Origin of the sequence: Pseudomonas sp. BSw22131 (assembly GCF_026810445.1) — a bacterium.
Lineage (GTDB): Bacteria > Pseudomonadota > Gammaproteobacteria > Pseudomonadales > Pseudomonadaceae > Aquipseudomonas > Aquipseudomonas huanghezhanensis.
This window is the reverse complement of the sequence record NZ_CP113949.1, coordinates 288,113-403,072: the sequence shown is the minus strand read 5'-3', so window position 1 is coordinate 403,072 and position 114,960 is coordinate 288,113. Positions and strand designations below refer to the sequence as shown.

Annotated in this window: 100 protein-coding genes, 1 other RNA gene and 4 pseudogenes (1 of these 105 running past the window's edge); 52 read left to right on the top strand and 53 right to left on the bottom strand. The window is 58.4% G+C overall.

From position 1 onward, the window contains the following. The first annotated feature begins 133 nt into the window (after window positions 1-133). The 7 genes from rfbB to OYW20_RS01725 all read left to right on the top strand — a co-directional run bounded on the left by rfbB (window position 134) and on the right by OYW20_RS01725 (window position 7,251). Window positions 134-1,213: a dTDP-glucose 4,6-dehydratase gene (gene rfbB / locus OYW20_RS01755; RefSeq protein WP_268799020.1), complete on the top strand. Its 1,080-nt coding sequence runs from the start codon at window positions 134-136 to the stop codon at window positions 1,211-1,213. Beyond that, a complete protein-coding gene (gene rfbA / locus OYW20_RS01750) occupies window positions 1,210-2,085 on the top strand; it encodes a glucose-1-phosphate thymidylyltransferase RfbA (RefSeq protein WP_268799019.1) in 876 nt (291 codons plus the stop codon). Before rfbB ends, rfbA begins: the two co-directional genes overlap by 4 nt. Then, window positions 2,082-2,627, top strand: coding sequence for a dTDP-4-dehydrorhamnose 3,5-epimerase (gene rfbC, locus OYW20_RS01745; protein WP_268799018.1), 546 nt, complete (start codon window positions 2,082-2,084; stop codon window positions 2,625-2,627). The genes rfbA and rfbC overlap by 4 nt, the downstream gene beginning before the upstream one ends. Continuing rightward, window positions 2,624-3,514 (top strand): dTDP-4-dehydrorhamnose reductase, encoded by an 891-nt coding sequence (rfbD, locus tag OYW20_RS01740; RefSeq protein WP_268799017.1) that lies wholly within the window; start codon window positions 2,624-2,626, stop codon window positions 3,512-3,514. The genes rfbC and rfbD overlap by 4 nt, the downstream gene beginning before the upstream one ends. Window positions 3,515-3,576: 62 nt before the next feature. Continuing rightward, window positions 3,577-5,391 (top strand): sensor histidine kinase, encoded by a 1,815-nt coding sequence (locus tag OYW20_RS01735; protein WP_268799016.1) that lies wholly within the window; start codon window positions 3,577-3,579, stop codon window positions 5,389-5,391. Further along, the gene (locus OYW20_RS01730) at window positions 5,388-6,767 is read left to right on the top strand and encodes a sigma-54-dependent transcriptional regulator (protein WP_268799015.1); all 1,380 of its coding nucleotides are present in this window, start codon (window positions 5,388-5,390) and stop codon (window positions 6,765-6,767) included. The genes OYW20_RS01735 and OYW20_RS01730 overlap by 4 nt, the downstream gene beginning before the upstream one ends. A gap of 16 nt (window positions 6,768-6,783) precedes the next feature. Further along, window positions 6,784-7,251 (top strand): YiiD C-terminal domain-containing protein, encoded by a 468-nt coding sequence (locus OYW20_RS01725; RefSeq protein ID WP_268799014.1) that lies wholly within the window; start codon window positions 6,784-6,786, stop codon window positions 7,249-7,251. A gap of 209 nt (window positions 7,252-7,460) precedes the next feature. Here the strand turns inward: OYW20_RS01725 and cysQ are convergent, their stop codons facing one another. Both cysQ and nudE read right to left on the bottom strand, forming a co-directional pair. Then, window positions 7,461-8,303 (bottom strand): 3'(2'),5'-bisphosphate nucleotidase CysQ, encoded by an 843-nt coding sequence (gene cysQ, locus OYW20_RS01720; protein WP_268799013.1) that lies wholly within the window; start codon window positions 8,301-8,303, stop codon window positions 7,461-7,463. Further along, a complete protein-coding gene (nudE, locus tag OYW20_RS01715) occupies window positions 8,300-8,866 on the bottom strand; it encodes an ADP compounds hydrolase NudE (protein ID WP_268799012.1) in 567 nt (188 codons plus the stop codon). Before nudE ends, cysQ begins: the two co-directional genes overlap by 4 nt. A 103-nt stretch (window positions 8,867-8,969) precedes the next feature. Here nudE and yrfG point away from each other — a divergent pair, with 103 nt between their 5' ends. The 5 genes from yrfG (at window position 8,970) to OYW20_RS01690 (ending at window position 14,455) form a co-directional block, all read left to right on the top strand. Next, the gene (gene yrfG, locus OYW20_RS01710) at window positions 8,970-9,632 is read left to right on the top strand and encodes a GMP/IMP nucleotidase (protein ID WP_268799011.1); all 663 of its coding nucleotides are present in this window, start codon (window positions 8,970-8,972) and stop codon (window positions 9,630-9,632) included. Between the two features lie 215 nt (window positions 9,633-9,847). Beyond that, window positions 9,848-10,735 carry a LysR family transcriptional regulator gene (locus OYW20_RS01705; RefSeq protein WP_268799010.1) on the top strand — a complete coding sequence of 296 codons (888 nt, stop codon included), beginning with the start codon at window positions 9,848-9,850 and terminating at the stop codon, window positions 10,733-10,735. Window positions 10,736-10,829: 94 nt separating this feature from the next. Beyond that, window positions 10,830-11,669, top strand: a complete 840-nt coding sequence (fdhD, locus tag OYW20_RS01700) for a formate dehydrogenase accessory sulfurtransferase FdhD (protein WP_268799009.1) — start codon at window positions 10,830-10,832, stop codon at window positions 11,667-11,669. A gap of 2 nt (window positions 11,670-11,671) precedes the next feature. After that, window positions 11,672-14,002: an FdhF/YdeP family oxidoreductase gene (locus OYW20_RS01695; protein ID WP_268801016.1), complete on the top strand. Its 2,331-nt coding sequence runs from the start codon at window positions 11,672-11,674 to the stop codon at window positions 14,000-14,002. A gap of 135 nt (window positions 14,003-14,137) precedes the next feature. Further along, window positions 14,138-14,455 carry a DUF2388 domain-containing protein gene (locus OYW20_RS01690; protein ID WP_268799008.1) on the top strand — a complete coding sequence of 106 codons (318 nt, stop codon included), beginning with the start codon at window positions 14,138-14,140 and terminating at the stop codon, window positions 14,453-14,455. Between the two features lie 76 nt (window positions 14,456-14,531). On the opposite strand, the gene gcvH is transcribed toward OYW20_RS01690, so the two are convergent. The 8 genes from gcvH to OYW20_RS01650 form a co-directional block, all read right to left on the bottom strand. Beyond that, window positions 14,532-14,915: a glycine cleavage system protein GcvH gene (gcvH, locus tag OYW20_RS01685; protein ID WP_268799007.1), complete on the bottom strand. Its 384-nt coding sequence runs from the start codon at window positions 14,913-14,915 to the stop codon at window positions 14,532-14,534. Between the two features lie 46 nt (window positions 14,916-14,961). Beyond that, window positions 14,962-16,044 (bottom strand): glycine cleavage system aminomethyltransferase GcvT, encoded by a 1,083-nt coding sequence (gene gcvT / locus OYW20_RS01680; RefSeq protein ID WP_268799006.1) that lies wholly within the window; start codon window positions 16,042-16,044, stop codon window positions 14,962-14,964. Window positions 16,045-16,199: 155 nt separating this feature from the next. Continuing rightward, a complete protein-coding gene (locus OYW20_RS01675; RefSeq protein ID WP_268799005.1) occupies window positions 16,200-17,816 on the bottom strand; it encodes an ABC transporter permease in 1,617 nt (538 codons plus the stop codon). Between the two features lie 137 nt (window positions 17,817-17,953). Beyond that, window positions 17,954-18,955, bottom strand: coding sequence for an extracellular solute-binding protein (locus OYW20_RS01670; RefSeq protein WP_268799004.1), 1,002 nt, complete (start codon window positions 18,953-18,955; stop codon window positions 17,954-17,956). Between the two features lie 274 nt (window positions 18,956-19,229). Continuing rightward, the gene (locus tag OYW20_RS01665) at window positions 19,230-20,450 is read right to left on the bottom strand and encodes a 2-octaprenyl-3-methyl-6-methoxy-1,4-benzoquinol hydroxylase (RefSeq protein ID WP_268799003.1); all 1,221 of its coding nucleotides are present in this window, start codon (window positions 20,448-20,450) and stop codon (window positions 19,230-19,232) included. Window positions 20,451-20,490: 40 nt separating this feature from the next. Then, a complete protein-coding gene (ubiH, locus tag OYW20_RS01660) occupies window positions 20,491-21,678 on the bottom strand; it encodes a 2-octaprenyl-6-methoxyphenyl hydroxylase (protein ID WP_268799002.1) in 1,188 nt (395 codons plus the stop codon). After that, window positions 21,675-23,009 carry a Xaa-Pro aminopeptidase gene (pepP, locus tag OYW20_RS01655; RefSeq protein ID WP_268799001.1) on the bottom strand — a complete coding sequence of 445 codons (1,335 nt, stop codon included), beginning with the start codon at window positions 23,007-23,009 and terminating at the stop codon, window positions 21,675-21,677. The genes ubiH and pepP overlap by 4 nt, the downstream gene beginning before the upstream one ends. A gap of 81 nt (window positions 23,010-23,090) precedes the next feature. After that, entirely contained in the window at window positions 23,091-23,645 is a 555-nt protein-coding gene (locus tag OYW20_RS01650; protein ID WP_268799000.1) for a YecA/YgfB family protein, read from the bottom strand. A 160-nt stretch (window positions 23,646-23,805) separates the two neighbouring features. Between OYW20_RS01650 and OYW20_RS01645 the strand changes: the two genes are divergently transcribed. The 4 genes from OYW20_RS01645 to OYW20_RS01630 all read left to right on the top strand — a co-directional run bounded on the left by OYW20_RS01645 (window position 23,806) and on the right by OYW20_RS01630 (window position 25,288). Beyond that, the gene (locus OYW20_RS01645; RefSeq protein WP_268801015.1) at window positions 23,806-24,015 is read left to right on the top strand and encodes a TIGR02449 family protein; all 210 of its coding nucleotides are present in this window, start codon (window positions 23,806-23,808) and stop codon (window positions 24,013-24,015) included. Further along, window positions 24,012-24,329, top strand: a complete 318-nt coding sequence (locus OYW20_RS01640) for a cell division protein ZapA (protein ID WP_268798999.1) — start codon at window positions 24,012-24,014, stop codon at window positions 24,327-24,329. The genes OYW20_RS01645 and OYW20_RS01640 overlap by 4 nt, the downstream gene beginning before the upstream one ends. Window positions 24,330-24,359: 30 nt before the next feature. Continuing rightward, a non-coding RNA gene (gene ssrS, locus OYW20_RS01635) (6S RNA) lies at window positions 24,360-24,538 on the top strand. 114 nt (window positions 24,539-24,652) lie between these two features. Continuing rightward, on the top strand, window positions 24,653-25,288 hold the full coding sequence (locus OYW20_RS01630) for a 5-formyltetrahydrofolate cyclo-ligase (protein ID WP_268798998.1): 636 nt from the start codon (window positions 24,653-24,655) through the stop codon (window positions 25,286-25,288). A gap of 40 nt (window positions 25,289-25,328) precedes the next feature. Here OYW20_RS01630 and OYW20_RS01625 read toward each other — a convergent pair whose 3' ends face one another. After that, on the bottom strand, window positions 25,329-25,478 hold the full coding sequence (locus OYW20_RS01625) for a hypothetical protein (protein ID WP_268798997.1): 150 nt from the start codon (window positions 25,476-25,478) through the stop codon (window positions 25,329-25,331). A 193-nt stretch (window positions 25,479-25,671) separates the two neighbouring features. Here OYW20_RS01625 and OYW20_RS01620 point away from each other — a divergent pair, with 193 nt between their 5' ends. Continuing rightward, on the top strand, window positions 25,672-26,154 hold the full coding sequence (locus tag OYW20_RS01620; RefSeq protein WP_268798996.1) for an EVE domain-containing protein: 483 nt from the start codon (window positions 25,672-25,674) through the stop codon (window positions 26,152-26,154). 12 nt (window positions 26,155-26,166) lie between these two features. Here OYW20_RS01620 and OYW20_RS01615 read toward each other — a convergent pair whose 3' ends face one another. Then, window positions 26,167-26,577: a flagellar basal body-associated protein FliL gene (locus OYW20_RS01615; protein WP_268798995.1), complete on the bottom strand. Its 411-nt coding sequence runs from the start codon at window positions 26,575-26,577 to the stop codon at window positions 26,167-26,169. 135 nt (window positions 26,578-26,712) lie between these two features. On the opposite strand from OYW20_RS01615, the gene OYW20_RS01610 reads away from it, so the two are divergent. From OYW20_RS01610 to OYW20_RS01595, 5 genes are all read left to right on the top strand, one after another. Further along, window positions 26,713-27,690, top strand: coding sequence for an NADPH:quinone oxidoreductase family protein (locus OYW20_RS01610; RefSeq protein WP_268798994.1), 978 nt, complete (start codon window positions 26,713-26,715; stop codon window positions 27,688-27,690). A 211-nt stretch (window positions 27,691-27,901) separates the two neighbouring features. Next, the gene (locus OYW20_RS01605) at window positions 27,902-29,866 is read left to right on the top strand and encodes an S-type pyocin domain-containing protein (protein WP_268798993.1); all 1,965 of its coding nucleotides are present in this window, start codon (window positions 27,902-27,904) and stop codon (window positions 29,864-29,866) included. Then, window positions 29,835-29,990, top strand: a complete 156-nt coding sequence (locus tag OYW20_RS26060; protein WP_408005451.1) for a hypothetical protein — start codon at window positions 29,835-29,837, stop codon at window positions 29,988-29,990. The genes OYW20_RS01605 and OYW20_RS26060 overlap by 32 nt, the downstream gene beginning before the upstream one ends. Further along, complete coding sequence (locus tag OYW20_RS01600) at window positions 29,990-30,253, top strand: bacteriocin immunity protein (protein WP_268798992.1); 264 nt, start codon at window positions 29,990-29,992, stop codon at window positions 30,251-30,253. Before OYW20_RS26060 ends, OYW20_RS01600 begins: the two co-directional genes overlap by 1 nt. A gap of 55 nt (window positions 30,254-30,308) precedes the next feature. Then, entirely contained in the window at window positions 30,309-31,214 is a 906-nt protein-coding gene (locus OYW20_RS01595; protein WP_268798991.1) for a hypothetical protein, read from the top strand. A gap of 140 nt (window positions 31,215-31,354) precedes the next feature. Here OYW20_RS01595 and OYW20_RS01590 read toward each other — a convergent pair whose 3' ends face one another. Beyond that, the gene (locus OYW20_RS01590) at window positions 31,355-32,035 is read right to left on the bottom strand and encodes an energy transducer TonB family protein (protein ID WP_268798990.1); all 681 of its coding nucleotides are present in this window, start codon (window positions 32,033-32,035) and stop codon (window positions 31,355-31,357) included. A gap of 251 nt (window positions 32,036-32,286) precedes the next feature. On the opposite strand from OYW20_RS01590, the gene glpT reads away from it, so the two are divergent. Continuing rightward, on the top strand, window positions 32,287-33,636 hold the full coding sequence (glpT, locus tag OYW20_RS01585; RefSeq protein ID WP_268798989.1) for a glycerol-3-phosphate transporter: 1,350 nt from the start codon (window positions 32,287-32,289) through the stop codon (window positions 33,634-33,636). A gap of 93 nt (window positions 33,637-33,729) precedes the next feature. Here glpT and OYW20_RS01580 read toward each other — a convergent pair whose 3' ends face one another. The 7 genes and pseudogenes from OYW20_RS01580 to OYW20_RS01550 form a co-directional block, all read right to left on the bottom strand. Then, the gene (locus OYW20_RS01580; RefSeq protein WP_268798988.1) at window positions 33,730-34,407 is read right to left on the bottom strand and encodes a gamma-glutamylcyclotransferase; all 678 of its coding nucleotides are present in this window, start codon (window positions 34,405-34,407) and stop codon (window positions 33,730-33,732) included. Between the two features lie 381 nt (window positions 34,408-34,788). Next, on the bottom strand, window positions 34,789-35,757 hold the full coding sequence (locus OYW20_RS01575) for a CDP-6-deoxy-delta-3,4-glucoseen reductase (protein WP_268798987.1): 969 nt from the start codon (window positions 35,755-35,757) through the stop codon (window positions 34,789-34,791). Continuing rightward, window positions 35,757-37,223 (bottom strand): 4-hydroxy-3-polyprenylbenzoate decarboxylase, encoded by a 1,467-nt coding sequence (gene ubiD, locus OYW20_RS01570; protein WP_268798986.1) that lies wholly within the window; start codon window positions 37,221-37,223, stop codon window positions 35,757-35,759. Before ubiD ends, OYW20_RS01575 begins: the two co-directional genes overlap by 1 nt. Window positions 37,224-37,305: 82 nt before the next feature. After that, window positions 37,306-39,258, bottom strand: a pseudogene (locus tag OYW20_RS01565) (acyltransferase family protein). Window positions 39,259-39,358: 100 nt separating this feature from the next. Next, on the bottom strand, window positions 39,359-40,618 hold the full coding sequence (gene rho, locus OYW20_RS01560) for a transcription termination factor Rho (RefSeq protein WP_032625122.1): 1,260 nt from the start codon (window positions 40,616-40,618) through the stop codon (window positions 39,359-39,361). A gap of 229 nt (window positions 40,619-40,847) precedes the next feature. Then, window positions 40,848-41,177, bottom strand: a complete 330-nt coding sequence (gene trxA, locus OYW20_RS01555; protein WP_268798985.1) for a thioredoxin TrxA — start codon at window positions 41,175-41,177, stop codon at window positions 40,848-40,850. Window positions 41,178-41,303: 126 nt separating this feature from the next. After that, window positions 41,304-42,008, bottom strand: a complete 705-nt coding sequence (locus tag OYW20_RS01550) for a FadR/GntR family transcriptional regulator (RefSeq protein ID WP_268798984.1) — start codon at window positions 42,006-42,008, stop codon at window positions 41,304-41,306. Window positions 42,009-42,258: 250 nt separating this feature from the next. On the opposite strand from OYW20_RS01550, the gene OYW20_RS01545 reads away from it, so the two are divergent. From OYW20_RS01545 to ppx, 5 genes are all read left to right on the top strand, one after another. Next, a complete protein-coding gene (locus tag OYW20_RS01545) occupies window positions 42,259-43,044 on the top strand; it encodes a transporter substrate-binding domain-containing protein (protein WP_268798983.1) in 786 nt (261 codons plus the stop codon). Window positions 43,045-43,085: 41 nt separating this feature from the next. Next, entirely contained in the window at window positions 43,086-43,751 is a 666-nt protein-coding gene (locus OYW20_RS01540) for an amino acid ABC transporter permease (RefSeq protein ID WP_268798982.1), read from the top strand. After that, window positions 43,748-44,398, top strand: coding sequence for an amino acid ABC transporter permease (locus OYW20_RS01535; RefSeq protein WP_268801250.1), 651 nt, complete (start codon window positions 43,748-43,750; stop codon window positions 44,396-44,398). The genes OYW20_RS01540 and OYW20_RS01535 overlap by 4 nt, the downstream gene beginning before the upstream one ends. Next, window positions 44,385-45,122: an amino acid ABC transporter ATP-binding protein gene (locus OYW20_RS01530; protein ID WP_268798981.1), complete on the top strand. Its 738-nt coding sequence runs from the start codon at window positions 44,385-44,387 to the stop codon at window positions 45,120-45,122. Before OYW20_RS01535 ends, OYW20_RS01530 begins: the two co-directional genes overlap by 14 nt. A 211-nt stretch (window positions 45,123-45,333) precedes the next feature. Continuing rightward, window positions 45,334-46,836, top strand: a complete 1,503-nt coding sequence (gene ppx, locus OYW20_RS01525) for an exopolyphosphatase (protein ID WP_268798980.1) — start codon at window positions 45,334-45,336, stop codon at window positions 46,834-46,836. Here ppx and ppk1 read toward each other — a convergent pair. Then, window positions 46,823-49,033 carry a polyphosphate kinase 1 gene (ppk1, locus tag OYW20_RS01520; RefSeq protein ID WP_268798979.1) on the bottom strand — a complete coding sequence of 737 codons (2,211 nt, stop codon included), beginning with the start codon at window positions 49,031-49,033 and terminating at the stop codon, window positions 46,823-46,825. The two genes, ppx and ppk1, sit on opposite strands and share 14 nt — an antisense overlap. Before the next feature lie 355 nt (window positions 49,034-49,388). Between ppk1 and OYW20_RS01515 the strand changes: the two genes are divergently transcribed. Both OYW20_RS01515 and elbB read left to right on the top strand, forming a co-directional pair. Continuing rightward, on the top strand, window positions 49,389-50,006 hold the full coding sequence (locus OYW20_RS01515) for a DedA family protein (protein ID WP_268798978.1): 618 nt from the start codon (window positions 49,389-49,391) through the stop codon (window positions 50,004-50,006). A gap of 204 nt (window positions 50,007-50,210) precedes the next feature. Then, the gene (elbB, locus tag OYW20_RS01510; RefSeq protein ID WP_268798977.1) at window positions 50,211-50,876 is read left to right on the top strand and encodes an isoprenoid biosynthesis glyoxalase ElbB; all 666 of its coding nucleotides are present in this window, start codon (window positions 50,211-50,213) and stop codon (window positions 50,874-50,876) included. A gap of 30 nt (window positions 50,877-50,906) precedes the next feature. Here the strand turns inward: elbB and OYW20_RS01505 are convergent, their stop codons facing one another. The 4 genes from OYW20_RS01505 to OYW20_RS01490 all read right to left on the bottom strand — a co-directional run bounded on the left by OYW20_RS01505 (window position 50,907) and on the right by OYW20_RS01490 (window position 54,722). Beyond that, complete coding sequence (locus OYW20_RS01505) at window positions 50,907-51,353, bottom strand: NfeD family protein (RefSeq protein ID WP_268798976.1); 447 nt, start codon at window positions 51,351-51,353, stop codon at window positions 50,907-50,909. 10 nt (window positions 51,354-51,363) lie between these two features. Beyond that, window positions 51,364-52,302 (bottom strand): SPFH domain-containing protein, encoded by a 939-nt coding sequence (locus OYW20_RS01500; RefSeq protein ID WP_268798975.1) that lies wholly within the window; start codon window positions 52,300-52,302, stop codon window positions 51,364-51,366. 167 nt (window positions 52,303-52,469) lie between these two features. Next, entirely contained in the window at window positions 52,470-54,254 is a 1,785-nt protein-coding gene (locus OYW20_RS01495) for a GspE/PulE family protein (protein ID WP_268798974.1), read from the bottom strand. Window positions 54,255-54,374: 120 nt separating this feature from the next. Continuing rightward, window positions 54,375-54,722, bottom strand: a complete 348-nt coding sequence (locus tag OYW20_RS01490; protein WP_268798973.1) for a hypothetical protein — start codon at window positions 54,720-54,722, stop codon at window positions 54,375-54,377. Between the two features lie 153 nt (window positions 54,723-54,875). Between OYW20_RS01490 and OYW20_RS01485 the strand changes: the two genes are divergently transcribed. Then, on the top strand, window positions 54,876-55,346 hold the full coding sequence (locus OYW20_RS01485; protein ID WP_268798972.1) for an Lrp/AsnC family transcriptional regulator: 471 nt from the start codon (window positions 54,876-54,878) through the stop codon (window positions 55,344-55,346). Window positions 55,347-55,491: 145 nt separating this feature from the next. Here the strand turns inward: OYW20_RS01485 and OYW20_RS01480 are convergent, their stop codons facing one another. Then, a complete protein-coding gene (locus OYW20_RS01480; RefSeq protein WP_268798971.1) occupies window positions 55,492-56,859 on the bottom strand; it encodes a CYTH domain-containing protein in 1,368 nt (455 codons plus the stop codon). A 166-nt stretch (window positions 56,860-57,025) separates the two neighbouring features. Here OYW20_RS01480 and argE point away from each other — a divergent pair, with 166 nt between their 5' ends. Both argE and argA read left to right on the top strand, forming a co-directional pair. Next, on the top strand, window positions 57,026-58,177 hold the full coding sequence (argE, locus tag OYW20_RS01475) for an acetylornithine deacetylase (protein WP_268798970.1): 1,152 nt from the start codon (window positions 57,026-57,028) through the stop codon (window positions 58,175-58,177). A gap of 129 nt (window positions 58,178-58,306) precedes the next feature. Beyond that, on the top strand, window positions 58,307-59,605 hold the full coding sequence (gene argA, locus OYW20_RS01470; protein ID WP_268798969.1) for an amino-acid N-acetyltransferase: 1,299 nt from the start codon (window positions 58,307-58,309) through the stop codon (window positions 59,603-59,605). A gap of 423 nt (window positions 59,606-60,028) precedes the next feature. Here the strand turns inward: argA and gshA are convergent, their stop codons facing one another. The 3 genes from gshA to OYW20_RS01455 form a co-directional block, all read right to left on the bottom strand. Further along, window positions 60,029-61,615: a glutamate--cysteine ligase gene (gene gshA, locus OYW20_RS01465; RefSeq protein ID WP_268798968.1), complete on the bottom strand. Its 1,587-nt coding sequence runs from the start codon at window positions 61,613-61,615 to the stop codon at window positions 60,029-60,031. 198 nt (window positions 61,616-61,813) lie between these two features. Further along, on the bottom strand, window positions 61,814-62,197 hold the full coding sequence (locus OYW20_RS01460; protein WP_268798967.1) for a PaaI family thioesterase: 384 nt from the start codon (window positions 62,195-62,197) through the stop codon (window positions 61,814-61,816). Further along, window positions 62,197-64,521, bottom strand: coding sequence for a Tex family protein (locus tag OYW20_RS01455; RefSeq protein WP_268798966.1), 2,325 nt, complete (start codon window positions 64,519-64,521; stop codon window positions 62,197-62,199). The genes OYW20_RS01460 and OYW20_RS01455 overlap by 1 nt, the downstream gene beginning before the upstream one ends. Before the next feature lie 280 nt (window positions 64,522-64,801). Between OYW20_RS01455 and ompR the strand changes: the two genes are divergently transcribed. Continuing rightward, the gene (gene ompR / locus OYW20_RS01450; protein WP_268798965.1) at window positions 64,802-65,554 is read left to right on the top strand and encodes an osmolarity response regulator transcription factor OmpR; all 753 of its coding nucleotides are present in this window, start codon (window positions 64,802-64,804) and stop codon (window positions 65,552-65,554) included. A gap of 173 nt (window positions 65,555-65,727) precedes the next feature. Continuing rightward, entirely contained in the window at window positions 65,728-67,041 is a 1,314-nt protein-coding gene (locus tag OYW20_RS01445) for an ATP-binding protein (protein ID WP_268798964.1), read from the top strand. Window positions 67,042-67,156: 115 nt separating this feature from the next. Here OYW20_RS01445 and rimK read toward each other — a convergent pair whose 3' ends face one another. From rimK to rimA, 3 genes are read right to left on the bottom strand one after another with little or no spacing between them, the layout of a single operon-like run. Continuing rightward, window positions 67,157-68,062, bottom strand: a complete 906-nt coding sequence (rimK, locus tag OYW20_RS01440) for a 30S ribosomal protein S6--L-glutamate ligase (RefSeq protein WP_268798963.1) — start codon at window positions 68,060-68,062, stop codon at window positions 67,157-67,159. After that, the gene (gene rimB / locus OYW20_RS01435) at window positions 68,059-68,541 is read right to left on the bottom strand and encodes a retropepsin-like aspartic endopeptidase RimB (protein ID WP_456239191.1); all 483 of its coding nucleotides are present in this window, start codon (window positions 68,539-68,541) and stop codon (window positions 68,059-68,061) included. The genes rimK and rimB overlap by 4 nt, the downstream gene beginning before the upstream one ends. Before the next feature lie 16 nt (window positions 68,542-68,557). Next, window positions 68,558-69,337 carry a S6 modification regulatory phosphodiesterase RimA gene (gene rimA / locus OYW20_RS01430; RefSeq protein ID WP_268798962.1) on the bottom strand — a complete coding sequence of 260 codons (780 nt, stop codon included), beginning with the start codon at window positions 69,335-69,337 and terminating at the stop codon, window positions 68,558-68,560. 121 nt (window positions 69,338-69,458) lie between these two features. On the opposite strand from rimA, the gene OYW20_RS01425 reads away from it, so the two are divergent. Then, on the top strand, window positions 69,459-69,860 hold the full coding sequence (locus OYW20_RS01425; protein WP_268798961.1) for an RNA-binding S4 domain-containing protein: 402 nt from the start codon (window positions 69,459-69,461) through the stop codon (window positions 69,858-69,860). A 4-nt stretch (window positions 69,861-69,864) separates the two neighbouring features. On the opposite strand, the pseudogene OYW20_RS01420 reads toward OYW20_RS01425, so the two are convergent. Continuing rightward, window positions 69,865-70,496 (bottom strand): annotated as a pseudogene (locus OYW20_RS01420) (phosphatase PAP2 family protein). A gap of 98 nt (window positions 70,497-70,594) precedes the next feature. Between OYW20_RS01420 and hslO the strand changes: the two are divergent. Together hslO and OYW20_RS01410 are read left to right on the top strand one after the other, a co-directional pair. Continuing rightward, a complete protein-coding gene (hslO, locus tag OYW20_RS01415) occupies window positions 70,595-71,497 on the top strand; it encodes an Hsp33 family molecular chaperone HslO (protein WP_268798960.1) in 903 nt (300 codons plus the stop codon). A gap of 193 nt (window positions 71,498-71,690) precedes the next feature. Further along, window positions 71,691-73,235: a phosphoenolpyruvate carboxykinase gene (locus OYW20_RS01410; RefSeq protein ID WP_268798959.1), complete on the top strand. Its 1,545-nt coding sequence runs from the start codon at window positions 71,691-71,693 to the stop codon at window positions 73,233-73,235. 233 nt (window positions 73,236-73,468) lie between these two features. Here OYW20_RS01410 and OYW20_RS01405 read toward each other — a convergent pair whose 3' ends face one another. Together OYW20_RS01405 and OYW20_RS01400 are read right to left on the bottom strand one after the other, a co-directional pair. Next, the gene (locus OYW20_RS01405; protein WP_268798958.1) at window positions 73,469-74,209 is read right to left on the bottom strand and encodes a hypothetical protein; all 741 of its coding nucleotides are present in this window, start codon (window positions 74,207-74,209) and stop codon (window positions 73,469-73,471) included. A gap of 115 nt (window positions 74,210-74,324) precedes the next feature. Then, window positions 74,325-74,549: pseudogene (locus OYW20_RS01400) on the bottom strand (hypothetical protein); the annotation flags it as partial. Between the two features lie 358 nt (window positions 74,550-74,907). Here OYW20_RS01400 and OYW20_RS01395 point away from each other — a divergent pair. Continuing rightward, window positions 74,908-76,839, top strand: coding sequence for a RecQ family ATP-dependent DNA helicase (locus OYW20_RS01395; protein ID WP_268798957.1), 1,932 nt, complete (start codon window positions 74,908-74,910; stop codon window positions 76,837-76,839). 62 nt (window positions 76,840-76,901) lie between these two features. Here OYW20_RS01395 and OYW20_RS01390 read toward each other — a convergent pair. Beyond that, window positions 76,902-77,959 (bottom strand): annotated as a pseudogene (locus OYW20_RS01390) (S8 family peptidase). Window positions 77,960-78,204: 245 nt separating this feature from the next. On the opposite strand from OYW20_RS01390, the gene OYW20_RS01385 reads away from it, so the two are divergent. Next, a complete protein-coding gene (locus tag OYW20_RS01385) occupies window positions 78,205-78,630 on the top strand; it encodes an acyl-CoA thioesterase (RefSeq protein WP_268798956.1) in 426 nt (141 codons plus the stop codon). Between the two features lie 60 nt (window positions 78,631-78,690). Here the strand turns inward: OYW20_RS01385 and OYW20_RS01380 are convergent, their stop codons facing one another. From OYW20_RS01380 to tssJ, 6 genes are all read right to left on the bottom strand, one after another. Continuing rightward, the gene (locus tag OYW20_RS01380) at window positions 78,691-79,167 is read right to left on the bottom strand and encodes a YMGG-like glycine zipper-containing protein (RefSeq protein ID WP_268798955.1); all 477 of its coding nucleotides are present in this window, start codon (window positions 79,165-79,167) and stop codon (window positions 78,691-78,693) included. Window positions 79,168-79,399: 232 nt separating this feature from the next. Next, the gene (locus OYW20_RS01375; protein WP_268798954.1) at window positions 79,400-79,861 is read right to left on the bottom strand and encodes a YaiI/YqxD family protein; all 462 of its coding nucleotides are present in this window, start codon (window positions 79,859-79,861) and stop codon (window positions 79,400-79,402) included. Between the two features lie 129 nt (window positions 79,862-79,990). Beyond that, window positions 79,991-83,494 carry a type VI secretion system membrane subunit TssM gene (gene tssM, locus OYW20_RS01370; RefSeq protein WP_268798953.1) on the bottom strand — a complete coding sequence of 1,168 codons (3,504 nt, stop codon included), beginning with the start codon at window positions 83,492-83,494 and terminating at the stop codon, window positions 79,991-79,993. Beyond that, window positions 83,491-84,810, bottom strand: a complete 1,320-nt coding sequence (locus OYW20_RS01365) for a DotU family type VI secretion system protein (RefSeq protein WP_408005450.1) — start codon at window positions 84,808-84,810, stop codon at window positions 83,491-83,493. Before OYW20_RS01365 ends, tssM begins: the two co-directional genes overlap by 4 nt. Window positions 84,811-84,816: 6 nt before the next feature. Further along, window positions 84,817-86,151 carry a type VI secretion system baseplate subunit TssK gene (gene tssK, locus OYW20_RS01360; RefSeq protein WP_268798952.1) on the bottom strand — a complete coding sequence of 445 codons (1,335 nt, stop codon included), beginning with the start codon at window positions 86,149-86,151 and terminating at the stop codon, window positions 84,817-84,819. 27 nt (window positions 86,152-86,178) lie between these two features. Beyond that, on the bottom strand, window positions 86,179-86,661 hold the full coding sequence (gene tssJ / locus OYW20_RS01355; protein ID WP_268798951.1) for a type VI secretion system lipoprotein TssJ: 483 nt from the start codon (window positions 86,659-86,661) through the stop codon (window positions 86,179-86,181). A gap of 881 nt (window positions 86,662-87,542) precedes the next feature. Between tssJ and tssA the strand changes: the two genes are divergently transcribed. From tssA to OYW20_RS01305, 10 genes are all read left to right on the top strand, one after another. Beyond that, window positions 87,543-88,553 carry a type VI secretion system protein TssA gene (gene tssA / locus OYW20_RS01350; RefSeq protein WP_268801247.1) on the top strand — a complete coding sequence of 337 codons (1,011 nt, stop codon included), beginning with the start codon at window positions 87,543-87,545 and terminating at the stop codon, window positions 88,551-88,553. A gap of 97 nt (window positions 88,554-88,650) precedes the next feature. Continuing rightward, window positions 88,651-89,166 (top strand): type VI secretion system contractile sheath small subunit, encoded by a 516-nt coding sequence (gene tssB / locus OYW20_RS01345; RefSeq protein WP_268798950.1) that lies wholly within the window; start codon window positions 88,651-88,653, stop codon window positions 89,164-89,166. Between the two features lie 14 nt (window positions 89,167-89,180). Next, window positions 89,181-90,674: a type VI secretion system contractile sheath large subunit gene (gene tssC, locus OYW20_RS01340; RefSeq protein ID WP_268798949.1), complete on the top strand. Its 1,494-nt coding sequence runs from the start codon at window positions 89,181-89,183 to the stop codon at window positions 90,672-90,674. Between the two features lie 74 nt (window positions 90,675-90,748). Next, complete coding sequence (locus tag OYW20_RS01335; RefSeq protein WP_268798948.1) at window positions 90,749-91,237, top strand: Hcp family type VI secretion system effector; 489 nt, start codon at window positions 90,749-90,751, stop codon at window positions 91,235-91,237. A 135-nt stretch (window positions 91,238-91,372) separates the two neighbouring features. Then, complete coding sequence (gene tssE, locus OYW20_RS01330) at window positions 91,373-91,885, top strand: type VI secretion system baseplate subunit TssE (RefSeq protein ID WP_268798947.1); 513 nt, start codon at window positions 91,373-91,375, stop codon at window positions 91,883-91,885. Further along, window positions 91,882-93,741 carry a type VI secretion system baseplate subunit TssF gene (tssF, locus tag OYW20_RS01325; protein ID WP_268798946.1) on the top strand — a complete coding sequence of 620 codons (1,860 nt, stop codon included), beginning with the start codon at window positions 91,882-91,884 and terminating at the stop codon, window positions 93,739-93,741. Before tssE ends, tssF begins: the two co-directional genes overlap by 4 nt. Next, a complete protein-coding gene (tssG, locus tag OYW20_RS01320; protein WP_408005449.1) occupies window positions 93,705-94,772 on the top strand; it encodes a type VI secretion system baseplate subunit TssG in 1,068 nt (355 codons plus the stop codon). Before tssF ends, tssG begins: the two co-directional genes overlap by 37 nt. Continuing rightward, the gene (gene tssH / locus OYW20_RS01315) at window positions 94,765-97,476 is read left to right on the top strand and encodes a type VI secretion system ATPase TssH (RefSeq protein WP_268798945.1); all 2,712 of its coding nucleotides are present in this window, start codon (window positions 94,765-94,767) and stop codon (window positions 97,474-97,476) included. The genes tssG and tssH overlap by 8 nt, the downstream gene beginning before the upstream one ends. 2 nt (window positions 97,477-97,478) lie before the next feature. Further along, a complete protein-coding gene (locus OYW20_RS01310) occupies window positions 97,479-99,416 on the top strand; it encodes a type VI secretion system Vgr family protein (protein WP_268798944.1) in 1,938 nt (645 codons plus the stop codon). Between the two features lie 374 nt (window positions 99,417-99,790). Further along, on the top strand, window positions 99,791-101,149 hold the full coding sequence (locus OYW20_RS01305; protein WP_268798943.1) for an MFS transporter: 1,359 nt from the start codon (window positions 99,791-99,793) through the stop codon (window positions 101,147-101,149). Between the two features lie 185 nt (window positions 101,150-101,334). Here the strand turns inward: OYW20_RS01305 and OYW20_RS01300 are convergent, their stop codons facing one another. From OYW20_RS01300 to OYW20_RS01290, 3 genes are all read right to left on the bottom strand, one after another. Continuing rightward, a complete protein-coding gene (locus OYW20_RS01300; protein WP_268798942.1) occupies window positions 101,335-103,230 on the bottom strand; it encodes an FTR1 family protein in 1,896 nt (631 codons plus the stop codon). Between the two features lie 128 nt (window positions 103,231-103,358). Beyond that, window positions 103,359-103,985 (bottom strand): LysE family transporter, encoded by a 627-nt coding sequence (locus tag OYW20_RS01295; RefSeq protein WP_268798941.1) that lies wholly within the window; start codon window positions 103,983-103,985, stop codon window positions 103,359-103,361. 118 nt (window positions 103,986-104,103) lie between these two features. Next, the gene (locus OYW20_RS01290) at window positions 104,104-106,014 is read right to left on the bottom strand and encodes an ATP-binding cassette domain-containing protein (protein WP_268798940.1); all 1,911 of its coding nucleotides are present in this window, start codon (window positions 106,012-106,014) and stop codon (window positions 104,104-104,106) included. Window positions 106,015-106,060: 46 nt separating this feature from the next. Between OYW20_RS01290 and OYW20_RS01285 the strand changes: the two genes are divergently transcribed. Beyond that, window positions 106,061-106,528 carry a TIGR02444 family protein gene (locus OYW20_RS01285; RefSeq protein WP_268798939.1) on the top strand — a complete coding sequence of 156 codons (468 nt, stop codon included), beginning with the start codon at window positions 106,061-106,063 and terminating at the stop codon, window positions 106,526-106,528. A gap of 1 nt (window position 106,529) precedes the next feature. On the opposite strand, the gene OYW20_RS01280 is transcribed toward OYW20_RS01285, so the two are convergent. Next, window positions 106,530-107,516, bottom strand: coding sequence for an AlgP family protein (locus OYW20_RS01280; protein ID WP_268798938.1), 987 nt, complete (start codon window positions 107,514-107,516; stop codon window positions 106,530-106,532). Between the two features lie 179 nt (window positions 107,517-107,695). Between OYW20_RS01280 and OYW20_RS01275 the strand changes: the two genes are divergently transcribed. Then, window positions 107,696-108,370 carry an FKBP-type peptidyl-prolyl cis-trans isomerase gene (locus tag OYW20_RS01275; protein ID WP_268798937.1) on the top strand — a complete coding sequence of 225 codons (675 nt, stop codon included), beginning with the start codon at window positions 107,696-107,698 and terminating at the stop codon, window positions 108,368-108,370. A gap of 81 nt (window positions 108,371-108,451) precedes the next feature. Here the strand turns inward: OYW20_RS01275 and rsd are convergent, their stop codons facing one another. The 7 genes from rsd to OYW20_RS01240 all read right to left on the bottom strand — a co-directional run. After that, complete coding sequence (gene rsd / locus OYW20_RS01270; RefSeq protein ID WP_268798936.1) at window positions 108,452-108,928, bottom strand: sigma D regulator; 477 nt, start codon at window positions 108,926-108,928, stop codon at window positions 108,452-108,454. A gap of 182 nt (window positions 108,929-109,110) precedes the next feature. Further along, window positions 109,111-109,605 (bottom strand): disulfide bond formation protein B, encoded by a 495-nt coding sequence (locus OYW20_RS01265; RefSeq protein ID WP_268798935.1) that lies wholly within the window; start codon window positions 109,603-109,605, stop codon window positions 109,111-109,113. 281 nt (window positions 109,606-109,886) lie between these two features. Continuing rightward, window positions 109,887-111,134, bottom strand: coding sequence for a heme biosynthesis HemY N-terminal domain-containing protein (locus OYW20_RS01260; protein WP_268798934.1), 1,248 nt, complete (start codon window positions 111,132-111,134; stop codon window positions 109,887-109,889). Next, a complete protein-coding gene (locus OYW20_RS01255; protein WP_268798933.1) occupies window positions 111,131-112,273 on the bottom strand; it encodes a uroporphyrinogen-III C-methyltransferase in 1,143 nt (380 codons plus the stop codon). Before OYW20_RS01255 ends, OYW20_RS01260 begins: the two co-directional genes overlap by 4 nt. 51 nt (window positions 112,274-112,324) lie before the next feature. Beyond that, window positions 112,325-113,098, bottom strand: coding sequence for a uroporphyrinogen-III synthase (locus tag OYW20_RS01250; protein WP_268798932.1), 774 nt, complete (start codon window positions 113,096-113,098; stop codon window positions 112,325-112,327). Further along, window positions 113,095-114,036 carry a hydroxymethylbilane synthase gene (hemC, locus tag OYW20_RS01245; RefSeq protein ID WP_268798931.1) on the bottom strand — a complete coding sequence of 314 codons (942 nt, stop codon included), beginning with the start codon at window positions 114,034-114,036 and terminating at the stop codon, window positions 113,095-113,097. Before hemC ends, OYW20_RS01250 begins: the two co-directional genes overlap by 4 nt. 253 nt (window positions 114,037-114,289) lie before the next feature. Then, window positions 114,290-114,960, bottom strand: partial view of a LytR/AlgR family response regulator transcription factor gene (locus OYW20_RS01240; protein WP_268798930.1) — the 3' portion only. 76 nt of this gene lie beyond the right edge of the window; the window shows 671 of its 747 coding nt (coding positions 77-747); its start codon lies beyond the right edge, outside the window; its stop codon occupies window positions 114,290-114,292.

Sequence of the window (114,960 nt, the reverse complement as noted above, 5' to 3'; positions counted from 1 at the left end):
TATGACGTGATCGACGGTCTCCAATCAATTAATTTCATGGCTGTGAAGCCGGTTGCGCCTTGCACCGGCTCGCATCGCCCCACAAGCTATGCTCCTTTGTATTTACGCTCATCCAGGGAAGAAGGCAGAACCCATGCGAATACTTGTCACCGGTGGTGCGGGCTTTATCGGCTCAGCGCTGATCCGCCATCTCATCACCAACACTGATCACGATGTGCTCAACTTCGACAAACTCACGTACGCGGGCAATCTGGAATCGTTGCAAAGCATCGTGACCAATACCCGCTATGAATTTGTGCAAGAAGACATCGTCGACCAGAGCGCCGTCGCTAAAGTGCTGGCCCGATTCCAGCCGGAGGCGATCATGCACCTGGCGGCTGAATCCCACGTCGATCGCTCCATCGACGGCCCGTCCGAATTCATCCAGACCAACATCGTGGGCACTTACAGCCTTCTAGAGGCCACCCGCAGTTATTGGTCGGCTCTGCCCGAGGCCGAGCGCGCAGCGTTTCGCTTTCACCATATTTCCACCGACGAGGTGTACGGCGATCTCCACGGTGTCGACGACCTGTTCACGGAAACCACGCCCTACGCGCCCAGCTCGCCGTATTCCGCGAGCAAGGCGGCGTCTGACCATTTGGTTCGGGCCTGGCATCGCACTTACGGACTGCCGGTGGTGGTCACCAACTGCTCGAATAACTACGGGCCGTTCCACTTCCCTGAAAAGCTCATTCCGCTGGTCATTCTCAACGCGCTAGCGGGTAAAAAACTGCCGGTGTATGGCAACGGCCTGCAGGTGCGCGACTGGCTGTTCGTCGAAGACCATGCCCGCGCGCTGCTCAAAGTCGTGACCGAAGGCGAAGTTGGAGAGACATACAACATCGGCGGTCATAACGAGCAGAAAAACATTGATGTGGTGCGCGGCATCTGCGGACTGCTTGAGGAGCTTGCGCCGGAGCAACGCAAGGGCGTGGACAATTATGCTGACCTCATCACCTACGTGACCGATCGCCCCGGCCATGACATGCGCTACGCCATCGACGCCAGCAAGATCGAACGCGAACTTGGATGGACACCCGAGGAAACGTTTGAATCGGGCCTGCGCAAAACCGTGCAGTGGTACCTCGATAACCTGGAGTGGTGCCTCCACGTACAAGACGGCAGTTATCAGGGCGAACGCCTGGGCACCTCATTAAAGGATCTGATCGCATGACCAAAGGCATCGTACTGGCAGGCGGCTCGGGCACGCGTCTGCACCCCATCACCCTTGGGGTCTCTAAACAACTGCTGCCGATTTACGACAAGCCGATGATCTATTACCCGATCTCGGTGCTGATGCTGGCCGGAATCAAAGAAATCCTGGTGATCTCCACCCCGGTGGACCTGCCGCAATATCGGGCTTTACTGGGTGACGGCAGCCAGTTCGGGGTCAATTTCCATTACGCCGAACAACCCAAACCAGACGGTTTGGCGCAGGCGTTTCTGATTGGCGAAGAATTCATCGGCGATGATTCCGTGTGCCTGATCCTGGGCGACAACATTTTTCACGGCCAGCACTTCAGCGATCAACTCAAGCGTGCGGCTGAGTATAAGGCGGGCGCCACAGTCTTCGGTTACTGGGTCAAGGACCCGGAGCGTTTCGGCGTGATCGACTTCGATCAGAACGGCCAAGCACTTTCAATCGAGGAAAAGCCCAAGACGCCGAAGTCCAGCTACGCGGTCACCGGCCTGTATTTCTACGACAACGAAGTCGTGCAGATCGCCAAAGACGTCAAGCCGTCGCCACGCGGCGAGCTGGAGATAACAGACGTCAACAATGCCTACCTGCAACGGGGCGATTTGCGCGTCGAGCGCTTCGGACGCGGTTTCGCCTGGCTCGACACCGGTACCCATGACAGCCTGCTTGATGCTTCCCAGTACGTGCAGACCATCGAGCATCGGCAAGGCCTGAAAGTGGCGTGTCTTGAAGAAATCGCCTATCAGAACGGCTGGATCGACAAAGACTTTCTTCTCAGCCGTGCTGACTACTTTGGCAAAACCGGCTACGGTCAGTACCTGTTCAAAGTTGCAGGGGAACATCAGTGAAAGTGACGGTGTGTGAAGTGCCTGATGTGCTCATCATCGAACCAAAAGTCTTTGGCGATGAGCGTGGTTTTTTCTACGAGAGCTTCAACGCCAAAGCCTTCTGCGAGCAGACCGGCGTAACGATGCAATTCGTGCAGGACAACCACTCACGCTCGCAAAGAGGCGTACTGCGCGGGCTGCATTATCAGGTCGAGCATGCACAGGGCAAACTGGTCCGCGTGACGCTGGGCGAGGTGTTCGACGTTGCGGTGGACATCCGCCGCAGCTCACCGACATTCGGTCAGTGGGTGGGCATTCACCTGTCAGCCGAAAACGCCCGCCAGCTGTGGATTCCGCCGGGCTTCGCCCACGGTTTTGTAGTGCTGAGCGAGCATGCCGAGTTTCTCTACAAGACCACTGATTACTACACCCCCTCTGCCGAGCGCTGCATCCGCTGGGATGACCCGGACCTGGCGATAGACTGGGGATTGAGCGAGGCGCCGAAACTGTCCGCCAAGGACCAGGACGGCAAACGCTTCAACGACGCAGACCTATTCCCATGACCGCGCCGCGCAAGCCGTTGCACATTCTGATCAGCGGCCAGTACGGGCAAGTGTCCCAAGCGTTGCAGCACAGCTTGAAAGACATCGGCCGGTTGACGGTCCTGGGCCGCGATCAGTTTGATTTGAGCCATCCGCAGTCTCTGCGCGCCACGGTACGCGAACTCAAGCCAGACCTGATCATCAACCCGGCGGCGTATACAGCGGTGGATCAGGCTGAAAGCGAACCGAAACTGGCGTTGGCGATCAACGGTGTATCCCCCGGCGTGTTGGCTGAAGAAGCTGCAACGCTAGGCATCCCGCTGATCCACTACTCAACCGACTATGTTTTCGACGGCACAGGCGATGCCCCGTGGAAGGAGTCCGACGCTCCCAGACCTCTGAGCGTCTATGGCAGCAGCAAGCTGGCGGGCGAGCGGGCCATCACCACCGTAGGCGGGCAGCATTTGATTTTGCGCACCAGCTGGGTTTACTCGCTCACCGGCCGCAACTTTTTGCTGACCCTGCAACGCCTGCTGCAAGAGCGCGAAAAGATGACTGTTGTCGCCGACCAGATCGGCGCGCCGACATGGGCAGGCACCATCGCCGGCAGCACCCGGCAGTTGATTGAGCGCTGGCAAGAGGGCGAAGCGCACCCTTGGGGCGTCTACCACCTGACGGCTGAGGGTGAGACGTCGTGGTTCGGTTTTGCCCAGGCGATTGGTCAACATTTGATCAGACAGGGCAAACCGTGCGCAGCGCTTGAACCGATTCCGTCCAGCGCATACCCGACGCCCGCCGCTCGCCCGCTCAACTCGCGCCTCGACTGCAGCTTGCTGTCTGACAAGTGGGGCGTCAGGCAGCCTGCCTGGCATGACGCATTGTCGGAGTGCTTAGCGTTGCAGCGGTAGGCATAATGCGGCCACAGGATGCCGCCGTTTTACCGGCATCGCAGCGGACCCACCGGGCGATTATGAACTCCACCTCAACGCTTCCTCGCCGCCCACGCTGGCGCAGTCTCGCCTTGCTGGCGCTGATTCTGGCGCCGCTGTTGTGGCCGCTCGAGCACCTCGCCGAACGCTACTACCGCAATGAACTGCTTAGCCAGAACCGCCAGACGCTCGACCTCTACGTGGCCAACCTGCTAGGCACCCTGCACCGCTACGAGGTGATGCCGCAGATACTCGGCGACCTCCCCGCCCTGCGAGCCGCTCTGGCCAACCCACAAGACAAACAGGCACAAGATGCGGCCAATCGGTTGCTGACAACCATCGCTCAGCAGACCGGCGCGGAAGTCATGTACCTGATGGCGCCTAACGGCGACACGCTCGCGGCCTCCAACTGGGACAAGCGCGACAGCTTTGTGGGCCGCAATTTTGCCTTTCGTCCCTACTTCAGCGAAGCCATGGAGGGCCGGCTCGGGCGCTTCTTCGGTTTGGGCACTACATCGGCCAAGCGCGGTTACTTCTTTGGCGCCGCCGTGCGCGATGGCAACGATGTGCTCGGCGCGCTGGTGGTCAAGGTCGACCTGGACAACACCGAAACACTGTGGGGCAAGACCCCCGAGCAGCTATTGGTCACCGACCATAACGGCGTGGTGATTCTGACCTCAAACCCCGGTTGGCGATTCCGCGCCACCCGCCCCATGAGCGAAGAAGAAAAACAGGCCATCGTCGCCAATCAACCGTATCCGACCCGCGACCCCAGGCCCTTGCTGCTGAACGAGCCCGACTGGCTGACCCAGACCCAGCAAATCAGTGAAACCGGCTGGAGTGTGAATATCCTGGCCCCGCGCATGCTGGTCGCGCGCCCCGTGCGCACGGTGGTCGCTGTCGGCGGCGCGACGTTGTTGGTCCTGATGCTGCTGCTCGGGATCATGATGCAGCGCCGTCGGCATTATCTGGACCGCATCGCGTTCGAAGCCAAAGCCCGTCGCGAGCTGGAGATCCGCGTGATCGAACGCACCAGCGACCTGGAAGGCGCCAACGGTCGGCTGCGTCAGGAGGTGCTCGAACGCGAGCACGCCCAGCAAGAGTTGTTCAGGGCGCAGGATGAACTGGTGCAAGCGAGCAAGTTGTCGGCGCTGGGGACGATGTCGGCGAGCATCAGCCACGAACTGAACCAACCCTTGGCGGCGATCCGCAGTTACGCCGAAAACGCCGAAGTACTGCTCGATCATGAGCGGACCGAAGATGCACGCGGCAACCTCAAACTCATCAGCGAGCTGACCGGGCGGATGGCCTCGATCATTGCGCACCTGCGCGCTTTCGCTCGCCGGGACCGCCATGCACCTGAAAGCGTCGCGCTGCAACCGGCACTGGACGATGCGCTCGCCCTGCTGGCCAAGCGCAGGCGCGCCATGGAGGTGGAGCTGATTCGGGACTTGCCCGCAGCCACATTGTGGGTTCAGGCGGGGGAAACCCGACTGCGCCAAGTGCTGGGCAATCTACTGGCGAACGCGCTGGACGCACTTACTGAAAAAGGCCCGCCACGCAAACTCTGGATCAGCGCTGAACACACCGACGGCGGCGTCAATCTGTACATCCGTGACAACGGGCCAGGGTTTTCCAGAGAAGCGCTGGAACGCGCCCGCGAGCCATTTTTCACCACCAAGACACGCACTCAGGGCCTGGGCCTCGGCTTGGCGATCTGCGATACGCTGATGCGCGCACTGGGGGGCGAGTTGCTGTTCGCCAACCATCCTGAAGGCGGCGCGCTGCTGACGCTGCGCATGCGTGTCGGCGCATCGGGCGTCAACTTACAACCGCCAGAGGACTTATCTGCATGAGCACGGACACCGCCATCGACAGCCGTACACAGGTTGTGCTGATCGACGACGACCCGCATCTGCGTCAGGCGTTGAGCCAGACCCTGGACCTCGCCGGCCTGAAGGTGCTGACCTTGAGTGATGCCCAGGGCCTGCCCGCACGTATCGAGCGCGACTGGCCCGGCGTGATCGTCAGCGATATCCGTATGCCGGGGATCGACGGGCTGGAGCTGCTCAACCAATTGCACGCGCAAGACCCGGACCTGCCGGTACTGCTGATCACCGGCCATGGCGATGTACCACTCGCGGTCCAGGCCATGCGTGCCGGAGCCTACGACTTTCTGGAAAAGCCATTCGCCAGCGACGCGTTGCTCGACAGCGTACGTCGCGCCCTCGCACTGCGCCGTCTGGTGCTGGACAACCGCAGCCTGCGCCTTGCCCTGAGCGACAGCCAGCAATTGAGCAACCGACTGGTGGGGTTGTCTGCACCCATTCAGCGCTTGCGCGACCAGATCGGCGCACTCGCAGGGACCAGAGCCGATGTATTGATCCTCGGGGAAACCGGAGCGGGCAAGGAGGTGGTAGCGCGGGCGCTGCATGATCTGTCCAATCGCCGGAACGGACCGTTCGTCGCGATCAACGCCGGGGCGCTGGCCGAATCAGTCGTGGAAAGCGAGTTGTTCGGGCATGAGCCCGGTGCCTTTACCGGCGCGCAGAAGCGGCGCATCGGCAAGTTCGAATTCGCCAACGGCGGCACGCTGTTTCTCGATGAAATAGAAAGCATGAGCATGGATGTGCAGGTCAAACTGCTGCGTTTGTTGCAAGAGCGCGTGGTCGAGCGGCTCGGCGGCAACCAGCAGATAGCGCTGGATATCCGCGTGATCGCCGCCACCAAGGAAGACCTGCGTCAGGCCGCTGATCAAGGCCGTTTTCGTGCCGACTTGTATTACCGGCTCAATGTCGCGCCGCTGCGCATTCCTCCGCTGCGTGAGCGCGGCGAAGATCCGTTGGTGCTGTTCCAGCATTTCGCTGATGCCGCCAGCTTGCGCCATGGTTTGCCGCGTCACCCATTACAGCCGGGACATCGCGCCTTGCTGCTGCGCCACAGCTGGCCGGGCAATGTCCGTGAGCTGCAAAATGCCGCCGAACGCTTCGCTCTGGGACTGGAACTTGAGCTTGAAGGCAATCAACAGCCCGAAACGCCGAGCACTGACGGCGGGCTGAGCGATCAGGTCGAGAGTTTCGAGCGCTCCTTGATTGCGGCTGAACTGTCGCGTCCACACAGCTCGGTTCGAAGCCTGGCGCAAGCGCTCGGACTGCCACGCAAGACCCTGCACGACAAGCTGCGCAAACACGGTTTGACCTTCAGCGGCGGGGGTCACGATGACGTCGAATGAACGGGCAAAAAATCTCATGAATGACAACGATCTCGCCCAGGCCAAAGCGCTGGAAGCGTTGCTGCATCATGACATCCCGCTAACCGCCGACATGGGGATGAACGTGCTGAGCTGGCACGACCGGACGTTGCGCCTGCATCTGTCGCTTGCGCCAAATGTGAACCACAAGAACACGCTGTTTGGCGGCAGCCTTTATTGCGGTGCAGTCCTGGCGGGCTGGGGGTGGCTGCATCTACGGCTTAAGGAAGTCGGTATCGACGACGCTCATATCGTGATTCAGGAAGGGCAGATCAGCTATCCGTTGCCGGTCAAAACAGATGCGGTGGCAATCTGCGACGCGCCGGATGACGCAGCGTGGGAGCGGTTTTTGACGATATACCGCCGCCGGGGGCGGGCGAGACTGACGCTGCACACACAAATTACCGAGCAATATTGCGATGAGCCGGCCGTGACCTTCAGCGGGCAATTCGTGATCCATCGATAGCGCAGTAAGGGGATAGCGGGGATTGATTAAGACTGCTTCGCAGCCGATCGCGGCCTCGCTGGGCTCGTGCGCTCCTTTAGGGTTTGCGGGTGTTCTTGGGGTTTTGATTCTGCCCCGGAGGGCGTGGGAGCGCGGATTGTGTCAGGGCCGCACTCGGACGATCTGCTGCGCAGCGGCAGTAAAACCTGGTGAAGCGCAGGTGTCTGGTTTCACCCTTTGGCCAACGCCAACAGAGCACTGCGCCATGATGCTTTGGCAGGCAGCGCCAGGAAAAATCCGTTAAGCAATGAATCGCGCGCCGGGTAGGCGAACACCTCACCCTCCAGATCCAGAACTACGCCGCCCGCGCCCTCCAGCACACCCTGCGCAGCGGCAGTGTCCCACTGAGAGGTCGGCGCCAGACGTGGATAACAATCGGCGGCGCCTTCGGCCAGCAGGCAGAACTTCAACGAGCTACCAATATTGGTCAACTGCAACTCGCCAACCGCAGAAGACAGCCCGGCCAACAGCTTTTCCTGTTCAGGACTGGAGTGACGCCGGCTGGCGACCACCGTGAACGCTTCACCGGCAGCCGGCCGTTCGCGCACAGAAATCGGCGCCAGATGCTGCGGATCATCACTGCGCCAGGCACCAAGCCCCGCACCGCCGAAGTAACACCGGTCATTGGTGGGCATCGAAACAACGCCAAACACCACATGCCCATTTTCGATCAGCGCCACATTGACCGTGAACTCCTCGCTGCCAGAAATAAACTCCTTGGTGCCATCCAGCGGATCAACCAGCCACCAGCGTTTCCAGCCAGCGCGGGTGCTCAGTGCAATGTCGGCGTCTTCTTCAGAAAGAATGTGCACGTCGGGCGCCAGCGCTTTCAGGCCATCTACCAACACGTGATGCGCCGCGAGGTCTGCAGCGGTGACCGGGGAGTTGTCGGATTTCGAAGTGACTTCGGTGTCATTGCGCCAGAACGGCAGAGTCGCTTCCCCGGCACGACGGCACAGTTCGATAACAGGTGCCAGCAGCGGATGAGGCAAGGAAGCGAAGACGTCGGTCATGGTCGGAACACTCCGCGCTGGGTGAGTAAATCACGGACCAGATACAGCGCCGCCAATGCGCGTCCCTCGGAGAACTGCGGGTGTTCGATCAGGCTGGAAAGCTCACGCAAATTGACCTTGTCCACGCGCATGGGCTCAGGCTCATCGCCCGGCAAATGCTCCTCGAACAGGTCGGTGGCCAGCACCACCTGAATCTTCTGACTCATGTAGCCAGGGGACAAGGAAAGCTCCGTCAGATGCTCAAGCCGATGGGCACCAAACCCGGCTTCCTCCTTGAGCTCCCGGTTGGCCGCCGCCAGCACATCCTCGCCCGGCTCGATCAAACCTTTGGGCAGCGACAGTTCGTACTCATCGGTGCCTCCGCAATACTCTTCCACCAACACGGCGTGCTCTGCGTCGAGCATTGCCACGATCATCACCGCCCCATATCCGTTGCCCCGCCCAACCAAACGCTCATAGACGCGTTCAACGCCATTGGAGAAGCGCAACTGCACTTCTTCAACACGAAACAGGCGGCTGCTGGCGACAATTTCGCGGGCAAGTACGGTGGGTTTCTGATGCATGGCGAGCTCCTTGGCATGGACGCGGTACTATACCGTGGCTTTTGCGAAAGTCGTTGTCGGATCTGCCGACGTACTTTTCACATATCACCGTCGAGAGAGACACATGCCTTCTTTACCTTGGCACGACATCGACACCGTCCTGTTGGACATGGACGGGACGCTGCTGGATCTGCACTTCGATAATCACTTCTGGCTGGAACATCTACCGCAGCGCTACGCCGAGGTTCATGGCGTCAGTCGGGCGATGGCGGAGCTTGAGCTGTTGCCGCTGTTCGAAAAAAACGCCGGCACGCTCAATTGGTATTGCACGGATTTCTGGAGCGCCGAGCTCAAGTTGTCTGTCAGGGATCTGAAGGTAGAGATCGCCCACCTGATCGCTTTGCGCCCTGATGCCGAGACCTTTCTGGCGGCGCTGAAGCACGCTGGTAAACGCGTGATCATGATCACCAATGCGCACCGCGATTCGTTGTCGCTCAAGATGGAGCGCATCGAACTGGCGCCCTACTTCGAACGCCTGATCAGCTCTCACGACTACGGCGTGCCCAAGGAAAACCCACAATTCTGGGACGCGCTGCACGCCGACATCGGCTTTGATCCGACACGCAGTGTGTTTATCGACGACACATTGCCGATCCTGCGCAGCGCGGGTCGCTACGGCATCAAACACCTGTTGGCCGTGCGTGAACCGGACAGCCGAAAAGGCCCGAAAGATACCGAGGAGTTTGAGGCTGTGGGGGATTATCGAGACCTGATCGCCGGACTTTAGACGTTGGTCGTTGGTTAGAACTCTGTGAGGGCACGTGCGCCTGCCTGAGTCCACAATGCGGCGTCGACATCCTCATTATTGCCCGTCGCCAGAACGTTTTTCGTTATCTTCCCGACGAGCTTCATCACCCGACACGACGACTACAAGGTTTCAAGCCGTGCGACATCTGGTCGCGCTAGAATCGCGGTGCCTGCTTTGCGTCATATGGAGTGACGATGGACATCAAACAGCTGAAATTCCTCATTGCCCTGGACGAAACCCGTCATTTCGGACAAGCCGCAGCGCGTTGTCACATCACCCAACCAACGCTTTCCATGCGCCTGCGCAGCCTTGAGGAAGAACTTGACCTGCCGCTGGTCAATCGTGGTCAGCGCTTTGAAGGCTTCACCGCTCCCGGTGAGCGAGTGCTGGCGTGGGCTCGCACCGTTCTGGCCGCGTATGACGGCTTACTCGCCGAAGCCGCCGCCTGTCGCGGGCATCTGGTCGGGACCTTGCGACTTGGCGTTGTGCCGTTATCGAGTTTCGATCCTTTGCCCCTGTTGCACCGCCTGCACACCGTTCACCCGAACATGAGTTTTGAGCTGTCATCGCTCAGTTCCGAGCAGATCCTTGAGCAACTGGCGAGCAATCGGCTGGACCTTGGTGTGTCGTATCTGGAACGACTGGACAACGACCGCTTCGACTCGCTGCAACTGGCTGAAACCCGGATGGGCCTGATGTATGACCAGCGCCATTTCAGCTTCGGCGATGCACCGCTGAGCTGGGAGAGCCTGATTGAGTTGCCGTTGGGCATGCTCACCAGCGGCATGCATTTTCGTCAGTCCATTGACCACAATTTTCACAGCCGCGGCCTGCAACCACAGCCGCTGATCCAGACCGACGCAGTGCATCAATTGCTGCAGGCGGTGCACGGCGGTTTTTGCTGCGCGATTATGCCGCTGGACGGTGGACTGGAATCTCTGACGGAACATTTGCGTCTTCAACCCATAGAACAAGCAAAGACAATTGCGCGTCTGGGCCTGATCATGCGCCGCGCCGCGCCGCGCTCCGCGCTGGCTGAAGCCTGCTTCGGCCTGTACCAGAAAATGGTCGAACTCTCTTGATCGACGCTATCTATCGCTACATCAGTACTAGCGATTAGACGTTATCCGACAAGGGGCCTAGGCTAAGGGTCTGAAAACTCTGCCGGTACTTCGCATGCACGCCAAACGCACGGACAGCACGGCGCCCGCAAAAAACTTGCCCGCGCCCGCAGCAAGTCAGTTCTACAGCTACTCAAACCTCGCCCGAGATGCCGCAGAGTCTGCATCCCTGGCCGAAGAGGTCGCGCTGGCGATTGCCTACAACGGTATCAGCCAGGCAGTGATGCTGGTCAGCCCAACCGACCTTGAAGACTTCATCGTGGGTTTCACGCTCGGCAGCGGCATCATCATTTCTCCTGATGAAATCTACGACATCAAGCTTGGAGGTCGCGGGTCCGCCCAGACTGCCGAAGTCGAAATCACCAGTCGCGCGTTCTGGAACCTCAAGACTCAGCGCCGCCAAATGGCGGGCACCAGTGGCTGCGGCCTTTGCGGTGTGGAAGCCGTCGAGCAGGCGTTACCCAAACTGAATGTGCTGCCAGGCGCCCCGTTGCCGCCTGTCGAATGGCTCGATGGGCTGCGCCAGCGCATCAGTGAATTTCAGCCATTGGGTCAGCACTGTGGCGCGGTGCATGCGGCGGTGTTCATGAACGATAAAGGCCAGTTGCTGCTCGGTCGCGAAGACATCGGCCGGCACAACGCGCTCGACAAATTGATCGGTGCGTTGATCCGTCAGAACATTTCGACCACCGGGGGCCTTGCGATCGTTACCAGCCGGTGCAGCCTTGAATTGATCCAGAAAGTCCTGCGTGCAGGCATACAAACCCTCGTCAGCCTGTCCTCGCCAACCGGCCTGGCGCTGCAATGGGCGCGTCGTCACAACCTCAATTTAATCCACCTGCCGCAGAAAAGTGCGCCGCGGGTTTACAGCCCTGCGATGGAGAATCCAGCTTGAGCATGCACAAACAAGCCGACAAGACCCCAGTCCCGCGTTACAAGCCTTACAAAGGCCCTGCCGGCGGATGGGGCGCGCTGATCAGCGTGACGCAAGCGTGGCTGACCAGCGACAACGCGCTGAAAAACCTGCGCATGATGCTCAAGACCAACCAGAACGGCGGTTTCGACTGCCCGGGCTGCGCGTGGGGCGACTCGCCGGAAAGCGGCATGGTCAAGTTCTGCGAAAACGGCGCCAAGGCGGTTAACTGGGAAGCGACCAAACGCCGTGTCGATTCGTCGTTCTTTGCCCGTCACAGCGTCAGCGACCTGCTCGAACAAAGTGATTACTGGCTTGAGTATCAGGGCCGCCTCACCGAGCCAATGGTCTACAACGCCGAGTCTGATCGTTACAAGCCGATCAGTTGGGACGACGCCTTCGCGCTGATCGCCAAGCACCTGAACAACCTGCCAAGCCCGGACATGGCCGAGTTTTACACCTCGGGTCGGGCGAGCAACGAAGCGGCGTATCTGTACCAGTTGTTCGTTCGTTCGTATGGCACCAATAACTTCCCGGACTGCTCGAACATGTGCCACGAAGCCAGCGGCGTGGCGTTGTCACAAAGCGTCGGCGTGGGTAAAGGCACCGTCACGTTCGATGATTTCGAGCACGCCGACGCCATTTTCGTATTGGGGCAAAACCCTGGAACCAACCACCCACGCATGCTCGAACCGCTGCGTGAAGCGGTGCAGCGCGGCGCTCAAGTGGTGTGTGTAAACCCGCTCAAAGAGCGCGGCCTTGAACGCTTCCAGCATCCGCAGCACCCGCTGGAAATGCTCAGCAACGGATCAGAGCCCACCAACACCGCTTACTTCCGTCCGGCGCTGGGTGGCGACATGGCCCTGCTGCGCGGCATGGCCAAGTTCCTGCTGCAATGGGAGCGTGAAGCACAGGCCACCAATGCGCCGTCCGTGTTCGACCACGACTTCCTCAACGAGCACACCCAGGGCGTGCTGGATTACCTGGCGAAGATCGACGACACCACGTGGGAGCAAATCACCGAGCAGTCCGGTTTGCCGCTGAGTGACATCGAGCAAGCCGCGCGCATGTATGCCAAAGGCAAGAACGTGATCATGTGCTGGGCGATGGGGATCACTCAGCACCGCCATTCGGTGCCGACTATTCAGGAAGTCGCCAACCTGATGCTGCTGCGCGGCAATATCGGCCGCCCAGGTGCAGGACTCTGCCCAGTGCGCGGTCACAGTAACGTGCAAGGCGACCGCACCATGGGCATCAACGAACGCCCACCGGTGTTCTTCCTTGATGCGCTGGAAAAACGCTTCCAGTTCAAAGTGCCACGCACCAACGGCCACAACGTGGTCGAAGCGATCCATGCGATGCTCGAAGGCCGCTCCAAAGTCTTCATCGGCCTGGGCGGCAACTTTGCACAAGCCACGCCGGACAGCCCGCGTACCGCCGAAGCGCTGCGTAACTGTGATCTGACCGTGCAAATCAGCACCAAGCTTAATCGCAGCCACCTGATGCACGGCAAAGACGCGCTGATCCTGCCGTGCTTTGGCCGGACCGACATCGACATCCAGGCCCAGGGCCCGCAAGCGGTCACCGTTGAAGATTCGTTCAGCATGGTTCACGCCTCCAACGGTCAGTTGAAGCCGCTGTCGGGTCAAATGCGCTCGGAGCCAGGCATCGTCGCTGGTATTGCAAACGCAACCTTGGGCAAGCAACCGGTGGATTGGCTGTGGCTGGTCGAAGACTACAGCCGCATTCGTGACCTGATCGCCGACACCATCCCGGGCTTCAAGGACTTCAACGAGAAGATCAAGCACCCGGGCGGGTTCTATCTGGGCAACTCGGCCGGCGTTCGTCGCTGGAACACCCCGAGCGCACGCGCCAACTTCAAGCCGAACGTCTTGCCGGTTGATCTGGTGCATGAAGGCGTTCGCGCCACCGGGATCGTTCCGGACCTGATCATGCAGTCGATGCGGTCCCACGATCAGTACAACACCACCATTTATGGCCTGGACGACCGTTATCGCGGCGTGAAAGGACAGCGTGATGTGATATTCCTGAACGAGGCTGACATCGTGCGCCTGGGCTTCGTGCCAGGGCAAAAGGCCGATATCGTCTCGATCTGGGGCGATGACATTGTGCGCCGGGTCAAGGGATTCACCTTGCTGGCGTTCGACATTCCGGCAGGTCAGGCGGCAGCTTATTACCCAGAGGTGAATCCTTTGGTGCCGCTCGAAAGCGTGGGTGAAGGCAGCAGCACGCCGACGTCGAAGTTTGTCGCGATCAAGCTGGAGCGGCACGTGGAAGTTGCGCGGATTCTTTGATCTTTGCGCCACAGCGCTTGCCGGCAGAGGTTCGCCGGCAGCGCATCTTGAGGTGTTACGGGGCCGTTACGGAACTAGCGACCGGGGTGACGTATCAAACCATTTCAGAACAACCAACGTCGGAGTAACCCCGTCATGCGTCTTAAACTCGCTGTTGCCACACTGGCTTTGCTTTCCCTTCCGGTCGGTTCAGCCATGGCTGACGGCTTTTTGCGTGACGTGCTGTCGTCGGGCGCCACCACAGGTTCCACTTACCTGACCTTCAGGCACCACAAGCTGATCGTCGCCGCGCAAGATGACGCTGGCAGCTACGTTGCCAGCAACGGCGCCATCCGTGGTCCATTCCTGGAAGCTGCGATGGAGCAGGTTCGCAACGACAATCCAGGGCTGAATGCTTCGGACATGGATCTGGCGAATGCCATTCTGGCGAAGAACCTGGTCGCCGAGCAGTAAGTCACCTGTTTGCAGACACAAAAATGCCGCTCCTTGGAGCGGCATTTTTTTTGATGCTTGATTGTGATTGGGTCGGTTACTCGCCAATCGCAGCCTTGTAAGCGGAAGCGTCCAGCAATTTCGCCAGGTCGCCCTCGGCATGGCTCGGTTTGACCTTGAAGATCCATGAAGCGTACGGAGTGTTGTTCAGCTCTTCCGGAGCGCCGCCCAACGCCTCGTTGACTTCGACGACTTCACCAGCCACCGGAGAGTAGATATCGGACGCCGCCTTCACGGACTCGACAACACCTGCGGTATCACCGGCTGCGAAGACCTTGCCAATGTCCGGCAGCTCCACGAATACCACATCACCCAGGGCCTCTTGAGCGTGGTCGGAGATACCGACAACGATCAGATCGCCCTCTTGCTTTGCCCATTCATGGCTTTCGGCGAAACGCAGTTCGGCGGGAATATCGCTCATTTAATCATCCTCTACATCTAGTCAGCGGAGAAACCCGCCAAGGGGTTTAAATTAGGGCCTTGCCGTGCCGCACGAACGTGGGCTGGACTACCCGGACCGGGTACCACTTGCCACGAATTTCGACCTCGGCCCGGTCGGTTGTCGCCATTGGAACACGGGCCAACGCAATAGACTTGCTCAGCGTAGGAGAGAAACTACCACTGGTGATCTCTCCTTCGCCAACTTCCGCTATCCGGACAACCTGATGGGCGCGTAAAACGCCGCGCTCCTCCAGCACCAATCCGACCAGTTTCGACGCTGCTCCTCGCGTTTTCTCGGCCTCCAGTGCGGTGCGCCCAATGAAATCACGGTCCGCAGGTTGCCACGCCACCGTCCAGCCCATGTTAGAAACCAACGGTGACACTTTTTCGTCGATGTCCTGCCCGTAGAGGTTCATTCCTGCTTCAAGACGCAATGTATCGCGTGCGCCAAGACCGATCGGCGAGATACCTGCGCCCACCATGTCGTTGAAAAAGCCTGGTGCCTGTTCGGCCGGGAGAATGATTTCAAGTCCGTCTTCACCGGTATAGCCGGTGCGGGCGATGAACCAGTCACCTTGGGCACGGCCTTCGAACGGTTTGAGCTGGCGGATGAGTTCAGCGCGAGCCTGCGTGACCAGCTCGGCGATTTTATGCCGCGCGTGAGGGCCTTGAATCGCCAGCATCGCAAGCTCTGTACGCTGATGCAGCTGCACGTCGAAACCCTGCAGATGAGTGCGCATCCAGGCCAGATCCTTGGCACCAGTGGCCGCATTGACCACCAATCTGTAACCGGTGTCGGTGAGGTAGACGAGCATGTCGTCGATGATCCCGCCGTCGGTGTCGAGCATCGCGCTGTAAAGGGCGCTTGCGATGTGCTTGAGCCTGTCGACGTCGTTCGCCAGCAGGTGTTGCAGCCAGCACTTGGCCTGACTACCTGATACGTCAATGATGTGCATGTGCGATACGTCGAAAATCCCACAGTCCTTGCGCACCTGGTGGTGCTCTTCGACTTGTGAGCCGTAATGCAATGGCATATCCCAACCACCAAAATCGACCAGCTTCGCGCCTAGGGCGAGGTGCAGGTCAAAGAGCGGTGTACGCTGTCCCATGGGTTTCTCCTTCCGGGCGTGGCGAGGGTGCGGACAGCCAGAACCTGGGCAAGCCCCCTGTGAAATAGGGTCTATTGCCGCTGCAAGCATGCCGAAACGTCTGACAGACCGCACCGAATGCGGCGCATTGTAGCCGCAAGGTTGTGACCCCGCACCTAGCCGATCGGTCTGGCTGAACGTCTGATCAGGCCAATCACTGGTAACAAACCAACGAGCACCAGCGTCAGCGCGGGCAAAGCAGCCCTTGCCCACTCACCCTCACTGGTCATTTCGAAAATACGTACCGCCAGCGTGTCCCATCCAAACGGACGCATCAGCAGGGTTGCAGGCATCTCTTTGAGTACATCGACGAACACCAGCAATGCCGCACTCAGGGCGCCCGGCATCAGCAATGGCAGGTACACCTTGAAAAACAGACGCGGGCCACTGACGCCCAGACTGCGCGCAGCCTCAGGCAGCGACGGCCGGATGCGCGCCAGACTGCTTTCAAGCGGCCCATAGGCGACGGCAATGAAACGCACCAGATAGGCCAGCACCAGCGCTGCAAGACTGCCCAGCAGCAGCGGTTTGCCCGCGCCTCCCAGCCAGCTCGACAGTGGCACCACCAGCTCACGGTCCAAATAGCTGAACGCCAGCATGATGGACACGGCCAGCACCGATCCGGGCAGCGCGTATCCGATGTTTGCCAGACTGACGCCGGTGCGAATGCCTTGAGTCGGGGCCATTCGGCGGGCGAACACCAGAATCAGCGCCACGCTCACCGTGATCAGCGCCGCCATACCACCCAGATAGAGCGTGTGCAAAATCAGCCCTGTATAGCGCTCGTCGAGGTCGAACCGGCCACGCTGCCAGACCCACACCACCAATTGCAGCATCGGCACGGCGAAGGCACAGGTGAACACCAGCCCACACCAGAACGTTGCGGCAAAGGCTTTTACGCCGCGCAGGTGATACAGCGCCTTGATTCGGGGCCGCTCGTTGGTGGGACGGCTTGCGCCGCGCGCCCTGTGTTCCCCGTACAGCACCAGCATCACAGCCAACAGCAGCAGGCTCGCGAGCTGGGCGGCTGTCGACAGGCTGAAAAAACCGTACCAGGTTTTGTAAATGGCGGTGGTGAAGGTGTCGAAGTTGAACACCGCCACTGCACCGAAGTCAGCCAGTGTTTCCATCAGTGCAAGTGCCACTCCCGCACCAATAGCAGGGCGCGCCATCGGCAATGCGACACGCCAGAAGGCCTGCAACGGCGTCTGACCGAGCATGCGCGCCGCTTCCATCAAGCCTTTGCCCTGCGCCAGAAACGCCGTGCGCGCCAGCAGATACACGTAGGGATAAAAGACCAGCACCAGCACGATAATGACGCCGCCTGTTGAACGCACCCTCGGCAGACGAAGCCCGGTGCCGAACCACTCGCGCATCAGCGTTTGTACCGGGCCTGCGAAGTCCAGTAGCCCGACGAAAACAAATGCCAGGACGTAAGCAGGGATCGCGAACGGCAACATCAATGCCCAATCCAGCCAGCGCCGACCCGGGAACTCGCACAAGCTGGTCAGCCACGCGAGACTTACGCCAAGCAGAGTGACGCCGAGCCCTACGCCCACCACCAACGTCAGTGTATTGCCGAGCAGACGCGGCATCTGGGTTGCCCACAAATGCGACCAGATTTCGTGATCGACGGTTTGCCACGACAGCAGCAAAACGCTCAGCGGCAACAGCACCAGCGCGGCGATGGCCAAGACAAGGGGATACCAGCGGCGCTGGGCGGAATGGGCCAAGGGAAAGCTCTCGGTTTGCAGGGGCACAAGCTGCAGGAGCGCGCTTGCACGCGATGGGTCGTGTCAGAAACGAATACATCGCCTGACAATCCTCAATCGCGGGCAAGCGCGCTCCTACAGCAATCGGCGGCGTTTACTCAGTTCCAGCCCGCCCGATCCATCATCCGAATGGCCTCGGCCTGGCGTTTGCCCGCCACTTCGACCGGGATGGTGTCAGCTTTGAACTTGCCCCAGCTAGCAACTTCTTCGGAGGGCGGGACTGCCGGGTTGGCCGGGAACTCTTGGTTGATACCAGAGAAAATCTTCTGCGCGTCGGCACCGGTCATCCATTCCACCAATGCCTTGGCGGCCTCAGGATGCGGCGCGTACTTGGTCAGGCCAATACCGGACAGGTTCACGTGGACACCACGGTCCGATTGATTGGGCCAGAACAGCCGCACTGCCAGATCTGGGTTTTGCTTATGCAGACGCCCGAAATAGTAGGTGTTGACGATACCGGCGTCGCACTGCCCGGCGTTGATCGCTTCGAGCACCGCAATGTCGTCGGAGAAGACGTCGGTGGAGAGGTTATTGACCCAACCCTTGAGGATTTTTTCAGACGCCTCGGCGCCATGGGTTTCGATCAATGTGGCGGTCAGTGACTGGTTGTAGACTTTCTTCGCTGTGCGCAGGCACAAACGGCCTTCCCACTGCTTATCAGCCAGGGCTTCGTAAGTGGTCAGCTCGGCAGGCTTAACGCGGCTAGTCGAGTAGGCAATGGTCCGTGCACGCAAGCTCAGACCGGTCCAGCTGTGGCTGGAAGAGCGATATTGCGGCGGGATATTTGCGTCGATGACCGGAGAGGTAAAGGGCTGGAGGATGCCCATTTGTTCGGCTTGCCAGAGATTACCAGCGTCTACGGTGAGCAGCAGATCGGCTGTCGCGTTTTCGCCCTCGGCCTTGATGCGCTGCATCAGCGGGGCTTCTTTGTCTGTGATGAACTTGATTTTCACACCGGTCTTGGCGGTGTAGGCATCGAAGACAGGCTTGATCAGCTCGTCGATGCGTGATGAGTAGACCACCACTTCGTCGGCGGCCTGGGCGGTACTGCCGAGCAATGTCAGTGTCAAGGCAGCCAGAAAACGCTTGCTCGCCTGCATGGTAGGTCTCGTAGTTGCGAATTGAGGCGAAATGGTAGTGAATCACATTTGCCATCTCAACCGAACTTGGCCCGGAGGCGTTACGAGATGTTGCGGCGAGGCAGCGCTAGGGCGTTTTCCGGAACACTCTTCCCTCTGTAGGCGCGAATTCATTCGCGAGACGTTGGGATTGATTCAACCCCTGAAGCCGTCTCGCCCACAAGTTGGCTCCACAGAATTGCTGCAGAAGCGAACGAGCAGCCCTCAAACCAATGATCTGAGCTGGCCCCAGCGGTCAAAGCCGAGCAAGTTCAGGCAAATCGCCCGTCAGCCCCATCGCCTGACGCACGAACAGCGCTTTGGCTTCAGACGACTTATCGACCATCTTCAAACCGGTATTGCGTAACCAGCGAAGTGGCAGCGGATTGGCCTGGAACAGACGCTCAAACCCTTCCATTGCGGCCATCAACGCCAGGTTGTGCGGCATGCGACGGCGCTCGTAACGGCTCAACACGCGCTCATCCGCCAGGCGCTCGCCGCGTTGGGCCGCGTGTTGCAGGACTTCAGCCAGAACGGCCGCGTCCAGAAAACCCAGGTTGACTCCCTGACCCGCCAGCGGATGGATGGTGTGCGCGGCATCGCCGATCAGCACCAGCCCTTCAGCCACATAACGCTTGGCATGGCGTTGACGCAGCGGCACGCACAGCCGCGAATCCGCGGCGACCACCGACCCAAGCCGGCCTTCGAAGGCCCGCTCCAGCTCAAGACAGAACGGCTCATCCTCCAGCGCTATCAAACGCTCGGCCTCAGCAGGCGTCACTGACCAGACGATGGAACACCAGTGCTCGCCTTCACGCTCCAGCGGCAAAAACGCCAAAGGGCCGTCATCCGTAAAGCGTTGCCAAGCCGTTTTCTTGTGGGAGTTGGTCGTACGCACGCTGGTCACGATAGCGTGATGCAAGTAGTCCCATTCACGCGTCTCAGTGCCCGTCAGCCGGCGAACTGCCGAGTTGGCGCCATCGGCTGCCACCACCAATGGCGATCTTAGCTTGCGGCCATCGGCCAGTGTCAGCAGCCAGTCATCGCCAGAGCGGCGCATCTGTTCCAGCCGTGCGTTCGCTAACAGACCGACATCACAATCATGCAGGCGCTCGACCAAAGCGTCCTGGATCACGCGGTTCTCGACGATATGCCCGAGCACGTCGGCATGCACACTGGACGCGGAAAAATGCACATGCCCGGTGCCGCTGCCATCCCAGACTTCCATATCGCCATAAGGACTGGCTCGGCGGGATACGATGCCGTCCCAGACATTCAGGCGTTGAAGGATGCGCTGACTCGCCGCAGACACAGCGCTCACGCGCGGCTCAAACGTGGCTTTTGCATCGAACGGGCCGACGCTCAACGGGCTGCCGTCGACCACCAGGATATTCAGGCCACTGTTCTGCAGCGCCAGCGCAAGCGCGCTGCCCACCATTCCAGCCCCGACAATCAGCAGATCTGCGCGCGTTTCCATGCTTTAAATCGTTCTCGCTGGTGGCCGCAGCCACGAAAAATTAGACATCGGAGCGTGTGCCCAGACCCATCGCCTGCCGGGCGAACCAGCGCTTGGCCGAAGGCAGCAAATCCAGGCCCAGCAAGCCGATATTGCGGCCTGTCGTGATCACCGGCTGATCGCTGCCAAACAGGCGAGTAACCTGATCGGAAAAACCCACTGTGAGCGTCTGGTCCATTCGTTGGCGTTGCGCGTAAGACTGCAACGTCGCCAGATCTCCCGGCTCTTTATCACTGGCCAACAGCACCTCGGCCAACGAGGCCGCGTCGCGTAACGACAGGTTGAAACCCTGCCCGGCAATCGGGTGCAGGCTGTGCGCAGCGTTGCCGAGGACGGCCAGATGCGAGCGCACCTGTTCTTCGGCCTCCACCAGATTAAGCGGATAAACATGACGCACGCCGACCTGCTTGAGCGCGCCCAGGCGATAGCCGAAAACGCCTTGCAGCTCAGCGAGAAACTGACGATCGTCGAGGGCCAGCAACCGTTGTGTGTCATTGCCCTGTCGAGTCCAGACCAGCGCGCAACGATTATCCGGCAGCGGCAGCAACGCCATCGGGCCTTGCTCGGTAAAGCGCTCAAAGGCTTGACCGCGATGTAGCTCACCCGGCGTGATATTCGCGATCAGCGCGCTTTGGTCATAAGGCGTGGTGCGAATGCCGATGCCCAGTTGCTCCCGAAGATCGGAACGGCCGCCGTCCGCCAGCACGGCCAGATCACAATCGATTTGGGTTTCATCGTTGAGCGTCAGTCGATACCCATCAGGCAGCGCCTGCATGTGTCTGACCTCGGCTGGCACGCGCCAACTGACCACGTCTTTGTCCAGCCCTTGCCACAGGCATTGGCCGAGCCAGGCGTTTTCGACCACGTAGCCAAGGGCGGGCACACCTTCCTGCATTGACGACAGGTTGGCCGCACCGAAGCGGCCTTTGTCAGAGACCTGGATCTGCAGAATCGGCTCGGCGCGACGGCTGATCTGTTGCCACAGGCCGAGCCGTTCGTAAATCTGCCGGGCACCGAAGGACAACGCAGATGAGCGCGCGTCATAGCTTGGCTGATAGCTGTCACCCGGTGCGAAGGGCTCGATCATCACAATTTTCCAGCCCCGCGCCTTTGCTCCCGCCTGCAAAGCGAGCGCAAGGCTTGCGCCGACCAGCCCGCCACCCACGATGGCCAGATTAAAACGGCTCATGCGGCTTGCAGCCGTGCTGCGGCTATGAGGGCCTCGATTTCAGCGACGGATTTGGGCACGCCGCTGCTAAGGATTTCACATCCACTTTTGGTCACCACGACATCGTCCTCAATTCTTACGCCGATCCCGCGCCACTTCTTGGCGACGTTCTGATTGTCAGGTGAGATATAAATGCCCGGCTCAACGGTCAGCGCCATCCCGGGCTCCAGCACGCGCCACTCGCCACCAACCCGGTAATCACCGACATCGTGCACGTCCATTCCCAGCCAATGCCCGGCGCGATGCATGTAAAACGGCTTGTACGCCTCTGCGGTGATCAGCTCATCCACATTGCCCTGCAACAGCCCCAGTTCGACCAGCCCGGTGGTGATAACGCGAACAGTTGCTTCGTGCGCCTGATTCCAGTGTTTGCCGGGGCCGATGGCCTCGAACGCTGCTTCCTGCGACTTGAGCACCAGCTCGTAAATAGCTTTTTGCTCGACCGAAAACTTGCCGCTCACCGGGAACGTGCGCGTGATGTCGCTGGCGTAGCAATCGATCTCGCAACCGGCGTCGATCAACACCAGATCGCCATCCCGAAGCAACGCGTCGTTCTGTTGGTAATGCAGGATGCAGGCATTACGGCCCGCAGCAACGATGGAGCCATAGGCCGGCATTTTCGCGCCGCCCTTGCGGAATTCGTAATCGAGCTCTGCTTCGAGGCTGAACTCGTAAAGCCCCGCGCGGCTGGCTTGCATGGCCCGCACATGGGCGCGGGCAGAAATTTGCGCTGCGCTGCGCATGACCTTTACTTCAGCCGCCGACTTGTAGAGACGCATGTCGTGCAGCAAATGGTCGAGCGCGACGAACTCCTTCGGGGGTTGCGCGCCGAGATTGGCCTTGGAGCGAATGACGTTGATCCACTCCATGACATGCCGATCAAATTCAGGGTTACTGCCCATCGAGGAATACACCCGGTCGCGCCCTTCGATCAGGCCCGGCAGGATGTCGTCAATGTCAGTGATGGGAAACGCATCATCGGCACCGAATTCACGTAGCGCGCCATCCTGCCCGGCGCGCAAACCGTCCCACAGTTCGCGCTCCGGATTACGCTCACGGCAGAACAACACATATTCGCCGTACTCGCGCCCGGGTATCAGCACGATCACGGCCTCAGGCTCGGGAAAGCCGCTCAGATATTGAAAGTCACTGTCCTGGCGATACACATGCTCGACATCCCTGTTTCGAATCGCGACAGCAGCCGCCGGCAGAATGGCGATGCTGTTGGGCTCCATCTGCGCCATCAAGGCTTTGCGGCGACGAGCGTATTCGGCTTTCGGGATGTGGATCATGGGCAGGAGCGGTCCCTTGTGATGAGCGTCTCGCCCTTCGCTGCGAATGTGCAGCAAAGAACGAGCGACGACGATGGTCAATCAGTGCAGAGAGGGTTTGGCTTCAGGTTCTGCTTTTTTGTTGAACTCGGTGAACAACAGCAGCGGCGCAACGCGAAGGTATTCCATGACTTCCATGTAATCGCTTTCGCCGTCTTCAGACTCTTCAAGTGCGTCCTGAACCTGAGCAATCGCTGCCAGATCCTGGAGCACTTCGGACGCTTCCGGGCTCAAAGAGTTGTTGCCGCCGGCCAGACCGAAGCCAGCGAGGAAGCCCTGACACCATTGGCCGAGCGCAGCGGCGCGGTCGGGTAGCGGTTCGTCATCGCCGGGCAGCAGCAAAACGACGGTCATGTCGTCGCTGGTCAATTCGCCGTTGACCATCTCTTGCAGGCCGATCAAGGCCTGACGGACGTTATCCTCAGGCTCTTTTTCCAGCAGCATGGAAGCGTCGGCGAACCAGCCTTCTGCTTCGAAACCGGCACCTGCACAGCTGCGGCCCAGTAACAGGCCATGCAGCTCGGCGGGAGAGACAGGATGACCGCTGCCATTGAGCAGGGTCGCGAACGCGTTGTACGGGGAATTCTGTTTGGGCATGGGCAACTAGGCGCCAAGCGGCGCAATGTCTAGAATGGAGGCCTTGTATCCTAGCACCGGCAGACACGCCCTAGCTATCGGGGTGCGCATCGGCGACCGGAGTCGAGGCGACCCTACCCTGCTCTTGCGCCGCTCATCTGAAAGTATCCAGTGGAAAACAATGGAAGACACCGACCTGCAAGCGCTGATGGCTCGACTGGAGTTATTGATCAATCGTGTCGAGCAACTAAAAAGCCAGAACGCACTCTTATTAGCTCAGGAAAAATCCTGGCGCGAGGAACGCGCTCACCTCATTGAAAAGAACGAAATCGCCCGGCAAAAGGTCGAGTCAATGATTTCGCGCCTCAAGGCCCTGGAGCAAGACACATGAGCAACGGCAACAGCATCACCGTTCAGATCCTCGACAAAGAATATTCGATCATTTGCCCCCAGGAAGAACGCACCAATCTGGTGAGCGCAGCCCGCTACCTGGACGGCAAAATGCGTGAGATCCGCAGCAGCGGCAAGGTCATCGGCGCCGACCGTATCGCGGTGATGGCTGCTCTGAACATCACTCATGACTTGCTGCACAAACAGGACGTTCCTGAGTTGCAGACCAACGGTTCCACGCGAGAGCAGGTAAGGGATCTACTGGAACGTGTGGATCTGGTCCTTGCCACGGATCCGGAAAAACCACAAGGCTGATACTTGCCAACGGTTTGGGTATACTGACACCGCTCCCTGGAGTGCTTGCCAGTCGGTCATGTCCCTGAGCCGATACGCACAACCACGGGGGTTGCACGTTGGGGTTGGTGTGCATGTCCGCTCGCCGGAAAGCCTTAAAACCTCCTGCAATCTCCACCTTGAACTTTCGGGTTCAAGGGCTACACCGACAGCGGTTCGTCGGGGAGTCTCGAACCTTCTACCCATCGCCAGGCGCCCCGTCTGGCGGTGGGCTCGCGACACGCTCGCACCTTCAGCATCCACGCTAAAAACCTCACCGTCTCACCTATTACGGACCAGCCCGCATGACCTCCTCCGGCTCTGCTGACCTGACCGACCCGTCCTCACTCTCACGTCCTCACCTGCGTCGCCTGCTACGCAAGGCTCGACGCTCTCTGTCGCCTGCACAACAACGCGCAGCGGCACGTGGCGTTTACCGCCAACTGGCTCAAGACCCCTTGTTCAGGCGCGCACGACACGTGTCGCTTTATTTGCCGATGGATGGCGAAATCGATCCGCGCTTTCTGCTGCGAGAGGCACAGCGCCGAGGCAAAGCCACTTATTTGCCGGTACTGAGTGCATGGCCAAGGACCAAAATGGTCTTTCAGCGAGTGCGTCCAGGAGAGAAGTTTCGGCCAAACCGCTTTCGCATTCCCGAACCAGATATCAATGCGCGCAGGCAACGCAAGATCTGGGCGCTCGATCTGATTTTGATGCCGCTGGTTGGATTTGACGAAGAGGGCGGACGGCTTGGTATGGGCGGCGGGTTTTACGACCGCAGCCTGGCGTATCTAGCCCGCAGAAAAGCATGGCGCAAGCCCGTGCTGCTTGGACTGGCGCATGAGTGTCAGAAGGTCGGGAGGCTGGCGCAAGCGAGTTGGGACGTACCGCTACAGGGCACGGTTTCCGACAGGCATTGGTATATGGCGGCTAGGAAATGAGGTAATTGCGCTGCAACAAGATTGTGTCAGTCAGCCGGGATCAGCGATGGCCTTGCTTGGGCTGCTGCTGAGAGATTTCAACAGGTGCATCTGCCTTGGCTGCCCAAAGGCTCTGTGCGTAGCCTGTGGTCACGATACCCAAGCCGAACAAAATGACCAATATCCACAATAAATCCGGCTTGCGTTTCATTGACTGCCCCCCTTCGGCGCATCAAAACTAACGGTGACGGCTCTTTGATAAAGGCCGAAAACGAGGTACCGCTTAAAATGCGCGCATTCTGCGGCAACCTGCCCGCTCACGCAAATGCTGGCGCCAACCGACCGTCGCTTTGTCATAAAAGCGTAGGACAACCTGTCCAATCGCTCTTGAGGAGTAAAAAAAGATGGCCTATTGGTTGATGAAATCCGAGCCCGACGAGTTTTCCATCAGCGACCTTCAAACGCTGGGCGAAGCTCGATGGGACGGCGTTCGCAATTATCAGGCACGTAACTTCTTGCGCACGATGTCTGTCGGGGACCGGTTTTTCTTCTATCACTCAAGCTGCCCGGAGCCGGGTATCGCAGGGATCGGCAAAATCGTCGAAGCCGCATACCCCGACCCCACTTCTCTGGACAAAGAGAGCCATTACTTCGATCTCAAAGCCAGCAAAGACAAAAACCCGTGGAGCGCCATCAATGTCGCCTTCGTCGAAGCATTCCCCAGCGTACTGAGCCTGGGGCTGCTAAAGAAGCAGGCTGTGCTTGAGCAAATGCCACTGGTGCAAAAAGGCAGCCGGCTTTCCGTCATGCCTGTGACCGAGGAGCAATGGGCCGGGGTGCTTGCGCTGAAGTCACCACCAGCCCAAGTGGAACGCGCGCCTGCCTAAATGCCAATGCCATTACTGCGCGATGAAGTTATTGAACAGCAGATCCTCGACCACAGGCTTGCCAGTCTCATCGTTCATTATTTGCTGAACCTGCTTCAACGCCTCCTGACGCAACTTCTCCTTGGAGTCGACGTTGCTCATGCTGTCCATGGTTTGCTGAGTAAACAGCGCGACCAGTTGGTTACGAATGAGCGGCTCATTGGCCTTCACCGCCTTCTGAGCTTCGGCGCCGGTGACACGCAGCGCAACATCAGCCTTATAGACGTGCAGCTTGGGGCCGCCATCCAGCGCGTAGTTACCCACGAGCGGCGGCGTCAGAGCCACATAGGCCACCTTGTTCACATCTTCTTCCTTACCGCCTTCTTCGGCCTGCGCCAGCGCCGGCAAAGATAAGGCCAGCAACATCAGAATCCACGCTTTCACACTCCACTCCTCACTCTGTATGTGCGCCACAGCTTACTTCAACTTATGCACGCTTATCAGGCCCGGCCATGCTCATTGACCCGGCAACCGCTCTACATACACTTATCGGCCATCACAGGAAAAGGAATAGTCCCGATGAAAGCTGTGCTCTGCAAAGCCTTTGGTCCCGCCGAGAACCTGGTGCTGGAAGATGTCGCGAGCCCCGTCGCGAAGAAAAATGAGGTCCTGCTGGACGTCCACGCTGCCGGGGTCAACTTTCCGGACACACTGATCATCGAGGGTAAATACCAATTCAAGCCGCCCTTCCCGTTCTCGCCCGGCGGCGAGGCGGCGGGCGTGATTGCTGCGGTGGGTGAAAAGGTCAGTGATTTAAAAGTCGGTGACCGGGTCATGGCCCTCACTGGCTGGGGAAGCTTTGCCGAGCAGGTCGCGGTGCCTGCTTACAACGTCCTGCCTATTCCCGAAGGCATGGACTTCAACACCGCCGCCGCTTTCAGCATGACCTATGGCACTTCAATGCACGCACTTAAACAACGCGCTAACTTGCAGCCGGGCGAAACGTTGTTGGTTTTAGGTGCTTCCGGCGGTGTAGGCCTGGCTGCCGTGGAAATCGGCAAAGCCATGGGCGCCCGCGTCATCGCCGCCGCCAGCAGCGCCGACAAGCTCGAAATCGCTAAAAATGCGGGCGCCGACGTACTGATCAACTACACCGAAACCAACCTCAAGGAAGAACTCAAACGCATCACCAACGGCAACGGCGTGGACGTCATTTACGACCCGGTCGGCGGCGACCTCTTCGACCTGGCCGTGCGCTCCATCGCATGGAACGGTCGACTGTTAGTGGTTGGATTTGCCAGTGGGCGCATTCCGGAACTACCAGTGAACCTGGCGCTGCTCAAAGGCGCTTCGGTGGTGGGCGTGTTCTGGGGATCTTTTGCGCAGCGGCAACCTCAGGACAATGCGGCGAACTTTGGGCAGTTGTTTAAGTGGTTTGCAGAAGGGAAGTTGAAGCCGTTGGTGTCCAAGGTTTATCCGCTGGATCAGGCGGGAGACGCGATAAATTCTTTGGGGATGAGGAAGGCGGTTGGCAAGGTTGTGGTGAGGGTTATTTAGTTATTATTAGTTAATTGAAAGCCTCACCATTTGGCGAGGCTTTTTATTATCGTCTAGCTTTGTGTTGATTAAGAAGTTACTCATTATCTAAAGAGACTATTTTTATACACAAATAGTTAAATCTGTAGCGCACGAATATGCCGTTGACGGATTGTAATATTTCCAGAATTTATATTATGTCGTCGCCATACAGCTAATAAGGAGAAACTGTATGAGTGACCAAGAAGGAAAAAGTATTCATGTCACACGTGGGATTCCAGTAGGGAAGGACTTACTACCAGACCTAGGCTCGTCCGACCAAACGCGGGGCGGTGCTGGATCGTCTCGCCAAAGTTGGAATATTGGCTTCGGAGGGGGAGGAAGTGGACGCGGCGAAGGCGCCCGCCCAGGAACGCTCTCTGGTTCCAAAAGACGTCGACTCCGCTTAGCGGACAAATTACGCCGGGAAAACGAGGCGCGGCAGCAACAACAAGATGCTATCCATCAAGCTGCGGCTCAGGCGCAGGCTGCTGCTCAAGCCGAGCAAGCGGCACAGGCGCGACGTGAAGCAGAGGCAAGATCCGCCGCTGAGTCACAGGCTCGGGCACATGCTGAAGCACAGGCGAGAGCTCACGCAGAAGCCCAAGCAAGGGCGGATGCAGAGGCTCAGGTCAGGGCCGCTGCCCAGGCTCAAGCTGAACGCGAACGCGTGCAAGCAGCTCATCGCCGAGCGGTGGATTCGCTTTCGCAAGCACAGCCCGCAGTACGAGCAGATCTTGAGCAGAAACACTCCAGTGCCAGAGCTGCATTGGCCGAACTTCTGCAATCACAAGTTCAAGCAGATGTACCAGTGCCTTCAGGCACCGGGCAGCAACTGCTCGAAGCTATTCTGAAAGAAAAGGCGCGGGTCAACTATCTGATTGCGCAAAAATCGGATTTGCGGGCGCAGAAAATACACAGTGCCAATTCATTTGCCGGAGCCGACCCGCGAGGCATTGACGCCGAACAATACAAGGCAATATTACTGTCCCGCAGCACGACCGCCGAACAGGCCTATCAAGTGCATACAGCGTGGACCGCAGCATATGACGATGCGCTGGATGTATTGTTACTCTCCGAGTCAGAAGAGTACCTTAATGAGAGGTCCGAATTACTTTCTAAATCCTATGCTGAGCAAGTATGGGCCATACAGAACGAGCTGAGTAATCAATCAAAAAACAGCGATGATCTTTCGATACGACAGGCTTCTGAATTAAGCCGGCTTTGGTCGATAGTTGCAGGTCCGAGCATCCCCACTCAGGAAGTTCCAACCGCTAGAGACAAAGCGACGGAGATCGCAAAAAAGCTATTCGTAAGGCAAGCGATGAAAACGTTCGCCAGAACGCTGCCGCACATCGCTTCGTTTTATCCTACGGAGTTGGGCAGTGGGGAGATGCCGCCAGCCGCCTTGGCAACTTCAGCTTCAGCATTGGGCATCCCCTCAGATGTAGATCTTGATTTCATAGCCAGTCGTGGCGGCACGATAGATGTCACCCATCGACTCAATTTCGAAGAGTCGGACGGCGAAGCCAAGGCTGTCTGGGCGGAAACCGACGGTGTAAATATTGGCACCAAGGTTCGCGTCCGTTCGCTTGTGTTCAACCCTGCTAGTAAGACATACGCATTCACTCGCGACGGTGAATCAGGCCCTTCTTTGGTCTGGACGCCTGCTATCACACCAGATAGCAGTTCTACATACTCACCGAGCGAAAGGCCGGTCCTTCCAGTCGATCCAGGGAAAAATGTATCCCCCGTATCAACTGAGTTAGGTGCATTCCCGACTTACGATCAAGTGGATTTCGATGACTACATCATCGTATTCCCGGCTGACTCGGGTCTTCCACGGGTATATGCGCTGTTTAAAAGCCCACGATACTTACCTGGCATCGTCAGCGGCGTGGGTGGAATCATTGATTCAGATTGGCAGGTGAGCGCGTCAAAAAACCTCGGGTCGCCTATACCTTCTGTCGTGGCCGATGCGTTGCGGGATCGACAGTACGCTGAGTTTAAAAATTTGAAGCGTGCTATCTGGCGGGAGATGTCCAAGCATCCAGAAATAATTAGCGGTATGAACGAAAGAAATATTGAGCTCATTAAGCAAGGCAAGGCGCCAATAGCCCCAAGGGATGAGCGAAAAGGGGGGCAGGATATGGTATGAAATCCATCACATCTGGCCTATCTCGCAAGGCGGAGACGTTTACGGCGTCGACAATCTGGGATTTAACAGCCCTGCTAACCACGATAAAATTCATGGTGAATTCCGTAATAAGGAGAGTCACTAATGCAAAGGTATCAGTCAATCGAAGACATTACTGAGCTGGAGTTTCTGGAACTCGTAAAAAAGATATGCAGCGCCGATTATCGTACGCAGCATCAACATGGTAAGGCAATTTTAGAGTTTGAAAGACTAGGTGAGCATCCCGACGGCTCAGACCTTATTTACTATCCGAAAAAGTCAGCGGATGACTCTCCTGAGGGAATTGTAAAGACAATCAAAGAGTGGCGCGCAGAAAACGGAAAGCCCGGATTTAAGCCCATGCCGTAATGATTGAAATTCTGCAAAATTAAATAATCACTAAAATTCGAAAGAACGACAAATAATGAGTAGCTACATAGCTTTTCTACAACAACTCCCCCATGCGCTTCAAAGCGAAATTGCAGCGCATTTAGGGGCTACGGCTGGTATGTCTGAACTTCAGATTGTAGGCAGATACCGAGACGTCGCCGGGCACTTGAGAGGCGTCAAGCTGGCGTCGCTTCCTGCCGCTTATGAAGGGTTCTCTCCACATTTGACTGTGGAAGATTTCAACTTCGTTGCCGGCGGGACGATCGATCCGACGTTAGTAGCCCCGAGCCTTGCACACATACGCCCCCAAATGCTCGCAAGTGAAGGCGCGTGGTTTTTGGAAAACTTCCTGAACCAGACGGCAGTCGTTCAGACTCAACTGGCGCAGGCCGCCCAACAACTGGCCCAGCGCCAATCGGAGGAAGCGGCGAGACAGCTGGCGCAACGCCAGGCAGCAGAAGCAGCGCAAAGGCTGGCCCAACAGCGGGCGGAAGAATCTGCTCGCCAATTGGCTCAGCGCCAGGCAGAAGAAGCGGCGCGTCAGTTGGCTCAGCGTCAGGCGGAAGAGGCTGCTCGTCTGGCCGCCCAGGCTGCTGCTCGTCAGTTCGCGGAGCAACAGGTGGAAGCGGCAGCATTGGCATTTGCTCAGCGCAAGGCTGAAGAAGATGCGTTGAAGGAATCCAGGCTGATACTTGAGTTGATGACTGCTCCAGCGCTATTCGACGCGCCAGTTGAGGCCGAAGCCGACATTGGACCACCTGTTCTGCGCGAAGCCATGCAAATTCGCTTCATCCCCGGCCCCGCTGCCACGGCAGAAATTGAACAAGCAACGGTAAAGCTGAAACACGGCATCGATGCGGCCGTGGATCAGTTTGCCGCTGAAATCGGCCCGTATTTGAAACCTTCGCAGGCGGCTAGCGAGTTATCTCCCAGTTCGTAAAACTCCCGAATAGCGAGTTTTCTTCAGCAAGTCCTGAATGCGAAAACGCAGACTTCAACGATGGAGTCTGCGTCGGGCTTGCACCTTGCCACCGGTGCGCGAGTCTTAACGAAAAAGAGGCCTATCGTCCCGATCACCGATCAGGCACCCGGCGCCCCTATCGCAAACCGGAGATCTTGCGGCAGATTATCGACATACCGAGATTCGGGCGCTTCTCTACAGGCTTTTACGAGCCCCTGAAGGGAAGCGTCAAAGTTTTCAAAGAGCACCACGCTGTCGTGATACGAAATACGCTCGGCCACCACGCCCTCGACAATGAGACTCCGGGTGATGTCCAGTGCCTGGGAGGCTAGTATCTGCCCTGCCGTTCTGGACCGGCTTCTATTTCTACCCCTATGTTCACTGTTAAAAGCTGCACATCTAAGCCCCATGAAACGCAGGCGAGTCCTCGCAGCAGTGTTTTTATCACCCAACGTATCGCCAAAGAAAATGTTCAGTTCTTGCCTGAGTGCTGGCGCAGTAGATTGATTTGAAGTCCAAGGTTTGAACCTCCAAAGTGCAACGGCCTGACGCACTGACCGTTCGAATTCAGGATGGGAGCTGTGCTCCACGTCAAGGTCGATGAGCTTTCCATCGCGGGTTACCCAGTACGTAATTCGTACCGACCCATACACCGGCTTGCGAAATGAGGCAGGAAACACAGGCGGCTCAAACCGCAAATATTCCAGCTCGGGCTCGTCAAAAATCTCATCGGCGAGGCCATCAAACGTACACAGCACGCACAAAGCAAACGCACATAACTTCCTACCTAACCTCACCATCGGCGCCCTCTTAGCTGTTGGCCGCGATGGTATGGCTTCACGCCAACAGCAATAACCTCCCTGCTTCCCGATCCCTTGTAGGACGCGTCCTGAATAAGCCGGTGCGGGCTACACATTCACGACATGTTCGTATTCCAACACGCCCCCCCCCGGCTTTGCGGCGTTTTATCCGATGAGAAGCCTTCCTATTTTCTGTAATGAAAATGTAATATTCGGATTCGCAGAACAAAACAAAAAAATGGAGAGACACGATGTTTGCCTTCTTCCGCCCTGCCGCACACCAGGCGCCCTTGCCTGAAGAACGCGTTGATAGCACCTACCGAAGGCTGCGCTGGCAGATCTTCGCTGGCATCTTTATTGGTTACGCTGGCTACTACCTGCTGCGTAAAAACTTTTCCCTGGCAATGCCGTACTTGATTGATGAGGGCTTCACGCGCGGCCAATTGGGCGTGGCCATGTCCGCAGTTGCGATTGCGTACGGGTTGTCGAAGTTTCTGATGGGCATCGTGTCCGACCGCTCGAACCCCCGTTACTTCCTCCCGTTCGGCCTCTTGGTCTCAGCGGCCGTGATGTTTGTGTTCGGGTTTTCGTCCTGGGCGACATCCAGCGTGACGATCATGTTTGTCCTGTTGTTCATCAACGGCTGGGCGCAAGGCATGGGCTGGCCGCCGAGTGGGCGGACGATGGTGCATTGGTGGTCGCAGAAAGAACGCGGCGGCGTGGTATCGGTGTGGAACGTTGCGCATAACGTCGGTGGCGGCTTGATCGGGCCGCTGTTCCTGCTCGGGCTGGGCTGGACGAATGACTGGCATGCGGCGTTCTACGTGCCTGCCGCAGTCGCTTTACTGGTGGCTATATTTGCATTCGTCACCATGCGTGACACGCCGCAATCGGTCGGTCTTCCGCCCGTTGAGGAGTACAAGAACGACTACCCGGAAGGCTACGATGCGAGCCATGAGGAAGAATTCAGCGCCAAGGAAATCTTCGTCAAATACGTGCTGCGCAACAAAATGCTCTGGTACATCGCACTCGCGAACGTGTTCGTTTATCTGCTGCGTTACGGCGTGCTGGACTGGGCGCCAACCTACTTGAAAGAAGCCAAGCACTTCACGGTCGACACCACGTCGTGGGCGTACTTTTTCTATGAGTGGGCGGGCATTCCGGGGACGCTCTTGTGCGGCTGGATGTCGGACAAGATCTTCCGGGGTAATCGCGGCCTGACGGGTATGGTCTTCATGTTCATGGTGACGATTGCGACGCTGGTCTATTGGCTCAATCCGCCGGGCAATCCGACTGTCGACATGATCGCGCTGGTGTCTATCGGCTTTCTGATCTATGGCCCAGTGATGCTGATCGGCCTGCAGGCGCTTGAGCTTGCACCGAAGAAAGCAGCGGGCACTGCGGCCGGCTTCACCGGCTTGTTTGGGTATCTGGGTGGTTCGGTCGCGGCAAGTGCGCTGATGGGCTACACGGTGGACCATTTCGGCTGGGACGGCGGTTTCATTCTACTGATCATCGCGTGCGTGCTGGCGATGGTGTTCCTGGCGCCGACGCTGTGGCACACGCAGGTCGCCAGCAAGAGCCGTGACATCGCCGCGTAGACCGGCGGTTGTACCAATCTGTAGGCGCGAATTCAATCGCGAGGCGTAGGAATGGATTCAACTCATGACGCCGTCTCGCGAACCAGCCCGCTCCTACACAAGCAACTCGCCCACCGACCCACAGCGCCTCAGCCTTGCCTCCAGATTCAAATCCGGCATGGCATGGGTGCGCAGTGCGTGAACGGTTTGTTCGACATAGTCGCGTGTGGTGCCATAGCGGCCGCTGGCGCTGGCGAGGACTTGTGTGAGCACGCTATCGGGAAGATTACCGGCGTAGCTGGGCAAGTGACGTTCGAGTACGAAACCCAAAGCCTGAACCTTGGTGCCATCGGCAAGACGGCAGTTGAGCCAGTGCGGTCGATACGACGGGAACGGCATCTCTCGTTGCCAAAGTGCCAACAGCGATTCTTCGAGATTGTCGTCAGGCAGACGATAGGCAAAACCGCTGCACGAGCCGCCTCGATCCAGCCCGAATACCAGGCCTGGCTGCTCCGGCGTGCCGCGGTGTTCGTGGGACCAGAGATACAAGCCGCGATGGTAGCCGTACACACGACCGCGTTGCCGCTCTATCGCGGTGCATTCCGGTCGCCAGATCAAAGAGCCGTAGGCAAACAACCAGACCGGCCCACCCCGGTGCCGGGTCATGGTCGCGTGCATGGAAGCCAGCAGCTGCTCGCGGGTCAGCTTCGGCCCCAAGTCTATGACCGGCGGGTAAGCCAGTCCCAGGCCATCATGAACGGCCGCCACCAAGCTGTTGATTTGATTCCCCATCTGCTCCCCCTCTGACCCATGCAGGCCAGCGCAACGCTCGACATCTTGCTGAACACTTCTAGAGCATGCCACGCAACACCGGATCAACACTCAGCACCGCTGCGGGCAGCATAACTCTCAGACAAAGCCCCAAACCTGCGAGTCACGCGACAAAAACCTTAATCCGTGATGGAGGCGATGCAATTAGCACTCCATCGACAGCGCCACTGGACGGCGTAGCGAAGATTGACCGTTTGTCTGGTCTTAGAACTGAAGAGGCAACACTACAGAAGCACGTCAGTGCCCGCAGGGGCACTAACGGACGAATTCAGCGTAGCGTGCGTGCAGCGCGCAAGCGTGAAGCCGGCTGGACGTCGGCTTGGGGATTCAGCAGAGCCTCGCTTATGAACGAGGCGCGTAGGCGAATACATCAGCGCGCATCTGATGCGCATCCATGCCAGCGTTGACGAGCGCATCAAGGGTCGCGTAAATCATCGTTGGCGAGCCACTGCCATAGACGTGAATGGCTTTCAGGTCGCTGATGTCTTCACACACGGCCTCGTGCAGCAGGCCGCAGCGCCCTTCCCATCCACACAAATCGCTGACAACTTTGTGCAGTTGCAGATTTGGCAGCTTTTTCCACTCATCCCAGTGCCGGATTTCGTAGAAGTCTTCAGGACGGCGCACGCCCCAATACAGGTGCACCGGATGTGCAAAACCCTTGGCGCGACAATGCTCGATCAAGCTGTGCATTTGCGCCATCCCAGTCCCGGCAGCGATCAACACCAGCGGGCCATCAGGCAACTCTGCGAGGTGGGTGTCGCCGAACGGCAAGGAGATTTGCGCCATGCCGTCACGTTGCAGTTGAGCGATGAGATTCTGTGCGCTGCTTTCACGTGCCAACACGTGCATCTCAAGGTCGCGTCCGGATTCGGGCGCGGAGGCCATCGAGAACGCAGACTTTTCGCCATCGTCGCGACTGATCATCAGGTACTGACCGGCGTGATAACGCGGCGGCTTGCCTGCTGGCGCGCGCAGTGTCACGCGATAAACGTCACCGCCGACCTCTGCGCACTCGACAACCTGGCACGCCAATTTGCGCACCGGTAGTTCACCGAGCGCCAACACGCCATCCCACATCACTACGCAATCTTCGAGCGGCACGGCTATACAGGCATATATTTCGCCATGGTCATGCACGACATCTTCTTGCGTAACGCTGCCTTCGACCAATATCGCCGAACAGATGTGACAATTACCGTTGCGACAGCTATTGGGGCATTCATAGCCCAAACGCTGAGCCGCTTCCAGGATTCGCTCACCGGGCAACATCTCAAGCACTGCGCCCGAAGGCTGCAAGGTTACGCGCATCAATCTATTCCTAATTGGTTCCAGATGTCGTCGATCCGGCGAGTGACGGCTTCGTCCTTGACGATGGCGCGCCCCCACTCTCGAGTGGTCTCGCCCGGCCATTTGTTGGTGGCATCCAGGCCCATTTTTGAACCCAGTCCGGAGACTGGCGAAGCGAAATCGAGGTAGTCGATCGGGGTGTTATCGATCATCACCGTATCGCGCTTCGGGTCCATGCGCGTAGTAATCGCCCAGACCACGTCATTCCAGTCCCGGGCGTTGATATCGTCGTCAGTGACGATAACGAATTTGGTGTACATGAACTGTCGCAGAAACGACCACACACCTAACATGACGCGTTTGGCGTGACCCGGATACTGCTTTTTAATCGTCACGATGGCCATGCGGTATGAGCAGCCTTCCGGCGGCAGATAGAAATCAGTGATTTCCGGGAACTGCTTTTGGAGGATCGGGACGAACACTTCGTTCAATGCCACACCCAGAATCGCTGGCTCATCAGGCGGACGGCCGGTGTAGGTACTGTGGTAAATCGGCTTGATGCGATGGGTGATGCGCTCGACGGTAAAGACCGGGAAGCTGTCGACCTCGTTGTAATAGCCTGTGTGATCGCCGTAAGGGCCTTCGTCGGCCATTTCGCCCGGATGAATCACGCCCTCAAGCACGATTTCCGCGCTGGCCGGGACTTGCAGGTCGTTGCCACGGCATTTGATCAACTCGGTGCGGTTACCACGCAGCAAGCCCGCGAAAGCGTATTCGGACAGGCTATCGGGCACAGGTGTCACCGCGCCGAGAATGGTGGCAGGGTCAGCGCCCAGCGCCACCGAAACCGGGAAAGGCTTACCGGGATGCTTGTCGCGCCACTCTTTAAAATCCAGCGCGCCGCCGCGGTGGCTCAACCAACGCATGATGACCTTGTTCCGGCCGATCACTTGCTGGCGATAAATGCCCAGGTTCTGGCGCTCTTTGTTGGGACCCCGTGTGACGGTCAGACCCCAGGTAATCAGCGGGCCGACATCGCCGGGCCAGCAGGTCTGGACGGGCAACATGCCAAGGTCAACGTCGTCGCCTTCGATCACGATCTCCTGACAAGCTGCGTCCTTGACCACTTTCGGGGCCATGGCAATCACTTTTCGGAAGATCGGCAGCTTGGACCAAGCGTCTTTCAGGCCTTTTGGCGGCTCGGGCTCTTTGAGAAAAGCCAGCAGCTTTCCGATTTCACGCAGCTCGCTGACCGCTTCTGCGCCCATACCCATCGCCACGCGCTCCGGCGTGCCGAACAGATTGCCGAGCACCGGGATGTCGTAGCCGGTCGGGTTTTCGAACAACAGGGCCGGGCCCTTGCTGCGCAAGGTCCGGTCGCAGATTTCGGTCATTTCCAAGACAGGGGAAATGGGAACCTGGATGCGTTTCAACTCTCCGCGCTGCTCAAGCTGCTGCACGAAATCCCGTAGATCCTTGAATTTCATTAACCCGGCCACTTAACAAATAGACGCACATCCTACCTGCTCTGAGGATTAACAGCAGCCCAGAAACGCGTATTTACCCGAGTTATCGAGCGCTTTCACTCAGGAAAATCGGCGCCAGCAATGGCTTCATTCGTTCACCGCCCTGATCAGAGAGATGGTTTTCGTCCATGTACTGAGAAAAGCCATCGAACTCGGCCCGACAGATGCCGGCGACACACATCAGCGGTGCAGGATCGACCACATGCACCTGCGGATCTGCAGCGCTCAACTGATCGAATAGCGCATTCAGAAATCGCTGGCGCGCGTAATGATCGGCAATGGGCCGTCCGACTTTTTCAGCCGAACGGCCAATCATCGCCAGACTGCTAAGCCGCGCGACCGTGCCTTGGCGCTGAAGCGGTACTTCTTTGAAAATCCAGACATGAGCACCTGTGGCTCGAAGGCTGGCGACCATATGGGTCAGATCGTGGGCCATCTTTTGCTCGGCGACAGCACGGCTGTCCTTGCGATAAAGCACATGCTGCCAGTCGCCATCCTCTTCGCCGTACAGATACAGGCTCCAGCGCGCGGCAAGAACGACGTCACGAATGTGTTGCTGGCTGACCATGTGCAGCATCTGCTGATTGAAGTCTTTGCATTGCTGACGCAGGTCGGGGCTAAACGTTGGTACACAGCCGGACAGACTCGCCAGCCAGACGGGCATCGAAAACTGTTGCGCATCATCCTTGATCGCCGGCATCAATGCTGCGGCATGGCTGTCTCCCCACACCAGTCGGGACGGCGGCATCGCCGGATCTGCGCCAAACCGACACACCTTGCTCAGGTCCGGACTGTTGCGCTGCAGCAGGCAGTCCATCTGGCCCATCTACCACTCCCGCGCCTGCGCATATTGCATCGCCTGCCCCGATAACCGGCTCGGCACGCCATCGGCCGATCGAATTGCCTGACCGGCCAGTGCGATGACAAGCATGGAGACCAGCCCTCCCACCAGCACAGGTTTGCGCCCCGACAGCCAACGTTTCTCACGAAATGGCAGCTCGACAAAGCGCCAGCTCAGCCAGCCCAGCGCGACGCTGAGCGCAACCCACATCAACGCCTCGCGAGCCTGCATACCGTCCACCGACGCGGCATTGGCGTAGACAAAAATGGGCCAGTGCCACAGGTACAGCGAGTAGGAAATCAGACCCACGCCCACCATCGGACGTGTGCTCAATAAACGCCCAACCAGGGTCGGCGTCTGACCATTGGCCCAGAGCATCGCGGTTGCTCCCAGCACCGGCATCAGCGCCGCCCAACCAGGGAACTGCGTCGTCCGGTCAAACGTGAGGATTGCAAACAGCACCATCGCCAGGCCGGCAAGGCTGACGGCCTGATAAATCGCCGGGGCAAATGAGCGCTTTGACACTGGAAGCACGGCCAGCATAGCGCCACACAGCAGCTCCCACGCCCGCATTGGCAGCAGAAAAAACGCAGCGTCCGGCTCGCGCTCGATCATCCAGACATTGAGGGAGAACGACACCAGCAACAGGCCAGCCAGCATCAACCGCCAGTGACGCAAATAGCGGGTCAGAAGAACCATCAGCAGCGGAAAGAAGATGTAGTACTGCTCTTCCACCGACAGTGACCATGTATGCAGCAACGGTTTGAAGTCAGACGCAGGGTTGAAGTAACCGTCCTGGCGCATGAACAGGATATTGGAGATGAACATCGCCTGGTAACGCACTGCGCGGCCCAGTTGCGAATAGTCGCTGGCTGGCATGATGAACCAGCCGACCGCCAGCGTGGCGAGCAAGACGACACTCAGCGCCGGCATGATTCGACGGGCGCGACGTGCCCAGAAGTCAGCGAAGCTGAATCGCCCGGCGTTGATTTCACGGAAGATGATGGAAGTGATCAGATAACCGGAGATCACAAAAAACACATCTACACCGACGAACCCTCCGCTTAGACCCAGACCGAAGTGGAAGAGTACAACCGGAATAACAGCCAGAGCCCGCAAGCCGTCGATGTCTCGACGATTAACGAAGGTGTGCATGACGCTCCTTGTCGCGCTTTTATCAAAAGCGCCTGAAAAAAAATGGTGTCCCAAGGGACACCATTCGTTTTTAGCAGTTCAGCCTTTTTGTTTGAGCGTCTTATTTACGCTTCATCGACAGGAAGAACTCATCGTTTGTCTTGGTCTGTTTCAGCTTGTCGATCAAGAACTCGATGGCAGCGACTTCATCCATAGGATGCAGCAGCTTGCGCAGAATCCACATACGTTGCAGCTCGTCGTCAGCCGTCAGCAACTCTTCACGGCGTGTGCCGGAACGGTTGATGTTGATGGCTGGGAAGACGCGCTTCTCTGCGATCTTGCGATCCAGAGGCAGCTCCATGTTGCCGGTGCCTTTGAATTCTTCGTAGATCACTTCATCCATCTTCGAGCCGGTTTCAACCAGCGCGGTAGCGATGATGGTCAGCGAACCGCCTTCTTCGATGTTGCGCGCAGCACCGAAGAAACGCTTTGGCTTCTCAAGCGCATGGGCATCCACACCACCGGTCAACACCTTGCCGGAGCTTGGGATGACAGTGTTGTAGGCGCGAGCCAGACGGGTGATGGAGTCAAGCAGGATGACCACGTCTTTCTTGTGCTCGACAAGGCGCTTGGCCTTCTCGATCACCATTTCGGCGACCTGCACGTGACGAGTTGGTGGCTCATCGAAGGTGGAAGCAACTACTTCGCCGCGCACGGTGCGCTGCATTTCGGTTACTTCTTCCGGACGCTCGTCGATCAGCAGAACGATCAGGTGCACTTCCGGGTTGTTACGCGTGATGTTCGACGCGATGTTCTGCAGCATGATGGTCTTGCCCGCTTTTGGCGGTGCAACGATCAGGCCGCGTTGACCTTTACCGATGGGCGCACACAGGTCGATGACTCGGCCGGTAAGGTCTTCGGTAGAGCCGTTACCGGCTTCCATCTTCATGCGGATGGTCGGGAACAACGGCGTCAGGTTTTCGAAAAGAATCTTGTTCTTCGCGTTCTCTGGACGGTCGTAGTTGATCGTGTCGACCTTGAGCAGCGCGAAATAACGCTCGCCTTCTTTTGGCGGGCGAATCTTGCCGACGATGGTGTCGCCGGTACGCAAGTTGAAGCGGCGGATCTGGCTGGGCGAGACATAGATGTCATCAGGGCCCGCAAGATACGAAGCGTCAGCCGAGCGCAGGAATCCGAAGCCGTCCTGGAGGATCTCCAGCACGCCGTCACCGGAGATTTCCTCGCCGCTTTTAGCGTGCTTCTTCAGCAGGGAGAAGATCACATCCTGCTTGCGCGAACGGGCCATATTTTCTATGCCCATCTGTTCGGCCATTTCGAGCAGATCGGTAATAGGCTTTTGCTTGAGTTCAGTCAGGTTCATATAGGAATGACGTAATCATGTATGGAGGGGGAAATTAAGCTTTGGGCTTAATGAGGCCGCGCCGCAGAGAAGGCGACAGGATCGCGTAGTAAATCGAAAGGAGAGCGTCGGCGACGGCTAGCAGGGGGCAACGGAGAAGCCGTTGCGGGGCCGAATGTACCACCTGATTTTCCAAGCGTCTAGTACGTCGACCAAAAAAAACCCCGCGATTTGCGGGGCTTTAGAGCCATCAGATGTTAGCGTCGAGGAACGCTTGCAACTGAGACTTGGAGAGCGCGCCGACCTTGGTCGCCGCCACTTCACCGTCCTTGAACAGCATCAGGGTCGGAATACCGCGAACGCCGTGCTTGGCTGGCGTTTCCTTGTTTTCGTCGATGTTCAGCTTGGCAATGGTCAGCTTGCCTTCGTAGGTGCCAGCGATGTCGTCCAGAACTGGAGCAATCATCTTGCACGGGCCACACCATTCAGCCCAGTAATCCACCAGAACAGGACCGGAGGCTTTGAGCACGTCGGCTTCGAAGCTTGCGTCGCTAACGTGTTTGATAAGTTCGCTACTCATGAGAGTCTCTCCGAGGTCGTAGGCAAAAAAACGTGTTCCATCATAGCGGCACAGCGCCGTGACAGGAAGCCAGGGGTGATTGTCTCTTGCTATGACCGCGTATTAGCGAGGTAATTGAAGGGAAATTCAGCCCGACGGCGCAACAAATACGATCCCGGTCCGCAGTGCTGCGCCCCGTATGTGCTCCTGCATGGCTTTTTGCGCCGGCCCCGATGCATTGCGCGCCAGTGCCCGCAGGATCTTGCGATGCTCCTGCCAGGTTTCCATGGCCCTGCCGGGGCGAATGAACGGCAGTTTCTGGCTCTCAAGGAAGATGTCAGCGCTGGCAGTAATAATGCTGAGAATCGCCTGGTTGCCACTGGCGACGAGAATGCGGCGATGAAAATCAAAGTCCAACCGCGCAGCGCAATCGAAATCACCGGCACGCAACTCAAGGCGCATCGATTCGACGTTGTCCTCCAGGCGGTCACGCTCTTCAGCCGTCATTGTCACTGCCGCGAGCCCCGCCGCAAAGCCTTCGAGGGCGTAGCGCAGCTGAAATGTCTCAGTCGGCGAGGCAGTCGCTGCGAAAGGCCAGGAAAACCCCCCAGTGCTCTGTTGTGGTTCAGAAATAGCTTGAACGAACACGCCTTTGCCAGGCTGCACGCTGACAACCCCCAGCGCACTCAATGAGGACAATGCCTCACGCAGCGAAGCGCGACTGACGCCAAGGCGCAACGCAAGGTCCCGCTGTGAAGGCAGGCTGTCGCCGGGTGCATAGCCTTGCTCGGCGATCAGTTTTCGGATCGCCTGAAAGGCCGCTTCGGGTACTGCGATAGGGCTCGGATGCATGACAGCTCAGGCATATTTCTCGTCGAAAAACCTCTTGTATAACCATCTCGCCAATAGAGCAAGTGACGCCCAAGCCAGGTGCGTCCTGGCTTTCAGCCGCTCCAAAGGAGGGCGAAGAAACCTGCAACTGTTCAGACCAGTAAGACCAAATCCACGCTATAGCCCGCAATACCCGGTGCTGTGGGGGTGCTGGCATGGGCTGTGCACTGATGGCTTGAGAACTGTCCATCTTTCGTCCCGGAGACGTCACATGACCAAGCGTTCCAGCGCTCTGCTTGCCGCCCTGTTTGCCAGCCTGATGCTCACCCAAGCTCCCGCCCATGCCAACGGCCTTGATGACGTGACCGCACGCGGCACCTTGAAAGTCGCTGTACCACAGGACTTCCCACCATTTGGTTCGGTCGGCCCAGACATGAAACCGCGTGGTCTGGACATCGACACTGCACAACTGATTGCCAACCAGCTGAAGGTCAAGCTAGAGCTGACGCCGGTCAATAGCACCAACCGCATTCCGTACCTGACCACTGGCAAAGTCGACCTGGTGATCTCCAGCCTCGGCAAAAACCCGGACCGTGAGAAAGTCATTGATTTCTCCAGTGCGTACGCCCCGTTCTATCTGGCTGTGTTTGGCCCGCCTGATGCAGCCATCAACAGCCTGGACGACCTCAAAGGCAAAACCATCAGCGTGACCCGTGGCGCCATCGAGGACATCGAGCTGACCAAAGTCGCCCCACCTGAAGTGACCATCAAGCGCTTCGAAGACAACAACTCGACCATCGCTGCCTATCTGGCGGGCCAGACTGACCTGATTGCCAGCGGCAACGTGGTCATGGTCGCTATCAGCGAGAAGAATCCCAAGCGTATCCCGGCGCTGAAAGTGAAACTCAAGGACTCCCCGGTCTACGTCGGCGTGAACAAAGGGCAACCTGAACTGTTGGCCAAAGTGAATGAAATCATCGAAGCCGGGAAGAAAGACGGCGTCCTTGAAAAGAACTCCCAGACCTGGCTCAAGCAACCTCTGCCTGCCGATCTTTGATCGCTGCGCTTTACTTACAGCATCTGATCCGGGGCTTTTAAATGGCTTATCAGTTCGACTTCATACCGGTCCTGCAAAACGCTGATCTTCTGTTGCGCGGGGCCTTGTTCACGCTGGAACTGACCGCGATAGGGACACTGCTCGGGGTTAGCCTGGGCATCGTCGGCGCCATCGTCAGGGCCTGGAAAATCCAGCCGTTCTCGGCCATTTTCGGGGTTTATGTCGAGCTGATACGCAACACACCGTTTCTGGTGCAGTTGTTCTTTATCTTCTTCGGCCTACCGTCGCTGGGTATCCAGATTTCCGAATGGCAGGCTGCGATCCTGGCCATGGTGATCAACCTGGGCGCCTACTCCACGGAAATCATCCGGGCGGGCATCCAGGCGATTTCCCCCGGACAGATCGAGGCGTCGGCCGCCTTGGCGATGACGCGCTACGAGACCTTCCGTCATGTGGTGCTGGTCCCGGCGCTGGGCAAAGTCTGGCCGGCGCTCAGCAGCCAGATCATCATCGTGATGCTTGGCTCGGCAGTGTGTTCGCAGATCGCGACCGAGGAGTTGAGCTTCGCGGCCAACTTCATTCAGTCACGTAACTTCCGCGCGTTCGAGACCTACATCGTTACCACGCTGATTTACCTGTGCATGGCGCTGCTGATTCGCCAGTTGCTCGGCTGGATCGGGCGTCGCTATATCGCAAGGAGCCGCTGATGGATTTCACGCTATGGGACATCGTGCGCAATTTGCTGATCGGCCTGCAATGGACGCTGGCACTGTCGCTGGTGGCGTTCATCGGTGGCGGGATCATCGGCTTGCTGGTGATGACGATGCGTATCTCAGACACGTCTGCGTTTCGCACCCTTGCGCGCTGCCACATCGAGCTGTTTCAAGGTACGCCGCTGTTGATGCAGCTGTTTCTGGTGTTCTTCGGCGTTGCGCTGCTGGGCGTTGATATTTCGCCCTGGGTCGCAGCGGCGCTGGCGCTGACGCTGTTTACCAGCGCTTACCTGGCTGAAATCTGGCGCGGCTGTGTCGAATCGATTTCCAAAGGGCAGTGGGAAGCGTCGGCAAGCCTTGCACTGACGCCCCTTGAGCAGTTGCGCTACGTCATCCTGCCGCAGGCGTTGCGCATTGCAGTGGCGCCCACCGTGGGGTTCTCGGTGCAAGTGGTCAAAGGTACAGCGGTGACGTCGATCATCGGCTTTACCGAACTGACCAAAACCGGCGGCATGCTCGCCAACGCCACGTTTCAACCTTTTATGGTCTACGGCTTCGTTGCCTTGGGCTACTTCATGCTTTGCTACCCGCTGTCGCTCAGCGCTCGCTACCTGGAAAGGAGACTTCATGCCTCTGCTTAGAATTTCCGCGCTGCATAAGTACTACGGCGATCATCACGTCCTTAAAGGCATCGATCTGACCGTCGAGGAGGGCCAGGTCGTGGCTATCATCGGCCGTAGCGGCTCGGGCAAAAGCACCCTGTTGCGCACGCTCAACGGCCTTGAGTCGATCAACGATGGCGTAATCGAAGTTGATGGCGAGTACCTCGACGCCGCACGCGCTGACTTGCGCTCGTTGCGTCAGAAAGTCGGGATGGTGTTTCAGCAGTTCAACCTGTTCGCGCACCTGACGGTTGGCGAAAACGTGATGCTCGCCCCGCAAGTGGTGAAGAAGGTGTCGAAGGCCCAAGCGGCCAAGCTTGCGCGAGAGATGCTCGAACGCGTGGGGCTGGGTGAGAAATTCGATGCGTTCCCTGACCGATTGTCAGGCGGACAGCAGCAGCGCGTGGCCATTGCCCGTGCGCTGGCCATGTCGCCTAAAGTGCTGCTGTGCGATGAAATTACTTCGGCACTCGACCCGGAGCTGGTCAATGAAGTGCTCAGCGTGGTGCGTCAACTCGCCAAAGACGGCATGACCTTGATCATGGTGACCCACGAAATGCGCTTCGCCCGGGAAGTCGGTGACAAGCTGGTTTTCATGCATCAGGGAAAGGTGCATGAGGTGGGTGACCCAAAAATCCTGATGGCCAACCCAAGAACGCCAGAGCTGGCGAATTTCATTGGATCGGTCGAACAGGGCGCCTAGCATTGCTCTGTAGATTCCACTTGTTGGCGAGGCGGCCAATGCGGCGTGTCAGGCATGACGCTTCGCGAACAAGTTCGCTCCTACAGAGCCCGCACCTGCTTCGCGAAAGCGCACCGCAGGGAGCCAGCACCGGATCTTCATCGTCATCACGTTTGGCGGCAGTGCTGGATCGTGGCACGATGTCGGGGTTATCGACCGAGGCCTTTTTTCCATGCCGCAATCCACAGCCAAAAACCTCTCGCTGATCGCTGCGATCGACTTGGGCTCCAACAGTTTTCACATGGTGGTAGCCAAAGCCAATCAGGGCGAAATACGCATTCTTGAGCGCTTGGGCGAGAAAGTGCAGCTGGCCGCCGGGATCGACGACGAGCGCCAGCTCAGCGAAGAGTCCATGCAGCGCGGACTCGACTGCCTCAAGCGTTTTGCCCAACTGATTAATGGAATGCCGCCGGGCGCCGTCCGGATCGTCGGCACCAACGCCCTGCGAGAAGCACGTAATCGCGGCGAATTCATCCGTCGCGCTGAAGAAATCCTGGGCCATCCCGTTGAAGTCATTTCCGGCCGAGAAGAAGCGCGTCTGATCTACCTCGGCGTCTCACACACACTGGCCGATACCCCAGGCAAACGTTTGGTTGCCGACATTGGCGGTGGCAGCACCGAGTTCATCATCGGCCAGCGCTTTGAGCCGTTGCTGCGTGAAAGCCTGCAAATGGGCTGCGTCAGCTTTACTCAGCGTTATTTCAAAGACGGCAAAATCACCCCGGCGCGTTACGCCCAGGCCTACACAGCCGCGCGGCTGGAGATCATGAGCATCGAACACGCTCTGCACCGCCTGACCTGGGATGAGGCGATCGGCTCTTCTGGCACGATCCGCGCCATCGGTCTGGCGCTCAAGGCGGGCGGCCATGGCACCGGGGAGGTCAACGCAGAAGGGCTCGCCTGGCTCAAGCGCAAGCTTTTCAAGCTGGGTGAAGTCGACAAGATCGACTTCGACGGTATCAAGCCTGACCGCCGCGCGATCTTTCCGGCAGGGCTGGCGATTCTTGAAGCGATTTTCGATGCCCTCGAACTTCAGCGCATGGACCACTGCGAAGGTGCACTGCGCGAAGGCGTGCTCTACGACCTGCTGGGTCGCCATCATCACGAGGATGTACGTGAACGCACCCTCGGTTCGCTCATGGACCGCTACCACGTTGATCTGGAACAGGCTGAACGCGTCGAGCGCAAAGCGCTGCATGCGCTGGAGCAGGTCGCCAAAGCGTGGGACCTGGAAGACGACAGCTATCGGGAACTACTGAGCTGGGCGGCGAAGGTCCACGAAGTCGGGCTCGACATCGCGCATTACCAATACCACAAGCACGGTGCCTACCTGATAGAGCACTCGGACCTGGCCGGGTTCTCGCGTGAAGACCAGCAAATGCTCGCGCTGCTGGTGCGCGGCCATCGCCGTAATATTCCGAAGGATAAATTCGCCGAGTTTGGCGCTGAAGGCGTGAAGCTGATCCGACTGTGCGTACTGCTGCGCTTCGCGATCCTGTTTCATCACATTCGCGGCACCCAAGAGATGCCGCAACCTGTGCTGACTGCCAATGGCAATAGCCTTGACGTGCTGTTCCCCGATGGCTGGCTTGAGAACAACCAGCTGACTCAGGCCGACTTCGGCCTGGAAGCCGACTGGCTGACCCGAGTCGGGATCGACCTTACCGTACGCTGAGAACCGGGTTGCTCAGGCGTTCCAGCAGGGTCGCCTGGGCGCTTCGGGCGTTCTGATTGCCGGTTGGCGTGCTGCGCACATACCGGCCATCAGACTGCAGCAGCCAGCTGTGAGTGTTGTCGGTCAGGTATGACTCCAGTTCCTTCTTGACCCGCAGAATCAGCTTCTTGCCCTCAACCGGGAAGCAGGTCTCGACGCGCTTGTCGAGGTTGCGCTCCATCCAGTCGGCGCTGGACAGAAACATCTGTTCTTCACCGCCATTGAGGAAATAGAACACCCGCGTGTGCTCAAGGAAGCGGCCGATGATCGAGCGCACGTGAATGTTGTGCGACACGCCCGCAATGCCAGGGCGCAGACAGCACATCCCGCGCACCACGAGATCGATTTTCACCCCGGACTGACTGGCCTTGTACAACGCCCGAATGATCTTCGGATCGGTCAGGGAGTTGAACTTGGCGATGATGTGAGCCGGCTTGCCTTCAAGCGCAAACTGGGTCTCGCGGGCGATCATGTCGAGCATGCCCTTTTTCAGGGTGAACGGTGCATGCAGCAACTTCTTCATGCGCAAAGTCTTGCCCATGCCGATCAACTGACTGAACAGCTTGCCCACGTCCTCGCACAAAGCGTCGTCTGAGGTCAGCAAGCTGTAGTCGGTATAAAGACGCGCGTTGCCGGCGTGATAGTTGCCCGTACCTAAATGCGCGTAACGCACGATCTCCCCCGCCTCGCGACGCAGGATCAGCATCATCTTGGCGTGCGTCTTGAAACCGACCACACCGTAAATCACTACCGCGCCCGCTGCCTGCAAACGGCTGGCGAGTTGCAGGTTGGATTCTTCGTCGAACCGTGCACGCAGCTCAATGACCGCCGTGACTTCCTTGCCGTTGCGCGCGGCGTCCACCAGTGCATCAACGATTTCAGAGTTGGCGCCGCTGCGGTAAAGGGTTTGGCGCACCGCCAGCACGTGAGGGTCTTTGGCTGCCTGACGCAGCAAATCCACTACCGGCGTGAAAGACTCGAACGGGTGCAACAGCAGGATGTCCTGCTTGCTGATCACGTTGAAGATGTTTTCGCTGTTCTGCAGCAGCTTCGGAATGGCTGGCGTGAACGGCAGGTATTGCAGCTCCGGGTGGCTGTCGAGGCCAGTGATGCTGAAAAGCCGCGTGAGGTTGACCGGGCCATTGACCTGGTACAACTCTGTCTCGCTCAGGTTGAACTGCTTGAGCAAGTAGTCCGACAGGTGTTTCGGACAGGTGTCCGCCACTTCCAGACGCACCGCATCGCCATAGCGACGTGAAAACAGCTCGCCCCGCAGCGCACGCGCCAGGTCTTCTACGTCTTCGGAATCCAGCGCCAGGTCGGCGTTACGGGTCAGGCGGAACTGATAGCAACCCTTGACCTTCATGCCTTGGAACAAGTCATCGGCATGCGCGTGGATCATTGACGACAGGAATACATAGTTATCGCCAGGCCCGCCAACCTCTTCCGGCACCTTGATGATGCGAGGCAGCAGACGCGGCGCCGGAATGATCGCCAGACCCGAATCGCGACCGAAAGCGTCGATGCCTTCCAGCTCAACGATGAAGTTCAGGCTTTTGTTTACCAACAGCGGGAACGGGTGCGTCGGATCGAGGCCAATCGGGGTAATGATCGGAGCGATCTCGTCACGGAAGTAACGGCGCACCCAGGTTTTTAGCTTGGTGGTCCAGTAACGACGACGAATGAAACGCACCTGATGCTTTTCGAGTTCCGGCAAAAGGATGTCGTTGAGAATGGCGTACTGACGATCAACGTGGCCATGAACCAGTTCACTGATGCGAGCAAGCGCCTGATGCGGCTGCAAGCCATCGGCGCCAGCTTGTTCGCGGGCGAAGGTGATCTGCTTTTTGAGGCCGGCCACACGGATTTCGAAGAATTCATCCAGGTTACTGGAGAAGATCAGCAGGAACTTCAGCCGCTCAAGCAGCGGGTAGGACTCATCAAGCGCCTGCTCCAACACGCGAATGTTGAACTGCAACTGCGACAGTTCGCGGTGGATGTAGAGGCTGGTGTCATCCAGGTTAGGGACGACGATAGCGGGTGCCACCGGGTGAGGAGGCTCCAGGGCCGGTAAGACTTCAATCGTCGGTTCGACGACTGGAGTAGCGTCCTGGGCATCGATCTCGACGGCGGCTTCGGTGAGTCCTTCGGTATTCATGAATGATCCTGTAGGGCTATTGCGCTGGCCATAACGTTGAAGACGCCAGGCCGGATGGTGCGGTCACGCGGCGGGCGGACCGTCTTGCACCGAATCGATAGGCGGGCGTGACCGGATGGTAAACACCAGCCAAGATGCCTTCAACCTGCGCGGGCGGGCAAGCGCGACAGTTATAAGCCGCCATTATGACTACTGTGTGACAGTCGTAGTTGCGGTACGGTGCCCGAGCACTACCATCATTTGTGAAGGAACATTGCATCTGCAACGTAGGAAACTTTAATGCCGAGACACATTTCCACACTTTCCTGAATGCCGTGGGCGAGTTAGGCTGCGCGTTCATTTCGCCAGCACCCTCATGATGCTCCAGCAATTTCTGCAAGAATTTGGCTACTTTGCCCTCTTCCTAGGGACCTTTTTTGAAGGTGAGACCATTCTGGTACTTGCCGGATTTCTTGCGTTCCGCGGATACATGGACATCAATCTGGTGGTGGTCGTAGCGTTTTTCGGCAGCTACGCCGGCGATCAGCTGTGGTATTTCATGGGGCGCAAGCACGGCCGCAAACTGCTGGCCCGCAAGCCACGCTGGCAGCTCATGGGTGATAGGGCGCTGGAACATATTCGGCGACATCCGGACATTTGGGTGCTGAGCTTTCGTTTCGTTTACGGACTGCGAACGGTAATGCCGGTTGCCATCGGCTTGTCGGGGTATCCGCCGGGCCGCTATTTGTTGCTTAACGGAATCGGCGCGGCGGTGTGGGCTGCCGCACTCGGAGCTGCCGCCTATCACTTTGGCGCAGTGCTCGAAGGCTTGCTGGGCAACGTCAAGAAATACGAGTTGTGGGTGCTCGGCGCACTGCTCATCCTGGGTGCCGGGCTCTGGGTGCGTCGCAGGCTGAAAAACGCCCGCATCGCCAGGCAGGCCAAGCTGGCCATTCCCGCCACTGTCGAAGTCAAGAACCGGCCTGACGAGTAACCCGCCCCGCGCGCAATACCCGATATTGCGCCCGGCAGGCCATGCATCGCCCTCCTCGCTTTCCAGCAAAAACCCTGTGGCAACCCAACGCAAACTAGTGGACATTTGGCATCGTCGGCGCTGCTGATCGCCGTGTGCTGCGCTGTAAAAGCACTGATCCAGCGCAACCGGTCCGCCAGCGAGCAAAAACAGGGAGCACTCAGCATGACCAAGAAAGTGGCCGTCATTCTTTCCGGCTGTGGCGTTTATGACGGCGCAGAAATCCAGGAAAGCGTACTTACCCTGCTGCGGCTTGATCAACGCGGCGCACACGTGAAGTGCTTCGCGCCCAATATTGCGCAGCATCACGTCGTCAATCACATCACCGGGGAAGAAATGCCCGAGACGCGTAACGTGCTCGTCGAATCTGCGCGCATCGTGCGTGGGGCAATCGAGGATATTCGTGAGGCTGACATCAGCGAATTCGACGCGCTCATCATCCCGGGTGGCTTTGGCGCAGCGAAAAACCTGTCCAACTTTGCAGCTGAAGGCGCGGGCTGCAAGCTCCAGGTTGAAGTGTTGGCGATGGCCGAAGCATTCGCCGAAGCGGGTAAACCGATCGGCCTGATCTGCGTGTCCCCCGCCCTTGCCGCCAAAATCTATGGTCCCGGCGTCACCTGCACCATCGGCAACGACGCCGACACCGCTGCCAAGATCACCAAAATGGGCGGCCAGCACGAAGACTGTGAAGCCACTGAAATCGTCGAAGACAAAGCCAGGAAGCTGGTCTGCACGCCCGCCTACATGGTGGCCACGTCCATTGGTGAGGCGGCGGCGGGTATTAACAAGCTGGTTGACCGGGTGCTGGAGCTCACTCAACAGAACGAATGATGGGCCAGCCAGCGCCCACCGAGGCTCACCTCAAGCAGGTTCGACCTTGAGGATCGCCCCCTCCTGACTCACCACTCGCACCAGGCTACCTGCCAGCGCGTCAGGCCCAATGACCATCCATACACCGTCATTGACCTTGATCTTGCCGCGCCCCGCGACAATGGCGTCATGCACGATAAACGTCCGCCCGATCAATTCCTGTCCACGCATGTTCAGCCCTGGCTGATCGGATTGCCGTATGACCACACGCTGCCGGCGCCACCAGTAGACAGCAGTCAGCACCGACAGCAAGGCAAACAGCAGAAACTGCAGTTCCCACGGCATACCGGTAACGATGTAGGTCAGGATGCCGACCGACGCGGCCGCCACGCCTATCCACAGCAGATACCCGCCCGCGCCAAACACTTCGAGAATCAACAGCACGGTACCCAGCGCAAGCCAGTCCCAGAACGCCAGATTTTGCAGGTAGTCCAGCATGCCGTCCCCCTCAGACCGTCTTGGTCGGTGTGGGTGGCTGCGTGCCGAACGTGGCTTTGACGATCTCCCCGATACCGCCCACCGCGCCAATTACCTGGCTGGCTTCCAGCGGCATCAGGATCACTTTGCTGTTGTTGGCGGACGCCAGTTGGCCCAGCGCATCAATGTACTTTTGCGCGACGAAATAATTGATCGCCTGAACGTTGCCGGTGGCGATAGCTTCGGAAACCACTTGCGTTGCCCTGGCCTCTGCTTCGGCCTGGCGTTCTCGCGCCTCAGATTCGAGGAATGCAGCCTGCCGTCCGCCTTCGGCTTCGAGGATCTGCGCCTGCTTCTTACCTTCGGCAGTGAGGATCGCAGACGCTCGCAAGCCTTCAGCCTCCAGAATCTGCGCACGCTTGATCCGCTCCGCCTTCATCTGGCCACTCATTGCAGCCATCAAGTCGGCAGGCGGGCTGATGTCCTTGATTTCAATCCGGGTGATCTTGATGCCCCACGGCGCCGTCGCTTCATCGACAGTACGAAGCAGTTTTTCATTGATGTTGTCGCGCTGGCTGAGCATCGCGTCCAGCTCCATGGAGCCGAGCACAGTGCGAATATTGGTTTGCAGCAGGTTGCGCAGCGCGTGTTCCAGGTTGTTGATCTCGTAAGCCGCCTGAGCGGTATTGACCACCTGGAAGAAGCACACTGCATCGATCTGTACGGTGGCGTTGTCAGCGGTGATGACTTCCTGCGGCGGGATATCCAGCACGCTTTCCATGACATTGATCTTGCGCCCGATGCGGTCCATGACCGGCACGATGATGTTCAGGCCCGGTTTAAGGGTGTTGGTGTATCGACCAAAGCGTTCGACCGTCCATTGATAACCTTGCGGCACGACCTTGAAACCCATGAACACAATGGCGATCGCCAAAGCGACGAACAGTAAAACCACACTACCGATTTGCATAACTTTTCCCTGTTGGTTGTTGAATGAGTACGTCTGTGCAGAACACTATCGCTGATTGTCTGCAGGAGCGAATTCATTCGCGAGACGTCGTTCAGTCAGTGAACACTTCAGCGGCTGAAAGATCTTTCGCGAATGAATTGGCTCCTACAGAAGAAAGCGGCCGTGCCTTAACGCTGCTCGCTCTGCGGAGTGACGCGCAGCACTTCTTCAAGCGTAGTCAAACCGGCAGCCACTTTCTGCGCGCCGGACAGTCGCAGGCTGCGCATCCCTTCCTTGAAGGCCTGGCGGCGCAAGCCGGTGAGATCGAGGTCAGCGACGATCTGCGATTTCACGGCATCCGACAGCACCATGATCTCGTACACCCCTGCACGGCCTCTGTAACCCGTATCACGGCATTCTACGCAGCCCACTGCTCGATGGGCACCGGTCGGTACGGGCGCCTGCCACGGACGCGTCAACGCCTGCCAGTCGGCTTCGTCCAGTTCCACCGGCGCCTTGCAGTGCGGACACAGCGTACGCACCAGGCGTTGCGCCATTACGCCGAGAATGGTGGCCTTGAGCAGATAGTGCGGCACACCCAGTTCAAGCAGCCGACTGATCGCACTGGGCGCGTCGTTGGTGTGCAGCGTCGAAAGCACCAAGTGCCCGGTGAGCGCAGCCTGAATCGCCATTTCGGCGGTTTCAAGGTCCCGAATCTCGCCGATCATGATGATGTCCGGGTCCTGACGCATCAGGGCGCGCACGCCGCTGGCGAAGGTCAGGTCGATATTGTGCTGAACCTGCATCTGGTTGAACGCTGGCTCGACCATTTCGATGGGGTCTTCGATGGTGCATAGATTGACCTCGGAGGTCGCCAGCTTCTTCAGCGTGGTGTACAGCGTGGTGGTCTTGCCAGAACCGGTCGGGCCTGTCACGAGGATGATGCCATTGGGCTGGCGCGTCATGTCCTGCCATCGGCGCAGATCATCATTGGAAAAGCCCAGTTGGTCGAAGTCCTTGAGCAACACTTCAGGGTCGAAAATCCGCATTACCATTTTTTCGCCAAAAGCCGTAGGCAGCGTCGACAAGCGCAACTCGACCTCTCCCCCGTCAGGGGTTGTGGTCTTGACCCGGCCATCCTGCGGTTTACGCTTTTCAGCCACGTTCATTCTTCCCAGGCTTTTCAGGCGGCTCACAATCGCCATGTTCACCTGGGACGGGAATTGATAAACGTTGTGCAGCACGCCGTCGATACGAAAGCGCACCATGCCTTGCTCCCGGCGGGGCTCGATATGAATATCGCTGGCACGTTGCTGAAAGGCGTACTGAAACAGCCAATCCACGATGTTGACGATGTGCGCATCGTTGGCGTCTGGCTCCTGGTCACTGGCACCAAGCTTGAGCAATTGCTCGAAGTTGCCCAGATTGGTCAGTTTCTGATCAGCTGCATTGGCTCCGCTGACGGACTTGGCCAGTCGGTAGAACTCAACCGCAAGGCGCTGAATATCGACCGGGTTGGCGACCACCCGCTTGATCGGCAGCTTCAAGACATGAGTCAGATCGGCTTCCCAGGCGCTGACAAAAGGTTGAGCGCTGGCGATGGTCACCGCGTCCCGGTCCACATCCACCGCCAAAATCTTGTGGCGCTGGGCAAACGCGTAAGACATCAAGGGGGTGACGGCCGCGACGTTGATTTTCAGCGGGTCAATGCGCATGTAAGGCTGGCCCGCCTGTTCCGCCAGCCAGGCAGTCAGCGTTTCCAGATCGAGTTTCTTGCCAGGCCGTTTGCCATTGTCGAACTGCTGGGCGGCAAGAAACTCCACAGGATGGACTTGGGCATTTTGCGCACTGCGGCGCAGGGTCAACGCTTGTTCGGCGCTGTCTTGATCCATCAACCCTTGCGCAACCAGATCGCGTAACAGGTCGTTCAGATCCAGCCAGCGGTCCTGAGATGATGAGGCGAGGACGGACATGCGGACTCCTTTGGACGTGACGGCTTACTTCGGTAAGCAAGAATAGTCCCAAGCGTGCCAGCTGTTGCATCCTGCATGTGAGCAGGCATTACGATTTTTCGGATAAACCTGCCCGCAGGCTTAACCTGCCATCGATGAAGCGGCGTCGGGAACCGCATGCAGACCAGCGATCGATTCCAGTTCCACCGAGCAAACATTGATCAAACTGCGCATTTTCTCGGCGATCACCTGAGCGCGATGCCACGTCAGGCCATCGACCTCAACCTTGATCATCAACATGTCTTGTTGTTGCACAACACTGACCTGCTGCGGAATCAGGTACTGCATGGCGAACAGGTTGAGCACTCGACAGATGGAGTCGGCCTCAGCCTCAACCCACAGCTGATAGCGCACGTGACACGTTGCGTTACTGGCAGACCACACGTCCTGACGTGCCAGACCGCTTTGCACGGGTTCGAGATGCGACATGGTGGATACTCCTGTTTTGCACTGACGCAGGATTGGGCATTCAAGGTGTGGAGAATTTTTACACGCGCAATCCGGAATTTCTGCTCTAAGATTGGCTGGTTTCGCCATATAAAGACTTGTTAATGCGAAAAGTCACAGACAAGAGAATTGACTATGCAAACGGAGCTGGATCCTTACGACCGAAAAATTCTCGCCTTGCTGCAAGAAGACGCATCGCTGTCCAGCGCGCAGATCGCGGAGGCCGTCGGGCTTTCGCAGTCGCCGTGCTGGCGTCGAATCCAGCGTCTGAAGGATGAAGGCGTGATCAGGCGTCAGGTGACGTTGCTGGATCGAAAGAAGATCGGGCTCAACACGCAAATCTTCGCCGAGGTCAAACTCAACGCCCACGGCCGCTCGAACTTCACCGAGCTCACCGACGCGATACGTGGTTTCCCGGAGGTGCTGGAGTGTTATGTGCTGATGGGTTCAGTGGACTTCTTGCTGCGCATCGTCACCCCGGACATCGAGGCGTACGAGCGGTTTTTCTTTGAGAAGTTGTCGCTGGTGCCGGGAATTCAGGAGGTGAATTCGACAGTGGCGCTTTCGGAAATCAAGTCGACCACCAGCCTGCCGATTGATCGGTAGGGCGTGGCGCCCCACCGCTTCACAAACATCACGAGCAAGCTCCCTCCCACAGAATTTATGGTTGGCGGAGAATTCCATCCGCCGACGTACTGTGGGAGGGAGCTTGCTCGCGATGCGCTTAGGTACGCGCCGAAGTCTTGCAGGATTACATCTTCAACAGCACCTTCCACGACCGGCTTTGCAGCACGACGATGGTCTGCTGCAGGCGAGCGTCGAGGATTTCGTCGGTGATGTCCAGATGCGCCAACTGCTCCAGCTTGTTCAGCTCGCCGTAAAGGCGATCCAGCTCAGGAAGGTCCAGCGCCGTACGAGCGTAATGCAGCCAGACCTGAATGCGTTCGATACGCGGCAACTGCTCGGCCAAGTCTTCCGGTTGTTGCTGATAACGCGCCAGGTTCAAGGCAGTCGCTTCATCAGCAAGGAAACGGGCTACCCAGCTTTCAACCATCGCAGCGCCCTGACGGTTCCCGCGGTTATTACGCTCGACGGTCCAGCTGCGGGCCATCAACCAGCGCGAAGTGTTCAGTGAAAACTGACCCCAGCGCGGGTCTTCCAGCTCTTCGATAAATTGCTCGTGCGCCGCAGCGCGGACGTCTGCATCTTCTTGTCCGGCGTGCACCAGAGTGCGCCAGTCTTCGAGCAGGGCATCAAGCGCAGCGCGCAGATCGTGAGTGGTCGAGCGCGGTGCGGCCTGACCGAGACTGCCCGCCAGGGCACGCAGCTCGGCGAGCATTTCAACCCACTCCTGCAGCAGACTCCAATGGCCATTGAAGCGATATTGCTCAGCCAGACGCTGACTGCTGCCCAGCAGATACCAGGCGATGGCCGCGAATGCTTCATCCAGCGACAGCTCAGCCGCGATTTGAGGGGCCGGCAGCTTCAACGAATAGCTACTGGCGTCGAACAGACGGTAGCCACGCTCGGCCTTGCTGATGTCGCACGGCATCAGCGCCAGCTTCTCGGCCAGCTCGGCGGCCAATTCCAGCAATGCAGCAGGCTCACCTTCGCGCAGCTCAAGCTCCAGCTCGCAGATTTCCTCTTCCTGTTTGCCGACGATGACTTTGCCCAAGTCCAGAGCGGCTTCGATGACCACTTTGGATTTGCCACGGCCCCACGCGATTTCAGCCTTCTCGCGGACAAAATCGGTGGTGAACACAGGTTTGATGGTCTTCTTGTCCAGGTCCGCCAGTTGCTCGGGCCAGCACTCGCCGTCGAGTTTTTTCAGGTCCAGCTTGGCCTTGGGCAGATCCCAGTTGTATTCGTTTCGCTCAGACAGGCCTGCAATGCTCTGGCCGCGAGTCTTGAGGGTCTGGATGATTGCGTCGCCGTCGCGGCGCAAGCGCAGTGCGACCTTGGCGTGAGCCAGCTCGCGCTCGGGGGTATCGAAGTATTGATTGAACAGCTCAAGCCGTTCCCAGCCACTTTTGTTGCGCTTTTTGAGCAGTGGGTGCTCACGCAAAGCGATGAGGGTTTCGCGGCTGACGCGGAGTTTGATTTCGGTTTCTTTCTGCATGGCCGGAGAATCCAAGCGCTGATCGCTGATAAACGGGGGGACGCAGCCGGGTTCTACACAGCTACGAGGGCCGTGCAGTGTACAGGACATCAACCGTGACAGTTTATCCCCGGACGCCAATGCCCCTATGATGGTCCACGTGATGTAAACCGCCGAGGAATTGCTTATGCCGTTGCCGTCCATGAAAGACCAGTTCGCGGCCCTTATCGCCGCCCCCTCGGTGAGCTGCACTCAGCCTGCACTGGATCACTCCAACCGCCCGGTCATCGACTTGCTGGCCGGCTGGCTGGGCCATCTGGGTTTCGTCTGCGATATACAGCAAGTGCTGCCGGGCAAATTCAATTTGCTGGCAACCTACGGCACGGGCCCTGGCGGGCTTGTGTTGGCCGGGCACAGCGACACTGTTCCCTACGACGACGCGCTGTGGAAGACCGACCCATTGAAGCTGACCGAAGTCGACGGCAGCTGGGTAGGTCTGGGCAGTTGCGACATGAAAGGTTTTTTTGCACTGATCATCGAAGCCGTCCGCGACCTGCTGGACCAGCCTTTCAAGCAGCCGTTGATCATTCTCGCGACCTGCGACGAAGAAAGCTCGATGTCGGGTGCCAAAGCATTGGCCGCGGCAGGCAAGCCTCTGGGCCGGGCGGCAGTGATCGGTGAACCGACTGGCCTGAAACCAATCCGCCTGCACAAAGGCGTGATGATGGAACGGATCGAGATTCTCGGGCGCAGCGGCCATTCTTCTGACCCAAGCCTGGGGCACAGCGCACTTGAAGCGATGTACGACGCCATAGGCGAACTGAAAGGCCTGCGCACGCAATGGCAGACACAGTTTCGCAATCCGCAGTTCAGTGTGCCGCAACCCACCATGAACTTCGGGTGCATCCACGGCGGCGATAACCCGAACCGTATTTGCGGCCAATGCTCACTGGAGTTCGACCTGCGGCCGCTGCCAGGCATGGACCCCGAAATGTTGCGCGCCGCGATTAGGCAAAAGCTGGAGCCGTTGGCGGAGCTGCATCAGGTGCAGATCAACTATGCGCCGCTGTTTTCGGAAGTCTCGCCGTTCGAACAGAGCGCGGATGCGGAGCTGGTGCGGGTGGCTGAACGTCTCACCGGTCATACGGCCGAAGCAGTGGCATTTGGCACCGAAGCGCCTTATCTTCAGCGCCTTGGCTGCGAAACAATCGTGTTGGGCCCCGGCGATATCAAGTGTGCGCACCAGCCGGGCGAATACCTTGAAATGTCACGCTTGCAGCCTACAGTGCGTCTGTTACGTCAATTGATCGAACACTACTGCCTGACACCGGCCCGATAGTCATCGCCCGGTGAACCAGGTTAAACCCAGAAGGAGAATGCGCGTGTTGCCATGCCTGTTTCGACGATAAAGCTCATGCCGTTGTGAGTGTTAACCCTTCGTCCCTCTTTTTCACAGGCTCTTTCGGTTATGCCCGATTACGTTAATTGGCTTCGTCACGCATCTCCCTACATCAATGCCCATCGCGATTGCACCTTTGTCGTCATGCTCCCCGGCGACGGCATCGAGCACCCCAATTTCGGCAATATCGTCCACGACCTCGTGCTGTTGCACAGCCTGGGCGTGCGCTTGGTGCTGGTTCACGGTTCACGCCCACAAATCGAAAGCCGCCTCGAGGCTCGCGGGCTGACGGCGCATTTCCATCGCGACATGCGCATCACTGACGCCGCGACCCTGGAATGCGTGATCGATGCCGTCGGTGCGCTGCGCCTGGCTATCGAGGCGCGCCTCTCCATGGACATGGCCGCCTCGCCGATGCAGGGCTCACGGCTGCGCGTGACCAGCGGTAATCTGGTCACGGCACGGCCTATTGGCGTACTCGAGGGCGTGGATTATCAGCACACCGGCGAAGTGCGCCGGATCGACCGCAAAGGCATCAATCGCCTGTTGGACGAGCGCTCGATCGTGCTGCTGTCGCCCATTGGTTACTCGCCAACCGGGGAAATTTTCAACCTCGCCTGCGAAGACGTCGCCACTCGGGCGGCTGTGGATCTGGCGGCCGATAAGTTGCTGCTGTTCGGCGCTGAGCCCGGCCTGCTGGATGCACAAGGCAAACTGGTACGTGAGTTGCGGCCGCAGCAAGTTCCGGCGCACTTGCAGCGTTTGGGCAACAATTACCAGGCTGAATTGCTGGATGCAGCGGCTGAAGCCTGCCGTGGCGGCGTTGCGCGCAGCCATATCGTCAGCTATGCCGAAGACGGCGCACTGCTGTCGGAGCTGTTCACCCGAGCAGGCGGCGGCACGCTGGTGGCGCAGGAACAATTTGAGTTTGTACGCGAAGCAGGCATCGGCGACGTAGGCGGTTTGATGCAACTGATCACGCCGCTGGAAGAGCAAGGCATTCTGGTGCGTCGCTCGCGTGAGGTGCTGGAGCGCGAGGTCGAGCAGTTCAGCGTGGTCGAACGTGAAGGACTGATCATCGCGTGCGCGGCGCTGTATCCGATTGCCGACTCACAGGCGGGTGAGCTGGCCTGTCTGGCGGTCAACCCGGAATACCGCCACGGCGGGCGCGGCGACGAGCTGCTTGAGAGAATCGAGGAGCGTGCGCGCGAACTCGGGTTGAAGACCCTGTTTGTCCTCACCACCCGCACCGCGCACTGGTTCCGCGAACGCGGCTTTGAGCCCAGCAGTGTAGATCGTCTGCCGAGTGCGCGAGCATCGCTGTACAACTATCAGCGTAATTCGAAGATCTTCGAGAAGGCGCTGTAACAAGCGCTCAAAAGCTTCGTAGGAGATCCCCCCGTCGTCCAGACGCCGCGCTGTCGCGCAGCAAACATTGGCAGTACGCGCTTCTGTTTTTGATTCTGTCCGAAGGGCGTGGGAGCTGGCCGGGCGGCGTTCCGTTTGCCTGCGATCTGGTGCGAAGCGCCAGTAAATCCTAGCAATTCGGCATGTCAGGCACGACTGAGGCGTCTGGTTTCAGGACTGCTGCGCAGCCCATCGCTGGCAAGCGGAGCTCCCACGCCTGCGGCAGACGCGAAATTTTGGGGCCTTTTAAATCAACGATATATCTGATGTTTGATGAGAGCGCGCTTGCTCGCGGTTGGCTTGGCAGATGCAGATGCAGATGCAGATGAATCGTCTGACACTGCCCCATCGCGAGCAAGCTCCCTCCCACTGCCATAGGTTTGATCAGTTACTGATCGCCAGGATACTCGCCTGATACGCGCCGACGAAGGTGTCGAAATCGACCACTTCTTCGGTCTGCTCAAGCTCTGACTGCTGCTCAAGAGAATTGCGGGCCAGGGTTTCGAATTGCGACTGGTCCTCCATGCTCAGCGGCTGACTGCGGAAGTATTCGGCATGTGCTTCGCTCTGCCGGAACGAGAACGCCGTAAAGCCTTCCTTGTGCTCCGCCATGCTGGCCAGAACCTGCGCCGACGGCGTCAGGGAAGCATCAACCACTTTGGCGCGCTGCACGGCCAGAGACGTTGCGTGCTCATCGATCCCTTGGCTCTCATCCAGCAGTTTGATGATCGGCTCGATGGTGTCCAGCAACTCGTCCGCCCAGACTTTCAGGTCGATGGTTGTGTCGTTGCGGCTCAGCTCCAGCCCCGGACGGCGCCCTTCCTTGACCACGGTCAGGAAGTTTGAAGCCGCGTTGTTGCACTCGTTGTTCGCCAGCTGAGGGCTTTCCTGCAGGGCACAGAACAGGATGAACGCATCGATAAAGCGCGCTTGCTGCAAGTCGATGCCGGTCGGCAGAAACGGGTTGATGTCCAGGCAACGGATTTCGACGTACTGCACGCCACGCGCCACCAACGCCTGAATCGGACGCTCACCGGAATACGTGACGCGTTTGGGCCGAATGGTCGAGTAGTACTCGTTCTCGATCTGCAGCACATTGGTGTTCAGTTGAATCCACTCGCCGTCCTTGTGCGTGCCAATTTCAACATACGGCGCATAAGGCGTTGCCACGGCTTTGCGCAGGCTGTCGGTATAGCTCAGCAGGTCGTGATAGCACGGAGTCAGATCGGCTTGGGCGTTGCTCTGATAGCCCAGATCGCTCATGCGCAAGCTGGTCGCGTACGGCAGATAAAGTGTGTCGGCGTCCAGTTGCTCCAACTGATGCGAGCGACCGCGCAAAAAGCTTGCGTCCAGCGCAGGCGACGCGCCGAACAGATACATCAACAACCAGCTATAGCGCCGGAAGTTGCGAATCAGCCCGATGTAGCTGTGGGATTGATAATCGCGAGCGTCGCCGTCGAAGTCCTCAGTCTGCTTGAGCACAGGCCAGATAGCCTCAGGCAGCGAGAAGTTGTAATGGATGCCGGCAATGCACTGCATTGTCTTGCCATAGCGCAGGGCCAGGCCCTTGCGATAGACGTACTTGAGCTGAGCAATGTTCGAGGTGCCGTAATAGGCAATCGGAATGTCTTCTTCAGCCGGCAGCGGGCACGGCATGGAAGGGCTCCACAAGAACTCGCCGCCCAGTTTGCTGTAGGCAAAACGGTGGATCTGGTCCAGGTTCGCCAGCGTATCGGCCGGATTTTTCAAAGCCGGCGTGATGAACTCAAGCAGCGATTCGGAATAGTCCGTGGTGATTTGTTCGTTGGTCAGCGCAGCGCCAAGTGCTTCGGGGTGAGGCGTCTGGGCCAGACGCGCATCGCCGGTCACGCGCAGACATTCACGCTCGATGCCGTGCAGGCACTGCTCCAACAGGGAGAGGTTAGTGCGCTCGCTAAGCAGAGCCAGGCGGCGGTTGAGAATTTCGCTCAAGTTGAATTCCTTCACGCATCAGTCGGCCCTATATGGGGATCGTAATGACGGTCTACAAGGGTGAGGAAAAAAACTGGCGTTGACGCCTCGTTTCGGCCTGAACGCCCGGTTTCCGGAAACCGATGACCCAGCATCGATTTGAGAGTATTTCGACACCGTTACACCGTGCCGAAATTACCCCATAACCGTATCCGACATCTAGACGACAGCGAACGTGCCCTGCGCTTTCGCGACAAGTTTGTCGTCCTGACGGACTTCGGCTTCTACAACGAGGGTTCGTCTGCCAGCGTGCAAAACCGTGCTGATGCAAGTGACCTCGCCCTCGGCAACGCCGCGTACATAGTTAATTTTGCATTCAATCGTCACGCTGCGCTGATCAAAGCCATGAGAGCTGGAACACGCCAGTCCCATGGTGATGTCGACCAGGCTGAAAATAGCGCCACCATGCATCACATTGCCGCGGTTGCGTAAATGCGGTTCAAGTGGCAGCGCGACTTCTGCAACGCCCTCGCCCAGCCGCACTACCCGGCAGCCGAGGTGTTTGAAGTACGCGCTTTCGGTCAGTTCCGGCGAGATATCCATCAACGCTTCTTCAACTGTTTGGCGTTGGCAAACAAAGACGCCATCGGGTTATTGGCAGGCGCGGCTGTGGCCACTTCCTTACGCGGGGCACTTTGTTGCTGCTGGCGAGGCGCCGAGCCCGGACGTGCGCCGCGAGCACCGTCGATTTTCTCGCCGGGCGTGTCACTCATGCGCATCGAAAGGCCGACGCGCTTACGCGGGATGTCGACCTCCATGACCTTCACTTTCACCACATCGCCCGCTTTCACGGCTTCGCGCGGATCTTTGATGAATTTTTCCGACAATGCGGAGATGTGCACCAAACCATCCTGATGCACGCCGATGTCAACAAAAGCGCCGAAGTTCGTCACATTCGTAACCACGCCTTCGAGAATCATGCCCAACTGTAAATCCTTGAGGTCTTCGACGCCGTCTTGAAACTCGGCCGTTTTGAACTCAGGGCGCGGGTCTCTGCCTGGCTTTTCCAGCTCCTGCAAAATATCGGTGACCGTTGGCAAACCGAAGGTTTCATCGGTGAATTTCTTCGGGTCCAGTCGCTTGAGGAAGCTGGCATCGCCCACCAGCGAGCGAATGTCGCGGTCGGTTTCGGCGGCGATGCGTTGCACCAGCGGATAGGCTTCCGGGTGAACGGCTGAAGAATCCAGCGGGTTGTCGCCGTTCATGACGCGCAGGAAACCGGCCGCCTGCTCGAACGTTTTTTCGCCAAGACGCGCGACTTTCTTCAGTGAAGCGCGGGTCTTGAAGGCGCCGTTTTCGTCGCGATGAGACACGATGTTCTGCGCGAGCGTGGCGTTGAGGCCGGAAATACGTGCCAGCAACGCAACCGAGGCCGTGTTGACGTCCACACCCACGGCGTTCACGCAATCCTCGACCACGGCATCCAGACCGCGTGCCAGTTTGAGCTGGGAAACGTCGTGCTGATACTGGCCGACCCCGATGGATTTCGGATCGATCTTCACCAGTTCAGCCAGCGGGTCTTGCAGCCGACGGGCGATGGAAACCGCGCCACGGATCGAAACGTCCAGATCCGGGAACTCTTTGGCGGCAAGCTCCGAGGCCGAGTAAACCGAAGCTCCCGCCTCGGACACCATGACCTTGGTCATCTTCAGGCCTGGGTATTTTTTGATCAGATCAGCGGCCAGCTTGTCGGTTTCGCGGCTGGCGGTGCCATTGCCAATGGCGATCAGGTCCACCGCATGCTTGGCGCACAAGGCTGCCAGCACGGCGATAGTCTGGTCCCACTGGTTTTTCGGGACATGCGGATAAACCGTCGCGTAATCGAGCAGTTTGCCTGTGGAGTCGACCACTGCGACCTTGCAACCAGTGCGCAGGCCCGGGTCCAGACCCAATGTCGCGCGCGGGCCGGCAGGTGCTGCCAGTAGCAGGTCGTGAAGGTTATGGGCGAACACGTTGATCGCCTCTGCCTCGGCGCCTTCACGCAACTCGCCGAAGAGGTCTGTCTCAAGGTGCGAATACAGCTTCACTTTCCAGGTCCAGCGGACCACTTCGGCCAGCCACTTGTCGGCAGGTCTGTTCTGATTCTGTAGACCGAAACGCTCGCCAATCATCAGTTCGCACGGGTGCATGGTGCCGGGCAGCTCTTCGCCTACCTTTAGGCCGGCGCTGAGGATGCCCTCGTTACGGCCACGGAAGATCGCGAGTGCGCGGTGCGACGGCATGCTCTTCAGGGGTTCGTCGTGTTCGAAGTAATCGCGAAATTTCGCGCCTTCTTCTTCCTTGCCTGCGACTACGCGTGCGCTGATCACAGCTTCGTGCTTGAGGAAGCTGCGCAGCTTTTCCAGCAGCGAGGCATCTTCGGCAAAGCGCTCCATGAGAATGTACTTGGCGCCTTCAAGTGCCGCTTTTACGTCCGCCACGCCTTTTTCGGCGTCGATAAAGCGCGCCGCTTCCGTCTCGGGGGCCAGGCTCGGGTCATTGAACAAACCATCGGCCAGCTCACCGAGGCCAGCTTCCAGAGCGATCTGGCCTTTGGTGCGGCGCTTCTGCTTATAGGGGAGGTACAAATCTTCGAGGCGGGTTTTGGTGTCGGCAAGCTTGATGTCGCGAGCCAGCTCAGGGGTCAGCTTGCCTTGCTCTTCAATACTGGCAAGGATGCTGACGCGACGCTCATCCAGCTCGCGCAGGTAGCGCAGGCGCTCTTCCAGATGACGCAATTGCGTGTCATCGAGGCTGCCAGTCACTTCTTTACGGTAGCGAGAGATGAAGGGCACGGTAGAGCCTTCATCCAGTAGCGCGACGGCCGCTTCGACCTGTTGCGGGCGGACACCGAGTTCCTCGGCGATGCGGCTGTTGATGCTGTCCATAAAACCACCTGGCGAATGTATGTACTAAAAATCCAGCTACTGGCGAACTGCCTTAAAAAAGCGTTGCCTACCTTGAGGGCGCAGCATTATACCCAGCCAACCCTGATTAGGGGACCGGCCGATCACCCGCCGCGAGCCGGGCCGACTATTACCGGATGAACCTGAAGAGAGCTGCAGGCGAGAGCGTCAGTGGCGGCTCACGAAAAATCTGCTAACAATGCACACGGTGCGCATCACAGCAGCTACGCCATAATGCGCGCCGAGATCAAAGGAGCATCCTATGAGCAGCACCGCACAAACGGCTGAAGGCGAGAAAATTCTCATCGTTGATGATGACCCAGGCTTGAGCAGCCTGTTAGAGCGCTTTTTCACCAGCAAGGGCTATCGTGCCCGTGCGGTGGCCAACGCGGAGCAAATGGATCGCTTGCTGGCCCGCGAGGTCTTTCACCTAGTGGTCCTTGACCTGATGCTCCCTGGCGAAGACGGCTTGTCTGCCTGCCGCAGACTGCGTGCCGCCAACAACCAGGTACCGATCATCATGCTGACCGCCAAAGGCGATGAGCTGAGCCGGATCAAGGGCCTCGAACTGGGCGCTGACGACTACTTGGCCAAACCCTTCAACCCTGACGAACTGATGGCACGCGTTAAGGCGGTGCTGCGTCGTCAGGCGGTCCCAGTACCAGGAGCGCCCGGCACTGAAGACGAATCCGTTACCTTTGGCGAATACGAGTTGTCGCTGGCAACCCGCGAACTCAAGCGTGGTGACGTTGTACACATGCTGACCACCGGTGAGTTCGCCGTGTTGAAGGCACTGGTTATGCACGCGCGCGAGCCATTGACCCGTGACAAGCTCATGAATCTTGCCCGTGGTCGCGAATGGGATGCGCTGGAGCGCTCTATCGACGTTCAGATTTCACGTCTGCGCCGCCTGATTGAGCCGGACGCCGCCAAGCCCCGCTACATCCAGACCGTTTGGGGCGTGGGTTACGTGTTCGTACCGGATGGCGCCGGTGACTCCAACGCTGACAAGTAAGCACTGACCGGTCACTCGTGGGGGCACGCTTCAACGCCCGATCACATCTCCAGTTACGCTGATTTCCCCTCTAAAAGGGTCTTCGGTGTAGCTGGTTTTGGCGTAGCTCTCGATCCGCCCTCCCGCAAATACCGCGAGTCTGACTCGCTCCTTCAAAGTGTGTAGCTGCTGTTATGAAAACACCGCTGTGGTTTCCGCAAAGCTTTTTCTCACGCACCCTCTGGCTGGTGCTCATCGTTGTGTTGTTCTCCAAAGCGCTCACACTGGTTTATCTGCTGATGAACGAGGATGTGTTGGTCGACAGGCAATACAGCCACGGTGTGGCGCTGACACTTCGTGCCTACTGGGCCGCAGACGAAAGCGATCGCGAGAGCATCGCTGCAGCGGCGGGCCTGATCCGGGTCGTTGGCGGCGGCGTACCCGAGGGCGAGCAGCATTGGCCCTACTCCGAGATCTATCAGCGCCAGATGCAGGCCGAACTGGGTGCCGACACCGAAGTGCGCCTGCGCGTCCATGCCCCGCCCGCGTTGTGGGTCCGTGCGCCGAGCCTTGGTGATGGCTGGCTGAAAGTGCCGCTTTACCCGCATCCGCTTCGAGGACAAAAGATCTGGAGCGTGCTGGGCTGGTTCCTGGCAATTGGCTTGCTGTCTACCGCCTCAGCCTGGATTTTCGTCAGCCAGCTCAACCAGCCACTGAAGCGACTGGTGTTTGCGGCGCGTCAATTGGGACAAGGTCGCAGCGTCCGCTTGCCGGTCAGTGATACACCCAGTGAAATGACCGAGGTTTATCGTGCGTTCAACCAGATGGCCGAGGACGTAGAACAGGCCGGACAGGAGCGCGAGTTAATGCTCGCTGGGGTTTCACACGACCTGCGCACACCATTGACCCGCTTGCGCCTGTCGCTCGAGTTGATGCCCGGCGACAACGATCTTATGGGCGGCATGGTGCGTGACATCGAGGATATGGACGCAATCCTTGATCAATTCCTGGCCTTTATCCGTGACGGGCGTGACGAAGAGATCGAAGAAGTTGACCTCGGCGATCTGGTGCGTGAGGTCGTCGCACCTTACAACACGCCAGTGGAACAGATTCGTCTGTGTCTGGAGCCGATTCCTGCATTCGCGCTGCGACGCGTTTCGCTAAAGCGGCTGCTGGCCAACCTGATTGGCAACGCCATGCACCACGCGGGTAACGGTGTCGAGGTCGCGGCGTATATTTCCGGAGACAGCGGCGCGCCGTACGTGGTGTTAAGCGTGCTGGACCGTGGCACCGGGATCGACGAATCGGAGCTTGAAGGCATCTTCAATCCATTCATTCGTGGTGATCGTGCGCGTAGCGGCAAAGGCACGGGATTGGGCCTGGCGATCGTCAAACGCATAGCGGCGATGCATGGCGGTAATGTGGAATTGCGCAACCGTTCAGGTGGAGGGCTTGAAGCGAGGGTGAGATTGCCACTGGGGTTGATGCTACCCCGGGACGCCGATTGACGCTGAACTTGTAGGAGCGCTCTTGCACGCGAAGAGGTCATAAGGCCGCGGATGCTCTCTCGGGCCCGAGTGACAGCTTCGCGGGCAAGCCTCCAACAGGGTTACAAGCGTATAGTCAGCCCTTCCCTTTGGTCCGCGTCATGTGCGGGCCGCCGTTCTTCTCGATGTACTGAATGATCATCCCGGCGACATCTTTGCCGGTTGTCGTTTCGATACCCTCAAGGCCTGGCGAAGAATTCACCTCCATCACCAGTGGCCCGTGGTTGGAACGCAGGATATCAACGCCCGCGACGCTCAGGCCCATGACCTTCGCTGCGCGGATTGCCGTCATGCGCTCCTCCGGAGTGATCTTGATCAGGCTGGCAGTGCCGCCGCGGTGCAGGTTGGACCTAAACTCTCCTGGCTTGGCCTGACGCATCATCGATGCAATCACCTTGTCGCCTACGACGAAGCACCGGATATCTGCGCCACCCGCCTCCTTGATGTACTCCTGCACCATGATGTCCTGCTTGAGCCCCATGAACGCCTCGATCACCGATTCAGCGGCGGTCGCGGTTTCACACAGCACCACACCAATCCCTTGGGTTCCCTCCAGCACCTTGATCACCAGCGGAGCACCGTTGACCATCTGGATCAGGTCGGGAATATCGTCCGGCGAGTGGGCGAACCCCGTCACTGGCAGACCTATACCACGACGCGACAGCAGTTGCAGCGAGCGTAGTTTGTCTCGCGAACGCGCGATCGCCACAGACTCGTTGAGCGGAAATACACCCATCATTTCGAACTGACGCAGCACCGCGCAGCCGTAGAACGTGACAGAGGCACCAATACGCGGAATGACCGCGTCAAAACCTTCCAGTGGCTTGCCTCGATAGTGGATCTGCGGCTTATGACTGGCAATATTCATATAGGCACGCAGGGTATCGATCACCACCACCTCGTGGCCGCGCGCAATGCCAGCTTCGACCAGACGGCGGGTTGAATACAGACGCGGGTTTCGCGAAAGCACAGCGATCTTCATGCAGCACCTGTGGCAGAGGAATTAGAGACCGGGAACACCGGCTTGTCCTGAACGTATGTAATGCCCGGATTGACCACCAGTTGGCCGTCGATCAAGGCGTTGGAACCCAGTAGCAGCCGGTAACGCATGGCTTTGCGGCAGGCCAGCGTGAACTCCACCGGCCACACCCGATCGCCGAGTGCCAGCGTGGTACGAATCACATAGCGCACCTGCGCATGGCCGTTGGAGCTTTTTATGGTTTTCATGGCCACCAGTTGCGCTTCGCATCGGCGATGGCGCAACTGAACGATCGTGCCGAGGTGAGCATTGAAGCGCACCCATTTTTCTCCATCGCGTTCGAAGGGTTCGATCTCCGTAGCATGCAGACTTGAAGTGCTTGCACCGGTGTCGATTTTCGCCCGCAGGCCAGCCACCCCCAAGTCTGGAAGCGCCACCCATTCGCGAAGGCCTATAACTGTTAGATGATCGAATGTTTTCAATACGGTTCCGTAGGTTTCACGCTTTCTGCCAGACCTCAGGACCAACCTGAGCCAACGCTTTGAATGCAGGTTTGGCGAACCAGTAACCCTGCATCAGATTAATACCGCAGTCAGCGAGGAAGTCTCGTTCTTCGGGATGTTCGATGCCTTCGGCGATGACAGTAACGCCCAACTCTTTACACATTGTGACAACCGCGCGAACGATGGCCTGACGGACACGGTCACGATGAATGTCGCGTATCAGCGCCATGTCCAGCTTGAGCAAATCTGGCTGAAAATCAGCCAGTAGCGTCAGACCCGAATAGCCCGCGCCGAAATCGTCGATGGCTGTTTTGAAGCCAAATTCACGGTATTCGCGCAGGATATTGGTCAGATGGCGATTGTTGTCGATGTGCTCACTTTCTACGGTTTCAAAAATCAGTCGGTCGATCGGGAAATTATTTTCAAGGGCAGCCTCAAGCGTAGTGCGAATGCACAACTCGGGACGGTAAACGGCATTGGGGAGAAAGTTGATGGAGAGAAGTTCGGTCATGCCCAATCGCGCAGCTGTGGAAATGGCGCGTGTTCTGCACAGTTGGTCAAATCGGTAGCGGTTCTGGTCATTGACCTGGTTGAGAACGGACAACGCACCTTCACCATTGACGCCGCGCACCAACGCTTCATGGGCGAAAATTGAGCGGGTACGCAGGTCTACGATAGGCTGATATGCGAAGGCAAAATCTAAATCCAGTTCGGGGTTACTTTTACATCCCTGGCAGCGGCCAGGCGACGTTAACGATGTTGGAAAGTCTGTCACGTCGTACTCCCTACATGAGCAGCCGTCGATTTAGGCGTGCATTCTAATCAAAGGTTTGTGTGAATGGTTCGTCTGTTTCACGTAGTACAGTTTCTGACTATTACTTGATCGAGGAATTCAGATGCCACAAAAGTCAGATGACGACGACAAGGTTCGTCTGGACAAATGGTTATGGGCGGCGCGCTTTTTCAAAACGCGTGCCTTGGCAAAAACGGCTATCGAAAGTGGCAAGGTGCATTGTCGGGGCGAGCGTTGCAAGCCCGGCAAGGAGCCACGCGTCGGCGACGAGTTTCAGATTCGCGCCGGATTTGATGAGCGCACGGTAGTGGTACAGGCGCTTTCAATCGTGCGCAGAGGTGCACCTGAAGCGCAGCTTCTGTATAGCGAGACGCCTGAAAGTATCGCCAAACGCGAGAACGCAGCGGCGCAGCGCAAGGCCGGCAGCCTGGGTGTGACCACCGATGGCAAGCCGACCAAAAAACAGCGCAGGCAGTTGTTTCACTTTCATTCGGCAGACGATTAAGACTTTAAGCCCCCAGAACGCTCAGGCATTTAAACAGCGGGATCCGCGCCACTAACTTGAAAATAGGCGCGGTTGCCCTCAATAACAAACCAGTCGCGCAGGCCAGGAACGCCGTGTAGTAGCTCCAGCCCAAAGCCAGCAGGGCGATGATGATGACTCCGCCAATGTAGTCATCCTGCCCCCAGTGCGCGCCAGCCACGAGGCGCGGAATCATGAACAGCAACGCCAACACCCAGATAACAATGCGCTGACCTGCTGCAGCGAGGAATGATCGATGACTTTGGAGAAGACCGTGCGGATGATCAGCAGCACGGTCAACGTTAGCACAAAGCCAACTAACGCGGCGCGGGTCCGCGCGGCTTTGAATACCCAATCACGTTTGATCAGCAGCATCAGCAGGATTACACCAATGACCGCGTCGAAGGGCCGCATGCTGGCGACGGTCCAGATGTACAGCCACACTGTGTTGTGCTCCAGCGCCCGATGGAACAAATGGAAACGCCATTCGTCGAACTGAGTAAATAAGGCATGACCTGTAGGCCATATCCAGGCGAGAAGTAACGCGAGTGCTATCAGGTTACAGAGTACAAAACGGCTGACGTTCCACTTGGGTTGGAACAAGGCGGGATAGTCCATAAAATGCCCCCATCGGCATGGCAGAGCACCAATCGGTGCCAAAACGCGCTTTATGAGCGCCTGTCATCTTTTTGTCATCACCTCAGATAATTTCTCTTATGCATGATTTTCCAGATAACGATTACACCCAGCGCTTCATTTTTGACGAGAGCGATGTGCGCGGCGAAACGGTCGTCCTTGAGCGCAGCTACGCCGAAGTGTTGGCCAAACACACCTACCCCGAGCCGGTTGCGCAACTGCTTGGCGAAATGCTCGCAGCTGCCGCGTTACTTGTGGGTACGCTGAAGTTCGACGGGCTGCTGGTGCTTCAGGCGCGCTCCCACGGCCCGGTGTCGCTGCTCATGGTCGAGTGCTCCAGCGAGCGCGAAATCCGTGGCATTGCCCGATACGATGAAAGCCTGATCAACATAGGCGCCACGCTCCAGGAGTTGATGCCTAACGGTGACCTGACGATGACCATGGATCCACGTCAGGGCCAACGTTACCAAGGCATCGTCGGCCTCGAAGGGGCTGACCTCTCCGAATGCCTGTCCACCTACTTCGTCATGTCCGAACAACTGCCGACACGCTTCTGGCTGAACGCCGACGGCAAACGCGCACGCGGCTTGTTGCTCCAGCAGTTGCCTGCCGCACGCCTGACAGATGCGGAGGAGCGCGACGCCAGCTGGCAGCACGTCACTACACTCGCCAGCACGCTGACCGCCGAAGAACTGTTAAGCCTGGACAACGAAACCGTCCTGCACCGACTGTTTCACGAAGACCCGCTGCGGATGTTCGATATCCAGCCCCTGACCTTCCGCTGCAGTTGCTCGCGTGAACGCTCGGCCAACGCATTGGTTAGTCTCGGTCAGGAAGATGCCGAGCAACTGGTGATCGAGCACAACGGCGTTATCGAGATCGACTGCCAGTTCTGTAATCAGCGTTATTTGTTCGATGCAACCGATGTAGTGCAGCTGTTCGCAGGCGGTGGTGTGGACTCGCCATCGGACACGCGTCATTGATGTAGCGCCGGGCTCTGAGTCAGCACTTTGGCGCCAGTAGGCCGGGCAAATCCTATCTGTAGTTACTGACCGGAGGGCCCTACCTTTTCTAGGGTTTTCTGGCATAATCCGGCCCACTTTTCGCTGTAGTAGTGGTTGTTTTTTTACTACAAAACGTTTGGAGGACTCGGCCTTTGAGCCGACGGGGACACTCATGACGCAAGCCAATAGCACCGTGTATACCGATCTCAGCATTGATGATCTGGTAAAAGAAGCCCTGAATCGCGGTGAAGGCGAGCTGGCCGATACTGGCGCACTCGTCGTGAAAACAGGTCATCGCACTGGCCGCTCGCCGGTCGACCGTTTCATCGTTGAAGAGCCAAGCACCCAGGACGCTATCGCCTGGGGCCCGATCAACCGCAAGTTTCCAGCCGACAAGTTCGATGCCTTGTGGGATCGCGTCACGGCCTATCTGGGCGAGCGTGATCATTTTGTCTCCCACGTGCATGTAGGCTCTGACCCGGCTTATTACCTGCCGGTCAAGATGAGCACCGAAACCGCCTGGCACAACATGTTTGGCCGTTGCCTGTTCATCAATCCTGAACAGTACAACGAAGGCGCCAAGCAAGAGTGGCAAGTGATGAACGCTCCTTGGTTCGTCTGCGAGCCTGAGCGCGATGGCACCAACTCCGACGGCACTGTAATCATCAACTTCGCCGCCAAGAAAGTGCTGATCGCTGGCATGCGTTACGCCGGCGAAATGAAAAAAGCCATGTTCTCGGTGCAGAACTTCCTGCTCCCTGCCCACGACGTACTGCCGATGCACTGCGCAGCCAACATGGGCGAGGAAGGCGACGTCACGTTGTTCTTCGGCCTGTCGGGCACGGGTAAAACCACCCTGTCCGCAGACGAGAGCCGTTACCTGATTGGTGACGACGAACACGGCTGGGGCGAAGGCGTTGTGTTCAATATCGAAGGTGGCTGCTATGCCAAGTGCATCGACCTCTCCGAGAAGAACGAGCCAGTTATCTGGAAAGCCATTAAGCATGGCGCTGTTCTGGAAAACGTCGTACTTGACGCAGCCTCCAAGAAAGCTGATTACGCCGACGACAGCCTGACCCAAAACAGCCGCGCGGCTTACCCGCGTGAACTGATTGAGAAGCGCGCTCCGAAAAACCTCGGCGGCGAGCCCAACGCTGTGATCTTCCTGACTTGCGACCTGACTGGCGTACTGCCACCGGTGTCCATCCTCAGTGAAGAACAAGCGGCTTACCACTTCCTGTCGGGCTATACCGCGCTGGTTGGCTCCACCGAAATGGGTTCGGGCCCGGGCATTAAGTCCACCTTCTCCACTTGCTTCGGCGCGCCGTTCTTCCCGCGTCCGGCTGGCGAATATGCCGAACTGTTGATCAAGCGCATCCGCGGTTTCAACTCCAAGGTTTACCTGGTCAACACTGGCTGGACTGGCGGCGGATACGGCGTCGGTAAGCGCTTCAACATCCCGACCACGCGTGGTGTGATCGCGGCCATCCAGAGCGGCGCACTGATCGGTGCAGAAACCGAGCACCTCGACACCGTAAACCTGGATGTGCCGAAGTTGGTACCAGGCGTAGACACTGCACTGCTCAACCCACGCAATACTTGGGCAGACAAAGATGCTTACGACGCTGCGGCAAAAGCATTGGCGACATTGTTCACCGAGAACTTCAAGAAGTTCGAAGTAAGCGATGCAATCAAGGCGGCAGGCCCTCAGTTGTAATAGTTGGTTAGTTGTTAAGAACCGCCCTTCGGGGCGGTTTTTTTATTGCGCAGATAAAAGTGAGAGCTTTAGTTTTACCCTGTATAGCTTCGGTAACTCTACAAACGTTACAGGACGTCTCGCAATAGTTTTTACGACTAACCCTTGGCAGCCTGGCCCGCTTACCCGCAGATAAACACACACCTGGTCTGCGCAAGTCCTCTTGAGTGTTCGACGGCTTGTGGGCTAGCGACTCAACCCGCCTCACCTCTCACCGGAAAGTCCTGCGTAAGATCAAACGTCCCCTTTGCGACAACACTTTTCGCCTCACACAGCTTCGCGTCAAAACCGGGATGACGCTCGCCGTGCTCTGCGGCGTAGGTGGCGGCTTCTTTTGAACAGGCTTCGTTAGGCTGCTCAGGTCCAAACGCTGCGTTGAATTGAAAAGTCCCGACCATGCGATATCGCATCAGCAACTTATTGCTGGAATGCAGTTTCTCGACGCGACTGAAGTCGAGTTTTACGTTGCTGTTCGCGCCGGTCTTGTCTTTATCGAAGTACAGGTAGTAGGCGCCAGTGTCGTAGGAGGCATTACTTTCGCCGTGTGTAACTTCGACCCGTCCTCCCTGAAATAGCAACTCGATGTGCTTCTGCGATGGATTGTCGAATGAGAAGCCCAAAATAGGTCCGATGCTCACGCTGTTGCTATCACCATCTTTGTCTTGATTGCCGCTCAGGGTTAGCCAATTTGCCCCGGGCTCCTTGCCGGGCAGAAACCCCACCGCAACGTCCTCTCCCGTAGCCTCGTAATGCAGATTCAAATCGCCGGTGACATCGATCGTCATCTTTTTAAGTACCGATGGCGCTGCGCTGCTGCTTTTCGCACCGGCAGGAGCTTGGGTATCACCGTTTCCGCAGCCATACAAAGTGGCAACGAACGCGGTAAGGATCAGCATCATGAAGCGGGATAGCGGTCTCGCGGCAGAATGGGTCATGTGCATTCCAGGATGAGCGACTGTGGGCGCTTTCGATTGATTGCCACTTATGACCGCGGAAATCCCAAGTCTGTCGAATAAATTTGTCGGCGGCACAAACTCAACCGAAAAACCGCTATCCCATCGGACTGAACCCGCTAGCTGCGCTGCAGTAACGTTGATGTGCAGCAGCGGTGTGATGGGAGGCACGACACTGCTCTTTGAACCAGACTTTCGCCCCCTTTCGGCATTCCCGATATTCAATCGACCCTCTACGCTGGTTGGCGCAGACGCTTGTACCATCGATCTCGTTGTCGATGACCGTCCATTGCGCCTCGTGCAGTGCCCGGCCATCCCACTGGCGGGACGCTGCCTGAGCGCGTGAAATACCACGCGCCAACGGCAGTCAGTAAAAGCAGGACAACCACATTTTTGAACACATCCGTGCTGGTGGTTTTATTACTACGGCGTTTTCCGGTCCAATCTTCGTTGTCGGCGGCAAAGCGCTCACGAAGGCGATTACGCTCATCTTCTGTCATGACTCACGTCCCTGTTTAATTCCGACGGCACCCTGTGCGCGGGGTCTCTGGTCTTTTGGAACTTCAAATCCGCAGCGCCTGTATCCTGCGTTTCTTTTATGTAACGCTTTTGGCCTGTCTTGCCTGAAGCCACCGCGTTAAGGTCTCGACCCTTTTCCGCGGTCAATGGAGTGGCAGCTCATGTATCAAACTCTTGAGCAGGTTTTCGGTTATCGGCAGTTTCGCGCCGGACAAGAACGTGCGATCAGCGCGGTATTGGCAGGCCGGTCGGCGGCGGCCATCTTTCCTACAGGCTCCGGCAAATCTCTTTGCTATCAGTTACCGGCGCTGTTGCTGCCGCACCTCACGCTGGTGATCTCCCCCTTGCTGGCGTTGATACAGGATCAATTGGCGTTTCTTAAGAGGCACGGCATCGCCGCCGCGAGTATTGATTCAGCGCAAAGCCGGGATGATGTCTCCGAGGTGATGGCGCAGGCGCGCTCCGGGGAACTGAAAATCCTGATGATCTCTGTCGAGCGGCTGAAGAACGAGCGTTTCCGGCATTTCATTGCGCAAATCCCCATCTCGTTGCTGGTGGTGGATGAAGCGCATTGTATTTCGGAGTGGGGGCATAACTTCCGGCCGGACTATTTGAAGCTGCCGGACTACCAGCGCGAGTTCAATATCCAACAGGCACTGCTGCTAACTGCTACGGCCACGCCGGCCGTAATCGCGGATATGCAGAGCAAATTCGGCATCGCGCCCGACGATGTAGTGACCACCGGATTTTATCGGCCCAATCTCAAATTATTGGTCGAGCCGGTGCCGGGGCGCGACAAACGTCGACGACTGGTGAGTTGGCTCATTGAGCGGGCCAACCAGCCGACCATCGTTTATGTGACGCTGCAAAAAACCGCTGAATTCATCGCGGCGCATCTTGCCGACAATGGCATCGAGGCGTGCGCCTACCACGCCGGCCTGGTCCACGATAAACGCGAATCCATTCAACGGCAGTTCATGAGCGGAAAGCTCAACTGCATCGTGGCGACGATTGCCTTCGGCATGGGCATCGACAAAAGCGACATCCGCAATGTCGTGCATTTCGATCTTCCCAAATCCATTGAAAATTACAGCCAGGAAATCGGCCGCGCCGGTCGTGATGGCGATCAATCTGAATGTCTGGTGCTGGCCAACCGAGACAGCCTGAACGTGCTCGAAAACTTCGTGTACGGCGATACGCCCGAGCGCGAAGGGATTGAGCGGGTTCTCGAAGACGTGCTCAATGCGCGTAACGACGGCCAGTGGGAGTTTCTGCTGACGCCTTTGTCGGAGATGAGCAATATTCGCCAATTGCCACTGAAAACCTTGTTGGTACAACTGGAGCTGCGCGGAATCATTGCACCGCGCTATTCCTTCTTTGCAGAGTATCGCTTCAAGTTTTTGCTGACAGCAGAGCAGATCGTTCAGCGCTTTGAAGGCGAACGTCAGCAGTTTGTGAAGGCGCTCATGGAGACGTCCAGCAAGGCACGAACCTGGGCAACGGTTAACTTCGACGCAATGTTCCAGCAATACCAGGCCAATCGCGGGCGGGTAGTCACGGCGCTCGACTACTTTCAGGAGAAGGGCTGGATCGAACTGGAAAGCAAGCAGATGACCGAGGTCTACAGCTTGCTCGACACAACGTTTGATCTGAACGCACTCAGCACTGAACTGCATGAGCATTTCGTCCAGCACGAGACCACTGAGGTGGCACGTATCCACGCGATGCTCGATGTGTTCGGCAGTCACCAATGTTTGAGTTATCGGATCGCCCGGTATTTCGGTGATGAGCAGGCGCCCGAACATTGTGGGCATTGCTCTGTGTGTGAGGGGCACGCCGTGGAGTTGCCTGAGCCACCCGAACGCGCCCCACTCGCCAGCCAGGATTTCGACGGGCTGTGCGCCGAGTTCATCACCAGACACCAAAGCGCCAAAGGCTTTGAGCCGAGTGCAGAATGCTTGACCCGCTTTCTCTGCGGGATCAGCGTGCCTTTGTTCACCAAGCTCAAGGCTCGTAGCATGTCGGGCTTCGGGATGTTTGAGGATTACCCTTACGCAGCGGTACGCGAGTGGGCGCAAAGCCTGGGCAAATGAGATATCCGATCGGGCTGTGGCGGCACCCTCGTATTCGCCGCCACAGCTCAGGAATCAGACACTCAAGAGTCGCCGCCCTCTGCTTTGGCGAACTGCCTGTTCGCTTCGGCAGCAGCAGCGTCAAGATCCAGCACACCTTGACCGTACGCCTCACTGTTGGCGAAAACCCCGGTGCGGTTTGCGGTTGTCAGCAATATTGCGCGCAACTGCTGAGTGCTTGCCTGAGGGTAAAGACTCTGCATCGCGGCCAGTGCACCGCTGACAATCGCAGTAGCAGGCGACGTGCCTGCGGTATCGGTCAATTCACGTTCTTTACCCGTGGTCGCCAGACCACGACCCTTGCCGCCATCGGCCCCAGGGGCTGCCATGCACCCGTTCTCGGCGACTGCACAATAATTGGACTTGTCGTTGACTAATGTGCCGTCATTGTTGAGCGCAACCACTGCCAGCCATCCAGTTTCCAGCTCGGGGAGAGCGTAAGGCAGACCAGGCTCGGCCAAGGGTTGGCGTTTGAGTTCGTTACCCGTCGGGAAGACAAAAACGGCCCCTTCCCGGACCAGATCCCGAGCCATTGCAAGTGACGCCGGCATGACCTGTTTGTAACGCGCCTCAGTCACTTCAGTGGCAGGAATCGAATTTGCCCACGAGTTGTTGATGATTTCGCGCCTGCGTCGAAGCTCAACTTCCATGATTGGGCTATCTCGTCGCCGAAGAAAAACGGCTCATCGTTATCCCCGAAGCGCATCGGAATAATCTGTGCGTTGTAGGCAACGCCATGGATAACCTCACCGTTCTTGTTGGCGGCGATGATGCCTGCCATAGCGGTTCCATGGCCTTTCTTGTCAATTGTGCAGGGGACTTTGCGCATGAAGTCGTATCAGGGATCTGCTACTCGGCCGCTGAACTCTCAAAGCGTGGCATTCAAGCCCGAGTCGATAACCGCCACGGTCACACCCTGGCCGGTCCCCCCGAGAGCGTAAAGCGTTGAGGCTTTGATGATGGAAAGATCCTTTTGAGCCTTGTATTCGTCCGTTTCAAACTCGGCTATCTTCACGGCCTCTGAGGGGGTCGGAACTTGCTTTGCGGGGGTGATGTAGCCCGTCAGCAACAGCGGAAACATTAGCGCTGCCAGGCTCAGGTAATTCGCTGTCTCGGGCGTTTTCAGCTTGCAACTGTATGGGGGGAATTCGTATACGGGTAGCTGCATGATATGAGTCCACCGCGCTTCCTGCGCAGTGAGGGTGGATCGGCAGTGTGGTGGTTTCACCTGCTTTTGAGGCTTGCATATATATTGATGCAATGAGACTCGAAACGTGCCATGCAGAGCGCCACCGATCATTCACTACATTTGCAGAGCTCTTAACGATGACAACTCCACAACGTGCCGATTTTCCGCACTTCCAAACCATCACCACACGCTGGCACGACAACGACATCTACGGCCATGTGAACAACGTGACCTATTACAGCTTCTTCGACAGCGCCGTGAATACTTACCTGATCGAGCGCGGCGGCCTGGATATTCATAACGGCGCAGTGGTGGGGTTTGTGGTCAGTTCATCGTGTGATTACTTCGCATCCATTGCGTACCCGGAGGTGATCGAGGTCGGCTTACGCGTCGGCAAGCTGGGCAACAGCTCGGTGCAATACGAATTGGCAGTGTTCAAGGCGGGAGAGGACGACGCCTGCGCGGCAGGACGGTTCGTGCATGTGTTCGTGGACCGGGCGTCAAATCAGCCAGTGCCGATTCCCGGTGCGTTACGTGAGGCCATGGCGTTACTGATGGCCTGAAAACGACGCTGGCCGCGTAAGGCGGCCAGTGTTTGAAGCAGTCACGACAAGCGTCGACGATTAGCGATGGCGCCAGTGGCGTTCGTTTTTGCGATGACCATAAGCGTGACCGCGCGGGCCATGGCCTTGACGATAGTCGCGGCGGTCGCCACGGTAGCTGCGGTCGTCATCACGACGGCTTTCATTGCCCATGTAGTTGCCCAAGGCACCCCCTGCGCCACCACCGGCTGCTGCGCCAATCAGGCTGCCTGTGTTGCCGCCCACGCTGCGGCCGATAACGTTACCGCCCGCTGCGCCAAGACCGCCGCCCAGCGCTGCTTCGGTACGATTGCGACGATTCGCGCCTACCGCGCCGCCTGCCGCACCACCCAGGCCGGCGCCAATGGCCGAACCTGTGCTGCCGCCAATTTGCTGGCCGACAACAGAACCGAGTACCCCACCCAATGCTCCGCCCACACCAGCAGTCACATTGTCGCCAGCTGAAGCGAAACCAGTGGCCAGGGTGAGTGACAACAACAGAATCGAGGAATACTTCATGTATGGACTCTCGTAGGGATGACGCCGCGATCCTGCAATCATGTAGGAAATGTCACAATCGAATTCCGACGAGTAGCACGACGTGTATACAAAACGCTAAGTTATTGTTTTGGAAAAGGAACTTAAACCATGCCTCACAGTCCTAGGCTACTTAACACAGGCCCGAATCACGCGATTCGGGCCTTTTTTTGGGCGTATGTAACGACCTGAAATGAGTGAGAGACTTGCTCGATCAGCCCGGAAACTCACGCACCAGGCGCGTCAGTATCCGGTCCAGCGAGTTGGCGAATGCCTGCTTTTCACGGTCGCCGTAAGTGCCCTGCCCGCCGCCCACTTGCCCCTGCTCACGCAGGTCAGTGAACAGATTGCGCACCGCCAGTCGATCACCCATGTTTTGCGCATCGAACTCCTTCCCGCGCGGGTCCAGCGCCGCCACGCCCTTCTTCACCAGCCGGTCAGCCAACGGCACATCGCTGCAGATGACCAGTTCACCCGGCACCGCGTGCTCTACCAGATAGTCATCGGCTGCATCCGGGCCGCTGGGCACCACGATCAATCTGACAATGGCGTAAGTCGGCTTGATCTGACTCTGGCCTGCCACCAACACCACCTCGAATTGCCGCTTGAGGGCAAACTTGATGACCTGATCCTTCGCAGCCTTTGGGCAGGCATCGGCATCAATCCAGACGCGCATGAGAGTCCTCCGCTGTAACTGTCCGGATCGCCTCGGCAACGACCACCGTGTCGAGAGCAATCCGCATGAGCGACGGAGGATACCGGGTTTATGGCATTAAACGCGGTAACCGAGATGGGGCTGCCAGGCTCATAACCGCTCTGGCAGGCTGAAACCGCGCACTATTTTTCGCTTGAACGGATTGAAGGCACTGGCGGCGCGCAACTCAAAGGAAACCCGTGCGTCATCGACCCTCATGTGCAAATTGAAACGGTCGGGTGAACTGCCGGGCACCACTTCGGATTGATCAATCAGACGCCATAACGCCCATGGCCCCTCCAACGTCAGCGCTGAGCGCCCACTCGCAAGGGGGGGTGAAATAGAAACACGAACCGCGCCAATATTGCCGGGGTTTGGCCATTGCATGGCGACAGGACGAACAGGGCCGTGGTCGTAACTGATGCGTTGGCCATCAATGTCCAGAGACACCTGATTGATGGACGCATCCATCGCCAAGGGTTTGAGCTCCACGCGTACCAATGGCTGCATACCGCCGGCACGAAAGTACGCATCGCGAATCGCGGCGGCGCGCTGGAAGGTCTGAAGCACCGCTTCGTCGATTCCAAGCTTTTGATCCGCGCCCGGCTGCCAATGCCATGTTGCGGAAGAGGTATTTACGTAGGGCTCCAGATACTTCCGGAAATAGCTGTCCATTACCCCGCCCACACCGAAGAACAGGCCGAAATCATCCAGCGTTGCCTCCCGCGTGCTGGCCGAAGACACAGGGTATCGGCCCTTCAGTGATTGGCGGTAAACCTTCACCACCTCGCTGGTCCACGCCGCATTCAGTTGCTCGCGCACATCGCCCGCCAGGCTGTTGGTCGTGGATTTCACAACCTCGCCCACCAAGTCCCGAACCAGCGCCGGCTGACGCTCGGCGTTCAGACTGACGCGACTCGCAGCAGCGGTCGCCAGATGCTTCGCTTCGCCGAGCAGGGCATCGCCGCTGGCACCCACCATGGCGCTGACCTGTACGTAAAGCGCGTTAATGTCTGCCAAGAGGTCGTCAATGGCAGCCGGATCTTCACCCGTGCTGCTCAGCATTTCCTTCAGGTCCAGAAAGTACCGGCTGACAGGATCGACGTCCGCGACGACACGTTGGGCGCTGGCAGGTACTTGCTGACCCAGCATCGAAACGAGGCGCTGTTTGAGTGGGTCGACGTCCCCAGAAGCTTGATTGCCGTGCTCCCCAGGCAGTATGTCGGTTTGTTGCAGGTCGGTTTCTCTGGCAGTGGCGATCAGCAGTTTTTTCAATGGCGATCCGGAGCCGGAGAGCACGCGTAGCAGATCTGCCGCCTGAGCAACGCTGGTGATCGGCACAAAATCGATATCCGCCAGCAGTGCGTTCCAGTGCCGCAGGTAGTCCTCGAAATAAAGACGCTGCACCTCGGCCGCCACACTCGCAGCGCTCTGCTTGTCGCCAGGGTCGCGCCCCAATACCCAGTGTTCCTCGGCCAGAACCGATGCATGACTCAGGCTGGTTGCGAGAAAGCTGTTGCGATACCCCTTGACCGTGAAGAACCCGCTCAGGGATTCGCCCAGAGGCTTGCCGCTTTTGCGGGTAAACACCAAGGCGGCGTCGCGGCCTGCGGCGTCGGTCACTCTGAAGTCAGGCACGCCTTCAGGCAGCGGCTGACGTTTGATCCTGTCATAGACTCGCTGCGCGACAGGCATCTGACCCAGTTGCCGGCGCAGGTCCTGAATCAGTGGCGCATCCAGTCGGGCGCTGAGAGGGTGCTGCTCGAGCAATGCGTGCAGATGCCGCAACAGCGACTGCCGCTGATCCGCTGGCAAATCCGGAGGCAAACTCTGCTCCCAGTCCAGTTGCACCCACGCGTTGATGAAGTCAGGGTCGTAATGCTCGTTGTCGGTGAACATCACATACGCTTTCAGCCCCTCATATAAAAAGTCCGGAGTGCCCCCTGCGTGCAGCTGTTCTTCAATGCGCGCAATCAGGCGCGGCGCAAAGGTGGCTATCAGCAGCTTGCGGTAAACAGCCAGGCCCTCGCTCTCCAGCATCTCGCCTTGATACACGCCCAGGCCTTGGGCCCATCCGGGCGGATGACTGGCCAACTGACGGGCGTCATCCAGCAGAGGGAGCGCTGACAGAACGTCACGTTGAGCAGAAGTCAGTTGTGCAACACGCAAAGCCAGCGGCGCGATCCTCTCATCAACTTGCTCGATGTACGCCTGATTGGCCCGAAAGCTCACCCACCAAAGCGAAGTCACGAGCATCACGACAGCAACCGTCGCGGCCAATGCCCCACGAGCCAGCCAGATGCGCCGGCGCTCGATCTCTGGGCTGCAGCCGACCAGCGCGCGCTCTTTGAACGCAACGCCGGTGAACAGCTGTTCGATGAAGTAACTGCGCCCGGTTATGGTCTGCGGGGCCGAATGCTGACGGTCCAGATTCATGCTGCTTACCATGGCGCCGATCAGACCGTCCACGGGACTGCCATCTTGCGCAGCGCTGGTAAAGTACACGCCGCGTAGCAAGGCTCTGTCTTCAAAGGCATTGGGTTTGAACACTGCAGTCAGAAAGCTTTCCAGCGTGGGTTTGAGCGCAGCGAAATGTTGAGGGAACCCGTAGATCAACTCTCTTCGTGCGGGATCACGCTCTTGCTGCAAACGCTCGACCAGACGGGCATTCAGACGATGCTCAAGGCACGTGAATTCGTCGCCGAAGTCGGCCAGCGGGCCCTCGCTCTGCCGGGAGTCTGCCAGAGCAAACGTCATGCCCCAGACTTGCGCGCGCTCCTCTTTACTTAGCCCTTCGAAAAAAGCGACAAACCCTGGCAACAGATCCAGTTTTGTAAGCGTCACGTAGATTGGTACGCGCACGCCGAGCTGGCTGTACAGCTCTTGAATGCGTGCGCGAATTGCCGCCGCCTGAGCGACACGTTCTGCGTCGCGGCCCAAGAGCATGTCGGACACACTGATGGCAATGAACATGCCGTCGAGGGGGCGTCGCGAGCGCTTGCGTTTAAGTAGGTCCAACAAGCCCAGCCAGGCCGCTTTGTCGACGTGCGCATGGTTGTCCTGAGTCGTGTAACGCCCTACCGTATCCAGCAACACCGCCTGATCGGTAAACCACCAGTCACAGCTGCGTGTACCACCATGGCCTCGATCTGCTCCCTCCTCCCATTGCACAGCCAGAGGGAAGTCCAGCCCGGAATTGATCAGCGCGGCGGTCTTGCCGGCGCTCGGCGGTCCAATGAGGACATACCAAGGCAATGGGTACGATCTGCATTGCCTGTCACCGCCCAGCTGCATCTTTTTCAACGTCTGCTGTGCATGCGCCATGTGTTGGCGCAATCTCGCCAACTCACTGGCGATAGCCGCATTGACTGGATTCTCTGCCACCTCAGCCAGCCGACTGGACGCTTCTTGCGCAGCGCGCCGACGGCCTCGAACCAGACGCCACAACACGTAGACCATCCACATGCCCAACAGCAGGCAAATCAATGCCCACCGTCGCACATCCGGCACCAGCATCTGAAACAGCGGGCCGATGAACCAGATGATCAGGCTCAGCGCGATTAACCCAGTGACCGGCAACACCCACCGAACGAAAACTCCCCCAAACGCCCTCACTCGACCTCCTCCGCCATGACTGTGATTTCAACCCGTCGATTCTTCGCCCGTCCTGCCGAATTGTCGTTCGATGCAACAGGTTCGGTGTCGCTTCGGCCCTCTGAAGTGAAGCGATCCGGCTGACCGGTTTGCACCATGAGGATCTGTTGCACCTGAGATGCACGAGCTTGGGACAATGCCCAATTGGACGGAAACCTCGGACTGGAAATGGGATGGTTATCGCTGTGACCGGTAACGCGCACCTGGCCTTTCACCCGGCGAAGCGCCTGGGCGATTCGCTGCATCAGCGGCTGGAGTTCATCGATCACAGTGGCGCTGCCAGACACAAACATCTGGTCACCACGAAGCGTCACGACAGATCGCCCCGGCGTGTCTTGAACGCTGACGCGATTGGCTTTGATGTCGTCAGCTAGAAGGCCTGCCAACCTTGGCGATTCAATCATTTTCGGCTTTTCGGCACGCTCGAACGGCTGAAACGTCGATTCACCGAGCGCATGGATCCTGTCGAAAACCGCCTGTGCATCGGGCGCCAGCATCATGCGTAGACCCAACAGGAGCATCAGCAGAAACGCCAGTGCGGCGGCAAAACCTGCCCACGGAGCAGTCCCTCGAGACAGCCCTTGCCACACGATTGTGACGCCACGCCAACGCGGCGACAGCTCACGCTCGTGCTCACCCCGAGCGGTGCGAATGGCTGCGCTGGTGCGCTCACGCAATGCCTCGAGCTGACTGCGGCCATCGTTCATAACCCGATAACGACCTTCGAAGCCCAGGCACAAACACAGGTAAAGCAGCTCCATCAAGTGCAGGCGCTCATGCGGGCTCTGCAGGCAGTGATCGAGCAACTGAAAAATCTTTTCGCCGCCCCAGGCTTCGTTATGCACCGTGATCAGCAAGCTCTGCTTCGACCAGTCGCCAGCGCTGCCCCAAGGGGTACTCAACACCGCTTCATCAAGGGCAGAGCACAGGATGTAGCGCGCCAGCAGCACATCGTTGCGCACCACGCCGTTCGCCTGAGCCCGCTCTTCGAACTGGCGTAAATACGCCAGCAATTGGGCGCGCAAACTGGCCGGTGCCGCATGCGTAGACGTACTGCGCAAACGGGCGAGCAACGTCAGTAATGGCCCTGCTGCCGCCTCGATGGGATTGAGCCCCCATGCCCGACTTTCGAGCAACGGCGCAACCGGGAGCGACAGAGGCTCCATTGATTCAACAGGCCCCAGCGGCTCGGGCACACCGCCAATTGAGCGCCCCATGAACTGAGTGCCGCAAGGAGCGCCTGGCACCAAGGCCAACGGATCGTCTTTTATGTACATGGTGGCTTACCCTCGAATGGCCCAGAAAGCCAAGGTCAAGCCGGGAAAATCACCCGCCACGTGAAACGCAAAACCGCCCGAATGCTGCAGCTGCTTCCAGTGTTCGCTGCCTCGGTCGAGCTCGTAATAGGTCGCGCCCGCATGAAACGGAATCTGCCTGGGTGCAACCGGGAGCGGCACCAGACCAATCCCTGGAAGTTGCAGATTCACCAGATCCCGGATGTGCTCGACCGAACCAATCTTGATCTGCTGGGCGAAGCGCGCGCGCAATGTCTCGCCCGGCATATCGGCGCCGACCACGAGGACGAAACTGGCGATATCGATCAGTGTGTTGTCGGTCAGCATCGCGACATGAATGCCATAGGCTTTTTCAACGATGGCAAGCGCTGTCGCCTTGTTGTCGATCAGCATCGAGAGCGCCTCGCGCAACGCATGCATCAGCGGAGCAAAGCTCGACGCAAGATCATCGTGCCGGTAAGGGGTAAACGTGGAAGGCCGACGTTGCGAGTCGGCAAACGTCGCAAACTCACCGGCCAGACTGACTAACTCGCTATAGAAGCGCTCGGGATGCAGCGGGCTCACCTGACTCAGGTGATCGAGCAGTGGCTCGGCGCGATTGACCAGTTGCAGCAACATGAAATCGGATATCTCGGCGGCACCTCCCGCAGCGGACGCCACCACTCGACCCGCCAGCGCTTCGCCGCGCTGGTGCAGCAGCCCGAGCAATTCCGCGCGAAAGGTCGCCAGTGGCAGCGCAGCCGCAACGTCCAGCACCGGCGCAACATAGTCGTCATCCAGTACCACCGCCCGGTCAACACGCGTTTCTTTGATTCGCACCAGACCCAGTGCGGTGTAGTCACCCAACCCCTCGTCGGCGGCCAGCAAACGCAGCGCTCGACCGGCAGTCGCCATCGTTGTCCGGCTTTCGAAGGGCGCATTGTCGTCACGCACTTCGCGCACCTGGCTGATGAACCTGGCGCCCTCGAGCGGCTCACTCTGATCAACCGTGTCACGCAGGCCCACACGTTTGAGTGCAAGCGCCAGATAAACCATGCCGTCACGCAGCCCTTCACCAATGCTCAATGGGCTTGGCGCCAGGTCGTCGTGAGGAATATTGAACGGCGTGCCGTCAGGCAATAATCCGCGAGCAGACACGATTGCCAGTTTGCCTTGGGCCAGTAAACCGTGGTCCAGGCGTAACTCAGAGAAGCCCCAGGCCCCTGAGGAGAGTGGGCGACTGCGTGCGTCGATCAAGTTTTCGAGATACCGGTCATGCTGCTGAAAGTGCTGCGTTGCGATGAACATGCCTTCCGACCAGACCACACGATTGTTCCAGGACATTGAATTTTCCGCTTTTCTATTTGCAGGCTATTGGTCGAGGTTCAGCGCAGCGTCACTGCGTACACCGAGGGCATCGAGGTTGATCAAAAACGCGTTGGCCTGTTGGGGCAGCACGGTCAGTACCGTGCGCCACTGCGCGTTGTCTATATCGCGGTAAGCCACGGCGAGCCCGACATAGACGGTGTCGGGATGGAGGGTGCGGCCGATTATTTTTTGCTCACCGGGATGGATCAGCGCCTCGCCCTGATCAACGAGGTCCGCGTCGAGCACTGCCTGCGAGCGCTCGACCAGCGAGAAGTAATCGACACGCAGAAAGCTGGCGTCGTTTTTCAGCTCATAAATGCGCACCCGGACCGGCGCCGGCTCACCCGTAGAGCCCGGATTAACCCCGGCCTGGGCGACAAAGTGCAATGCGATGGACAGCGGCTGCGGACCCTCAGGCTCTGAGTCACTTGCACAAGAAGTCATCAGCAACACGGCGACCGCCATCAGTAGGAATCTACGAAACATCTTTGATCCTCATGACCTGCCAACAGTGGGCAGTGACTGGATTGGGTAGCGCATTGCGAGCGGTGTGACCCGACGCGGCACTTGTTACGGGCGCAGGCGGGCGGAAAGCATGTAACTCCACCGGCACATGATCGGATCGCGTCGCCACCGGAATATTGACCGGCGACAAGAAATCGAAGAGTTCATCGAAAGTACAAGCCTCAGCCATAGTCGAAACGGGCACATTTAATAACGACCTGCTGTCAGGGCATCGCCTGCGGATAGTGGCACTTATCGCGCCGGCAGGTTCGGCGCTTGCACGCGCCATTAACTTTCCATCATTCGGATATTTGATGACGTAATGTTTCGGAGAAACTAACTGCTGCGGACCGCTCAATACCCGATCACTATCGGACCTGCATCTTGTTTTCATACATTCCTTACTCACGACTGACTCAGGCTCCAGGCCTGACGCCATCCTGTGATAACTGAAGAGGATCAAACAGCGTGGCGTCCGCCCGTAGCTCTGGCGCGAAGCCCCTTTAAATCTGGCTATTAGCTCCTGAAACGCACGCCGCACCTCGTTTGATACGTCGAAAAATTCTTCGTAAGCCTTAAATCACCCAAGACCTGACTCTTTAAAAACTACGCGCAAGAGAGATATTTCTTACAGCCTGAATGGTTAATACACACAAGTTATTCATACATTGGCGCCGCCCTGCGAGTTACATAGCTTACCTTGACATTGAGCCGACACTACAACAAAAATGCGCAACTTCCCGACATAGCGCCCAATAAGCGCACTTTATAACCTACATATGTAAGACCACTACAAATTACTTGTAGGAATTTTCCACTCATGCAAGTAGGTTACTTCTCACCGAATAAGGAAATTAGTTTTGGTGGATGTTTCATTGTTACTTTCTCCAGTTTCTGAAAGTTTTCCGTGCGGTGAAGATTTAGAGTACGACGCTGATTTTTTACAGCTGGAACGCGACGCCGCGGGTAAACCAGAACGCGCCATGGGCGACTCGGTACAGCCTGCACAACCCCCTCAATGGCAACTCGTTCGGCAAACGAGCGTTGCACTGCTCAAGCGCAGCAAAGACCTGCGCGTCGCGCACCGTCTTCTGCAAAGTCACCTTGCGCTGGAAGGCATCCCTGGCCTGGCAGTCGGCTTGCTGCTGGTTTACGAGTTGCTTTGCCGCTACTGGCCAGTGCTGCATCCACAGCTGGATTGCGATGACCAAGACGACCCGACCATCCGCATCAATGCCCTGAGCGCCATCGCCTGCGACACAACCCTTCGCCTGCTCGGCGCAAGCCTACTGATCCGCTCTCCGGTCTTTGGATCGGTCAGCCTGCGTGCCGCGATGAACGCAAGCGGACTGCAAAGCTTCAGCGATCAAACGCTCTCGGGCGACGAGCTCGCGGCTGCGTTGCGCAGTAGCGATCCACAGGCATTACGCGATATGCATTTCGCTCTGAGCGAGTCCCAGCGAAGGGCGGCGGCCATCGAGGCATGCGTCTCTGAACACGTGAGCTCGGCGCACGGAGTGGATCTGTCAGCTTTGAAGACGGCTCTGAAGCACGCTCTGAGCATCCTCGGTGACGTGGTTCCCCAGCACGCCAGTGGACGTAGTGCGCATCCGGTGGAGATCGCCGCCGAGACGCTTGTTTCGACGCTGAACACGCCGAGTGCCCCAGTGGATATTGCCAACCGCACAGACGTATTGCGCTGCCTCGACAGTGTCCTCAGGTACTACGGCCAACACGAGCCTTCCAGCCCTCTGCCGGTATTGCTGAACCGTGCGAAATCATTGGTGCACGCCGATTTCGCCGCCGTCGTGCGCAACCTCATTCCAGACGGCACCTCCCAACTCGAAAACCTGCGCGGACCGCAAAGTGATTAGCACTGCCTGAGCGCCAGGCCTTAAAAGCAGGCGCCCACTCACTTTCATCCGCAAACCCGATCACCCCACCGTCGCAACCGCGACCAGGAAGAGCAACGTGGCGAACACCAGTTCTCAGAAATTCATTGCGCGCAACCGGGCCCCACGGGTTCAGATCGAGTACGACGTCGAACTGTACGGCGCAGAAAAAAAGATCCAGCTCCCGTTTGTGATGGGGGTCATGGCAGACCTTGCAGGTAAACCCTGCGAACCGTTGCCGGCCGTGGCTGATCGCAAATACCTTGAAATCGATGTCGATAATTTCGACTCACGCCTCAAGGCCATGCAGCCGCGCGTGGCGTTTCACGTGCCCAACGAGCTGACCGGCGACGGCAATCTGAGCCTCGATATCACCTTTGAAAGCATGGACGACTTCAGCCCGGCGGCCGTCGCCCGCAAGGTCGATTCACTCAACCAATTGCTGGAAGCACGTACCCAACTGGCGAACCTGCTGACCTACATGGACGGCAAGACCGGCGCTGAAGAAATCATCATGAAGGCGATCAAAGACCCGGCGTTGCTGCAGGCATTGGCGAGCGCTCCCAAGCCTCAAGACCCTGAGCCGATGGCCTGACAGGACAGATGAACATGACCCAATCGATGCAGGAAAGTCAGGCTCAGCCGGGCACTATCGAGGACACCAGCGCGTTCGCGACGTTGCTGATGCAAGAATTCAAACCAAAAACCGAACGGGCCCGGGAGGCTGTGGAATCAGCCGTTCGCACGCTCGCCGAACAAGCCTTGGCGCAGACCGTATTGGTCTCGAACGATGCGATCAGCTCCATCGAATCAATCATCGCTGCCATCGACGCCAAGCTGACTGCTCAGGTGAATCTGGTCATTCATCACCCGCAATTCCAGCAACTGGAAAGCGCTTGGCGCGGATTGCATTACCTGGTCAACAACACCGAAAGCGACGAGCAGCTAAAGATTCGGGTGCTGAATATTTCTAAGCCCGAGCTGCACAAAACGCTGAAGAAGTTCAAAGGCACGGCGTGGGATCAAAGCCCGCTGTTCAAGAAGATGTACGAGGAAGAATACGGTCAGTTTGGCGGCGAACCCTACGGCTGTCTGGTTGGCGATTACTACTTCGATCAGTCGCCTCCAGACGTTGAACTGCTCGGGGAATTGTCCAGGGTCTGCGCGGCTATGCATGCTCCCTTCATCGCGGCTGCTTCGCCAACCGTGATGGGGATGGGCTCGTGGCAGGAGCTATCAAACCCGCGGGATCTGACCAAGATTTTCACTACCCCCGAATACGCGGGATGGCGCTCTCTGCGTGAATCGGAAGACTCTCGCTACATCGGCCTGACCATGCCGCGCTTTCTGGCGCGTCTGCCCTATGGCGCAAAAACCGACCCGGTGGAAGCGTTCGCTTTCGAAGAAGACACCGACGGCGCGGACAGCAAAAAATATACGTGGGCGAATGCGGCATACGCCATGGCGGTCAACATCAACCGCTCGTTCAAACACTACGGTTGGTGCTCGCGAATCCGCGGGGTCGAGTCAGGCGGCGAAGTGCAAAACCTCCCCGCTCACACCTTCCCCACCGATGACGGCGGTGTGGACATGAAGTGCCCAACCGAAATTGCGATTTCGGACCGCCGCGAAGCCGAACTCGCGAAAAACGGCTTCATGCCCTTGCTGCACAAGAAGAACACTGATTTCGCCGCGTTCATCGGCGCCCAGTCGCTGCAGAAACCTGCCGAATACGACGACCCGGATGCCACCGCCAACGCCAACCTGGCCGCGCGTCTGCCGTATCTGTTCGCCACCTGCCGTTTCGCCCATTACCTCAAATGCATCGTGCGCGACAAAGTCGGCTCCTTCAAAGAGAAGGATGAGATGCAGCGCTGGCTGCAGGACTGGATTCTCAATTACGTCGATGGCGATCCGACGCACTCCACCGAAATCAGCAAAGCCCAGCACCCGTTGGCCGCTGCCGAAGTGGTGGTCGAGGACATCGAGGGCAACCCCGGTTACTACCAATCGAAGTTTTTCCTGCGGCCGCACTACCAGCTCGAAGGCCTGACGGTGTCCTTGCGACTCGTCTCCAAACTGCCTTCTGCGAAAAGCGCCTGACCCTGACTTGAAACACCCCGCACTAACTGCGGTTCTGAAAAACCCTCGTGGCACACGCCACACTAGGAGCACACATGGCTGTTGATATTTTCATCAAGATTGGCGACATCAAAGGCGAGTCCATGGACACCGCCCACAAAGATGAAATCGACGTTTTGAGCTGGAACTGGGGCATGACCCAGTCAGGGAACATGCACGCGGGCGGCGGAGGCGGCGCTGGCAAGGTTGATGTTCGGGATCTGTCGATCATCAAGCACATCGATAAGGCCACTCCCAACCTGATGATGCATTGCTCCAGCGGCAAGCACATCGACAAGGTTGTCCTGACCGTGCGCAAGGCCGGCGGTGAAAACCAGGTCGAATACATGGTCATCACACTTGAAGAAGTGCTGATCACTTCGCTGGATACCGGCGGATCGAGTACCGAGGATCGCTTCACAGAGCACCTGACACTCAACTTCGCTCAGGTCATGGTCGACTACCAACCACAAAAAGCCGACGGCACCAAAGAAGGCGGCCCGATCAAGTACGGCTGGAACATCCGCACTAACACCAAGCGCTGATGGCTGCGCCCTCTCCGGCAGCGGTCGAGGGCGTTTTCGGAAACACCCCTGCGGAGCGAGCACGTTGCTGACCCGTTTTAATACGTGCGGTCCTGATGATCGGGATCAAAACACGGCCTTCTGGCAAACCGACCGGTGACCGCCCTGACTTCCCGCGAACGCTTGCAGCCCTCGCTGCTGGACCGTTTGACCGACCAGGAGCCGGGCAACCCTCATGACAGCCCCGACACACGCATGCTCTCGCTGACCCGGCTCAAGTCCTCGGTCCTGCGTGATCTGGCGTGGTTGCTCAATGCGACGTCGTTGCTGGATACAGCCACGAAGCGCCAAACGCCCGCCGACCATTCCGTCATCAACTTCGGTCTGCCGCCCCTTGCCGGGCACAGCCTTTACAGTGTTGAAGTCCCAGTGCTTGAAAAGCTCATTCATCAGGCAATCATCACGTACGAGCCGCGCATTCTGGCGGCCACCTTACGCGTGCGGGCAGAGACTTCATCCGATCAAATCACTTTCAACGTATTGGGTTTCGAGATTGCCGGCGACTTGTGGGCGCAGCCAATGGTGCTCCCACTGTTGCTGCGCACCGAGCTCGATCTTGAGTCCGGACACATGCAGGTCATCCCAGCCGGGAACCGGACACGAGCATGAACCCAAAACTGCTTGATCTTTACAACCAGGAACTGCAACACGTGCGCGAAAACGCTGCGGAGTTCGCCAAAGAGTTTCCGAAGATTGCCGGTCGCCTGACGCTGTCCGGAATCGATTGCGCCGATCCCTACGTTGAGCGCTTGCTCGAAGGCTTCGCGTATCTCACTGCTCGCGTTCAGCTCAAGCTGGATGCGCAATACCCGGTCTTCACCCATAACCTGCTGGAAATCGCCTACCCGCATTACCTCGCGCCGACGCCCTCGATGACCGTCGTGCAGCTGCAAATCGATCACGACGAAGGCTCGCTCGTCAGCGGCTTTACCTTGTCGCGTGGCAGCCGATTACGCGCCAGCCTGAGCCGCGATCTGGCGACTACATGTGAATTTCGCACCGCACATGCCGTGACGCTTTGGCCGGTGACCGTCAGCCACGCGCAATACATTGGCAATCCGCAGGCGCTCTGGGGGCAGCTCGCCGCCAGCGAACCCAGGGCCAAAGCGGGGCTGCGCATCACGTTGCGCACCGGCGCCGGCGTGCCATTCAACAGGCTGAACCTGAGCAACCTGCCGCTTTACCTCAACGGTGCAGATGAGCAGCCGTTTCGGCTGTATGAGCATTTGATGGGAAATGTTTGCGCAGTATTTGCCCGCCAGCCCGGCGATACATGGGCCGAGCGCCTGCCGCATGACTCGCTCAAACCCTGTGGCTTCGATGACCGCGAGACCGCGTTACCCGCGGTCCCGCAGGCCTTCCAGGGTTATCGACTGCTGCAAGAGTACTTTGCGCTGCCGCAACGCTATCTGTTCGTCGATATCACCCATTTGTCTGGCGCAGTAAAGCGCTGCACAGGTCAGGAACTGGAACTGTTGGTGCTGTTTGACCGGGTCGATCCAAGCCTGGAAAACAATGTGGGCGCAGAGCATTTCGCGTTGTTCTGCACACCGGCGATCAACCTGTTCCCGATGCGTGCGGACCGCATTCATCTCAGCGATCGGGTCAACGAGCACCACATCATCGCCGACCGCACACGCCCCACGGATTTCGAAGTGCATTCCTTGTCCGGTGTCACAGGGCACAGCGCTGGACCCGAACAAGACTTCCTGCCGTTCTACGCCGTGCGCGAGCCCTCTCGCTACGGGAAGGGAAACGCTTTCTACACCGTGCGCCGAGAGCCGCGTGTGCTTTCCAGCGAACAACGCCGCAGTGGTACGCGCTCGACTTACGTCGGCAGCGAAACATTCATCAGTCTGGTTGACAGTCAGCAGGCGCCGTATCGCCAGACATTGCGTCAACTGGGCGTGCAAGCACTGTGTACCAACCGCGACCTGCCGCTGTTCATGAGCGTGGGCAGCGGCGCGACAGACTTCACGCTCTGCGACGGCGCGCCCGTCAGGGCCGTGCGCTGTTTGGCGGGCCCGAGTCGACCACACGCCAGCCGCGCTCACGACGGAAGCGCGTGGCGGTTGATCAGCCAGTTATCGCTGAACTACCTGTCGCTGAGCGAGAAGGGGCAAGGCGCCGCCGCGTTGCGAGAACTGCTGCGTCTATACGGCGACGACAACGACCCGGTGATGGCGCTGCAAATCGAGGGGTTGCTGGATGTCAGCAGCAAGCCTTGCACACGCAGACTGCCCATGCCCGGGCCGATTGCGTTCGGTCGAGGCCTGGAGATCACGCTGACATTCGATGAAAACGCGTTTCGCGGCACCGGCGTGTTTCTTCTCGGCGCCGTGTTCGAGCGATTTCTGGCGCGTTATGTATCGATCAACAGTTTCACCGAAACCATCATTCGCACGACCGAACGCGGCGAGATCATGCGTTGGCGAGCCCAACCCGGCCGGCGGCCTACGCTGTGAGTGCGCTCAACGTCATGCAGGATCAGCCCTGGAAATATGATTTTTTTCAGGCGATGCGGCTGATCGAATGTGAAGCACCGCACATGCCGCGTCTGGGACATTCGTTGCGCCTGGCTGACGACGCTTTGCGCCTGGGGCAACAACTGGAATGCGCGTTCGCACCCTCGACATTGGCCTCAGTGGCGCCCGCACATGACGACGTGCCGGCGCGGCTTGAGCAGTTCTTCTTCGGCCTGGGCGGCCCCAATGGTCCCCTGCCGCTGCACATCACCGAGTACCTGCGCGACCGGCAGCGCAACAACGGCGACAGCGCCGGCAAACGCTTTCTGGACGTGTTCCACCATCGCCTGTTGAGTCTGTTCTACCGCACCTGGGCCGACGCTCGGCCAACGGTCAGCCATGACCGGCCTGACGATGATTACTGGGCAGCAAGGCTTGCCGCCTTCAGTGGTCGGGGAATGTCGAGTCTGCTTGATCAAGGGTTGATCCGCGGAATCGCCAAGCTGCATTTCAGCGGTCATATGGCCGCGCAGACCCGCTACCCCGATGGTTTGAAAGCCATTCTCAGTGACTATTTCGGGGTCGCCGTCGATATTCAGGAGTACGTCGGCCAGTGGCTTGGACTGCCGGAACTCAGCCGCATCGGGATCAACGCCCACCGACTGGGAATTGACCTGTGCGTGGGCCAGCATGTCTGGGATCGACAGCATGCGTTTCGTATCCGCCTAGGCCCGCTCACGCTCGATGAATACATGGGCATGGTGCCAGACAGCGAGCCCTTTCAGCACTTGGCGGCGTGGGTCGCGGAGTACATCGGGTACGAGTTGGACTGGGACGTCAACCTGGTACTGCTGCAACGCGAAATCCCGGCTTTCAAACTTAACGGCGCATCACGCCTGGGTTTCAACACGTGGCTTGGCCGGCCATCAGCGGACGCTGACGATCTGATCGTTTCCCACCAGAGCGCTGTGCAAGCAACGTCTTCCATAACCACCCCACCGTCACAGGCAAGGAGCACAGAACATGAGTGAAATCAGTCGCGCAACGCTGTTCGGCAAACTCAACAGCATCGGCTACAAAGCCATGGAAGCGGCGACTGTGTTCTGCAAGCTCCGGGGCAACCCCTACGTGGAGCTGTCGCACTGGCTGCACCAGTTTCTGCAAATGCCAGATTCGGACTTGCACCGGATCATTCGCCAGTTCGACCTGGACCCGGCACGACTTGCGCAAGACCTGACCCACTCCCTCGACCGGCTGCCCAGAGGTTCGACATCGATCACGGACTTGTCCGCCCACGTCGAGGAAACAGTCGAGCGTGGCTGGGTCTATGCCAGCCTGATGTTTGGCGCCGAGCAGGTGCGCAGTGGTCATTTGCTGATCGGAATGCTCAAGACCCCGAACTTGCGAAGGGCGCTGTTGGGCGTGTCTTCGCAGTTTGAAAAAGTTGACGTAGAAACTCTGAGCGAGCGATTGGGCGAGCACCTGGGCGACTCACCCGAAAACGGATTACGCCCCAGCGCGGCTGTCAGCGCTGGCGCAGTCCCCGGCGATGCCAGCGGCGCGATGAGCCCCAGCGCCATGGGCAAACAGGAAGCGCTCAAGCGCTACACCGTCGACATCACAGAGCAGGCGCGCAACGGCACGCTTGACCCCATCATTGGTCGGGACGAAGAGATCCGCCAGATGGTCGACATTCTCATGCGTCGGCGGCAAAACAATCCGATTCTTACCGGTGAAGCCGGCGTTGGTAAAACTGCCGTAGTCGAAGGTTTTGCCCTGCGTATCGTTGCCGGTGACGTGCCGCCCGCCTTGAAAGACATCGAACTGCGCAGCCTGGACATCGGCTTGCTGCAAGCCGGGGCAAGCATGAAAGGCGAGTTCGAGCAGCGCCTGCGCCAGGTCATCGAAGACGTTCAGGCATCTCCCAGGCCCATCGTCCTGTTCATCGACGAAGCGCACACCCTCGTAGGCGCAGGCGGCGCCGCAGGGACTGGCGATGCCGCAAACCTGCTCAAACCTGCGCTGGCCCGCGGCACCTTGCGCACCATCGCTGCAACAACGTGGGCGGAGTACAAGAAGCACATCGAAAAAGACCCCGCCCTCACCCGCCGCTTTCAAGTGGTCCAGGTCAAAGAGCCAGCCGAAGAAACTGCCTTGCTGATGATGCGGGGCATGGCAGCAACCATGGAAAAGCACCACCAGGTGCAGATCCTCGATGAGGCGCTGGAAGCCTGCGTCAAGCTGTCAAATCGCTACATCCCCGCGCGTCAGTTACCAGACAAATCAATCAGCCTGCTGGACACCGCATGCGCGCGCGTCGCGGTCAGCCTGCACGCTGTGCCGGCTCAGGTTGATGACAGTCGACGGCGCATCGAAGCGCTGCAGACCGAACTGCGCATCATCGTCCGGGAAGCGTCCTTTGGCGTGTCAGTCGGGATACGGCAAACCCGTGCCCAACAGCAACTGGACGAGGAACAGCAACGGCTCGCAGGTCTGGAAATCCGCTGGCAAGACGAGAAAGCGCTGGTCGATCAACTGCTGCAACTGCGGGTACAGCTCGCAGAAACAACCAGTACAGACGAAGACGCCGAAAATCTTCAAAACGCCCAGCGCGAACAGTTGAGCGAACTGCAGCAGCGCCTTGGCGCATTACAGGATGAAAACCCGCTGATCCTGCCGACCGTGGACTACCAGGCTGTCGCCTCGGTGGTTGCAGACTGGACCGGCATTCCGGTAGGACGTATGGCGCGCAACGAACTGCACACCGTGCTCAACCTGGCTCAGCAGTTGAAGACCCGCATCATCGGCCAGGATCACGCACTGGAGATGATTGCCAGCCGCATCCAGACCTCACGCGCAGGGCTCGACAATCCGCACAAGCCGGTCGGTGTGTTTTTGCTCGCGGGCACTTCAGGGGTGGGCAAGACCGAAACCGCACTCGCGCTGGCTGAAGCGCTGTACGGCGGCGAACAGAATGTCATCACCCTCAACATGAGCGAGTTTCAGGAAGCTCATAGCGTTTCTACGCTCAAGGGGGCACCACCTGGCTACATTGGCTACGGCGAAGGCGGCTTGCTGACCGAAGCCGTCCGGCGTAAACCCTACAGCGTGGTGCTGTTGGACGAGGTGGAAAAAGCTCACCCGGATGTGCACGAAATCTTCTTTCAGGTGTTCGACAAAGGCGTCATGGAGGACGGCGAAGGCCGCGTGATCGACTTCAGGAATACTTTGATTCTGCTGACCACCAATGTTGGCACCGAGCTGATTTCCGGCCTCTGCAAAAACGCGCACAACCTGCCTGACGCCGGGTACATTGCCAAGGCACTGCGCGAACCCTTGTTGCAGGTTTTCCCGCCTGCATTACTCGGTCGGTTAGTGACAATCGCGTACTACCCGTTAAGCGACGCAATGCTTCACACCATCACTCGCCTGCAACTGGAGCGGGTGAAGAAGCGTGTCACGCAGACCCACAATGTGGCATTCGGGTACGACGACGCGGTGATCGCATTGATCGTCTCGCGCTGCACCGAAACCGAAAGCGGTGGGCGAATGATCGACTCCCTTCTGACCAACACCCTGCTGCCAGCCATGAGCCGGGAGTTTCTCAACCGAATGCTCGACGCAAAGCCGATGACGAGCGTGCACATCGCCTGTCGGGAGGGCGAGTTCGAGTACCGGTTCGGCAATACGGATGACAGTGACAGCGCACCCTCGACTTTCAGGACTTCGGAATAATCATGGCCTTCGAACAAATCACTCGCCTGACGCAGGTAACAAGCCCGCTCGATATGGATGTTTTGCTGCTCAAAAAGATGACAGGCGACGACGAACTCGGACGGCCATTCAGCTACGAGTTGCAGCTGGCCTCCAGTGATCGCGCCATCGACCTCAATCAGTTGCTTGGCAAACCGATGTGCGTGTCTGTGCAAGTGGGCATCAGCGCTCGGCGGTGTTTTCACGGTATCGTTGCCGGGTGCAGCCAGACCGCAGACATCGGTCAGTTCGCCAGCTATCAAGTCACGCTAAGACCCTGGTTGTGGCTGCTGACGCGCACCTCGGACTGTCGGATTTTCCAGCACCAGACCATCCCGCAAATCATCAGCCAGGTATTCCGCGACCTGGGCTTTTCGGATTTCGAGGACGCTCTTGGTCGCCAATACCGGGAGTGGGACTACTGCGTCCAGTACCGTGAGACCAGCTTTGATTTCGTCAGCCGGCTGATGGAGCAGGAAGGTATTTATTACTTCTTCCGTCATGACCAGGATCGTCATGTGTTGGTACTGGCCGACGCCTACGGGGCGCATCACGCCGCGCCGGGTTATGAATCAGTGCCGTTTTTCCCACCGGACGGCCAACATCGCGAGCGTGATCACATCAATCACTGGCGCTTGGCGCAAGCTGTCCAGCCGGGCTCGCTGGAGCTGAACGACTACGACTTCGAACGTCCCAGCGCCAGGATCGACGTCCGATCGGCGACCTCGCGTGCGCACGCGGCGGGCGACTATCCACTGTTCGACTACCCCGGTGCCTACACGCAAGGCGAGGACGGGGAGCACTACGCCCGAACACGCATCGACGCGATTCAAAGCCTGCACGAGCAAGTCGAGCTAAGCGGAAATGCCCGTGGGCCGGGGTCCGGTCACGTGTTCAGCATGAGGGGCTTTGAGCGAGAAGACCAAAACCGCGAGTACCTGATCGTCAAGGCTCGGTACGTCATTCATCAGGAAAGCCTGGAAAGTGGCAAAGGCGCGTCCACAGGTAAACAGTTTGAAAGCAGCCTGACGTGCATCGACGCGCAACAGAGCTTCCGCCCTCAACCGAGTACCCCGAGACCATTGGTCAAAGGCCCACAGACGGCCAGAGTAGTCGGCCCTGCGGGTGAGGAAATCTGGACTGATCAGTTCGGCCGAGTGAAAGTGCATTTCTTCTGGGATCGCCACGACCAGTCGAACGAAAACAGCTCTTGCTGGATTCGCGTGTCGCAAGCCTGGGCTGGCAAGAGCTGGGGCTCGATGCAGATTCCGCGCATCGGCCAAGAGGTGATTGTCAGCTTTCTGGAAGGTGATCCTGACCGGCCGATCATCACCGGTCGCGTCTACAACGCCGAGCAGGCAGTGCCCTACGATTTGCCGGCCAATGCAACGCAAAGCGGCACCAAAAGCCGCTCCAGCAAAGGTGGAACCTCGGCGAACTTCAACGAAATCCGCATGGAGGACAAGAAGGGTGAAGAGCAGCTGTACATCCATGCCGAGCGCAATCAGGACAGCGTGGTTGAGGTCGACGAAAGCCATTCTGTGGGGCATGACCGGGTCAAAAGTATCGGTCATGACGAGACAGTGACGATTGGCAGCCATCGGGTGCGGGTGGTGCGCAGCGATGACACGTTGCAGGTCGGAGGCGCCAAAATCGACAGCATCGGCTCCAGTTATCTGATCGAAGCGGGCTCGCAAATTCGCCTAGTCTGCGGCAAGAGCGTGCTTGAGTTCAATGCCAGTGGCGAGATAAATATCTCCGGCACATCGTTCAAGCTCTATGCCAGCGAGAAAGGCGATATCGACACCGGCGTGCGCCTGGATGTGAACTCAGGCGGTGCGACGGAGGTGAATGCCATGGCCCAAGGCGTCAAATCCACGATTGAATCCCGGGTTGAATCGGTGTTCTCGCAGAAGGCGTAACCGTGACATGAGCGCGCAAGATTGCCCGGCTGGTGAATTTATTTTCCGACACACCTGGAAACACCTATAGCCCCCGAAGCCGCGCCCTAGAGCCAACACAACCGGGCAGGTTGTCGCACCCACAGAAAACACAAAAGGTTGTGATGAATCGTTTCATCTGGCATAAAATGGGGGCTACGGGCTCGAAAATCTAGAAAAACATAGATTAATGGGTCGACGTCAGCCGCGTTACAGATCGACCCTCGCTTCACTTATCAAGCCAATTGATGCCGCTGCCCGTAGCGGATATCTGCGCTATCCAGCCTGCCCTGCAACCTCATTGAGGCCATTCATTCGGCGCGACCAACGCCGTGCATCAAACAAGGAACGGAAAATTGAGCGATCAATCCAGTCCGAACTCTTCACTCGCCAGACTTTGCGACAAAATCGGTATCCCTTATCCCCTGTTTTGGGGCTTCGTCGGCCTGTTGATCTTCATGATCGGCGACGGCGTAGAACTCGGGTATCTCTCCCCTTTCCTCAGTGATCGCGGTATGCCTGGCGATGAAATCGCCATGATCTTCACCGTTTACGGTGTAACAGTCGGCATCTCATCGTGGCTCGCCGGCGCGCTATCCAACATCTGGGGACCCAAGCGCGTGATGTTCCTGGGCCTGATCATCTGGAGCGCATTCGAAGTGCTGTTCCTGATCTATGGCCTGCAGCAAATGAGCTACTCGATGATTCTGCTGACCTACGGACTGCGAGGCTTCGGCTATCCGCTGTTCGCTTACGGTTTTCTGGTCTGGATCGCCGCTGCAACACCAGCGCGTAAAATGGGCATGGCCGTGGGCTGGTTCTGGGTCGCTTACGCGGCAGGACTGCCGATGCTGGGCTCACTGGTTGCCAGCATCGCGATTCCGCTGATTGGCGCGCTGCAAACCTTCTGGCTGTCGTTCGGGCTGGTGGTCGTGGGTGGCGTGATCGGTCTGGTTGGCATGCGCGAAGCTCACGGCATGCGTCGTCTGGCGCCTGAAGGCGAGAAGCCTATGGTGTCGATGGCCAAGAACATCACCATCATGTGGACGCGCCCCAAGGTATCGCTGGCCGGCCTGATTCGGGTGATCAACACGTCGTCGATGTTCGGCTTTCTGGTGGTGATGCCGGGCTTCTTCATGCACACGGTGGGTTTCACGCTGGAAGAATGGCTGCGTTTGCTGACCATTGTCTTCGTGTTCAACATCATCGGTAATCTGGGCTCCAGCGTGATCAGCACCAAGATCGGCTTCCGCAACACGATCCTCTGGTTCGGTGCGGTAGGCAGCACGATCAGCACGCCGCTGTTCTTCTTCATGCCGCAGGCGTACCCGCACGATTTCCTGATCGCCTCGGTATTTGGAGCGTTCTACGGCCTGACGCTGGCATGCTTCGTTCCACTTTCGGCCCTGGCCCCGGCGCTGGCTCCGCAAAACAAGGCTGCTGCCTTATCGGTGCTGAGTCTCGGCGCGGGTGCATCCACGTGGGTAGGCCCGGCTGTGGTTGCGATCTTCAATGAGCGATTTGGTATCGAGGGCGTGGTCTGGGCGTTTTGCGGACTGTACGCTCTGAGCGCAGTGCTGACCGCATTCCTGAAAGACCCTGAGCCGGTGCATGACCCGATCCTGATCAAGATCAAGCGCCGCATCAAAGTGTTCGCCCCGCGCCTGGACTATCGTTGGGCACATGCGGAAGAGCCAAACAAAGAAGTGAGCTGATTCAAGCACGCTGTCATCCAACATCGGCTGGCTACCGATTGTGGGAGGGAGCTTGCTCGCGATGAGACCGGTACACTCGCCACATATTCTGGCTACCGATCATCCAATCGCGAGCAAGCTCCCTCGCACTACCCGCCCCTTGCTTCGCGAAAGCACTGCGGCTGTAAGACGAAGCATCTTCTAGGCTATGCCGCCTCAGCCCGCCGCTTTTCCGTCAGCCAGCTACGGCCATACAGCACAGTAATCGCCAGAATCGCGATGGCTTGTGCGCTCAGCGAGTACGCATCGGCGTGAATACCCAGCCAGTCGAATTCAATGAATGGCACTGGACGCGTACCGAAAATGCCCGCTTCCTGCAGAGCCTTGACGCCGTGCCCGGCAAATACCACTGACAGCGCACAGAGTAATGCCGCGTTGATGCTGAAAAATAACGTCAGCGGCAGCTTCGCGGACCCGCGCAGAATGATCCACGCCAGACCCACCAACAGCACCAGGGCTGTGGCGCCACCCGCAAGTACGGCGTTATGACCTGCCGGGCCGGCTTGCAGCCAAAGGGTTTCGTAAAACAGGATCACCTCGAACAGCTCTCGGTAGACCGAGAAAAACGCCAGAATCGCAAATCCGAAACGCCCTCCACCGCCCACCAGACTACTTTTGATGTAGTCCTGCCAGGCAGCGGCATGGCGGCGGTCATGCATCCAGACGCCAAGCCACAACACCATCACGCTGGCAAACAGCGCGGTTGCGCCCTCAAGCAACTCACGCTGCGCACCGCTGACGTCGATCACGTACGCCGCCAACGCCCACGTCCCCAAACCAGCCAACAGCGCCAGCCCCCAACCGATATTGACGCTACGCACTGCCGATTCCTGCCCGGTGTTACGCAGGAACGCCAGAATCGCGGCCAGCACCAAAATCGCTTCCAGCCCCTCACGCAAGAGAATCAACAGCCCGGAGATGAAGCTCAACGAAGTGCTCAAATTGTCGCCGCCCAGCAAACCAGCGGACGCTTTGAGCTTGGCCTTCGCCGCTTCCAGCTTTTGCGCAGCCTGCGGCACCGACAACCCGTCTTGCAGCGATTGCCGATACGCCATCAGCGCCTTTTCGGTGTCTTTGCGCACGTTGGCGTCTACGTTATCCAGCGAGCTTTCGACCAGCTCGAACCCTTCCAGATACGCCGCCACCGACAGGTCATACGCCTGTTCCCGGTCGCCCGCCTTATAGGCCGCAAGACTCTTGTCCAGCGTGCTGGCGGTGTAGTCCAGCAATTGCGCCGGTCCGCGCTGGACCTGAGGAGGATGTGCACGTTGAGCGCGGAAGGTCGCAGCCACTTGAGGACCGTCAGTTGCACTGACTTCAGCAGGTGTCTGGCGTGCCAGATCCGCGAGATTGAAGGTTTTGCCCTGCGCGGCCGCTGAATCGGCGCTGAAGCCTGCGATGTAAGTGGCAACGTCCCAGCGCTGGCGGTCATCGAGCTGATCGGCGAACGAAGGCATGTCCGTGCCTTCAATCCCCAGCCCCAGCGTGTTGTAGAGGTCATAAAGGCTGAGGCGATCAAGGCGTGCGGCGTCGCGCAGGTTTGAAGGTGGAGGCGTCAGGCCAATGCCGGCAGGGCCGTCCCCTGCGCCAGCATCGCCGTGGCAGACCGCACAATGCTGGGCAAACAGCGGGGCGCCGCGCGCAGGGTCAGGCGTGATGATGGGCGCCTGGCTGATTTCGTACGTGACCGCCAATCGCGCGCCCAACTGACGGGCCTGACGTGCAACCACCCCACCATCAGCGTGCTGATCAACCGATTTGCGCAGATCGGCCACGGCGCGCTCAAGCTCGGTGCGCTCAGGCCGGGCCGGCAACGCGACGATCAACCCCTGCAAGCGGGCCAGAAACTCAAGCTGCTCCTGGTACTCAGACGCGTCGACCACTTTGCCGTCCAACACCGTCGCGGGGTAATCGGCCCCCACGTAATCAAGCAAGTGCAGCGCCTGAGCCGCACCGTCAACAGGGTCCGCCAGCACGGCAAAGCTGCACGACGCCAACAGGAAAAGACCAACGCAGCGCAGAAGCCTGAACGCGGAGAACATGAGCGAATCTCAAATAGGAATGCGAGGGATTGCCATTGTTCACGCACAGCGCGGCGCACTCAAGTGCCGAGATCAATTTAAGAATTTTAGGCTTTGCGTCCACCGGCTGGCGGCGACGCAATCCTGGATCAGGCGCGGTGCAGAGTCGCCAGAAACGCCGCAGCGCTGACGAACAAACCGGCGAACGTGCGGTTCATACGCCGCTGTTGTTTGGGGGTTTTCAGCATGCGCAACACTTTGGACGCAAGCCCTGTGTAGCCAGCCATCACGATCAAATCGACAGTCACCATGGTCGCCATGATGATCGCGTACTGCGGCACCAGTGGCAGGTGGATGTCGATGAACTGCGGCAGGATCGCGAGCATGAACACCAGCGCCTTAGGGTTGCTGATGTTGACCAGAAACCCCCGCGCCATCAGCGTCAATGGTTTGCCAACCGGGCGGACGCTGGCGTCGTCGGCCAGGTCGGCCGGGAGGGCACGCCATTGCTTGATGCCGAGGTAAATCAGGTACGCCACGCCGAACCATTTGATAAGGGTGAACGCCAACGCCGAAGTCGCCAGTACGGCACCGAGCCCGGCAGCCACGACGGCGATCTGCACGATGAGCGCGAGCTGCAAGCCGATGGCGTTCCAGTAACCGCGCCAGAAGCCGTATTGAAGGCCACTCGACATTGAGGCGATGGCGCCAGCGCCAGGAGAAATACTGATGATCCAGCAAGCCGCGAAAAAGGCCAGCCACGTATCGAGCGACATCACACACCTCATGCGGAAAAAACAGGTTTTTCAACCTAGTATTTTCGATGCCTGAAAACCAATGTTTTCCAACTGTTACGGTGAGTTGTGCGGGAACTGTGTCCCGCTCACGACTCCGTCAGGACAACGCTTCCAGCTCGGCCTGCATCGACTCAAGCAGTTCCAGCGCACTCATCCAGGCCTCTTCCAGCTCGCCTTCTCGGACTTTCAGCTTGGCTTGCTCAGCTAGCGTATCGCGCAGCTTGTCTTTGTTGGCAGCCTCATAAATAGCGCTGTCGCCGAGTGCAGTCTCGATCTTCGCAAGCTTCTCGTGCAGTGTTCCCAGGTCTTTTTCCAGCTTGTCGGCTTCACGCTTGTGTGGGGCCAATTGCTGACGCAACGCAGCCGCCTGCTGACGCTGGGCTTTCTTGTCAGTCTTGTCGACATTGACCGGCGTGTTGCTGACCGGCGCATTGCGCAAGCGATAATCCACAAGCCAGCGCGCATAGTCGTCGAGGTCACCGTCGAACGCCTGCACCACGCCATCGGCCACCAGCAGGAAGTCGTCAGTGGTGCTCTTGAGCAGGTGACGATCGTGAGAAACCACCAATACAGCGCCGCTGAACTCCTGCAACGCCATGGTCAACGCCAGGCGCATTTCGAGATCAAGGTGGTTGGTGGGTTCGTCGAGCAGCAAAAGGTTGGGCTTGTCCCAGGCAATCAGCGCAAGGGCCAGACGCGCCTTCTCGCCGCCAGAGAAATTCAGCACCGGCTCGTCCAGACGCGCACCACGGAAATCGAAACCACCGAGGAAGTCACGCAGGGCTTGCTCGCGCTCGGTTGGCGCAATGCGCTGCAGATGCAGCAATGGGCTGGCCTTGGAGTCGAGCGAATCCAACTGGTGCTGGGCGAAATAACCGACCACGGTATTCTCGCCACGCACCATGCGCCCGCTCAGGGGCTCAAGCTCCCCCGCGAGGTTTTTGATAAGGGTCGATTTGCCTGCGCCATTGGGCCCGAGCAATCCAATACGCGCGCCCGGCGTCAGTTGCAGCTTGACCTTCTGCAGGATCGTGACATCGCCGTAACCGAGGCGAGCGTCAGACAAATCCAGCAGGGGGCTGGAGATTTTGCTGGATTCGCGGAAGGTAAAGTCGAAAGGCGAATCAACATGCGCCGCTGACAACTCCTCCATGCGCTCAAGAGCCTTGATCCGGCTCTGCGCCTGCTTGGCCTTGGTGGCCTGGGCCTTGAAGCGCGCAATGAATTTCTCCATGTGCGCGCGCTGCGCCTGCTGCTTGTCGTAAGCCTGTTGTTGCTGCGCCAGACGCTCGGCCCGGGCACGCTCAAAGGCGCTGTAGCCACCACGGTAGAGGGTGATTTTCTTTTGCTCGACATGCGCAACGTGATCGACCACGGCATCGAGAAAATCACGGTCGTGGGAGATCAGCAGCAGGGTGCCGGGGTAACTCTTCAACCAGTCTTCGAGCCAGAGGATGGCGTCGAGGTCCAAGTGGTTGGTCGGTTCGTCGAGCATCAACAGGTCGGACGGACACATCAAAGCCTGCGCCAGATTCAGACGCATCCGCCATCCACCGGAGAAATCGCTGACAGGGCGTTCCATTTGCTCGTTGGTGAAGCCCAACCCTGCGAGCAATTTGCGGGCGCGGGCATCTGCGGTGTAGCCATCGGCGCTGTCCAGCTCCGAGTGCATGCGTGCCTGAGCAGCGCCATCCTGACTCGCTTCCGCCAACGCGAGGTCACGCTGGACCTGCCGCAACCGGATATCACCGTCGAGCACGTATTCCACCGCCTGGCGATCGAGGGTGTCGATCTCCTGACGCATGTGCGCGATGCGCCAGTCGGCGGGTAGCAGACAGTCGCCTGAATCCGGGGTCAGCTCACCCAGAAGCAACGCGAACAGGCTGGATTTACCGGCGCCATTGGCACCGATCAGGCCGGCTTTCTGGCCGGCGTGCAGGGTCAGCTCGGCGTCTTCTAGCAGACGTTGCGGACCACGCTGTAAGGTAAGGCTTTGGATTCGGATCATAATGGCGGCGGAGTCTACCAGCTTCGTCCAGAACAGGTAGATGACTATGCCCTCAGACCTTTGGAGTTTCACCCAGGATTTCTACGCAAGGCAGGGGGTCGAGCAAGCTTGCCTGGCGCTTCAAGCCAGTGGGGCTAACGTGTGTGCGGTGTTATGCGGGGTGTGGCTGGCACGAAGAGGCGTGGCGTTGGACGATCAGCGAGTGCTGGAAATCGGACAATTGGCGACGCCTTGGGACAATCAGGTCGTACAGCCGCTGAGGGCATTGCGCACACGCTGGAAGGCGGAGTCCGTCGGTGACGCAGAATGGGGACTGTTACGAGAGCGCGTGAAAGCACTTGAGCTAGACGCTGAACGGATACTGCTGTCACGACTGCAAGGCCTCGCCCAGGATTGGCCGAGGCAGCTCCCGCAGGGAGCAGGCGCCTGGCTGAGCGCGGTTGCGGGCGATGCGGCCATCGCTAACAACCATGACGCGCTGCACGTGCTGCGCGTCGTGGCGGATTCCCTCTAAATCAGGAAGCGTTGCCCGATGTAGAACCGGTTGCAGGCGCGGCCGGAGCGGGTGACGCAGCAGGCGTTGGCGACGAAGCATTCGCCGCAGCCGGCTTGGCAGCAGCAGGGGTTGCCTTGGCTACAGCTGGCTTCGCAGCAGCTTTGCGTGCCGCAGGCTTGGCACTGGCAGATTTGGCTGCCGCAGTTTTCGCAGCGGGTTTGGCCGCAGCTTTAGCGGGCGCTTTGACCGCGGACTTCGCAGCAGCGCTGGCAGCCGGCGCTTTCACGGCAGGCTTGGCGGCTGCGGGCTTGGTGGCCGAGGCGGCTTTAGCCGGTGCCTTGGCAGTCACAGCCGTCGCTGAGGATTTTGCAGCCGCGGATGATTTGGCAGCAGGTTTAGCCGCTGGCTTGCTAGCAGCTTTGGTCACCGGCGCTTTGGCAGCAGCGGGTTTGGCCAAGGGCTTGGCAGCCGGTTTTGCCGGAGGAGTTGCTGCACCGGTTTTTGAAATTGGCTTAACAGGCGATTTAGCAGGTGGTTTGGCTTTACCAGGAGCAGGCGGCTTGGGAGCAGACTTGGCGCCGTGCTTGGCAGGGCCAGGTTTTGCAGCGCGGTCACTCAGCACCTTACCCACGGCCTCTTTCACATGGCCCACGCCCTGTGCCAGCTTCAGGCTTTCCTGGGCATCGTGCTTAAGCTCGAGAATGTATGCACGGGTTTCAGTCTGACGGTCTTTCAGAGCATCAAGCAGTGATTCAAGTGCTGCGACGCCCTCTTTTGCCTTGGACTGCGCCTTGGCCTTTCCGGCAGTGGCCGCGTCCTGAAGCTTGGTGCGCGATTTGTGCAGCTTTTCCTGCGCCTTGCCACGCTGCTTTTCGAGCTTGGCGAGCAGTTTTTCAGCATCAGCCAGCGCTTGGGTGCACGCATTTTCCAAGTGTTCGAGCAAGCTACTGGAGAGCTGTTGGAGCAAATGCAACGGGGTATTTACTGGCTTCTTTTTGGCCGACATGACTTACCTCCTGGCTGATTTGAATGCGGCTCATAATAGACCTCTGCCCGCACTGCCGCTAGGGCATCTTGACACTACAAACCCTGCTCTGTTGCGAGACGCGCAAAATCACCCACATCCCCATCACATTAAAGACGCCGCGCTGGCATAATCCCCACTTCCTAGGCCGGAGAGCATTCATGTCGCGCTACCTGTTAACGTCGTTGTTCCTCTTGCTACCCCTCGCACACGCCGCAGATGCTCCCTCCGACAACGCCCACGATCTGGCGTACAGCCTGGGGGCGAGTCTGGGCGAGCGGCTGCGCCAGGAGGCGCCGGGTCTTCAACTGCAAGCGTTGATTGACGGGTTGCAGCAGGCGTATCAGAACAAACCGCTGGCGATCAAACAGGAACGCATCGAGCAAATTCTCAGCGATCACGATGCAGCCGTTGCCCAGGCGGAGACCTCCGGACAGCCAGAGCCTCAAACCGAAGCTGCGCTGAAAGAGGAACGGCGCTTCATGGACATCGAAAAGGCCAAGCCCGGCGTGCGCGTAATCGCGGACGGGATTCTCGTCACAGAGCTGACGCCGGGCTCAGGCCCCAAGCCCGACATCAATGGTCGCGCGCAGGTCAAATACGTTGGCCGATTGCCTGACGGTACGATCTTTGACCAAAGCGCCGCACCTCAATGGTTTCGCCTCGACAGCGTGATCGCCGGCTGGACAACCGCGCTCCAGGAAATGCCGGTTGGCGCCAAGTGGCATTTGGTAATTCCTTCAGCACAAGCCTATGGGGCTGAGGGTGCGGGCGACCTGATCGATCCCTACACACCGCTCGTATTCGACATCGAGCTGATTTCGGTCTCTCAGTAACGGCGCCGGCAACGTTGGGGCCAATAAAAAGGGGTGCACAATGTGCACCCCTTTTTCATGTCGCAAAATACGCTCGATTCATCACGCCTGAACAGCGGCGTCCTGTTCTTTGTGAGCGTTGTGCAGCACTTCGATCAAGCAATCTTCCAGCTCGAAGCGCTCATGCAGCAGACCGCCCAGCGTGTTGAACTCTACAGCCACTGCCGAACAATCCGAGCAGTCACCTTTGTCACACCTGTCATTAAAGGCAAGAGCAGTTTTGGTGATGACGTTCAAACGTGGATAGATGGTGTCAGCAAGCTCAAGACCGCGCTCGTCGTTGAACGCCCTGGCCTCTCTATTCAGTTGCTCGTAGACCTCAAAGTGCCCTGCAGATACGTAATCGACCAACAGCTCGCAAAAAGTCTGTAGCCCCTTTCGGTCGGCGGCCAATGCTTCCGGTGTATCCCCCAGTGCATCGTAAGACCGGATCAGCTCGTTGCGATCCTGTAACCAGCGATCAATCAACTTGTGAACCCCGCCCCAGCGTTCCTGAGCATTCTGACAACTTTCCAGCATGATGTTCTCTCTTCCCTTCAGGGGCATGCTGCCTCTGATCGAATTGACGATGCGGCCTGAAATCAGAAAGCCGGATCCAAAAAACGTCGACAGCAGTGACATTACGATAACGCGTGCGGGCCAGACTATGCCCGCATGACTAGGCCTTCAAGGTACGCAGCAGATAAAGTTCATACAAGTGTTTAATCCTCGGCACCCGACGCCGTTGCTCCCAGCCACCGCAGCCCGATAAAAACATGCCGTAGCGCGAACACGCCGAGGCCCGTAAAGGCCAGCAGGCTCCACTCGGGAATGCTGATGCCAAAAAATGACCAAGTGATTTCGGCGCATCCAATATTGCCGCTCAGCACCATGCCAAGGACTTTCAGAAAGGGCTGAGTATCAAGCATGAATTGCAAATTGGCCTGGCACGCCACGATATCGTCGGGCGCAAAGGCCTGCAGAAACACTTGGCGGCCGGCAATCAAAGCGCCAGAGATTGAGATGATCAGCATCAAGCCGGCATAAACGCGCCAACCCGAAATGCGCGGCGCGTGCACAACGGCCAGCAGGCATAACACGCCGTAGGCTACGTAGAGGCCTCGTTGAACCAGACAAAATGGGCTCAGCGACGGCCCGAGACGCATATCAAAATAGAACGCGGCCCCTAAGCACAATGCACAGGAAACAAATGCCATAAGGAACACAATGCGCAGCCGAGCTAAGTGCATGGAAAATCCGTGACAAAGTACAAAGGCCGCTACGGTAGAGGAAAGCACGCATCGCTTTCAAGGCAGCGGGACAAGGATATTTCTGTGTTTAAGTAAGGACTTACGGACCTCTTCCAGTCGACTTTTTACTAGGAGGCCTAAGGCGATTCAGCAGATGAGATGGAATAAGCGATTCGTCCTACATCACAACCCATAAAATGAAAAAAGGCCCTCAAGTAGGGCCTTTTTAGTGACGTAACTTTCGAACCTCAGGCGCCACTCAATGCCGGAAGCGGACGGGCCAATAAACGTTCGTCCAGCAAGCCCAATCCTTCCTGAAAAAGTTGATTGCTGCGCTCTGTCTCACCCAACTGCCCGAGCAACCGTGCCAGCTCGGCGCACGCCTCCGGGTTGCGCTGAAGGCGAAGACTGGCCTCAAGATAATCGCGCGCCTTGCCCCACAGACTGCTTTGCAGACACAGCCGGCCCAGCGTCAGCAACAATCCTGGATCATCAGGATGATTCTTGAGCCACCCTTCCGCTGTCTGCAACTGCCGGGAAGGATCGCCACCACGGACCAGCCCATACAGGCGCGCCAAATGGGTGTTGTAGTCGCGCTTCATGGCGGCGCGCAATACTTCTTCTGCCTGCGTATCGGCGCCCAGTCGGCGGAGTTGTTCGGCATACGCCAGCACCAACGCAGGCTCCTGCCGCTGCGCAGACGTAAGCTGCTTCCAAGCGTTTTCCAGTGCTGGCAAGCCGGTGAGGCCCGTTTCATCGACCTGATCACGATAGGCTGCCAGCGAAAGGTTTTCGCCCCAGGCGCGACGCTCAAGCTCTGCGAGCTCTTGAGCAGGCAAGACCTTGTCCTTGCGCAACTCGGGCATCAGACGAATCAGTTGTGACCACTCACCTCGCTGACGATAAACCCTCTGTAGCTGCCGCAGCACCTGCGCGTTATGCGGGTGACGCTCTTGCATGGCCTGCAAGGCGGCGAGCGCTCCGTCGGTGTCGCCACGATCCAGCTGAAGCTGCGCATGATTGAGTGCAATGGCCAGCTCGGCCTGCGGCTGACGCTCAAGCGCACGTTCAAGCAGGCTGTCGCTCTCTTCATAGAGGCCCTGCTCGTTGGCAGCACGAGCGGCACCCAGGTAGTACAGCAGCGGCTGACGCTCAGCTTCCGCAGCCCGCTGCAAATGCCGCTGAGCGCTGGCCCAGCGCCCCTCGGCCAGATCAAGCTGCCCCTGCTCGATTGACGATTGCACGCGACGGCTTCGATTACGATTTGACCAAGGATTGACCACCTTCCCGGAAGTCGTCAGCACACCGACCACGGCACGAATCACCCAGATCACCAACCACACAACCACCAGTAACGCCAACAGCGCCCATAGGCTCGACTCATAACGGAACTGATCGTAAGAGATGAGTACGTAGCCTGCGTGCTCAGAGACGGCAAGCCCAACGAAGGCGGCGATGATGATTGCCACGAACACAATCAGGTAAGCACGCTTCATTGAGGAGTCTCCTGCTGAGCGCTGTTGCCCTGATTGCTCAACGCCCCGCCGACCGGCGAATGGCGTTGCGCAAGGTATGCCTGAACCGCACTCAAGCTTGACGCAAGATCAGGCGTCGCCACAGCAACCGGCTTCTTAGCCAGCACTTCTATCTGCGCGCCTATGAATTTGCTTTGCGGGTTGTCCTGATTGAAATTGCTATCCAGTACGCTCTTCGCCTCGGCCATCGCTTTGGTGTAAACCGGCGCCTGACCATTTAAAGCCGCCCACTGCGCCTGCTCCAGCGCAAGGCTAAGTGCGAGGCGTACTTGGGCAAGGCTTTGACCGGCCAGCAACGGACGCAGGTTTTTGTCGGCGTTGAAGTCGATGCGTACGAAACGGGAGATCTGGTCCCACCATTTCGCCCAGTAGGTATCTTCGTTGCCGTCAGTCAGGCCGAACAGCGACTGACCTTCGTCTTTATATTCCGGCGCCAGCGCATTGAGTGCGATGGCTTGCTCGCGGACGGCCGCCAGCTGCAAATACAGTCCCGTGCGGTCCGGTTGATCGACACTGCTGAGCGCCGCAAGGCTTTTCGCCAACTGTTCGCGTGCAGCGAAAGCGCCCGGATCGTCTTGCTCGCGCAGGATTTCGTCTGCGCCCTGAACCAACGCATGAGCGCTGTTGATATCTTGCAGCGCCGAGAGCCTGAGGCTCGCCAGCCTAAGCAGATGCTCGGCTTCAGCCAGACGCCAGTCCTTGCGGCTGGCACCCAGTACGGTTTCAACCCGCTGACTCAAACGTTGCTGATCGCCCTGAAGCTGAGTGACCAGCCGGCGGCGCTCTTCGAGCTCTTGCGCTCCGGGCAATTGTGCAAGCCGGGCAGACAGCGATTGCTGATCCTGCTTGAGCGTCTGAGTTTGCGACCCCACATCCTGGATCAAGCTGGACTGTTGTTGATTACCGCTCTGGATCGCACGCAATTGCCAGACACTCCAGCCGCCAACCGCAACGCCGGCGGCGCCCAGCAGCAATGCCAGAATGGCCAGGCCATTACCGCGCCCGCCCGAGGGTTCTTTGCGCGCGGGCCCCGGGATCGGCTCAGGCTTCTGGGTCAGTACCGGTTCAACGTCATCTTTAGGCAAGAGTGTCTCGCTCACGTGTCCATCCTTTGCATTTGGGCGTTATCGCGTCATACGAGTCGTCGATTTCTACGCCTGTGAAGCAGGCTCGGGTTGTTCCCCTAACGCCGCCAGCAAAGCCGCAGCACTCGCGCCACGGCAATCCACTACGTTTTGAGCACCTTCTGCGCGCGCTGACTCAGCAACGCGAGGGCTCGGTACGAATAAAGGCAACTGCGCCAGTTGTGGCCAAAAATCACCTGCCAACTCCCGCAAATGCTGAAAACCTTGTCCACTGCTGACCACCAGCCCGTTCAAGCGTTCCGCCTGGACACGATCCGGCAATGTCGAAGGAGGATATTGCGGCAGGCTGCGGCTATACAGCGGCAAATAGTCGACAGTAACGCCCTGTTCACGCAAGCGTTCAGCCAATAGCTCGCGGCCGTCTTCGCCGCGCATGATCAGCACCTTGGGATCATGACCGGCGATGGCCTCCTGCAACTGCGGCAAGTCCAGCAGCGCTTCGCTGTCATCTCCCTGCTCCGGGAAATTCACGCTAAGGCCATAGTTATCGAGAATCTTCGCGGTCGCAGCGCCGACCGTGAACCACTTTTGAATCGGCGGCTGCGGCCAGACCTCGTCAAGCATCGCAAGGCCAAGGCGCGCAGCGGGCTTGCTGACAACGATGACCGCGCAGTACTGATGCAAGCCGTAAATGACTGACTGGTGCTGTGCAGTTGCTGGCAGCGGATGGATGTCCAGCAACGGCAGACTGGCGCTGTACACGCCAGACTCTGCCAACGTCTGCGCCAGCGCCTCGCATTCGTCAGTCGGGCGAGTCAGCAACAGCCGCCAATTGCTCACGTTTCGTCAGCCTCACCGTAAACCGCCTTGAGGATTTTTGCCGCGCCTTGGGTCAGAAGCGCTTCAGCTACCTGGACGCCCAAGGCTTGAGCATCCACCTGGGGAGCGCGGGCCTCTGCATGCAGGAGCACAGTTCCGGAAGGATCACCCACCAGACCGCGAAGCCAGATCTGATCGCCTTCCAGCACGGCATAACAGGCAATTGGCACTTGGCAGCCGCCGTTCAGATGTTTATTCAACGCTCGCTCGGCGGTCACTCGCACGGCGGTGTCGTCGTGGTGCAGCGGCGCCAGCAAGGCATGCAACTCGGTGTCGACACTGCGGCATTCGATGCCGACCGCGCCCTGCCCGCCAGCGGGCAGACTGTCTTGGACACTGATGGCGTCGGTGATGCGGTCCTCAAAACCGAGACGAATCAAGCCAGCGGCGGCCAGAATGATCGCGTCGTACTCGCCGGAGTCGAGCTTGGCCAGTCGCGTGTTGACGTTGCCACGAAGGAAATGAATGATCAGATCAGGACGCCGAGCCAGCAGTTGCGCCTGGCGGCGCAGGCTGGAGGTGCCGACGATGCTGCCGGGCGGTAGCGCCTGAAGGCTGGGATAAGCGTTGGAGACGAACGCATCGCGCGGGTCTTCGCGCTCGCAGATGCAGAACAGACCAAGTCCCTGAGGAAAGTCCATCGGCACGTCTTTCATGGAATGCACGGCGATGTCGGCTTCATGTTCAAGCAGCGCTGTTTCCAGCTCCTTGACGAACAGCCCTTTGCCGCCGATTTTCGACAGCGGAGAATCCAGCAGCTTGTCGCCACGGCTCACCATGGGCACAAGCGTCACGAGCAATCCGGGGTGAGCCTGTTCCAGGCGGGCTTTCACGTATTCGGCCTGCCAGAGGGCCAGCGCGCTTTTGCGAGTAGCGATGCGGATTTCGCGAGGGGACATGAATCAATCCGTACTGAGTAAATGCGGCGGATAATACCAGTTCAGCCCCGCAGGGCCTCATTGGCGTCTTGAATCTACGCGCATCATGATCTCAATCGACCCGCCAGGCCCATGTGACGGCGTGTCGCGACTTCCGGCTCTGGATCGTCTGCAGGGGCGCACATGGACGCAATGAAGCCCGTCTCACGCAAGCAGTTTTGCGGCCAAAATCTGTGGCGGCCAAGCGCGCTCTGACAAGAAGGCCGCCAGTGACTTACAGCTGTTGCATCATCCTGCGCACGCCTGCCACATGCCGACGGCTGACGATCAATGCATCTCCGTTAAGCCCTTTGAGGAACAATTGGAAATGCCCGAGTGGTGTCCGCTGCAGTCGCTCGATTCGCTCGCGCGCCACCAGTGCATTGCGGTGGATCCGCACAAACCGGTCACCAAATTCGTCCTCCAGCGCCTTCAGAGGCTCGTCCAGCAACACTTCGCCGTCCTCGTGACGCAGCGTCACGTACTTGTGGTCAGCGATGAAATAGATCACATGATCCAGCGGGATCAGTTCAATCCCTTTGCGGGTGCGGGCACTGATGTGGCTGCGCGGCCCGTTTCCGCTTTCCGCCGCCGGGCGGGTCAACGCTGCCAACTGAACACGGTTTGGACGCTCGGCTTTGCGTAACGCCTCAAGCAAGCTCTCGGGACGCACTGGCTTGACCAGATACCCCACCGCGCTCACCTGAAACGCTTCAAGCGCAAATTCATCATGAGCCGTGCAAAAAACCACGGCGGGAGGCGTATCGCGTTCGCATAATTTAGCCGCTACCTGGAGGCCATCAAGGCCCGGCATGCGGATATCCAGTAACACCACGTCAGGCTTGAGGCTGTCGATCAAAGCCAACGCTTCTTCGCCATTGGTGGCGCTGGGTTCCAGGACCCTAT

Excerpts from the sequence above, each read along its gene's own strand:
- OYW20_RS01625 (WP_268798997.1), bottom strand. The coding sequence starts at position 25,478 with ATGAAACGCAAGCCGGATTTATTGTGGATATTGGTCATTTTGTTCGGC.
- rfbB (WP_268799020.1), top strand. The coding sequence starts at position 134 with ATGCGAATACTTGTCACCGGTGGTGCGGGCTTTATCGGCTCAGCGCTG.
- OYW20_RS01265 (WP_268798935.1), bottom strand. The coding sequence starts at position 109,605 with ATGGCATTTGTTTCCTGTGCATTGTGCTTAGGGGCCGCGTTCTATTTT.
- OYW20_RS01610 (WP_268798994.1), top strand. The coding sequence starts at position 26,713 with ATGAAAGCTGTGCTCTGCAAAGCCTTTGGTCCCGCCGAGAACCTGGTG.
- OYW20_RS01490 (WP_268798973.1), bottom strand. The coding sequence starts at position 54,722 with ATGTCGCATCTCGAACCCGTGCAAAGCGGTCTGGCACGTCAGGACGTG.
- OYW20_RS01380 (WP_268798955.1), bottom strand. The coding sequence starts at position 79,167 with ATGAAGTATTCCTCGATTCTGTTGTTGTCACTCACCCTGGCCACTGGT.
- OYW20_RS01515 (WP_268798978.1), top strand. The coding sequence starts at position 49,389 with ATGATGCTCCAGCAATTTCTGCAAGAATTTGGCTACTTTGCCCTCTTC.
- OYW20_RS01485 (WP_268798972.1), top strand. The coding sequence starts at position 54,876 with ATGCAAACGGAGCTGGATCCTTACGACCGAAAAATTCTCGCCTTGCTG.
- OYW20_RS01665 (WP_268799003.1), bottom strand. The coding sequence starts at position 20,450 with ATGGAAACGCGCGCAGATCTGCTGATTGTCGGGGCTGGAATGGTGGGC.
- tssF (WP_268798946.1), top strand. The coding sequence starts at position 91,882 with ATGAACCCAAAACTGCTTGATCTTTACAACCAGGAACTGCAACACGTG.
- OYW20_RS01385 (WP_268798956.1), top strand. The coding sequence starts at position 78,205 with ATGACAACTCCACAACGTGCCGATTTTCCGCACTTCCAAACCATCACC.
- OYW20_RS01620 (WP_268798996.1), top strand. The coding sequence starts at position 25,672 with ATGGCCTATTGGTTGATGAAATCCGAGCCCGACGAGTTTTCCATCAGC.
- ppk1 (WP_268798979.1), bottom strand. The coding sequence starts at position 49,033 with ATGAATACCGAAGGACTCACCGAAGCCGCCGTCGAGATCGATGCCCAG.
- OYW20_RS01335 (WP_268798948.1), top strand. The coding sequence starts at position 90,749 with ATGGCTGTTGATATTTTCATCAAGATTGGCGACATCAAAGGCGAGTCC.
- OYW20_RS01500 (WP_268798975.1), bottom strand. The coding sequence starts at position 52,302 with ATGCAAATCGGTAGTGTGGTTTTACTGTTCGTCGCTTTGGCGATCGCC.
- ubiH (WP_268799002.1), bottom strand. The coding sequence starts at position 21,678 with ATGAGCCGTTTTAATCTGGCCATCGTGGGTGGCGGGCTGGTCGGCGCA.
- OYW20_RS01530 (WP_268798981.1), top strand. The coding sequence starts at position 44,385 with ATGCCTCTGCTTAGAATTTCCGCGCTGCATAAGTACTACGGCGATCAT.
- OYW20_RS01495 (WP_268798974.1), bottom strand. The coding sequence starts at position 54,254 with ATGTCCGTCCTCGCCTCATCATCTCAGGACCGCTGGCTGGATCTGAAC.
- OYW20_RS01300 (WP_268798942.1), bottom strand. The coding sequence starts at position 103,230 with ATGTTCTCCGCGTTCAGGCTTCTGCGCTGCGTTGGTCTTTTCCTGTTG.
- OYW20_RS01545 (WP_268798983.1), top strand. The coding sequence starts at position 42,259 with ATGACCAAGCGTTCCAGCGCTCTGCTTGCCGCCCTGTTTGCCAGCCTG.
- OYW20_RS01695 (WP_268801016.1), top strand. The coding sequence starts at position 11,672 with ATGCACAAACAAGCCGACAAGACCCCAGTCCCGCGTTACAAGCCTTAC.
- argE (WP_268798970.1), top strand. The coding sequence starts at position 57,026 with ATGCCGTTGCCGTCCATGAAAGACCAGTTCGCGGCCCTTATCGCCGCC.
- ompR (WP_268798965.1), top strand. The coding sequence starts at position 64,802 with ATGAGCAGCACCGCACAAACGGCTGAAGGCGAGAAAATTCTCATCGTT.
- OYW20_RS01630 (WP_268798998.1), top strand. The coding sequence starts at position 24,653 with ATGACCTCCTCCGGCTCTGCTGACCTGACCGACCCGTCCTCACTCTCA.
- OYW20_RS01405 (WP_268798958.1), bottom strand. The coding sequence starts at position 74,209 with ATGACCCATTCTGCCGCGAGACCGCTATCCCGCTTCATGATGCTGATC.
- OYW20_RS01650 (WP_268799000.1), bottom strand. The coding sequence starts at position 23,645 with ATGCCCAAACAGAATTCCCCGTACAACGCGTTCGCGACCCTGCTCAAT.
- OYW20_RS01605 (WP_268798993.1), top strand. The coding sequence starts at position 27,902 with ATGAGTGACCAAGAAGGAAAAAGTATTCATGTCACACGTGGGATTCCA.
- yrfG (WP_268799011.1), top strand. The coding sequence starts at position 8,970 with ATGCCTTCTTTACCTTGGCACGACATCGACACCGTCCTGTTGGACATG.
- OYW20_RS01290 (WP_268798940.1), bottom strand. The coding sequence starts at position 106,014 with ATGATCCGAATCCAAAGCCTTACCTTACAGCGTGGTCCGCAACGTCTG.
- hemC (WP_268798931.1), bottom strand. The coding sequence starts at position 114,036 with ATGTCCCCTCGCGAAATCCGCATCGCTACTCGCAAAAGCGCGCTGGCC.
- OYW20_RS01600 (WP_268798992.1), top strand. The coding sequence starts at position 29,990 with ATGCAAAGGTATCAGTCAATCGAAGACATTACTGAGCTGGAGTTTCTG.
- rfbD (WP_268799017.1), top strand. The coding sequence starts at position 2,624 with ATGACCGCGCCGCGCAAGCCGTTGCACATTCTGATCAGCGGCCAGTAC.
- OYW20_RS01395 (WP_268798957.1), top strand. The coding sequence starts at position 74,908 with ATGTATCAAACTCTTGAGCAGGTTTTCGGTTATCGGCAGTTTCGCGCC.
- pepP (WP_268799001.1), bottom strand. The coding sequence starts at position 23,009 with ATGATCCACATCCCGAAAGCCGAATACGCTCGTCGCCGCAAAGCCTTG.
- OYW20_RS01295 (WP_268798941.1), bottom strand. The coding sequence starts at position 103,985 with ATGTCGCTCGATACGTGGCTGGCCTTTTTCGCGGCTTGCTGGATCATC.
- glpT (WP_268798989.1), top strand. The coding sequence starts at position 32,287 with ATGTTTGCCTTCTTCCGCCCTGCCGCACACCAGGCGCCCTTGCCTGAA.
- OYW20_RS01730 (WP_268799015.1), top strand. The coding sequence starts at position 5,388 with ATGAGCACGGACACCGCCATCGACAGCCGTACACAGGTTGTGCTGATC.
- OYW20_RS01690 (WP_268799008.1), top strand. The coding sequence starts at position 14,138 with ATGCGTCTTAAACTCGCTGTTGCCACACTGGCTTTGCTTTCCCTTCCG.
- ppx (WP_268798980.1), top strand. The coding sequence starts at position 45,334 with ATGCCGCAATCCACAGCCAAAAACCTCTCGCTGATCGCTGCGATCGAC.
- OYW20_RS01575 (WP_268798987.1), bottom strand. The coding sequence starts at position 35,757 with ATGCGCGTAACCTTGCAGCCTTCGGGCGCAGTGCTTGAGATGTTGCCC.
- OYW20_RS01260 (WP_268798934.1), bottom strand. The coding sequence starts at position 111,134 with ATGAAGCGTGCTTACCTGATTGTGTTCGTGGCAATCATCATCGCCGCC.
- OYW20_RS01590 (WP_268798990.1), bottom strand. The coding sequence starts at position 32,035 with ATGGTGAGGTTAGGTAGGAAGTTATGTGCGTTTGCTTTGTGCGTGCTG.
- fdhD (WP_268799009.1), top strand. The coding sequence starts at position 10,830 with ATGCACGCCAAACGCACGGACAGCACGGCGCCCGCAAAAAACTTGCCC.
- trxA (WP_268798985.1), bottom strand. The coding sequence starts at position 41,177 with ATGAGTAGCGAACTTATCAAACACGTTAGCGACGCAAGCTTCGAAGCC.
- elbB (WP_268798977.1), top strand. The coding sequence starts at position 50,211 with ATGACCAAGAAAGTGGCCGTCATTCTTTCCGGCTGTGGCGTTTATGAC.
- OYW20_RS01550 (WP_268798984.1), bottom strand. The coding sequence starts at position 42,008 with ATGCATCCGAGCCCTATCGCAGTACCCGAAGCGGCCTTTCAGGCGATC.
- OYW20_RS01455 (WP_268798966.1), bottom strand. The coding sequence starts at position 64,521 with ATGGACAGCATCAACAGCCGCATCGCCGAGGAACTCGGTGTCCGCCCG.
- OYW20_RS01480 (WP_268798971.1), bottom strand. The coding sequence starts at position 56,859 with ATGCAGAAAGAAACCGAAATCAAACTCCGCGTCAGCCGCGAAACCCTC.
- OYW20_RS01310 (WP_268798944.1), top strand. The coding sequence starts at position 97,479 with ATGGCCTTCGAACAAATCACTCGCCTGACGCAGGTAACAAGCCCGCTC.
- OYW20_RS01595 (WP_268798991.1), top strand. The coding sequence starts at position 30,309 with ATGAGTAGCTACATAGCTTTTCTACAACAACTCCCCCATGCGCTTCAA.
- OYW20_RS01425 (WP_268798961.1), top strand. The coding sequence starts at position 69,459 with ATGCCACAAAAGTCAGATGACGACGACAAGGTTCGTCTGGACAAATGG.
- nudE (WP_268799012.1), bottom strand. The coding sequence starts at position 8,866 with ATGCATCAGAAACCCACCGTACTTGCCCGCGAAATTGTCGCCAGCAGC.
- rimK (WP_268798963.1), bottom strand. The coding sequence starts at position 68,062 with ATGAAGATCGCTGTGCTTTCGCGAAACCCGCGTCTGTATTCAACCCGC.
- OYW20_RS01580 (WP_268798988.1), bottom strand. The coding sequence starts at position 34,407 with ATGGGGAATCAAATCAACAGCTTGGTGGCGGCCGTTCATGATGGCCTG.
- OYW20_RS01505 (WP_268798976.1), bottom strand. The coding sequence starts at position 51,353 with ATGCTGGACTACCTGCAAAATCTGGCGTTCTGGGACTGGCTTGCGCTG.
- OYW20_RS26060 (WP_408005451.1), top strand. The coding sequence starts at position 29,835 with ATGAGCGAAAAGGGGGGCAGGATATGGTATGAAATCCATCACATCTGG.
- rfbA (WP_268799019.1), top strand. The coding sequence starts at position 1,210 with ATGACCAAAGGCATCGTACTGGCAGGCGGCTCGGGCACGCGTCTGCAC.
- cysQ (WP_268799013.1), bottom strand. The coding sequence starts at position 8,303 with ATGACCGACGTCTTCGCTTCCTTGCCTCATCCGCTGCTGGCACCTGTT.
- tssJ (WP_268798951.1), bottom strand. The coding sequence starts at position 86,661 with ATGTTTCGTAGATTCCTACTGATGGCGGTCGCCGTGTTGCTGATGACT.
- OYW20_RS01640 (WP_268798999.1), top strand. The coding sequence starts at position 24,012 with ATGAGCAACGGCAACAGCATCACCGTTCAGATCCTCGACAAAGAATAT.
- OYW20_RS01365 (WP_408005450.1), bottom strand. The coding sequence starts at position 84,810 with ATGTACATAAAAGACGATCCGTTGGCCTTGGTGCCAGGCGCTCCTTGC.
- gcvT (WP_268799006.1), bottom strand. The coding sequence starts at position 16,044 with ATGGGACAGCGTACACCGCTCTTTGACCTGCACCTCGCCCTAGGCGCG.
- ubiD (WP_268798986.1), bottom strand. The coding sequence starts at position 37,223 with ATGAAATTCAAGGATCTACGGGATTTCGTGCAGCAGCTTGAGCAGCGC.
- OYW20_RS01285 (WP_268798939.1), top strand. The coding sequence starts at position 106,061 with ATGCCCTCAGACCTTTGGAGTTTCACCCAGGATTTCTACGCAAGGCAG.
- tssC (WP_268798949.1), top strand. The coding sequence starts at position 89,181 with ATGACCCAATCGATGCAGGAAAGTCAGGCTCAGCCGGGCACTATCGAG.
- argA (WP_268798969.1), top strand. The coding sequence starts at position 58,307 with ATGCCCGATTACGTTAATTGGCTTCGTCACGCATCTCCCTACATCAAT.
- OYW20_RS01460 (WP_268798967.1), bottom strand. The coding sequence starts at position 62,197 with ATGGATATCTCGCCGGAACTGACCGAAAGCGCGTACTTCAAACACCTC.
- tssH (WP_268798945.1), top strand. The coding sequence starts at position 94,765 with ATGAGTGAAATCAGTCGCGCAACGCTGTTCGGCAAACTCAACAGCATC.
- OYW20_RS01735 (WP_268799016.1), top strand. The coding sequence starts at position 3,577 with ATGAACTCCACCTCAACGCTTCCTCGCCGCCCACGCTGGCGCAGTCTC.
- OYW20_RS01410 (WP_268798959.1), top strand. The coding sequence starts at position 71,691 with ATGACGCAAGCCAATAGCACCGTGTATACCGATCTCAGCATTGATGAT.
- rsd (WP_268798936.1), bottom strand. The coding sequence starts at position 108,928 with ATGCTGGAAAGTTGTCAGAATGCTCAGGAACGCTGGGGCGGGGTTCAC.
- rho (WP_032625122.1), bottom strand. The coding sequence starts at position 40,618 with ATGAACCTGACTGAACTCAAGCAAAAGCCTATTACCGATCTGCTCGAA.
- OYW20_RS01670 (WP_268799004.1), bottom strand. The coding sequence starts at position 18,955 with ATGCAGGCGAGCAAGCGTTTTCTGGCTGCCTTGACACTGACATTGCTC.
- OYW20_RS01725 (WP_268799014.1), top strand. The coding sequence starts at position 6,784 with ATGAATGACAACGATCTCGCCCAGGCCAAAGCGCTGGAAGCGTTGCTG.
- gcvH (WP_268799007.1), bottom strand. The coding sequence starts at position 14,915 with ATGAGCGATATTCCCGCCGAACTGCGTTTCGCCGAAAGCCATGAATGG.
- OYW20_RS01445 (WP_268798964.1), top strand. The coding sequence starts at position 65,728 with ATGAAAACACCGCTGTGGTTTCCGCAAAGCTTTTTCTCACGCACCCTC.
- OYW20_RS01280 (WP_268798938.1), bottom strand. The coding sequence starts at position 107,516 with ATGTCGGCCAAAAAGAAGCCAGTAAATACCCCGTTGCATTTGCTCCAA.
- hslO (WP_268798960.1), top strand. The coding sequence starts at position 70,595 with ATGCATGATTTTCCAGATAACGATTACACCCAGCGCTTCATTTTTGAC.
- OYW20_RS01705 (WP_268799010.1), top strand. The coding sequence starts at position 9,848 with ATGGACATCAAACAGCTGAAATTCCTCATTGCCCTGGACGAAACCCGT.
- OYW20_RS01275 (WP_268798937.1), top strand. The coding sequence starts at position 107,696 with ATGTCGCGCTACCTGTTAACGTCGTTGTTCCTCTTGCTACCCCTCGCA.
- OYW20_RS01375 (WP_268798954.1), bottom strand. The coding sequence starts at position 79,861 with ATGCGCGTCTGGATTGATGCCGATGCCTGCCCAAAGGCTGCGAAGGAT.
- OYW20_RS01645 (WP_268801015.1), top strand. The coding sequence starts at position 23,806 with ATGGAAGACACCGACCTGCAAGCGCTGATGGCTCGACTGGAGTTATTG.
- tssK (WP_268798952.1), bottom strand. The coding sequence starts at position 86,151 with ATGTCCTGGAACAATCGTGTGGTCTGGTCGGAAGGCATGTTCATCGCA.
- OYW20_RS01540 (WP_268798982.1), top strand. The coding sequence starts at position 43,086 with ATGGCTTATCAGTTCGACTTCATACCGGTCCTGCAAAACGCTGATCTT.